A 91,175-nucleotide genomic window follows, 5' to 3' on the forward strand; every position below is an offset into this window, starting at 1 on the left:
AGTCTTTTCATAGGAGAAAGATCGGCTTTCTGTCAAAGAAATGAAAATTCAAAATTTTAAAAGAGCGATAGCTCAGTTAATTATTTGATGTACTCTGATATGTCATTAAACGAGATCTTGTGTAAACCATCAGATTGGGATCAATTATTTCAATTTATTATTCAACTAATAGAAAAAGTAGAAGGTAGTAATAGTTTGAAGCTAAATGTGATTGCAGACGCTAAGAACATCAACTTCGGAAGTATGAGTGTGAATGATAAAGCTTTAGAGAAAGTTAAATCTAAACTATTTGGGATAAAGCATGACTTCTATATTTCTTCTATAAAATCATTTATTCCAAGCATTAAATATTGTCTTAATAATCATTCAACTCCTTCAATTAGTCTAATCATTCATGATTCTTACAATATGAAATCAGTTGGAAGTGGTGTTCAATTAAGTTTTAATGAAATATTTTATGAACAACTAGGAGATAAAAAAGTGAATAAAATTGTAGAGCAAATGTCTCAATTAATGAAATGCAAAGCTATATTCTACAATGTTCGCCCTTTTTGGAAGAAAAATCTTGAGGACTCTTTTACAGAAAGTATGCAAGACTTTTTACCTTGTGCGATATTAGATATCAATAAAGACTATATATCTTTCTCAGATTATACTAATGTAGAAAATATTGATTGGGAACCTTACACTTTAAAAAAGTAAACTATGAGTAATACAGATGATAAGTTTTATGAAAGAGCTGATGCACATATTAACCTTTCTAATTCACAACTAAAGGAAACAGAAAAAGGAAAAGTAAGTGCTTCTATGATGTACAGTGTAGCTAGGTTTAATGCTTGGGTGACAGCTTGTGGATTTTCAAAAAAATGGGAGATGAAAGAAAAAAAAGAAGAAGTATTAGACTATTTTGTTACTCAATATAAAATCATGCTAGAGGAGAACCTTGATGAATATATTGAGAATTTTGATGAGTATATGAAGTAATGCATTTAGTTAAATATGGATTACGCTAAATCATTCTGGTAATTGTTAATGTAATGATATTCATGATGTTATTTGTTAGGTAAATAATATTATTGTAATAACTTTGTAATTACAATAATCATATTGCTATGGAACAGAAGATAATAAAAATCGGAAACTCAAAGGGTATCCGGTTAAGTAAAACTATTCTAGAAAAATATAATATTGGAGACAAAGTAGAAATATCTTTGAATAATGATGGTATTTTAATTACTCCTATTAAGAACCCTCGATCTGGTTGGGAAGAAGCTTTCAAAGCATTAGAAAATGATGAAGGTCAAAACTTAATGGATGATGTTTTTGATGATGAAAACTTTGAGGAATGGTAGATCAATATAGAATTGTATTAGTGAATTTAGATCCAACTCAAGGGACTGAAATCAATAAAACGAGGCCTTGTGTAGTGATTTCACCGAAGGAAATGAATAAGTTTTCCAGAGTAATTGTTGCTCCTATGACAACTAATACGAATGATTATCCATTTAGGGTGAAGATCCGCCATAATAATAAGGATGGCTCCATCTGTTTGGATCAAATTCGAACAATAGATAAATCTAGGATCTGTAATAAATTTGGTAAGTTATCACTAAACGAGGTCAATCAGGTAAAGATGATTATCAAAAATATGTTGGTTGATTAAATTATTGCCTCTCAGGAACCCTCATTATTCTTCAATAGAATTGAAAAATTTAAATCCGTAACTTTGTACTAGCACTCTTCAGAAATTTAATACAAACAAGAATGAAATCTCTATTACTGCTTTTGCTTTTATGTTCAATACAAATATCATTTGCTCAGAATAATAATAGTATTGATGCTTATAATTCTACTATCAATGAATACTTTGTTGAAGAGTTTGATGATGATCAAAATCCATGGGTTGGGTACACTTATGATGATGATGAAGCGGTACATTATGAATTTCATAATGGGTTGGCCTATCTAATGTCTGATGGTTCTGAAACACCTGCTATCAAAATGATTACAGGTTTAGGGTATCCTAAGTTAGAAAATTACATCATAGAGAGTACTATTCACTATTTAGAAGGAGAAGGGGTAAATTCAAATGACATGTTTTGGGGCGGTGCTCCTGATTTTTCATCTGGATTTAGAATGGGTTTTAATGCTCAAGGACAAGTGCATGTAATGAAAGTAGAAGATGGATATTGGGTAGACCTTTTACCTTGGACGGATAATCCCTATTTAGAGTACGATGATTTTAATATTCTTGCCGTTGAAAAAATTGGAAATGAATACCATCTTTTTGTCAATGATGATAATTTCTTTAGTTTCAAAGCAGATCCAATACCTTCAAATCATGATCTTACGGGGTTTGTAGCAGATGGGACATCCATTGCTGTAGATGAGTTTATAGTATATGAAGTGATTACGGAAACAAAATATATGGCAGCCAAAACTTCAGAGGAAATACAATCGCAGCATTATACTTCAGTTCAAACAATAGTATCGAATACACCTGAACCTAAAAAAGAAGAAGCGAAAAGTGAAACTAGAGCATTAAAAGTAATTAAGGATAATAAGACAGGTTCAACTACAAATGTAAAAGGGAACTATTATGCATTGATTATTGGGGTGCAGAACTATACACATAATTCAATTAAGGATTTACAGTTTCCGATTCGAGATGCTAAAATGTTCAGAGATGTTTTGGTGTCTAAGTATAGTTTTGCCTCAGAAAATATCGTTTTCCTTGAAGACCCTAACCGCTCTCAGATTTATAAGGCTTTTAACCAATTGAGAAGTAGAATTACTGAAAACGACAATCTAATTATTTTCTATGCAGGTCATGGTTATTATGATGAAAAAGTAAAGGAAGGTTATTGGTTACCATCAAATGCAGAAGAAGGTGATGACTCAGGATGGATTGCCAATTCAGGTTTAAGAACAAAGATTGATGCAATTCATTCAAAACATACTTTATTAATTTCAGATGCATGTTTTGGAGGAAGTATTTTTAAACCATCTCGTTCTGCGTTTTCAGATGCTGGTAGAAGCATTGTTCAATCTTATGATAAGGTCAGTCGAAAAGGGATGACGAGCGGTACATTGAAAACTGTACCCGATGAAAGTGTTTTTATGAAATACTTGTTGAAAGCATTAAGAGAAAATAAGAAGAAATACTTAACTGCATCTTCACTCTTTTATAGCTTTAATGAGGCTGTTGGGAACAACAGTTTTAACGTTCCTCAATTTGGAGTACTCTTCCAAGTGGGTGATGAAGGTGGACAGTTTGTTTTTATAAACCCTGAAGGAACAACGGGGAATTAAATTCTTGATTTGTAATAAACTAATTCATTTTTGTAGAATATTTATTTTGCACAAATGGAGATAACATTGAGATAAAAAAAGAAATATAGGTAGCTCATTTCACCTTTTTAATTCATCTATAGTTTACTATTAATACATCATCAAGTTGCTTACTTCTTGTAATATTAAAGCACGTAAAGTAATGAAACCCAATGTGCTGAACATTATGAAAAGTAATACTTATGATTTAATTATTGGAGGAGCTGGAATTGTAGGACTATCACATGCTTTAGCTGCTGTCAAAAAAGGATGGAAAGTAGCTGTTATTGAAAGAACTCCCAAACCAATGGGTGCTTCTGTAAGAAACTTTGGCTTCTACTGGCTTATCGGACAACAACATGGAGAACACCTTGATCTTGCTGTCAGAAGTAGAGAAGTGTGGTTAGAGATGATTCAAGAAGCGAAAATATGGGCTCGTAAAAGAGGATCTTTATTTTTAGCCAATTCCAAAACCGAAGCAGATGTGTTGGAAGAGTTTCATACACTTACTCAAAACCAACCTTATGATACAACACTTTTAAATAGAGATGAATTAGGGAAATATATTCCTTCATTATCATCCTCAACCATTGAAACAGGATTGCTCAGTAGTACTGAAATTCAAGTATCTCCTTTCCAGGCAATTTTTCAATTGATAGAATACCTTAAATTTAAGGGAGTGGATATCTTTTTCTCGGAACCAATATTACATGTAGAAACTGGTAAAGTGATAACGAGTGCAAGAACTCTGACCACCAATAAGGTTTTGCTTTCAACAGGAAGTGACATTTATAGCTTATTTCCAGAGGAAATAAAAAAGCAGAACACTACTTTATGTACACTTCAAATGATGAAATTGAAAGTACATGATAAGACAAAGTTGCCAAAACTTCCAATTGCTACAGGAACTTCATTGACGCATTACTCTTCTTTTGAGATTTGTCCATCAATGAGTAAACTAAAGGAACAGATCAATGCGAACTCACCATTATTAAATGAATGGGGAATTAACCTGATGATCGGGACGACTCCAAGTAAAGATGTAATTTTGGGTGACTCTCATGAATATGGATCAGAAAAATTCAAGAACAACAATGAAATCAATGAATTTTTACTTCAAGAAATGAAAGAAGTTGTTGATTTAGGTGAATTCAAAGTACAGGAAACGTGGAATGGTACTTATTTAAAAACTATAGGTAATACTTATTTCCACTCTGAAGTGGAAGAAAATGTTCATTTAGTAAATGGCTTAGGTGGAAATGGAATGACATTGTCATTTGGTTTAGCCGAAAAACATATCAATAAGTGGATGGGAATTAGTGAACGACCAGAAGCAGCATTGATTTAATGACTGTAATTATACATAATAGATAAAGGCTCAAGGTGAAATATCTTGAGCCTTATTTATTGTAACCGATCCACAGGTGTTTCTACAAGTCTTTTGTATTCTACTTTCAAATTTCCTTCTTCTTTATTTTCCATTGCTGAAGCATCGAAACACAAAAGCTAAATACTAGAGATTTTAAAAATATAGTTTACCAATTATTATATAGAACTGTAATAACCTTATTAAAGAAAAATAAGCTGTTTACTTGCCTTTCAGTTCCTAATTTGATTAAAGGAAAATATAATAACAGCACTTGTGTTTATTTTCAAAATCACGAAATATTCATAATAAAAGAACTTATAGTATTTAAATAATATAATTTCTTAAAACTTATACAAAAGTGTGAAATTTACGTTTGTAAAGTTAGGGAACTTAATCTCTATGGTTTATTTTTGTGTTACCATATCTTTAAACACATACCATAAAGACCTATAATATGAATCAGTTCAATTCGACATTATTGGATACTATTCCATTTGAACTTGATTTCAAATGGAGTTTGAAAGTAAGACAGGGTATTGTTCACTCTGCCACTTTCGCTTTTAAAGTATTAAGTGATGACGTTTTTGAAAGTCGTGAAGGAACCGAGAATATCATAAAAGAGCTTTTATGTAACCATCGTTTTAGAGAGGACTTTCAGATTGAAGATGTTAATCACAACGAGCTTGTGGTGTACAAGACCATAGTTGGGCAAAACCCTGAAGATTTGAATAGAAAAATGGAGTTATTCAAAAGATGGGTGAGACAGGCACAGCAAGATGCCCGCTTATCTATGAAGAAATTTACACCGACATTGTAGAAAAATTATAGAAAAATTATAGATAAAGTATTTAAAAAACTGTTTCAGCTTTGAAGCAGTTTTTTTTTGTGTCTTCACTTTTTAAGTAGTCAAAACCTAATTTTTTCAGTAAATACGTAAAAATAAGTATAAAATTAAGTAGTATTTTTTTTACTTACTTAATTGTTTAAGTAGTTGTACTTAATGAGTTCATTAAATTGATTTTCAGTAGTTTAAAAATGTAAATATGTTAAATAGCAGTTTTTGAAATGTTTAAAAAACATATTTTTTCATGAAAAATACCGTTTATATTCTTTCAGGATCGCTCTATGTTTGCGTATAATCTAAGTATAATTACTTAAACACTTCAATCAGTTTAACAAACTTAAGGCTAATGAAAAAGTTTATTTACGCTATCGTATTGCTATTAGGTGTAGGGTTCCAGGCTACTGCACAAGAGTTCAAAATTTCAGCTGAAATTAGACCACGTTCTGAATTAAGAAATGGTTTCAAGAAGTTGAGAACAGATACTCAAGAGCCTGCGTTCTTTACAGAGCAAAGATCAAGATTAAACCTTGATTATAAGTCAGACAAATTTACAATGAGACTTTCTTTGCAAGATGTTCGTGTGTGGGGTTCAACACCACAAATTTATAAGACAGATAATACTGCTTTAACAAACATTTCAGAAGCATGGGGACAGTATAACTTCACGGAGAAATTTAGTTTAAAAGTAGGTCGTCAAATGATCTCTTATGATAACCAAAGATTCTTAGGTGGTTTAGAATGGGCACAACAAGGTAGAAGACATGATGCTGCTTTATTTATCTATGATGATAAAGCTTCTAAATTAAAGCTTCATGCAGGTTTCGCATTTAACCAATCTGGTTTCGAGCCAGGTATGTTAGTAGGTAATGATTACTTAGGCGTAAATAGCTATAAGTCTTTCCAATACTTATGGGCTCATAAAGACTGGGAAAATGGTAAAGTTTCAGCTTTAGTATTCAACGACGGTTACCAATATGGTGCAACTTCTGACAGTGTATCACAAAGACAAACATTAGGTTTAGTAGGTAGCAGATCATTTGGTGCTATCACAGTAGCAGGTGAAGGTTACTACCAAACAGGTAGCTTCAGAGCTGCAGATGTAAACGCTTACATGATTGACTTAAACCTTACTTTAAAAACAAAAGTTACTCCAATCACTTTAGGTTACCAAGTATTATCAGGTAATGATGTGACTTCTGCTGAAAACAACGCTTTTGCTCCAGCTTACGGTACTAACCACAAATTCAACGGTTTCATGGATTACTTCTACGTAGGTAACGGTCACGGAAACGTAGGTTTACAAGATATCTACTTAAACACTGCTTTCAAAGTGGCGAAAGGTACATTCAAAGTTCAATTGCACCAATTCATGGCTGAGCAAACAAAATATGGTTCAGGAGACTCACCAATGGAATTAGATGGTTCTAACTTAGGTACTGAAGTTGACTTAATCTACGCTAAATCATTAGGTAAAGATGCTTCATTAGTAGTAGGTTACTCTCAAATGTTCGCTACAGACAACATGGTAGCATTGAAAGGTGGTAACAACGACTTAATCAACAACTGGGCATTCGTAATGCTTACATTCAAGCCAACATTATTTACTTCAAAGGCTTCAAAATAATCAATAAAAATCTTATTACTCATGAAAAAGTTCAACTCAATCATCTCGTCACTTGTAGCGTTATCGCTGGCAGGGATGCTATTCAACTGTAGTGGTTCTAAAACTTCTTCAGAATCACAAAGTACAGCTTCAGTTACTGTAGAAGAGTCTTCAACAAATCAGTTAGAAATTGAAAAGCCACAATTGACTTTCGGTTTCATTAAACTAACAGATATGGCTCCTTTAGCAATTGCTAAAGAGTTAGGATACTTCGAAGATGAAGGATTATTCGTAACAATCGAAGCTCAATCAAACTGGAAAAACGTTTTGGACCGTGTAATTGACGGTGAGTTAGATGGTTCTCATATGTTAGCAGGTCAGCCAATCGCAGCAGGTGCTGGGTTCGGTCGTCAAGCAGACTTAGTAACTTCATTCTCAATGGACTTAAACGGTAACGGTATCACGGTATCGAACGATGTTTGGTCGAAGATGAAAGCTAACGTTCCAATGAAAGACGGTAAGCCAGTTCACCCAATCAAAGCAGACGCTTTAGTACCAGTAATCAAAGAGTACAAAAACGACGGTAAAGCTTTCAAAATGGGTATGGTATTCCCAGTTTCAACACACAACTATGAGATTCGTTACTGGTTAGCAGCAGCAGGTGTTCACCCAGGTATGTATACTAAAGAAAATATTCAAGGTCAAGTAGATGCAGACGTATTATTGTCAGTAACTCCTCCACCACAAATGCCAGCTACACTTGAAGCAGGTACTATCTACGGATATTGTGTAGGTGAGCCTTGGAACCAACAAGCGGTATTTAAAGGAATTGGTGTTCCAGTGACTACAAACTACGATATCTGGAAAAACAACCCAGAGAAAGTATTCGTAATGACAAAAGAATTTACTGAGAAATATCCTAATACTTCTGTAGCGGTAACAAAAGCATTAATTAGAGCAGGTAAGTGGTTAGATGAGCCAGGAAACAGAGCAAAAGCAGTTGGTATCTTATCAATGCCAGAATACGTAGGTGCTGATTCAGTTGTAATTGCTAACTCTATGACAGGTACTTTCGAATTTGAGAAAGGTGACAAGCGTTCAATGCCTGACTTCAACGTATTCTTCCGTCATCATGCAACTTATCCATTCTATTCAGATGGTGTGTGGTTCTTAACTCAAATGAGAAGATGGGGACAAATTCCAACAGCTAAAGCTAAAGGATGGTATGACGAAACAATCAAAGATATCTACAGACCTGATATCTGGTTAAAAGCAGCTAACCTATTAGTAGAAGAAGGTCACTTATCAAAGTCTGACATTCCTCAAACTGATGGATACAAAGCTCCAACAAAAGATTTTATCGATGGAAAACTATTTGATGGTAAAGACCCACTAGGTTACATCAATAGCTTCGAAATAGGTAATAAAGACGAAGCAATGTAATAATCATTCTTCAAAGTTAGATTGTACAAGGGGGGTGCAGGACTTACACCTACATGTGGTACTGCATCACCCTTATCATCCATTCTACTTCTACTAAACTGACAAAAATCATAATAATCAATTTACAAAGGAACTAAAAGAATAATACTATCATGAAAGAGAGAATACTGCAATTAACCGGAATCCAAGCTTTTTTAGCACCATGGATTAGCGTCATCAAAGGTGAGGAAGTACAAAAAAATGTACAAGCGTTATTAAAGTCTTATATCTATCCACTTTTATCAATTTTATTATTTATTGGTATCTGGCACGCAGGTGCAACTTATTTATTTAACAAAGAGGCGACAGCAAAGATTGAGAAAGCAAGAACAGAAAGAGGTGAGGCAGGTGCATTAGAAATGCAAAACTGTATCATTTCAGGTGATGTAAGCTGTCAGCCAAATACATTGCCATCTCCGGCAAAAGTATGGGATGCATACCTTTCATTATTAGCAGATCACAAAATTATCTCAGCAAAGAAAGATGCATTCGATTTAAAAGTAGCTAAAACAAACGAAAAAAGAATTGCAAAAGGTCAAGACCCAATTACTTATACAGGTAGACCTTCATTTGTAGATCAAATCAAAACAAGTTTGAAAACAGTATTCGCAGGATTTTTATTAGCGGCATTTATCGCTATTCCAATCGGTATTGTAATTGGTTTGAGCACAACTTTAAGAACTTCATTTAACTGGTTAATTCAAATTTTAAAGCCAGTGTCGCCAGTAGTATGGTTATTATTAGTATTTATGATCGTGAAGACAGTAATGTCTGACTCGGATATGGATAAATCATTTATGATCTCATTTATCTCAGTAGGTCTATGTTCAATGTGGGCAACGTTAGTCAACACAAGTATGGGTGTTTCCACTGTAGATAAGGATTTCGTGAATGTCGCTAAGGTATTGAAGCTTAGCATCGGTCAAAACATTTTCAAGGTAGTATTGCCATCATCACTTCCAATGATTTTCACAGGTTTGAGAATTACACTCTCAGTAGCATGGATGGTATTGATTGCGATTGAGTTATTAGCACAGTCACCAGGGTTAGGTTCATTTGTTTGGGAAGAGTTCCAAAACGGTGCAAGTGATTCAAATGCAAAAATCATTGTTGCCATGTTCGTGATTGGTATGATTGGTTTTATGTTAGATAGAATCATGATGGTAGTTCAAAAAATGATGTCATTTAACAAGTAATTCCTATGGCGTACTTAGAATTGAAAAACGTAAGCAAGTCTTACGGAACCGGAAAAGATAGAGTAGAAGTCTTAAAAGATATCAACTTAACGATTGAGGAAGGTGAGTTTGTGGCCATCGTAGGTTTTACAGGTAGTGGAAAAACAACCTTAATCAACCTAATCAATGGATTGGAATTTCCTGATGAAGGAGAGGTGCTTCTGCAAGGTAAACCAATCACTGGCCCAGGTCCTGATAGGGGAGTAGTCTTCCAAAATTACTCATTGCTGCCATGGTTGACTGTGGCACAAAATATAAAACTGGCGATTGACGAGGTGTATCCATCAGCTCCTAAAAAAGAGAAACAAGAGATGATAGAGAAATACGTTGGGATGGTACATCTCTCTCACGCCATTGACAAATTACCTTCTGAACTTTCAGGGGGTATGCGTCAGAGGGTATCAGTAGCAAGAGCCTTAGCCATGAACCCTAAAATGTTATTGATGGATGAACCTTTGAGTGCATTGGATGCCTTAACAAGGGGAACACTTCAAGAAGAAATTGTCAACATCTGGGGAGAGGATAGAAAAACATGTCTTCTAATTACAAACGATGTAGATGAAGGAATTGTAATGGCAGATAGGATCATTCCATTGAATCCAGGCCCTAAAGCAACGTTAGGTCCAAACTTCAAAGTAGACTTAGCTCGTCCAAGAGTGATTGCAGAAATCAATAAAAATGATGTTTACAAGCACTTGAGAAATGAGATCTTAGAATACTTAATTGATGTAGGAGCTTCTCGTTCAAGTCAAAAAACAGCTCAATATGAGCTTCCTGACTTAAAGCCTGTGATGCCAGGACGTATTAAGTGGGGCTTTAGAAAGAAGAAAGAAAAATTACAATACTTCTAAGCCAACAACATTTTCTAATTCATGTACAATCTAAATTATTAAGAAGATGAGCGTTATTGCAAAAGATATTTTACAGCCAGAAATAATAGAAGATACAAGACCAGATATGCTGGTTTGTAAGGATATTGCTAAAATATATCCAACTCCAAAAGGCGATTATACTGTATTATCAGATTTACAATTAACCATTAAGAAAGGTGAATTTATCTCTATAATTGGTCATTCAGGTTGTGGTAAGTCAACATTATTGACAATGATTGCCGGTTTGAATGATATCAGTAAAGGTGCTGTATACGTTGATGGTAATGAGGTGAGAGGTGCAGGACCCGACAGAGCGGTAGTTTTCCAGTCGCCAAGTTTATTCCCTTGGATGACGGCATTACAAAATGTAATGATTGGTGTGAAGCAGGTATTTCCTCACGCTACAAAGAAACAAAAGCAAGACATTTGTAAGTATTACTTAGACAAAGTAGGTCTAGGAAATGATTTTAATAAAAGAGCATCTGAGTTGTCTCAAGGTATGCAACAAAGGGTAGGTATTGCCAGAGGGTTTGCTTTAAAGCCAAAAGTTTTATTACTTGACGAACCTTTCGGTATGCTGGATTCCTTGACAAGAGGTGAACTACAAGATGTATTGTTGGAAGTTTGGCAAAAAGAACAGATCACTGCAATCATGGTAACGCATGATGTGGATGAGTCTATCTTCTTGGCAGACAGAGTGATTATGATGACTAGTGGTCCTTATGCTAAAATTGGAGACGAATTGAGAATTCCATTTGAAAGACCACGTAACAGAGTAGATATACTAGAACACCCTGATTACTATCAGTACAGAGGGTATTTGATGGATTTCTTAAATCATTAATAAATGAGGCTTGCTCTTGTATTTTTTTAATACAAGAGCAATACCTTTTTCATCTTGATAGTTAGCTTCCATAAACCGATTAAATATTTTACTGAAATAAGCAATCTCAGACTACAGTACTAAACTATGAACAAGTATCTATTAAAAAATCCGAAGAAACGATTTACAGCGTCTTATGTCATTGCCCTTTCTATCATAGCTTTACTAAGTATTGCTAGTCAGATTGTGATACGATCGGTTTTGAATAAGCAAGAAAAAGATGCTCGTGTAATCAACATTTCTGGTCGACAAAGGATGTTGAGCCAGAAAATTAGCAAACTAGCACTTCAGTTAGATAGAGCTGAAGATCAAACTGAATTCAACACAATAAAAAAAGAATTTGCAACTATTGTAGATCTATGGTCGTCATCTCATTATGGTTTGAGAGACCGTTTACCAGAAATGGAACTACAAGGAGATAACAGTGCTACTATTCAAAAAATGTTTGAAGGCATAGCACAAAACTTTGATCAAATGTATGAAGCTTCTCAAAGTATTCTTTTAGCAGAGGAAGCTTATTTGATTGATTCTTTTGTTTCTCAGATTCTAAGAAATGAGGGATCATTTTTGAAGCAAATGAATACCATTACCTTCCAATATGATCATGAATCAACAGCAAGAATACAACATGTAAAGCTTATTGAGATGATTCTTTTAGGGATCACATTACTTTCGATCTTCTTAGAAGCCTTCTTCATCTTTAGACCAGCTGTATCAGCAGTGGATAAATACCTGAGAGAAACCATCAATAGAGGTTTAGAGCTTCGTGAGGCACATGATAATCTTTTAGCCTCAGAAGAGAAGAAAGAATCAGTGGAGAGAGAATTGTATGAGCAATTAGAGAAAAACCATGAGCTTCAAGTCAATATTAATAAAGATCTTGAACTGAAAATCAATGAAAGAACTAGAGAAATCCAAGATAAAAACGAGGAGATTCTAGCTCAAAGTAATGAACTTAAATCACAAAATGATTTATTAGCTTCAGCAAATCAAAAAGTAACGGATAGTATTACATATGCTACAAAGCTTCAATATTCTATCTTAGGTTATAGACAAGATATTTTAGAAAACTTCAAAGATGGTTTTATTCTCAATAAACCAAAAGATATTATTTCAGGAGATTTCTACTGGTACTATCAAACAGAAGAATTAAGATTCTTAATTGTAGGTGATTGTACAGGACATGGTGTTTCGGCTGCATTTATGACCATTATTGGTAATCTTTTACTAAATGATGTAATTGTTAATCAGCAAATCAAATCGCCAAATGATATCCTAAACTTATTGGATATGGAGCTATATTCATTGATGAACTTGAGAAATACACAGAAGGTGTATGATGGAATGGACCTAGGGATCGTAGTCATCAATCAAGATCAAAGAATTATAGAGTTTTGTGGAGCAAAACGCCCTGTATATTTTGTAGGAAAAGACAATAAAATTAATAAAATAGCTGGATCGAAATCAACAATTGGTTATTCTTCTAAGAATGTCAAAAAGAATTTTGAAACAGAAACAATCAACTACCAAACTGGTGACAGATTGTATTTATCATCTGACGGTTTTCAAGACCAATTCGGAGGAAACTCAAACAGTAAGTTTATGCAAAATCGCTTGATAGAGTCATTAAACAGAACGATGAGTTATCCAATGGAAAAACAAAAGAAAGTGCTTGAAGGTGTCTTTGATAAATGGAAAGGAAACAACGCACAAACGGATGACGTTCTAATTGTAGGAGTAGAACTGTAACTGTAATTGATTATTTATTGATTTGTAATTATGATCACCTGCTTCATGTTATTGGAGTAGGTGTTTTTTTGTATTAAAACCTTGAATTAAACCTAAGTTAGCTTATTAGTTTCATTACTTTTCACTTCTTTTAAATAGAGAAATAAAGGTAATCCGGCGGAAACACCAATCAACAAAGTCGCCATCATTGCCATCCAATAATTCTTAGCTTTGTTTCTTTCATGTATAATAAAAACAAGTAAAACTAAAGCTGAGATCAAAACATCATACGCGAAAAATCTACTAATAGAAGTAGCAAGTAATTCCTTGAAGAAAAGGGTTAAATCTAATCCATTTTCAAAAAGAAAGTTGATGAATTCATAATATGGAATAATAGTTCCAGCTATAAAGAGAAATAAGTATAATGTGGATGTTTTCATAGTGATTCATTGTGCAAAAAACGATTTATAAAAATAATGTTTCCTTGACTTACTTCAACAGAAGTCAGACTACAAAAATGTGAAGCAAAGAAAAAAAATCAAGGAATATGCGGGTTGAAAATTTATCAATGGTCCTATTGCTATAAATTATTCGTAATGTGATAGCCTAAAGATGATTAGTATTACAATACATGAAATACAAATCAAATACATGAAACCATGCAAACAACTACTTTTTTGAAAAGAATTACTTACTTACTCTTATTGATCGGTTTTAATCCTGCCCAATTGATGGCAGACCCTCCTGATCCTCCAGCAGGTAAAGTGTGGGTGTTGAACCATGCAATGAGTGATGAATTTGATGCAAATAGCCCTAATACAGATAAATGGAGATTATTTGATAAGGCAGACTCATGGGGTAGAACAGCAGCTTTTGATAAACGAATTTTAGCACCCGTTAAAGATCCTAATTCAGATAATTACTATATGAGTATGAATCCTATGTGGTATTACGAAGACGAGCGTTTTCCACGAGGCAATGGTAAGGATTATTATTTTGCAGGTGGAGGTATGGATACTAAAGTATTACAGACCTATGGTTACTTTGAAGTACGTGTGAAACCTTCTGACTTCCCAATGGGATCGGGTGTGTTTATGAATTCAAGGGGAACAACAACAGACGATTGTAATACAAAGTATGCAACGGAATTAGACATTATCGAGAACATGGGTTACACTGGACCGTTTAATGAACACGGTGATGGTTCCTTTAATAATATACAGCATGTTAATTCGCATTCAAAACCGTTTAGTGATGCCAATGGCTCATGTGAACGTTTACCTTTTGAGTCTACAAATAGTGGCGTAAAAGCACCCGCTTTAGCAGAGCCGTTGGGGTGGAACACAGTAGGTATGTGGTGGAAAGATGCCAATACTGCTATGTTTTATAATGACAATGAGTATTTCGGTACAATTACACCAACGCGTGATTATTTTTTACCTATGCCAGTGATCATTGTAATGGAAACTTACAATTGGGGAGATGATGATGAAAGAAATGCAACCAATCCAAAGCCAGAGGAATGGATGTTTGAGGATGACTTCCGTACAAAGCAACAACGTGCCGTGATGTACGACTGGGTAAGAGTTTGGAAATTGGTAGACATTGATGAAGCTACTTTTAATAATTCAACAGATAATATTAAAAGTTATGATGAGAGTATTACAGCTTACCCTTCTTATGAATTTTCTTCTACATTAATTTATTCTGCTTCTGCGGCAAGAACTGTGACCGCAACGTTATACGATCCATCCAATAATGTATTAGGTGTGAAAAGTTATAACGTTGAACAGGGAGTGAAATCAATATTTTCAGAGTTTGATTTGGACGAAGAACTGTCTATTGGAAGTGATTATAAAGTAGTCTATGAAATAAAAGAGGATAATTCGGTACTAAAAACAAGCACAATAACTTTTGATGTTATTGAAAAACCATTAGAGAAAAAGTTGTGGAGTGAGGGGATTCCTACCTCATTGTTGCCAGGACAGAATTCTTATCCTATCAATGTGAAGTATGAGGCGGATGAACCTTGTAAGATCAATATCGAAATTAGAAAGCCTGATGGAAGTTGGTTTGGAAGTGGAAACGTGAACGTAGAAGCAGGAAATAGTACAGCCACTGTCAACGTAAGAACTAATTCTGCAGCACCTGTTGGTTCAAATTATTTTTATAAAGTGTATATGCATCGTCAGGGTTTTGATTGGAGAGACCCAGAGGCGGTATCAGTGGAACCAGTTATTTACTTTAATGTTGAAGATGCCATTGTTCCAGCAATAGATCTTTTAACTGTGCCTACTGAGCTCGAAGGAGATGCAACTGAAGTGAATGTGGAATTTTCTTATGGTACGTATGAAAATGGTACTTTAACGATTGAACTTTTGGACAAGGACAATAACGTAATGGCCAATGAAATACGAACAGAACGTATTGGGCAACGTACTTTGACTCGAACGATAAAAGTAAACCAAGAACTTCCCGCTGTAGATGATTATAAAATTAAAATTGAGTTTACTCCTGAAAACGATAGCTTTGAAAAGCTTACCGATGAGGTAGGAAATATTAAGGTCAACGAGGTCATTACAAGCATTGAAGAAGTAGATGTAAAGGATACAGTTTTAAAAGTGTACCCTAACCCTGTAGGAGAAACCTTAAAAATTGAACTGAAAGACAATACAGAAACGATTGAAAAAATAGAAGTATTAAATATTGCGGGAAGGCAACTGAAATTAATACTTCCTCAAAACGAACCAGTAACAGAAATTAATGTATCTAATTTAACCTCTGGAGCTTATTTACTAAAGGTGACAAGTGGTAATGAGGTTTATACTACTCGTTTTGTAAAGAAATAATAAGTGACTATCAACTGGACATTCATTCATTAGAGTGACTATTTTCCCTGGGTTATATTATTGTATTACAGTACAATTTATAGCTCAGGATTTTTTTTATTCTCAACATAAAGGTGAATACAAACTTATTTTCAATACAAGAATAGTGACCAGAAATGAAGTAGGTTTATTAAATTGCTCTAACATTGAAATAAGATAGGATTCTGGAGAATATCGGTGTTATTTTGCTGTTTTTCTGAGATTCAAAATTCTTGTTCAAAATGATTAAAAGACTAGCCTAATATTATGAACGAACAAGCGACTCATGTTGAAGACATACTACAGAAAAAAGGTGTAAAGCCTACTGCTGTAAGAATGAATGTCTTAAACTTTCTCTTAGATCAGGAAAAAGCAGTTTCCCTTAAGGATATTGAATCTGTCCTTTCTAGGATGGATAGAAGTTCAATTTTTAGAACATTAAAGTCATTTGAGGAACATAAACTAATCCATAGCATCGACGATGGTACAGGAATGACTAAGTATGCGGTTTGTGCTGAAGGTTGTAATTGTGAACTGGAAGATTTACACTATCACTTTTACTGTGTTTCTTGTGAGAAAACATTTTGCCTCATGGATCACCCTATTTCCACTATTGAATTACCCAAAAACTTTAAGATGATACATGTTAATATGGTGATCAAAGGATTATGTGATAAATGTAATAAGTAAACTTTGCAACTGAGTTGCATAGGGTCTGTTCTAACTTTGTAAAATATTAAAAATAGCAAAGAATGGAAAAGACAATATTTAAAATCAATCAAATGGATTGTCCTTCGGAGGAAACGCTTATACGAATGAAATTGGAAGAGTTTTCTAGTATTAAGAACCTAAGTTTCGATATACCCAACAGGCAGTTAACTATATATCATCAAGGACATTTGAATTCAATCGAGAAAGCAATACTTGATTTAAAATTAGGAGGACACCAGTTAAATACAGAAGTCATCAACGAGATGACCTTTGATGAAAGTAGTAATCAACGAAAATTACTTTGGTGGGTCTTAATCATCAATTTTACTTTTTTCTTAATTGAAATGTCGACTGGTTTCATTTCCAATTCTATGGGGTTGGTTGCTGATAGTTTAGATATGTTGGCTGATGCTTTTGTATATGGTATAAGTTTATTAGCTGTAGGAGGTACAATGGCGAAGAAAAAGAGAATAGCTGTGATCTCAGGTTATTTCCAAATTACACTTGCAATAATTGGGTTTATAGAAGTACTTCGACGTTTTTTACTCAATGAGCAAATACCTGATTTTACACTAATGATTCTAATTTCATTATTTGCATTGATGGCCAATGGACTTTGTTTATACCTTCTCCAAAAGTCAAAAAATAAAGAAGAAGCTCATATGAAAGCAAGTATGATTTTTACGTCTAACGATATAATTATCAATACAGGAGTCATAGTAGCAGGAATACTAGTCAACTGGTTGGAATCCAATAAACCAGATTTGATTATTGGTTCAATTGTATTTTTATTGGTTGTTCAGGGGGCATTACGGATTTTAAAACTTGGAAAATAGTGAATTCGTTAAATAGCCTTTCTAAATGCAACAGGAGACATTCCAGTTTTGGATTTAAAAAGTTTACTAAAATGGTTAGGATACTCAAAACCTAACCCATACGCAATTTGACCTACAGCTTCAGTAGAACTTAGTAATTTTGTTTTAGCAAGATCCATCAAGAAATTATAGATATGTTCTTGTGCAGAACTACCAGTTTCTTTCTTTAGTAAGTCACTAAGATAGTGGGAAGACATATTGAGTTCTTCTCCAAAGTATTTTACGGAGGGAACGCCCAATTCTAATTGCTTTTCATGATCATAATACGATTGAAGACAAGATTCAAATTGCGCCACAAAGTCTTTATTCAAATTGGAGCGAGTATAAAATTGTCGATCATAATAACGAGTACAATAATCTAGCAATAGTTTGATGTTGGAAACAATGAGTTCTTGACTATGTCGATCAATAATATATTCGTATTCTCTCTGTATTTTATCAACAATTTCACTTAAAATGATTTGCTCCTCATTAGAGACATGCAATGCTTCATAGATGGCATAAGCAAAGAAATCATAATTTGTAATGACTTTTCCTAGCTCTGATTTTCTGATTAAATCGGGGTGAAAAATGACCGTCCAACCCGATACGTTCTCAAAATTCTCTTGGCTTGAAAATTTCATGCTTTGGTTAGGTTTAGTGAAAACCATTGTGCCATCTTTGAAATCGTAAGAATTTCTTCCATATGAAATACGTCCTTCGATTCCTCTTTTCAAACTTACCTGATAGAGATCCATCAAGAATGTAAAATTCCCATAATTGGCAGTCACCATGTGTTCATCGATAGGAAGAACTGTAATTAGAGGGTGCTTTGGGCTTTCTAACCCTAAAAATTGATGAATTTGACTAACTTCTGTAATACGTATAATTTCACTCATTTTCTATGAAGCTTTTGAGTTGATGTAATAAACGACTGTAAGCTTTTTCAACAGGAGAGGGATCCCAAAAAGGAACCATAACCCCCTTATACTCTTCATGAATTTTTACGATTGTAGAAGAAGAGGTGGATTCAATTATATATTTATGGTTGAAAGTCAAGATCAATGGTATACCGCCTTTTTGATTAATCATTTTGTGATCAACAATTTCCTTGACTGTTGCATTCATATTGGAAGGTTTGCCATTTTCCTCTTGGTAGAAATCATAATTGATGACATTCCCTTCTTTTAGTTCACCTTTGATCGGAACCAAAATTTTATTCCATTGCTTCACATTGTCAGTATTAGACAATGCTGCCCAAACATTTTTGGGTGAAGTCTTTATTTGAACTTGAGTACTTACCGATTTTTGCCCAATCATAAGAAGTATAACGAAAAATAGTACAACGATGAAAATGAAAATAAACCATTTTGAACCGAATATTGCCATGATTTTTATTTTATATAGTGATCAAACCAAAATAAGAGTTCTTCTGGATGTTTTGTAAGGTAATCATATCCTGCAGCTCTTTTCTTTTCCAAATCCAACCAAATCATCTTTTTTTCAACCTTTAAAGCATCAAAATATTCATTGATGGATTGTTTATTCAGGTATTCGTCATTTTTATTCTGAATCAGTAACGTTGGAATGGTAATCGCACCCACGTGTGGCATAAATGATACTTCTTCCATTGCTATACCTGTTCTTTTATTATTCAGTTTAGTGACGCCTTTTCCAACAAAATTATCCAACCCTAATGCTTTGATAAAATCTGGGTATCGAAGGGGTTGTATGGCAACCATAGCTTTGATATTGTCGTATTTATCCAGACCATCACCAAAAGCATAAGTAGATGATGCGGCTCCCATACAGATACTCAATAACCCAATTTGTGCTTTTGTATAATCAGGGTGATGACTGATAAATTCAACGGCGGCGATGACATCCTTTCTTTCTTCTGGTCCCCAAGTGACCCATGGAGTGGTTCCTTCTTCACTGTCGCCGTGGTTTCGGAAGTCATACATCAAAATTGTGTAGCCTTTGTCATGAAGGTGTTTAACATGCTTCAAAAATGAGATGTTTTCTTTCCACATTTTCATCATTCCTTTTCCTTCTGGAGTGTAACCTGATCGGCTTGACTGCACCCCATAGTGAGATTGAATAATGACTTTGTCTGTATCTCCTTTAATCAACCAGCCTGAAAGTTTTACACCATCTTTGGCATTAAATGAGACCTCTTCATAGGGTAATCCATAGTCGCTTGGAAGATCAAACACTGGGGAAACTCCGCCCTTTACAATGGAATTAGAAAGTAATTTAGTCAGCATTATATTTTTCTTTTTGATTCAATACAAAGGTCAGTATTATATGATTACTTAAAATACACATTTTGCAGAAGTAAGGATACATATTGCAGAACTGCTATTTCTCTTTTTTGATTCCTGATTTTTTCAATAATATTAATTATTGTAACGATGTTTAACTTTAAAATAAAGCAAAATATTTAGTAATTTGTATTAGATCATTATTAAGCACTAAATCTTATATTTTTTGTTTAATAAATACTGTTCTATTGCCAATTAAAGTGAATTTAATAACTACCAAAATGAAGTGAACATATGATAAACATTGAATACTATAACAAACTGTACCATGATTCTGTAGCTAAAATACAATCAGATAATTATGAGTTAGATAAACTTATTGATTCTAATGATGATAGGAGGTTTGGAATATCTCTAATTCTAAGACCTGATGAATCAATAAAAGAGCGAATTCAAAATTTTCTTTCAAAGCTCAAATCTGTAGAACCAAACCAATATTACTACCCTAATAGTGATATACATGTCACTGTAATGTCTATTATTTCATGTTACGACGGATTCCGTCTGGATCAAATATCAATCGATGATTATATCGAGGCAGTGATGAAAAGCTTGAATAATTCAGAAAGTTTTGACATCTCTTTTAAAGGGATAACTGCATCTCCTTCTTGTGTTTTAGTTCAAGGATTCATGGAGAATAATAATTTGAATTTAATCCGCAACCGGTTGAGGAGTGTTTTTAAATCAACTCAATTGGAACAGTCAATGGATGTTAGATATGCCTTACGTACTGCTCATTCTACGGTGGTAAGGTTAAAAGAAAACTTAGAACAAAAGCAGAAATTTTTAGATGTCTTGAAAGATTTTCGTGATATCAATTTTGGAACAATGCGAGTGGGTACTTTAGATCTTGTTTATAATGATTGGTATCAGAGAGTAGATAAAGTGAAAACGTTGTATCAATTTCCTTTGGTTTAAAACTTCTAAATTCATATTAATGTATCTTTTTTTATTATATATGAAAAAATTACCATATATAAATATGTTATGTAACTATTATCACAGACTACCTTAATTCCACCCTTTACATTTGTATTATTAATTTACTTCAAACACAAAATAATACAACGAAATTATGTTTTGCGATCTAACGGCAGGAAGTAACGAATGCATTTACTTCTGAAATAAAATACTCTTCAAATAAGAATGGTCTACTCAGACCGTATTACAAAATTATCACCATGAAATAACTTTCAGTAAAATGAAATTGAGAATATTACCTACAATAGTGGCACTATTGCTAGGGCTGAACGTTACTGCCCAGACCAAAATGCTGACCTTGGAGGAAGCATTGCAGTTGGCGGCAACGCAAAACAGAGATGTTGAAATCAAAGAAGCGGAAGTGAAAGCCGCATTACAAGATTATAAGAAAACGAATAATGTTTTCCTCCCAAATATCACCCTTTCTGAAACGGGAGTGAACACGAATAATCCGTTGAATTCATTCGGTATTTTATTACAACAGGAAAGAGTGACGGTGGCAGATTTTGACCCTAACCGATTGAACAATCCGGATGCGATTTCAAACTGGAATACAAGGGGTGCAATTCAACAACCAATTTTTAATTTGGATGGATTGTACGGTAGAAAAGCCACAAAACAAGTCTACAATGCAAAAACTCAAGAAGCCAAAAGAGTGAAGGAGTTTGTGCTTTTCGAAGTAAAACAACATTACTATATGTTGAGCTTGGCATATGATCAAACAGAGGTGTTGTCTGAAGCGATCAAGACAGTGGATGAAGCGCTTAAAGTAGTTGAAAACAACAAAGAAAACGGATATGCGAAGGAGTCTGATGTACTTCAGGTAAAAGTCAGAAAATTGGATTTACAGACGAAGTTCAATGAGGCTCAAAATGCGGAGGCTTCGGTTAACGATTACCTTGTCTTTTTACTAAGATTAGATCCTGGGACAAAAATCCAAATTCAAGATCAAATCGCTTTGACGACCGTTGAAACTGCAAAAGTGGAGCAGGAAAATGTACCACTTTCGAGAGCTGATTTAATGGGTTTGTCATTTGCGGTAGAGGCGCAGAAAAACATGTGGAAGATGAACAAATCAAAGTTTGCTCCACGTATTAATGCCTTCGGTCAGTATGATTTCAATGATCAAAACTTATTTGGTACTTCCGCTCAGAGCTACTTGGTGGGTGTCTCATTAAGTTGGACCGTTTTTGATGGAGGTCAACAGATGGCGGCTTCACAGAAATCAAAATTGGAGTGGGAGAAAGCGACCATGAATTTTGAAAAAGAGAAAACAAAAGCAGATATCGATCTGAAAAAAGCACAGCGAAATGTAGTGTCAGCCAAGACAAAAATCAATATGACTGAGATCGCTAAAGAAGAGGCTTTGACAAGCTTTAAGATCCTTTCGGACAGATACAAAGTAGGACTTGAAAAGACCGTGGATTTGCTTTCGGCAGAGACTACAAAATCTGAAAAAGAGTTGGCGTATTTAAATGCTGTTTTCGAATACAATATGGCTGTATTCCACCTAGACTTATTACTTCAAGAATAACAATTTGAAACAATGAAATTCCAAAATTACATATATAAAAGTGCCTTAGTAATCCTTTCTGCAGTGTATTTGACATCATGTGGAACAGAGGCAAAACAACAGTCAGCAGGTGAATTGAGCACTCCTGTTCAAGTGAAAGTAGCAACCGTTTCTACTGAAGGAGTCGACAATGCTTCTTCTTATTCGGCAGAAATTAAAAGCACAAGCATCACTCAGCTTAGTACAAAATTGATGGGGAGAATTTATCAGTTTAACTATGAAGCGGGAGATGTTGTGAAGAAAGGAGGGGTGATTGCGAGAATAGAAAGTGCTGGTATTCAGTCAGCCAAAGCAAGAGTACACGCTCAAGTGGAAATGGCTGAAGTAGGGTTGAAAAATGCCGAAAAGGATTACAACAGAATCACAAAGTTGCATGACTTAGGAAGTGCAACAGATAAAGAATTGGATGATATCACGACACATTACCTTTCTGCAAAAGCAGGGTTGGAGTCAGCTAAAAAAGCGGAGGAAGAAGTGAATGCGAATCTATCTTACACGGTTATCAAAGCACCTTTTAATGGGGTAATTACTCGAAAATACATGACACAAGGAGATATGACTTCTCCAGGAATGCCTGTAGTTGAGTTTGCTTCTAACGATCAATTCAAGGCATTAGCGAGTATTCCAGAGTCAGATATTGACTTATTTGAAGTAGGTGAAGAAGTACAGCTTTATGTAGGGGCAGTTCAAAAAAAGATTCAAGGAAAGGTGAAGAGAGTAGTGCCTTCAGGAAAATACAACGGAGGGCAGTTTCAGGTAGAATTTGACATTCAACCCACAGAAGGAATCACAAATGGTATGTATGCCAAAGTCGCTACAGCCAATGGTCAAACAGATAAGATATTAGTGCCTCAATCGGCTATTTTATACAAAGGACAGTTGACAGGAGTGTATTTGGTCAACCTTCAAGGAGAAGCTTCTTTGACTTGGGTGAGACTGGGAAATACTTACGACGATAAAGTGGAAGTGCTATCGGGAGTTCAAAGTGGTGATAAAGTAATCGTCACGTTGATGGATCAACTTCATGATGGAAAAGCGGTAAAATTCTAATCTCAAAATAGAATAATCATGCAAAAAGGAATAGCAGGAAAAATCGCAGAGGTGTTTATCAATTCCAAATTGACGCCTCTATTGATGATCGTATTTTTGGGATTGGGGATTTATGGAAGTTACCTTACACCAAGAGAAGAAGAGCCACAGATTGATGTGCCGATTGCGGATATTTTTATTGGATATCCTGGTGCTACACCTGAGGAAGTAGAATCCAGAGTAGCAAAGCCATTGGAGAAAATCGCTTCCAATATCAAAGGCGTTGAATATGTGTATTCGACTTCAATGAATGAACAGGCGATGGTGATTGTACAGTTTTTTGTGGGAGAAGATATTGAGAGAAGTATCGTAAAACTGTATGCAGAACTTGATAAACACATGGATCAGATGCCGAAAGGTGTCATGCAACCCATCATCAAAGTTAGAGCAATTGACGATGTACCAGCATTGACTTTGACATTGCACAGCGACAAATACGATGACTTTATGCTTCGAAGATTGGGTGAGGAATTGGGGAATGAGATCGCAAAGATCAATGATATTGCTCAAGTGAAAGTGATCGGTGGTAGAAGCAGAGAGATGAGAGTGGAGTTGGATAGAGAGAAAATGAAGTCTTTCCAAGTGGACCCATTGAGCATTGCACAGCAGATTCAAGCGGCCAATCAAGAGTTTTCTTCGGGAACTTTTAATCAGCAAAACGAAAATATTTCAGTAACTACAGGTGAGTTTTTCAAAACTGCAGATGATCTAAACAACTTGGTCATTGGTGCTAATAATGGTGCTCCTGTTTACTTAAAACAAGTGGCAAAGGTTGAAGACGGACCTCAAGAAGCTATCCAGTATGTAAGATACGGCTATGGTGTGTCTAGCGGTGAAAAAATGCAAGGTGATGAAGCGGCAGTAACGCTTTCAATTGCTAAAAGAAAAGGAGCTGATGCCATGAAATTGGCGGATTTGGTTTTACAAAAAACGGATGATTTAAAGCCAACCTTGATTCCTTCTGAAGTGAAGGTAGAAGTTACTAGAAACTACGGTGAAAGTGCTTCACATAAAGTAAATGAATTAATGATGCACTTGATCGGATCTATCATCGCTGTAACATTTGTCGTAGCCCTTTCTATGGGTTGGAGAGGTGGCTTGGTCGTATTCCTTTCTGTACCAGTCACTTTTGCACTGACGTTGTTCTCGTATTACTTGTTAGGTTATACGCTAAATAGAATCACACTTTTCGCTTTAGTATTTGTAACGGGTATTGTGGTGGATGACAGTATTATCATTGCCGAAAACATGCACCGTCACTTCAAGATGAGAAAGCTACCTTTCCTTCAAGCGGCACTAGCGTCGATCAGTGAAGTAGGTAACCCTACCATCTTGGCAACATTTACAGTGATTGCATCTGTATTACCAATGATTGCAGTATCTGGTATGATGGGACCTTATATGAGTCCGATGCCTATTGGAGCAGCTTTCGCAATGTTCTTCTCCTTGATCGTCGCTTTGGTGATTACTCCATTTATCGCTTACAGATTATTAAAAGGGGAAAGTCATGGAGATGGAGAAGTTGAGTTTAAAGTAGAAGACACAGTCATCTACAAATGGTACAACAAGATGATGCGTCCATTGGTGGAAAAACCAGTATTGAGATGGTCATTTATCATCAGTATCACAGTCTTTTTATTAGGGTCGATGTTCATGTTCTACTTTGATATGGTAGTAGTGAAAATGCTTCCATTCGACAATAAAAATGAATTCCAGATTGTGATCGATATGCCTGAGGGGACTCCTTTGGAAGAAACCTATCAAGTCACTAAAGAATTAGCGGCGTACATTAGAAAACAGGATCAAGTGAGTGCTTACCAAATGTATGTAGGTACTTCTTCTCCCAATACTTTCAATGGATTAGTAAGACATTACGACTTAAGAAGAGGTCCAAATATGGCGGATATTCAAGTGAATTTGACCAGCAAAGAAGACCGTTCTTTACAAAGTCATGATCTAGCGAAAAGTTTCAGACCAGGATTACAAGCTTTGGCGGAGCAATTAGGAGCAAATATTAAAGTAGTAGAAGTTCCTCCAGGACCTCCGGTACTTTCGACTTTGGTGGCTGAAATCTATGGCCCTGAATTAAAAGGACAAGAGCAAGTAGCACAAGAAGTAGAGGCTGTTTTTAATGAATCAGCCGATATTGTAGATGTCGATTCATACTTGGAAAGTGATCAAGTTGAATACACTTTTGAGGTAGATAAAGAGAAAGCAGCATTGGCAGGGATTCCAACTCAACAAGTGGTTTATACCATGAATACAGCCTTGAGAGGTTATGAGGTATCGAAGCTAAATGCTCCAAATGACTACAATGAAGTCGGCATTAAATTGATTCTAAAAGAAACAAATAGAACATCAATTGACGATCTTAAAAAGATCTCATTAAAATCAATGCACGGTCAAATGGTTTCAATCGGAGATTTGGTTACGATCAAGGAAACGACAAAACCGAAAAGTATTTACCGTAAAAACCAGAAGCGTGTGACTTATATCGTAGCAGACGTGGCAGGTAAAATGGAATCTCCGGTCTATGCCATTTTAGGAATTGGAGATCAGTTGGATAACATTCTAACTCCAAATGGTAAAAACTTGGAACAAAACTTCACAGCCGTACCATTCTTGGAAGATAATTATATCCTTAAGTGGGACGGTGAGTGGCAGGTCACTTACGAAGTGTTCAGAGATTTAGGAGCGGCATTCGCAGTCGTTTTAGTAGTCATTTATATGCTGATTGTAGGTTGGTTTCAAGACTTTAAAACACCATTGGTCATGATGGTGGCGATACCTTTAGCCATGGTCGGAATATTGGTAGGACACTGGATGATGGGAGCCTTTTTCACTGCAACAAGTATGATCGGAGCCATCGCATTGGCAGGGATCATGGTGAGGAATTCCGTCTTGCTGATCGATTTTATCAATATAAAATTGGAAGAAGGGACTTCACTCAAAGAATCAGTAATTGAGGCAGGTGCGGTGAGAACTATGCCAATCCTATTAACTGCAGGAACGGTGGTAATCGGAGCATTTGTGATCTTATTTGATCCCATCTTCCAAGGTTTAGCCATCTCATTGATGGGTGGAACGATTGCTTCTACAGCATTGACCTTATTGATTGTTCCGTTGGTGTTCTATATGACAGAGAAGAAAAAGCATTTGTTACACAAGTAAGAGGTAAGAATGAAGAGGTAAGAGTGATGTGGTTCTGATTTATTTCTTGTCGGAATTTCAAAGATTGAATATCGCACACGAAACACCGAGTCATTTTTATCCAAGTAAATTGAAAGTAAAATAGAAGTAAAGTGAAAAGGTGAAGGGAGGGGAGTTTTTCTCCTTCTTTCTCTATCTAAAAACATTAGTGAACTTATTTTCACTTGCTCTTGAAGTGGAAGAGCGAAGAACTTTACCTATTGATGCATTAAAAATGTCTCTTGATGGTTGATAATAATTTGGTATTACAATGCATTTAGTATGAAAACAGATAAACTTTTATTCAAGACAAGAGAACAGGTTTACCACTTTTTCTATGGTTTTATACTATGGTTTCTTGCATTTTCCCATGCCTTATATCTTAAAGATTATTTCTTTCACGAAATACTTTCATTTTCTCAATTGATAAGAACAGTAGGGGAAGTGTTATCCATATCGTTTGTGATTTCTTTTGCTAATCTTACGTTTAGATCCAGCTTAAAGTCGATTTTGAAAGATAAGATTACACCTACTTCGTTAATCGTATTACTTTATATTTTAGAGGTAGGATTAAGCGTTTTATTGATTATGATCGTCGATTTAATCCAACAAAATGAAGTACAGCCTATACCACTATTTACTTACATCATTCCTTTAAAAATATATGAATTGTATCTCTTGGAAGTTGATAATATGATAGGTCCTTTTCATCTCAAAAAGCTTTTTCATGACAAATACCTCAAACCAAAAATGGAGGAAAGAGTATTTCTTTTCGCAGATCTGGTTGATTCCACCAAAATAGCGGAACAATTAGGACCGGAAAAATACAGTCAATTTTTAAAAGAGAGCTTTGAAAAGTTTGCCGTGGTCTACGATTATTTTGGAGATATTTTCCAATATGTAGGTGATGAAGTGGTGATCACTTGGAAAGCAAGTCCAAAGCATAAAAACTGCTACATTAATGGAGCACTAGCCTGTAGAAATGCATTGGAACAAAGTAAAAATGATTTCTTAAATCAATATGGAATTTCACCCCAGTTTAGGTTCTCTTTGCATAAGGGAAAAGTAATTTCAACGACCATTGGAAAGTACAAAAAGGAAGTAAGTTTTCATGGTGAAGCAATCAATATCACCTCCAGAATTCAAGAGTTTAATAAAGCATTGGGAATTGAAATGATTTTTTCAGAAACGGTTTTAGAAAGTATTCAGAATATGGAATATAAAATTGAATTTCTTGGTACAAAGAAGATTAGAGGAATTAAGGAAAAGTTGGGGCTATATACTATCAATTAATTCAATTGTGTAATATAATTTAGTATTACTCATTTTATCTATTTATTTTCGCACCATCAAAAAAGGGGTAGAATGATTTATTTTAACTCTATAGAAAACACCGAAACTGACTAAAAATGACCTTAAACCAACTATTAGTAGAGTTCTACAGAGCAAATGGAATTCCAGATGATGGAGGAATTAATGATAAAACATTTGACATTAATATCTTCGGTTTAATTCTGACAATGCCTAATCCTCAATTCAGAAAAGAGGCATTGCATATCCATGACATCCAACACCTATTAAATGATTGCGATACATCTTGGGAAGGAGAAGGGTATATATGTGGATGGGAAATCGCAACAGGAATGTGGAAGTATTTTCTATTAGGTATGCTTAGCCTCTGGGCAATGGGATATGTATTATGGATGCATCCAAAATCGGTATTGGAAGGCTTTAAAAAGGGATTAAACGATAAAGGGGTTATTGATTTGAAAATCAGCAAAGAAGATTTTATGAAAATGGAATTTGATGAGCTGAAAAGTTTAATCAAAAAGGATAAAAAAACGACCATGGGGTTGGCTCAATGGGCTCAATTTATTTTTTGGATATTCGTTAGTGAAGTTGTATTTCTTTTCCCTTTGTTACTGTTAGGTCTTGGTATTTATTTTTTGGTTTGATATTGGCATTCGTATCAAGTTTAAAATGATCAATCCCCATTATTTTCATGTTTTCATTCATTATTCTTGGTAAAAACGAACATGCTGCAAGGCTAAAAATTCAGTATGGAGAAAAGAAACTGTCTTTTAAAGAAGTTTTTAACCTTTGGAAGACAGACCGTTTATTTGTAGACTTTTATTCAGAGGAACTGCTAAAAATAATAGGAAAAGCCTTCTTCTGGGAGCACCCTCCTTTATTACAAAATAACCTTGATAGGGATTACGAACTCGTAATTCGAAAAACAAGAAGTTACGATAATAAAACCATCAACGATTTGGCATTTCAAGAACACTTTAATACTGATGAAAAAGTGGCTGTTTTTTATAATCTAGGTAAAAATGCTAAATTGATAGTTCCCGTCGTCGAGGAAAGTGATAAGGAGATTTACAAACACATAGGTATTTTTATGGATCAAGGTGATTCATCTCAAATCAGAGCATTGTTTTGTGAGATTGGAAATCAAATGTTTTATGAATTGGAAACTGGAAAACAAATTTGGCTAAATACAGCAGGCTTAGGTGTACTTTGGCTTCATATTAGATTAGATACTCGACCTAAATATTATAAGACCAAACATTATAAAAACCGTCAATTTTTTGATTGATATGTGTACTTATCAATATCAAAACAATCATATTGGTTAGAATAGACAGATCAATTAAATTAACCTTTTTTCTAAGGTCATTTCTCGTGTAATTCAATCGAAATCCTTTCATTCAGTTTACCTTATTTCTAAATGAAATTGCTTGAGTAATATGAAACACTTCAAAACCATATCAGAATATTATAAATCCATAGGTCTTTCGGAACCTGATCACCCGCATTTTGATATAAAAAGTTTTGAAGAAAATATGGGAAAGGTGAAAACAAAAATGCTCCCTTTCAGACATGAATTTTATTTTATAGGATTGAGAATAGAAGGGAAAGGGCAAACTCATTTAGGGCATAGTACAGAACTGCCTGAAGGTATTTCTATTTTTTTTAATTCACCTTTTCAAATCATTTCTTGGGATCATTCACCTGATTGGGAAGGATACTATGTCCTATTCTCACAAGACTTTTTGGCTTCTTCTTACCGCTTTGAGAAGTTGCTGGATGATTACCCTTTCTTAAAAATAGATCAGGCAGTTCCTTTTGAAATAGATAAAGATGAACTACCTGATATTTTAAATATTTACGAGAAAATAAAAGAGGAGTATACAAATGAAAGGGAAGATAAAATCAGTTTTATTGAAATATATGTGTTGCTTCTTTTAAATCAGGTCAAGAGAGTTTTCAACAAGAGCAAAGACAAAGACAAAATCAATAACAGTATACAAAAAGCAGATTTAGCCCATTTATCGCGATTTGAAACTTTGGTTGAAAGTAGTTTTTATCCTGATGCTGAAGTGGACGAAAAGGCTAACTTACATTCTCCTGCCTACTATGCAGAAATCTTAAATATCCATCCCAATCACCTGAATGCAGTAGTAAAATCTATTACTGGTCAAACTGCTTTAAATTATATCCACAATCATATCTTGAAGTTAGCCAAGGCCGCATTATCTCAAACCAGTAGCAGTGCAAAAGAAATTGCCTACAGTCTTTACTTCGATTCCCCAAGTCATTTCGGAGCATTTTTTAAGAAAAATACAGGCTTGACACCAATAGCTTACCGGAAAAAATAACGATACTTTGAAATCTGACATTCCTGCTTTGAAATCAAAGATTTGAACTATTTTCATCAAACTACCTTTGTAACATAGAAACACAAATTAAATCGATAGTAAATAATCATTGATACTTTCTGATCATCTGTGTTTTATGTTGCAAAATAAAATTATCCAAAGATGAAAGAGTTCGAAAATAAAGTAATCGTATTGAGTGGTTCAGCATCAGGTATTGGAGCCTCGACAGTAAAGCTATTTATAAGTGAAGGAGCAAAAGTTATTGGCGTTGATTTGGCAAGTTCTGAAAAGACAGCAGAGGAGGTGAAGCATGAATTAGGCAGTTTTGATTATATAGAAGGAGATGTTAGTAAAGAGGCTACTTGGGAGAGTGTTGCCAAATTAGCAGAGGAAAAAGGAGGGGCTGATGTACTGATCAATATTGCTGGATATAGTATGTTGGAGGATAATGCAGAAACACTAAGCGTAGAACTTTGGGATAAACTGATGGATGTCAACCTAAAAGGAAGTTGGTTGTCGGCGAAACATTTACTCCCTCAATTAAAACAAAAAGAACGTGCGGCGATTGTAAATACTTCATCTGCAACGGGCATCATTGGCGTTCCGAATCATGCGGCCTATAGTATGTCAAAAGGAGGACTAAATGCTTTGACTCGTCAGTTAGCAGTAGATTATGCAAAGTATAATGTGAGAGTAAATGCAATTGCTCCAGGGCCAGTTAGAACACCCATGATGAGTACAAATACAAAAGAAGCAATGGCTGAAATCGTAAATGCTGTTCCATTGAAAAGAATAGCAGAACCAGAAGAAATTGCAGCAATATTACGATTCCTTGCTTCAAAAGCGGCAAGTTCAATTACAGGTGTGATTCTTCCTGTAGAAGGAGGGATGAGTATTGCCATGTAGTGCTGGAGTCAGCCAACATAAAACATCAATCTGATATTTTAGTTACACATGAATGACTTCTTTTTAGAGCAGGTATGAAATATATTTTTTTACTAAATGAGATGTTTCAATTGTGCTCTTAATCTAACAAATCAATTATTCAACTAAACATCAACTCAGAAAAAATAATGAAAACAGATATGATATTCTCACCGTTTGAATACAACGGTTTTAAGACCACAAACAGAATTGCAATGGCTCCAATGACAAGAGCTAGATCAAAAGAAGGTGAAGTGGTTACTGATTTAGCACCTTTATATTATTCACAAAGAGCAAGCGCTGGATTGATAATTACTGAAGGTGTGCCCGTTTCAGAAGAAGCAAGAGGCTATGCAATGACCCCGGGTATTTATACACAAGCACAAATAGAAGCTTGGAAAAAAGTAACTGCAGCGGTTCATGAAAAAGGAGGTAAGATCTTCATTCAGTTATGGCATGTAGGTCGAAGAGCAACAAAAAGCACCACAAACGGAGTGACGCCTTTAGCTCCTTCAGCTACAAAGATTCCAGATAAAGTTTACGCCTCATTAGGAGATGGTACTTTTGGTATGGTGGAAACGGATATGCCTAAAGCAATGACTTTGGAAGATATCGAACGAACCAAAAATGATTTTCTCATCGCCTCTCAAAATGCCATAGAAGCTGGTTTTGATGGAGTAGAAATACATGGTGCACATGGATACCTTTTTGATCAATTTTTAAGAAAAGACACCAACCATAGAAATGACAATTATGGCGGAAGCGTTGAAAATAGAATCCGTTTTACTATGGAAACAGTAGAACTTCTAGTCAATGCAATAGGTGCAGATAAAGTGGGGCTTAGAATATCACCATTCTTAGGTGAGGGAGACAGTTACGATGTAGATATGCCCGAAACGGCACTGTTACTTATGGATAAATTACAACCATTGGATCTTGCTTACTTACACTTTTCTGAAAATGTGGCAAACTTTGTAAAAGTACCGGATTCCTACAGAGACAAAATTCGAGAGATTTATTCTAACCCTATCATTCTTTGTGGTAATTACAACAAAGAAGATGCTAACCAAATGATCGAAAAAGGTTGGGCGGATATGGTCGCTTTTGGAAGACCTTATATTGTTAATCCTGACCTAGTAGAGCGCTTTAAAAATAACTATCCTCTAACAGAAGTTTCGGCTGAAAACTCTAGTTCATTTTATGGTGGAGGAGCTGAAGGTTACACGGATTATCCTGTGTATCAGAAGTAATCAATAAATTACATATTGTATAATAGACCTCTTTTAATATCCTCTTAAAAGAGGTCTATTTTTTTTATCTGAATAAATATCCAGTTGCTATTTTTCTACTACTTTGAAAGAACCTTTGTGAAAAGATTGATAATCTGTAATTTCATTGGCGTTCAATTGAAAATGATAATATGAAGTTAACCAAGTCACAAGCCTTAGCCATTGAAAACGTTTTAGAATATATCCATACTGCAAAGGGTAAATCCATGGATACAATCGAGATGATTTTATATCAATCCAACATCAATAAAACGGTATCAGATCTGTATTTTAAGAATGTAAAGGAAACTTCTCAAATCGCAATGCATTTTCACCCTGACCGTATTTATTCAGAAGGAATAACTGTAATTGAGGGATTGATACAATCCGGTAGATACAAGAATCAATATGAAACCAATATCTCGGCAGGGAGTGTTTCTGCATTTACAGGTGGAGGCCGTGATACTTGGGAAAGTAAGGTTTTTAAAAAGGCATATCGCTCTACAGCTCCAAAAGAACGCCCCAAATACGGTGCATTAAACTTAACGATGACAAGTGATGGACCAGCTCCTAGATTTGGTTCTTGTTATTTTTTATTGAAACCTGAAGTAAGCCAAAGAGCAACTTTCACTTATGGAGATACTTATGATTTTCCTAAGGAGATAGGTACAATTGATTATTTTGAATTAATACATGAGGGAGTTTTTAAGGATTTATTCACAAGAGAAATGGCCTTGGGAGCAACGAAGTTAACAGTTGAAGATTTTATGGTTCTGATCAATACGTCTCTTTCTCAATTTCAAAAAAACTCAGCTTTCATACCTGCTTCAAAAAACCTTGATTTTTATATAGAAACACAGATTCATGGAGATGTTTTGTTGGAAAGGGATGTCGATAAATTAGTAGCAGATCGTTCTTATCTAAATACTGAATTCGAGAGCCTTTTTAAGGCACTATGTGAGAAATATAATATAGCATTGGTTTGGAATGCAGGACTAGAATTAGATGTTAGCGACTTTCCTTCAAACTTTAGAGGACCGGAGGTACCCGAGTATGCTAAGAAGTTTGGAAAGGACAGAAAGTTAAATGCTTATTTACTAGGTAAAGCTGCTAAAGATATCGGTAGGGACCGTGAAAGTTTGCAGATGTTGAAGTATTTGTGGCATTGTATTGTGAGGTTTGGAAACATCATAAAATGATACTCCTTCAAATGATTTATTGTAGCCCATCGAAGAATTCTTTAAATTGATGATAGTGAAAAGTAACTATAAAGTGCTAAGAACTTATATTTTTAAACTCAAAGACAAATAGATAAAATATGCTAAACGTTGAATATACGGGTTTAATCTTGGTAGATGTACAAGGTAACCTGGCAAGAAAAGTACATGAAAGCGAAGCCACAATTAAGAATATAAAAAATCTTTTGAAGGGGTGTCAGATCTTGGATATACCAGTGGTATGGTTGGAACAAAACCCTGATGGATTAGGAAGTACAATTGAAGAAATAGCAGAACATATTATTGACAATGCCCCTATTGGAAAGTTTTGCTTTAATGCTATGGCTGAAAAAGAAGTGGAGAATAAGATTAAAGCACTCAATAAGCAAAACTGGATTATTTGTGGCATTGAAGCTCACATTTGTGTGTATCAAACAGTGATGGGACTGATTGGAAAAAACTATACCGTAGAGGTGGTTGCAGATGCAATTTCATCTAGAAAAGAGGAAAATATAGATGTCGCTTTACGTAAATTTGAAAGAGCAGGAGTAGGCATCACTAATGTTGAAATGTGTCTTTATGAATTAATGAGAACTTCAAAGAGAAAAGAATTTAAGGAGATCTTGTCTTTAATAAAATAAATATTTTGTAAGTCAAATTTTGAAGATGTATACGTAACCTAATGAGTCCATTAAACGTAGTTTAAGCATTAGTTAAAGCAATACAAAATAAATAACATGATGAGTCCTGAAGTACCAATTATTATTCTAATCCTTTCCATACCAGTCTATTTTGTTTGTCTATGGAGCATGAAAAAGCTGAATATAGGCACAATCAAAAACAGAAAGAAATTGGCTTTGATTCCTACAGTGATCGTCAGTCCAATCGTTTATGTTGGACTAATTTTGACTTGGATAGCTTCTGTTAGCTACTACCCATCAAGAGATTTTACACAAAGCCAATGGAATGCTAATGTAGAGCAACGTTATGAGTTGTCAGAAGATATTATCCAAAGTAAAATGTTGATAGGTAAATCTCTGGATGAGGTCATCACTGTTTTGGGGACAGGCTATTTATCCAAACAAGAAGACAAAATTATTTATGAATTGGGTTTTGTACCTGCGCTCTTTGGAATAGATCCTGACTTCTTGGAAATCAAATTAAATAATGGAATTGTAGTAAGTGTAAGGCAGTACCAAGGTTAAAATAAAGTGTCATTGATTTTTTGACTTATTACACTGTAGACTAAATTATCGTGTTCAGAAATCAGGAGATTCCTGATGATATGAAGGACACGAATGACGCTTACGCTTAACATTCGCGCTATTGAGCTTTCTACCATTTTAGTTTGGTAGTATTCCCCTGGCATTGAAGGGAAAAGCGTAAAGAATTCCATGTATTGAGCCGTTAAAAATGATTTTGCTGTTTGAGCATCTCAAAACGATGAAGTTTTGATCGAGTTATCTTTTTAATGGGCGAGAGAAATGGAATTTAGCTTTTGACTTCTAAGCCTAGATTTTTTGCTTCGTTTTTCATCAATGGAAAAATGAAGAAGAAGGAAGTTTGAAAGTTGACCCTATAAATGCTTGTAAAAAGGCCGATATAAAGATGAAGATAATTTAGTTTAAAATGTACTTTCCTTAACAAAAACATTGTCAAACTTCTTTTTCAACTGTCTTATTTGTAAGTGTTTAATACTTATTTAAAATAATAAAATGAAAAACTTACTCTTCTTAACGCTAACAGGTCTATTACTCATCAGCTGCTCTAAAAGCACCACAACTACTCCTATGATTCCAACAGATTGTGATTTAATTACAATAGTGAGTGAAGGTGAGTACATCAACGCTCCATCTGATTATGTAGCCATCAACAGTGTAGTAATTGAAGGCAATTGTTTGAAAGTGAATTTCAGTTCAAGTGGTTGTAGTGGAGATTCTTGGGAAGTAAAATTAGTGGATGCTAATGTAATTTTGGAATCAGACCCTCCGCAAAGAAACTTAAGACTTTCAATGAAAAATCCAGAAGCTTGTGAAGCTTACATCACTAAAGAATTATCTTTTGATATTTCAGCATTTCAAGTGGGTGGAAATCGAGTGTATTTAAATATTAAAGATTATGAAGGTGATGTTCTTTATGAATATTAGAAACCTTCATTTTTTAATTCAAGCATAAAAAAGCCTCCAAAAAATGGAGGCTTTCAATATTTTTTGGTGTGGACTATTCAGCACCTAATTCTACTAACTTGAATCCTTGACCGTGAACGTTTACGATACGTAAATTGTCGTCTGGTTTTAAGAATTTTCTAAGCTTCGTAATATATACGTCCATACTTCTTGAGTTGAAGTAGTTGTCATCTAACCAAATCTTCTTTAATGCTAAAGATCTGTCCATAATTTCATTTTTATGGATTGCTAAAAGACGTAATAAAGCAGATTCCTTTGAAGTAAGGCGTTGCTCATGACCGTCTTCGTTGTATTTCAACATTTGAGCATTAAAATCAAAAGTAAACTTACCAATCTCGAAAATAGTTTGTTTTTCTTTTGAGTCTGTCTTACTCTTCGTTCTTCTTAAGATCGATGTGATACGAGCTAAAAGCTCTTCCATACTAAATGGCTTAGTGATATAATCATCAGCACCCACTTCAAATCCTCTTAGCGTATCTTCTTTCATTGATTTCGCTGTAAGGAAAAATATTGGAATATCTACATCTGATTTACGGATACGCTCTGCAAGAGTATAACCATCCATTTTAGGCATCATTACGTCGAAGATACATAAGTCATGGTCACCATCTTGGTAGGCTCTTAACGCTTCCTCACCATCTTGAGTACGAGTTACATCAAAGTTTTTAACTTCTAAATACTCAGTAAGTAACATTCCTAAGTTTGGATCATCCTCCGCAAGTAAAATTTTAATTTTGTCCATTTTCAGATATTGGTAGTTGTATAATAAATTCACTTCCTTTGCCTAGCTCACTCTTACAGCGAATGCTGCCTTTGTGGGCTTCGACGATATTTTTGACATAGCTAAGGCCTAAACCAAAACCTTTTACATTGTGAACGTTGCCCGTAGGCACTCTATAAAATTTGTCAAAAATTTTACTAATATGTTCTCTTGGAATACCTTGACCTTCATCCTTTATATGAATTTCCAGCATTTCTTTCTTTCTAATAGCAGAAAGATCAATTTTTGGTGTCTCCGGAGAGTATTTATTAGCATTATCTAACAAGTTAAAAATAATATTAGATAAATGTAACTCATCTCCTTTAACATTTACCTCACCGGCTGCCCAATTGAAGGATAATTTACCTCCACGGTCCTCAATTTTGATCAAGGTGTTTTCGTAAGCAACCTGCATTATTTTATTCATGTCAACATCCACGTTTCGGAGTTTTAAATCACCACGTTCAATTCGGGCAATTTGCAGTACTCTTTCCACCTGTCTGCTCAAACGCTGATTTTCATCTTTTATAACACTGAGATAGCGACCTGTTATACTTGGCATCTTTTGTACATCTGGGTCCATCAGAGCCTCTGTCGCTAACGCTACGGTCGATATAGGAGTTTTCAACTCGTGCGTCATATTACTAATGAAATCGTTTGTTATTTCAGAAATACGTTTCTGGTCAATTATAGTTTTGGCAGCAAATATGAAAGTAAGAAGTGTTAACAAAATAAACCCTAAAGAAGAAAAGAGGACAAACCTCATTTTACTGATCAAAAACTTGTTTTGCTGCGGAAATTCTAAAAATAAAGTGTTAGAATTATCAAAAACATCTTTAGGAAATAAGGTAATATGATAAGCACTTTTAATAATTTTGGGATTTCTTTCCACATTACTACTCATAATTACCGTTTCTCGGTCTCCTTCACGCTGTAAAACGGCAAAATCATAAACCGTTTTTAACCCTTTATTCTCAATTTCTTGAGAAAGTAATGAATCCAGCATCTCAAAGTTCACACGATCTTGCAGCATGGTATTCTCTGCGAGAATCATTTCGCTGACCACTTGATTGACAAGGTCTGTCTTCTTCATGATCAGATCCATGGCAATATCCAACCTTTTTCGAGCCGTAGAATCTGATGTGATATTACTGACTATTTTAGGTTGACTAGTAGAGTCATTGATACCATATTTCGCACCTTCAATGTTGGAAAGCATCGTTTTAGTCGCTTTACCCGACTTTTTGATTTCAGCTTTCTCTTGCACCTTATAAGCAATGCCTTGTTTGGCTAATTTATCAGAACTAATCGTTTGTGAGATATTAATGTTCTGTTTACTTGTCCAATAAGCCTCTTGTTTAACAGAATCGTATCTTACTTTTACATCACTATTGGTGACAGAAATATCGTCTAAATATCTTTTCGTAACCTGTAAAACTTCTTGTTGCTCAAGCCTTTTAACCACATTTGTAAGTAGCTCACCCACTTCTTGTTCAAAGTGGCTTCTACGTTCCTGAATAGCCTCTTTGATCCAATAATATTGGAGCGCCGCTAATCCGAACATCGCAATACACATCAAGGTTATTATTGTAATGAGCCTTCTTTTTGCCATATTATATTCTTTCGATAAGAAGTTAATACTAACATTTAATAATCTACTTAGAGCATAACTAAAAAGTATATTATTCTTTTATCAGTAGCTTAAAATAGGTATAATTAAAAACTAAAAATCAATATGTTAAAAGTAACATTGATCACTGCAAATAAAAGTAATGTTTTACATTTTATTTAGTATTTAACAAATCTTATTTTAATTCTACAATAAATACTTATTTTTTGTTTGTTTTAAAAGTAAGATGCTATAAGAATGATATTTCTCATAACATTATACATTTAATGTATAGTAAGATGAATATTTATGTTATTGAAGGTGGTTTGGTTCAGACATGTTTAGAAGTTGGCTTCTCCATTGATAAGTACAATTAAGGCGAAGTAGTCATACTTTCAATGCTCCTTTTTTAGTGGTTTCTTTATGTGTAGAGTGACTTTAATCGAATAGAAGACGTAAAGTAGCCCTCTAATTTATAAGTAGAATTTAGCACTTTTAAAGTGAGTAAATATTCATTAAATACCCTTGTAATAGAGCATTTCCATCGGTTGTGTTCGTAGTTTAAGATGTTGAAAAAGGGGAGTTTTGAATCTGTTAAGATTATGAGATAAATATTAAGTAATTTTTACAAGTATTACTAAATAGATTAAAGGGCTGAAAAATAGGAGATTGAATTTGAAAATAGCATTTATTTAATTTTGTTAGCAAATAAGGATTAAGAAACACTAGAATTAAGTAAATCTAGTTTGTATTATTGTATTAACCAATTAAGGCTAAGACCTCAAAAATATTTTCATCATCAACGAATTTAGCTCAGTGGTCAGAGCAGTGCTTAATTTGATTAAGCGAAGGACGTGGGTTCGATTCCCATATTTCGTTCTCATAGTAGAAAGTAGCAATGAGAAATAGCGAAAAAGAAGGCTTGTTTTACGAGCCTTTTTTTTATGTTTTTAAAACAGCCATAATCATAAATTATGGCCTTATTTTAAAGTTTTCTTACGTCTTGGTAGCTTCCGTTAGGTGTATTCAAAAGTTTAGGAATTAATTCAGCAATCAATTTACCTGCTTCAGTGCCATTAGGCATAGCTGTAGTTCCTCTTGCTTCTTGTAATCTTTGAATACTAGGGAACTCTTCATGATTTACTTTTCCACACAGGTAATCCTGCATACCTGTATCGATTAAACCTGGAGCGAGTGCAGTAAAGTGTGTGTCTTGATGTTCGGCAGCGTAGAGCTTAATCATCATATTAAACGCTGCTTTAGAGATGGAGTAGCCCGACCAACCTTTATTACCGTTGATAGAAGCACCTGAGGAAATGCCTACTACTTGTTTTACAGCAATCCCTTTTTTAAGAATGGTATCCAGTATCACTTTGTTACTCCATAAGTTGACATCCATAACATTTTGCATGGATGGAACCGCAGAGTCAACCATAGTTTGGATTTCACCCAACACACCCGCATTAAGAATGACCAAGTCTAATGCTTCAACACCTCCTAATGCTTTTTCAATCACTTCCTCAATTGCATTTAGGTTTTCTAAATCAATACTATGATGTTTGAAATTAGGAGATGCTGTTAATTCAGTATTTTCACTTCTACTAAAACCTAATACTTGATGATCTTCTTGTAAAAAATACTCAGCAAAACCCTTTCCAAGACCTTTACTTGTACCTGTAATAAAAATTGTACTCATCTATTTTAATCTTTCTTTAAGTGTATTGTAAATAATATCAGCGTGAACCCTAGAGTTTTCAATAAACCAAGTATTCGTTTTCATACCTCCGCAAACTACACCGGCAAGGAATATATTTTCAATATTCGATTCATGTGTTGTTTCATTATAAGAAGGAGTTTTTAATTCATCCTCCGCTAGGGAAATTCCCATTTTTGAGAGGAAATCAAAGTTAGGTTGGTAGCCTGTCATCGCTAATACGAAGTCATTAGGGATTTCTACAGAAGCATCTTTTGATTTAATGACAATCGACTTTTTCTTAATCTCTTCCACTTCACTTTCAAAGTAGCACTTGATACTTCCTTCTTTGATTCTATTCTCAATATCTGGTTTTACCCAATATTTCACTCTGTCGTTGATTTCTTCTTCTCTTATAATCAATGTAACTCTGGCACCCTTTCTATAGGTCTCTAGTGCTGCATCAATAGCGGAATTTGCCCCTCCAATCACCGCTACATCTGTAAAGGCATACAAGTGCGGATCATCGTAATAATGTTTCACTTTTGGGAGAGTTTCACCTTCAATATTCATCAAGTTGGGGATGTCATAAAAACCTGTCGCAATGGTGATGCTATAAGCTTTATAACTTGCTTTGGATGTATAGACTTCATATACCAATTTCCCCTCTATAGTGGTCGTTTTAATTCCTACTACTTCTTCAAACAGATGAACATTTAAATTCCAAAGAGTTTGCACTCTTCTGTAATACTCTAATGCTTCCCTTCTAACAGGTCGATGATTGTGTGAGACAAAAGGTGTATCCCCGATTTCTAGCTTTTCAGATGTGGAAAAGAAGGTCATATTCACCGGATAATTGTAAAGGGAATTGACCAAGCATCCTTTTTCGATGATAATATGTGAAAGGTCACGCTTTTTGGCAGCAATACCACAAGCCATCCCAATAGGACCTCCACCTACAATAAGTGAATCGTATATTTTTTGTTCCATTATTTTTTCATTCTTAAGAAGTTGACCTTATCCTGTACTTGTTTCAAGTACTCTTTGTTTTCTAAAAGTGAAAACCCAAAATCATTGATGGAAAGGGCAAGGTCAATATGTTCTGTCTCTGTTAAGTTCTCAAAAGTGGCTGTTAGGTGTACCTTTTTGCCATTTTGGAAAGTTGCATACATAGAAATCACCACACTGTTGACAGTAGAATACACAAATCTACCGCAGTGCTTATAGCGTTCCTGCATAATTTTAGAAGACATTAGGGGCTCTTCTACTGTCTTGTACCACTCTTTTTCCATTCCTCCTTTGAAGAATGTTCTCTCGTTGATTTTTTGCATTAGAATATTAAAATCAGAAACGAGGCCAAGTGGCATTCGATCAGACAGTAGTGCAGCATACTCTTTATGTCTGCCAGGGGCAAATTCAAAAGTTCCGACTTTAGTACCTAAAGAATCATGTACAAGAGTATCGAACAGAGCGTAGACTTCTTGTCTGAATTCATTTAGGTTCTCATTTTTGATGTGATTTACAAATTCTTGATGCGGAACCTGATAAGGGTTGTGGATGTAAATATTGGCAGATGAAAGGGGGAAAAGAGCAGTGGTGTTGTACATTTGAAAAGTTTGAACGGAAGACATTACAGAGTCCAGTCCAAGTCTTGAAATCATATAGTCACCATTCGCATCATTACCGAAGTTGATAATTCCACTCACAATTTCTCTCATTCTGACCTTTTTATTCAGAAGCTTTCTAGTCTTGTTAAGGTAATCATTCCAGACTTTCATTTTGTTGCTTGAGGCATCAAAACGAACAATATCTTCTAATGGTACTCTTTCTGTCGCAGAGAAATTATCATTTTCAACTTGTCTTACATATTCCAAGGCAAAAAGCCAGTACACAAGACCGTTGACATTGGAAAGCTGCTCGTCGTTCCATTTGATTAATTTACCGCCAGTATCATGATAAGTAAGATGGAATTTCTTTGGATTCTTTTCCATAAACTCCAAGAAATAAGGTGGGGCTTGAATGTCCTGACCTTGAATTAAAGGAGTGATACATGTGATAAATGTGATTAATAAAAAAAAGATTTTCATATATGTTTGATAGTAGATGAATCAAAAATAAAGTCTTCTAATAGCATCACTTAAACTATTAGAAGACTTAAAGATAGTTACGGTTTTTTTGAATCACCAAAATGAGGTGTACTATTCTATGATCATCAATTTTGCAAAAGTAAGGATCAATGTCTTTTTACCTACTTCTTCAAATTGAATAGTCGCTCTACGGTCTAAACCTTCTTCAGCGACTTTCTCTACCACTCCATCACCAAATTTCATATGTCTTACGGTAAGTCCCTCTTTAATTTCTTCCGATTTTGATGGGACAAAAGGACGGTCGTCTTTTGGTAGTACGACTTTCTTTGTGAAGTTGGAAGGTGCTTGACGAAGTGATCTATAATTAGAGAAGCCAGGGACGTTGCCAGGGCCCAAATCATCATTGATACTACTACGTTTCATGCTGATGTACTGAGGAGCAATTTCATCAATAAATCGGCTAGGATCACACATGATTGATTTTCCGAAACGGTAACGTTGCAAAGCATAAGTCATAAATAGTTTGATCTTCGCTCTTGTAATTGCTACATAAAACAGACGACGTTCTTCCTCAAGATCAGCTCTTGTTTCCAACATCATTTGAGACGGGAATAGGTTTTCTTCCATGCCCACCAAGTAAACGTAATCAAACTCTAAACCTTTAGACATGTGAATAGTCATCAAAGTGATGGCGTCAGACATATCTTCTTTTTCAGCAGAGGTGATTAATGAAATCTCTTCCAGGTAGGTGGTTAAGCTTTTATCTTCTTTTTCAGGATCATCTGTAAAACCTTGAATACCGTTCAAGAGTTCTTGAAGGTTTTCGTATCTGTTTTTACCTTCAACAGTTTTATCGTCATAAAGCTCCTTTAGTATGCCGGATCCTTTGGCTATGAATGAGGCTAATTCAAAGGCATTTTTAGATTCCATTTGCATTTGGAATACCTTGATCATATTGGCAAAGTTTTCCACTTGCGTCGCCACTCTACCACCGAAGAAACGTCTTACATTGGCAACCACATCCCAAATCCCTAATTTATTTTCAGCCGCCTTTACAAATAGATTGTTGACAGTTGTAGGTCCAATTCCTCTTTTTGGATAATTGATAACCCTTTTAAATGCTTCTTCATCTTTTGGGTTGGTGACAAATTTTAGGTAGGCGATCATATCTTTGATTTCCTTTCTCTGATAGAAAGAAAGACCTCCAAAAATCTGAGCTTTAATACTTAATTTCACCAAGGCCTCCTCCAATGCTCTTGACTGAGAGTTAGTTCTGTATAAAATAGCAATGTCTTGAGCCGGAATATGGTCTCTCATCATTGCGGTTTGAATACTTTGTGCTACTGCTTTTGCTTCATCCAAATCTGTAGCGGAACGAATGACTTCAATACGTTCACCAATAGCATTTTGAGTAAAAGTATTCTTTTCAAGCTGATTTGTATTGTGCTTAATTACCGAGTTTGCTGCTTCTACAATAGTTTGTGTAGAACGGTAATTTTGCTCCAATTTGATGACTTTAAGTTCAGGGTAATCCTTTTCAAAGTTTAGGATATTTTGAATATTGGCACCTCTGAAAGCATAAATTGATTGAGCATCATCGCCTACCACACAAATATTTCTATTTTTAGCGGCTAGTTTTCTCGTGATATAATATTGAGAGATGTTGGTGTCTTGAAACTCGTCAATCAATACGTATTTGAACTTGTGCTGATACTTGTTGAGTACATCTAAGTGCTGATGGAAAAGTACATTGGTATTGAACAGAAGATCATCAAAATCCATTGCATTTGCTCTAAAACATCGGATCGCATATTCTTTATAAATTTCGAAAATCTTTGGTCTACCTGTAGCTTCATCTTCTAATCTTCTATCATTGTTCCCTTCGTAGGCTCTCCAAGAGATCAAGTCATTTTTTGCAGCAGAAATTCTACTTAATACAACATTGGGTTTGTATAGTTTGTCATCTAAACGGAAGTCCTTTACCACACTTTTAATGACCGATTTAGCATCTTCAGAATCATAGATGGTAAAATTTGATTGGTACCCCAGCTTATCGGCCTCAAAACGTAAAATTTTGGCAAATACGGAGTGGAATGTACCCATCCAGAGGTTTTTCGCTTCATCACCAACTGCCTCTACAATACGTTCACGCATCTCTCTTGAAGCCTTGTTGGTAAAAGTAAGAGATAAGATTTGGAAAGGCTCAACACCATTAGCAATCAGGTGTGCAATTTTATAGGTCAAAACTCTTGTTTTACCAGATCCGGCACCAGCAATAATCATCATTGGGCCTTCCATATTTACAACAGCTTCTCGCTGTGGTGGGTTTAATCCTTCTAAATAATCCATACTTTTTTATTTCTGCGATTGAATTGCGAAGTTACAACCACTTTGTTACATTTTTATACATTTGCTCGGTTTTTAGTTCAAAAGATGCACAAACAAATGTCAACTCTAAATTGTTTATGTTTCAAAGCTATGCTTTAAACAAAAAAAGACAATAAAAAGTTATTTCTGTACAGCTTAAAATTTTCATTCTTAAAATTCCTTAAATTTATTTTGAAAAAATGAACCTTTTTGAAATTTTTAGATCATTATTTTTAGTGATTTTCTGAGAATTACGTGGTATTATTCCAATTTAATGTGAATACATTTTGCTTTTCTAGATGATATTTTGAAATTAAGGATCAAATAGTTTCCCACCGAAACAAGAAAACTTTCTAAAGAAATATATAGATGACTTTGAATTAGCCCCTTTTGAACTATGGATTTTACTATCAACTTTGGACAGCGTCCTATCGAAAACGGAGATTTACTGCTCTCAGAACCTTATATGAAGGATCGTAACTTCGAACGTGCTGTAATTTTAATCTGCGAACATGATGAACAAAAAGGATCATTTGGTTTGATCCTTAACAAACCTTCTATGGTGACTATTGAAGAAGTGGAGTCTCGTCTAGCTATTGATAGTCCAATTTATGTGGGAGGACCAGTAGAACAAGATACATTGCACTATATTCATAAATTTAAAGAGATCACCAATGCGATTCCTCTCAAAGACGGTATTTATTGGGGTGGAGATTATGAGGAAATACAAGCACTCAATACAAAAGGGATCTTGAATGAAAGCAATTGTAGGTTTTTTATGGGTTATGCTGGTTGGGAAAACCAACAGCTTCGTGGAGAATTAAAAGAAGATTCTTGGGTGGTTTCCAATGCAAGATTAAATCATATATTGGATGAACCCGTAGATGACATATGGAAAAATACACTCAGTGAAATGGGTGGAAAGTACAAAGTATTTGCGAATGCAGCCAAGAATATTCGCATGAATTAGTAGACTTTTAAAATAGATCATACGATATTGTATAGCCTTTAGTGAATTCAACGCTAAAGGCTATCTTTTTGAACAATAAAATAATACTTTAATGAGCAATCCTCTATTAGAAAATTTTACAGGCCCATTTGGAACAGCACCATTTTCAGCAATCAAAGAAGAACACTTTATTCCCGCTTTTGATGCCGCTATTGCAGAAGCGAAAGAAAATATAACAGCATTAGAAAATAATACCGAAGCTCCTACTTTTGAAAACAGCGTTGTCGCATTAGAACACTGTTCAGATACACTAGGGAAGATTAGTAGTATATTTTTTAATCTGAATTCAGCAGAGACAAATGATGAGATTCAGAAAATTGCTCAGGAAGTATCTCCAAAATTAAGTTCTCTTAGTAATGATATTCTTTTGAACGAGAAATTATTTGAAAGAGTAAAAGCCGTTTATGAGCAAAAGGAAACTTTAGATTTAGATGTTGAAGATGCTCGCCTTTTAGAAAAAACATACAAAGATTTTTCTTTAAATGGAGCAGAGCTTAATGCAGAAAATAAAGAGAAGTTAAGAGAGGTAGACCTAAAGTTATCAAAGTTATCATTGACATTTGGAGAGCACGTTTTGGCGGCTACAAATGCGTATGAATTAGTGATTGATAAGGAAGAGGATTTAGCAGGATTACCTGAAGCAGTGGTAGAAGGTGCTGCAATGACAGCGAAGGAAGCGGGTAAAGAAGGAAAGTGGCAATTTACTCTTCAGTACCCAAGTTATATTCCTTTCATGACTTATGCTGAGAGTAGAGAATTAAGAAAAGAATTATTCACTGCTTTTGGAACAAGATGTTTTGATGGTGGTGACAATGATAATCAAGAAATCGTTAAAGAAATCGTTCACTACAGAAATGAAAAGGCAAAGCTTTTAGGTTTTGATAACTATGCAGATTATGTATTAGAGAAAAGAATGGCCCCTTCACCGAAGGCTGTTGTTGACTTTTTAACCGATTTAGAACAAAAAGCGCACCCTGCGGCAAACAAAGAGGTAGAGGATGTAGTTAACTATGCAAAGCTGAATGGTGCAGAGGAAGTACAACGTTGGGATTGGGGATTCTGGTCTGAAAAATTGAAGAAGGAAAGATATGCCATTGATGATGAAGCATTGAAACCTTATTTCAAATTAGAGAATGTTTTAAATGGAGTTTTTGAAGTGTCTTCAAAACTTTATGATTTACATTTCGAAGCCAGAACAGACATCGATAAGTATCATGAAGACGTCATGACGTATGAAGTAAAAGACGGTAATGGAAGACATATTGCTGTATTCTATGCTGACTTTTTCCCAAGAGCGGGTAAAAGAGGTGGTGCATGGATGACATCTTTCAGAGGACAGTCAATTTATAATGGAGAGGAGAAAAGACCTCACGTTTCTATTGTTTGTAATTTTACAAAACCTACAGAAACAAAACCATCATTATTGACTTTCAATGAAGTCACTACTTTATTCCATGAATTTGGACATGCTTTACATGGTATGTTGGCAGAAGGAAAGTACGAAAGCTTGACAGGTACGTCAGTGTATTGGGATTTTGTAGAGTTGCCATCTCAAGTTTTAGAAAACTGGTGTTATGAAAAAGAGGCATTAGACCTTTTTGCAAGTCACTATGAAACGGGAGAGAAAATTCCACAAGAGATGATCGATAAAATCAAGGCATCATCAACTTTCTTAGAAGGTTATCAAACCCTAAGACAAGTAAGTTTTGGTTTGCTAGACATGTCCTATCACCAATTGCATGATGGAAAAGTGGCAGATGTAAGTCAGTTTGAAGAAAAAGCAATGGAACCAACCTCTATTGATACCTTACCGAAAGTGGAAGGGGTGAACATGAGTGTAGCTTTCTCTCATATTTTCCAAGGCGGATACGCAGCTGGCTACTATTCTTACAAGTGGGCAGAAGTGTTGGATGCAGATGCTTTTGAATTATTCAAAGAAAAAGGAATCTTTGATAAGAAGACTGCAAGTAGTTTCAAAGAAAATATTCTTTCCCGAGGCGGTATTGAAGATCCAATGGAACTTTATAAACGTTTTAGAGGAGAGGAACCAAAGGTTGACGCCCTTCTTAGAAGAGCTGGGTTGTTGAACTAATAAAAAAGTAGTACCTTTGTTTTATTCACAAAAATTGTTTGAACAAATAAAAGGTTATCCTTTCTTAATTATATAGTTATGATAGATGTAACAGATGCAGCAGCAAAGCGCATTATTGAACTAAGAGAACAAGAAGGTCGAGATGATGATCAAAATGTTCGTGTTTCTGTAAAAGGAGGAGGATGTTCGGGTTTAATGTACGACTTAACCTTCGATGCGGAAGTAAAAGATACAGATGATATCTTTGAAGATAAAGGAGTGAAAATCTATGTAGATAAGAAAAGCTTGTTATACTTAGCAGGTACTACACTTGATTTTTCTGATGGGTTAAATGGTAGAGGCTTTCAATTTGTAAACCCTAATGCAAGTAGAACTTGTGGATGTGGAGAAAGTTTTTCTATTTAATAATAATCATTTAAAACAAAAATAGCCATAGGATGCGTTCTATGGCTATTTTTTTGTTTAAAAGGTTCCTTATCATTTAAATAAATTGAAATTATTTATACATTTACTCATTGAAGTAATTTAAACTACCTCAAAAAAATACGTGTTTCGTTCTAATTTATACCAAGTAAAAAGGCAAGTTGTCGCCTAACTAACAGTATTCCGAAATTTATTTATGAATTATTATTTACTTATCTTTTTATCCATTTTTCTTACTACCAATTCAATAGGTCAAAATCTAACGCCAGTAGAGATACCTTTTTATGAGGATGTAGTATATGTTCCATCTTCTAAAATACTACTTTTAGAAGATCCTGAGAATAATATTGAGATCTCTGATATCTTGACAGACCCCAATCATTTCTTTCAAACTCCCCAGAAGGATATGCTTCTATTTTCAAAAGGAGTGAAGAGTTATTGGGTAAAAGTGCAGATTCAAGGTAAACCTTTAGGGATGGATCAATGGTTTTTTGAAGTGCCCGATAGTCATGTGGGGAGTGTAAAAGCATATGTTCAAGTTGGTAAAAAGCCCGTGATTTATGCAGAAACAGGAGGGTACGACCATGATTTTGATAAACGAAAATTCAAGCATAAAAATATAATTTTTCCAATTACAGGGCTAGAATCTGGAGAAGACGAGGTCATCACAGTTTATTTGAAGTATAACAGTGAATTCAATAATGTACTTTTCTATAAGATGAGTAGAGCACATCACTTGTTCACTTATTCTATTACAGAATACATGCTTCTAGGGACAAATTATGGTATTTTAATCTGTCTTATTTTAGCGACCGTTCTTTTGTTATTGACACTAAGAGATAAAGATATTTTACTGTTGACGGGTTTTTTAATAGCAAGTATTTGTGTTGATCTATCAGAAGATAATTTAGCAGCCCAATATCTTTTTGCCAATCAACCTTATTGGAATTATATTCTGATGCGTTATTCATCTACATTAAGTATGTTGTCGATTGTGGCTTTGAGTGTTAGTGTTTTGAAAATTCGAAAAAAATCATTCAAAACCTATGTGACAATTTGGGGAATCACACTTTTGAATACACTTTACTTTATTGTTTTCAAATCGTTTAATGATAGTTTATGGCAGCTACCTACTTTTTTAGTGCCTTTTATCATTATCCTCTTCTACATGCTTTTGGATATAAAAAGATCAGAGGTAAAGGTGACCTACTTCTTTTTAGGTTATTTAGTCATCATGATAGGCCTTTCATTACAGGTTTTAAGGGCTTATGAAATTTTTATCTCGCACGCTATTGTAGTAGTGTATTCTTACAACGTGGGGTTACTATTAACCGGCCTATTTATGACGCTAGGACAGTTCCAACGCTTCAAAATTTTAAAGGAAGAAAAGGAACAGGCACAAGGTCAATTGATCAAGGATTTACAGGTAAGAGAAAAAATCATTGAGGAAAAAGTGGAGGAAAGAACAGAAGAGATTGCAAAGCAAAAGGAAATTATTGCTCTTAAAAATGATGAACTGCAGTGGGTAAATGATCAATTGAATGAGCATAGAAAGCAAATTCAAGAGATGAACGCTCAACTTAAAGTAGAAAATGAACAATTGCATGAGGATGTGGAACAGTTAGAATCTGCAAGAGTTTTGATGCAGGAAGTTACTTTTGATGAATTTGAAAAGATGTTTCCTTCTGATGAAAGCTGCTATACCTATTTGGAAGAGATCAAATGGAAAAATGGCTTCCAATGTAAAAAATGCGGCAACGATACCTATGCAAAAGGAGCAGGGGTGAACAGTAGAAGATGTAAAAAGTGTAACTATAATGAGTCAGTAACAGCCGGTACGCTTTTCCATAGATTACATTTTCCTATCCAAAAAGCCTTTTATATGGTGTTTATCGTGTTTGCTAAGGATGGTGATATTTCATCAACGAAGTTATCTGAGATTTTAGAGATGAGACAAAATACCTGTTGGAAGTTCTCGAAAAAGATCAAAGAAACAATGCAAGAAAAAGCAGAACAGTTAGGCTCCAAAGAGAAATTAAAACATAAAGGCTGGGAGGAATTGATTTTGAAAGATTAATTAAAAAAGACAATAAAATAAAGAGGTGATTTATATTGAATACAATACAAATCACCTCTTTATCTTTATGGAAATCAAATACTTTACTATCATCAAATTTTCATATAAAAGTGGATTAAATTAAAGTCTTATTCTTCCATCATTCTCTTATTATAGATTAATATACCAAGGTTGATTAATACCATAAAATTGTGATCTTCCACATTATAATGGTTGACAGATAAGCTAAAAGGTCCAATTGGACTATTGTATACTAATGATGCTGCCAATGCGTAATCCATATCACTGAAGTCCCAGAAGCTTTTTTCTTGTACTACTGGGAATAATGGAGTATCTCCTTTTACATATTTCACGGTAGAGTGGAATGCGTGACCTTCTAATTGAACATTAAAGCTTTCGGACCATAGAGGTCGTATAATCTTTAGACCTCCGGCAAGAAATCGAGGAGACCTAAAGGCTTCAAAGAAGTGAGATTTAGAATCTAATAGAGGGTAATAAGCCATGGAGTTGGCTAATGAGGCTGATATTGTCACCGATTCTGTGTAATTGGAATAAGCAGCATGTCCTTTCACACCTAACGTGAAAATTTTCATAGGGAAATATTGCTCGTATTCAGCTTGAAGAGTATACCAGTCTCTATTCCAACTTTGATTAACGGCTGAATTCAACATCAAATTGAACCTGTTATAAGTGAGTATATTTTTGGCTGAAATCTTAAAATAGCGCCCTTTTGTTGGAAACTTTTGGGCATTTAAGGTATTGGACTCCCATTTCAATCCAAAAATCCATCCGTCCAATTTCTCATTACCAATCAAATCAACAGGGACGCCTTGATTTGTAGCAGAATCCGCTAACACCACTATTTGATCGTATTTATCTTCATTAAAGGTATAACCACCAAAAGCAGTAAGCTTACTTTTGCGTCCTGTTGCAAAACAGGCATTCAATCCTGCATAGTTATCTTTTCTTAGAAGATTGAGTTTGTCTCTTTGTTCAAAGATTAATTCTTGAGCATTGGCGTAATTCCATCTGTTCAGAATAAATTCACCACTTACCGAAAAAGGAATTTCTTTGGCGAACATGGATTCGATTTCAGCGCTGAATGAACTGTAAAACGCACCTGCGAATGCATTCAGTTTAACGGTATTCAGTGATTGGGTGAAAATACTGAACTGACCACTGATGTAAGCTTGGCCAATATTTCTTGAAGCAATATTTCCACCAACACCAACTCTTAATTTCTTATTTGGGGTAACATCAATGTGTAATCTAGGATCAAGATCCAATGAATCATAATAGAAGTAAGCGTCAATATCACTGAAATAATTATTTGAAATAAGCATATTGTAACCGCTCAAAAGTTCATCAACAGAAGTACTTTTTCGTCTATTGGGCTTCACAATATTTCTTACAAACAACCTTTGATTAAACGATAAATCATTATTAAGCTCTACAAAGTTGATTTCTTTAATACCAGGAGTGAAAAGATTGTCGAAGCTGCTTTTTCTAGGGATTGCTCTTGGTTGGTCTTCCCCGTACATTTCACTGATTTGATCAATTTTTGAAGAAGCGAAATTATAACCGATGCTTAACAATGTATCTACTGGAGTAAAATCTGCCGCAGAGTAATCATCAACCGGAACACCCAAATAGACATCTTTCGTGAGGTCTATGTCCTCTTCCGGGTAGGTGTTGTTCATTACGATATACTTTAAGACATTACCTTTTACCAATTCCTCGTCGTTCTCATAAGGATATTCTTCCAGCATATCATTGGCTCCTAAATTGACGACAATAACCATATCAGGATTAAAGTCGCTTTTCATGACATCTACAGGGAGGTTATTATAAACACCACCGTCATACAAGTATTTATCATTAATTTTAATCGGTTTGAAAACCAATGGAACTGCCATGGAAGCACGAATAGCTCTTTCGAGTTGACCTTCCTTGATTGTGACTGCTTTTCTTTCGAAAATATCACTTCCTATACACCTGAACGGAATGCTGAGGCTATCGAAGTTATAATTCGCATCATGAGAAGCTTTATATAAACGAGCAGAAAGGGCAAAGTTTAAAGTTGCATCTTTAATAATAGTAGGATCCCATACTACTGAATAGTTAGAATCGAGTTGAATATTAAAATTAATCCATTCGGCACCTTCTTGTTGGCGTCCAAAATAGAACTCGTCATCGGGATCGATCTGACCTGAAACCCAAGCTTGAAAATCGGGATCTCGCATGAAAGCCTCAATTTCACTGCTAGTGTATCCTGCAGCATAGAAACCACCTACAATAGCACCCATCGATGTACCTGTGATATAATCTATAGGAATTCCGTTTTCCTCCAAAACCTTTATTACACCAACATGTGCAATACCTTTGGCACCACCACCACTTAAAACAAGTCCAACGGATTTTCGATTTTTATCCTTTTTAGGAAATGCACTCTCATCAGTTACTGATTGACAATAGCTTTTAGAGGTGAAGAGAGAAAAAAAGAAAATACAGAATAAAAGATGCTTATTGAGTTTCATACAGTTAAAAAAAAGTCCTTGTTAGTGAAGCTACCAACAAGGACTCAGAAAAAAAACTTTTTCTATAAAAATACTTGAAATCTTAATTATAGATTAAAAGCAGACTTGATTTGATCTACGTAATCTAATTTCTCCCAAGTAAAGAATTCAACTTCTTTTTGTTCTGTAATAACAGTACTGATCTTCTTGTCACCTTCTTCTACTACTTCAGTACGGTTTACTTCAACAGTATCAGTGTAAGGAGCTTGTCCCATATGTCCATAAGCGGCAGTAGGAGTGAAGATAGGGTTTGTTAATCCTAAACGCTCTACAATTGCACTTGGACGCATATCGAAAATACCATCTACTACTTTAGAAATTTCAGCGTCTGTAAGGTCAACGTTTGAAGTTCCGTAAGTTGTTACGTTCAATGATACTGGAGTAGAAACACCAATTGCATAAGCTACTTGAACTAATACTTCGTCAGCAACACCTGCAGCAACTAAGTTCTTTGCGATGTGTCTTGAAGCATAAGCAGCAGAACGGTCTACTTTTGATGGGTCTTTACCTGAGAATGCACCACCACCGTGAGCACCTTTACCACCATAAGTATCTACGATGATTTTACGACCAGTCAAGCCAGCGTCACCGTGAGGACCACCAATAACGAATTTACCTGTTGGGTTGATGTGGAAAATTGTTTCATCATCAATCAATTCAGCAGGAATAACAGCACTGATTACATGCTCTTTTACGTCTCTAGCGATTTGAGCTAAAGCCTCGTCATCTGAAATACCTGGGAACTCATCGTGTTGAGTAGAAACTACGATAGTATGTACTCTTTTGGGAGTATTGTCCTCATTGTATTCAATTGTTACTTGTGCCTTTGCATCAGGACGTAAGTAACCGATAAGGTCTGTGTGATTCTTACGGATTTCAGCCAAACGCTTCACTAAAGCATGAGAGAAAGCCAAAGCCATTGGCATAAACTCTTTTGTTTCCTTAGTAGCATAACCGAACATCATACCTTGGTCACCAGCACCTTGTTCTTTATCAACACCCTCTCCAATATTTACACCTTGAGCAATATCAGGAGATTGACTATGAAGAGCTACTTGTACACCACATGAGTGAGCAGCGAAAGAATAGTCTTCTTTATCATAACCAATTTTTTCAATTGTTTCTCTTACAACGTCAGGAATTTCAACATACGCTTTCGTTGTCACTTCACCTGCAATTACTGCTAAGCCAGTCGTCACCATAGTCTCACATGCAACACGAGACGTAGGATCTTGTTTTAACATAGCGTCAAGGATTGAATCAGAGATCTGATCAGCAATTTTATCTGGATGTCCTTCAGAAACGGACTCGGATGTGAATAAATATGTCATTATTTTCGTTTTTTTTCTTTTTTAAATTTAATATTCCATTGGGTGATGTATTTATAATGTTCATCATCCGGAATAGTGCCTTTAAACAGTACTCCCGTGGAGCCTATTTGATCTATATCATAAGACTTTAACGTCTTTATGTCTCTATTTAATTGCCAATTATAAACATAATGAGCAGTGTCTACGGCCTCCAACATAGCGTCTTTGGCTTCAGTAGAAGCAGGGAGATTTTTTGTAATGATTTTTCTCCAATCGATATTTTGCTTCCATTCCGCTTTTGATCTTTTGATGATCAGGTACTCAACTTCTTCCTTCCCGTCAATTTTAGAAAGTGCAACATTGAGAGCGTTGATGTCTACAAAATTGAATTGAATACCCATTTTCCAAACAGTAGAATCTAATATCTCTTTGCAGTTATAGATTCCCGGAATAGTATTCAAGTCATTACTAATTAAAGATAAAGGCTTTTTGAATTTATTTGCTTGAAAGATAGTTTCTCCTTCAGGAGTTGTATAGGCAGAAATTATATCCAATAATTCTTTACTTTTTGAAAAGTCGAAAACAAAGGTGTAATCTCCTTTTCCGTCTTTCATGACTTGTAACTGTTCATGTAACTCAAAGCAGCTAGTCAAGAAACATAAAGAACTAAGTATTAATAATCTGATCCTCAATCTAAAATAAAAAATATTCTTTTATCATTAATTTAGTTTCACCTACCGAAAAAGAAAGCTTTTCGCTTAGTACCAGCATGTCATTTAGGAGATAAACTCATCTAATCTCGAACACCTTCGAGCTGGGAATTAGCACCTTGCTATGGGGAGCGCAGGTTGCTAAGACATCGTAGGGCCCAGTCCCTCTATCTTTCTTGATAAGTATAGTGATGCAAATATAGAAATTTGAAAGAAAATTCAAGGGATTATTATCAAACTTTTTCATTTCATGCGGGTTGTCTACATATGAAAAAACATAATTCAGATCATTTTTTTGAAAAATCTTAGTCAATTCAGATTTCTACAGATTTCAAACAGATTTGCTGAATATGTTTGTAGCGAACTTAAAAATTCTATCAAATTTCATGTATAAAAAAGCATACATACTATTAACACTTCTATCAATCGCGTTTCAAATTTTCGCAAATGACCCACTTAAGCCTGGTGTGATTTCGGGTAAAGTAACTGATGGAGATTCAAACGTTGCCGTGGAATACGCCACCGTTTCTATTTTTGAACAAGCCTCTCATGCTTTAGTAGGAGGTACTGTCACTTCTGCAGATGGTATCTTTTCAATCAAAAACATAGAAGAGGGAACTTATACTATAGAGGTCACCTTTATAGGATTCCAAAAAACTGTGATAGAAAATGTTGCAGTCAAAAGACCCAATTTAAAGAAAAATTTAGGTGTGATTACTTTAAGCACTGATGCCGAAGTGTTGGACGCAGTAGAGGTAGTAGGCACACAAAGTTCTGTTTCTTACGATATTGATAAGAAAATTGTCAATGTGGGAACTCAGTTTGCCGCACTATCAGGTACTGCTGTAGATATCTTAGAAAACATACCATCTGTAACTGTAGACGGTGATGGTAATGTAAGTTTAAGAGGTAGCTCAGGTTTTACAGTACTTATTGATGGCCGACCTTCGGTATTAGATGCTTCAGAAGCATTGCAACAAATCCCAGCTTCAACAATCGAAAACATAGAATTAATCACTAACCCATCTGCTAAATACGACCCAGACGGTACTGCCGGAATTATCAATATCATCACGAAGAAAAATAGACTAGAAGGCGTGAGTGGCGTCTTCAATGCTACAGGCGGTATGTATGACCGTTTGGGCGGCGATTTCCTGTTAAACTTTAAAAGAAAAAATTACAGCTTCTATGTAGGAGCAAATTACAACAAAAGACCAGGCCCAGGTACTTACAATTCAGAGCGTATTACAACTAATGGTGATACCACTTCTTACATTATTTCTGAAGGAGACAGAGAACGTACATTTGAAATGTATGGTGCTCAGGCAGGAGTTGAACTTTATCTTTCCGAGAAAGATTTCTTGAAAATTTCTGGTAAAGTTGGAGAGTTCAAAATGTATGGGGGAATGGATGCAGACTTCTATGAATATCAAAGAATAGGTGGTGATGATGCTCCAATTAATGAAAACAGATACATCTCAAGTGAGCAGTGGGAAAGAGGAGGCTTATATTATAATGCCAACATTGCTTACCAACATAAGTTTGATAAGAAAGGACATACTATTGATGCTCAAATCGACTATGGTGGACGTGATATGACAGAAAGTTCTATCAACGAATTGTATCCTAAATATGGTGATGGTAGCGTTGCTGAAACTCCTTCAAGTGGACAAAGATCAACTGAAATTGGTCCTGGAGGAAGATTAAGAGCTAAAATCGATTATGTATTGCCAGTGGGAGAAAAAGATAAGATTGAAGCAGGTTGGCAAACGCGTTGGAATCAGGCTGAAGATGTCAATGAGGTCTATAATTATAATACCACAACCGGAGAGTATGAATTCCAACCAGATTATAGCTATACTACAAATTACACTCAAACGATACACTCACTTTACGGTATTTACTCAGGAAAAGTAGGAAGTTTTGGTTATCAAGGTGGTGTTAGAGCGGAATATACGGGCCGTAATATTAATGTGGTAGGCTCAGATGATGAATACCCAGTGGATCAATGGAACTTATTCCCTACTGTTCATCTTTCTTATAACCTTCCAAAAGATGATCAATTAATGTTGAGTTACTCAAGAAGAATTGAACGTCCTAGAGGTTGGTACTTAGAGCCTTTTGTAACATGGCAAGATGCTTTCAATGTGCGTAGAGGTAATCCAGGGTTACTACCTGAAAATATTGATTCATTTGACTTTAGTTATTTGAAAAATATCAGTGATAACCTTACACTTTCTTTGGATGTTTATTACAGAATGACGCACAATAAAATCGAGAGAATACAAACAGTTTGGCCTGAAGATATAAATGTTATTATGCATACTTACGCCAACGTAGGGACAGATTATGCGCTTGGTACTGAAATCTCTTTAAACTACCAACCTTTCAAATGGTGGACGATGGACTTGATGGGGAACTTGTATGATTACAGAGTAGAAGGTGAATTGGAAGGACAAAGTTTTGACCGTCAAAATATAACTTGGAGTAGCCGTTTTAATAACACTTTTAGAGTGTCTAAAAATACGCAGATTCAAATCAACAATAGATATACAGGAGAAACAGTGACTGCACAAGGTAGAAATGAAGGATACTTTATGATGACTGCTGCTGTAAAACAAAACTTGATGAAAAAGAAGTTGACTTTAACAGCTTCGATGAATGATGTTTTAGGTACAGCACGTCGTAAGAGTTATTCATCAGGTATTGGCTTCTCCAACTTTACAGAAGATTTTAGATATCCACATGTATTCACTGCAACGTTAACGTACAGATTGAATAACTTCAAGCCGTCACGAAGAGGCGGTGGCGATGGTGGAGGAATGGACGATTTCTAGAAGTTAGGTAGTATTTTACTATCTTTCTAGCGGAAATAAGGATGATAATGCATGAAATTATTATTAATAGAAGATAATAAAGAATTAGCAAATGATGTGTCGGCTGCTCTTAAAGATCAAAAAATCAATATTGAACATGTTGACACATTAATCCAAGCCAAAGAAAAAATCGGGGTTTACGAATATGATATTCTTGTCGTAGACCTCGGTTTGCCCGATGGGAATGGATTGGAAATAGTAAAACTAATCAAACAAGTTGACCCTAATACCGGAGTACTTATCGTCACGGCTAGAGACAGTGTAGATGATAAAGTACTTGGACTGGAATTAGGAGCGGATGATTATATCACAAAACCTTTCCATATGGCGGAGTTGATTGCCAGGGTAAGGTCTCTTTTTAGAAGGAAAAAATTCAAAGGGAGCAACACCATTGAAATCGGAGAGTTGAAGGTTGATATTTTATCCAAAAGCGTTTTTATCAATGATCAAGAAATTGAACTAACCAAAAAAGAATACGACCTTTTGGTCTACTTCCTTTACAATAAAGATAAAATGCTCACCAAAGAAAATATAGCTGAACATCTTTGGGGAGATCATATAGATCAGGCTGATAGCTTCGATTTTATTTATTCTCATATCAAAAACCTAAGAAAAAAACTCCAAAAAAATAGGGGCGTTGACAGAATAAAATCGGTGTATGGTATGGGCTATAAATTTACTACTACTGTTTAAAAAGAACTGTGCGATATGGCCAAGAAGAGGACCTTTAATTTATTATCAAGAATTACATTTTTCTACCTACTTTTTACATTAGGTGTTTTTTTGGCTTATGCCCAATTTCTTACCTCTGAAGCTGATGAATTTATTGATTCAGATTTGAATAGGAGGTTTTCATGGATAGAGAGAAAAGTAACTTATCATTTAGATGAAGGTGTACACCCTGATTCTTTAGTGGGGAGTTCGAGTTCGGTTACTTCTATTGAAAGAGTTTCAAAACGATGTAGAAAAGCAGAATATCCCGTTTATGAAGATTTCACGGTGTATCATGATGAGTTGGATAGAAATTTATTGCACAGAAAAAAGATCGTATTAATTACTTCTAATGGTCAATTGTATCGAGTGGAAATGAACAGAGAGGTTCAAAACTATTACTATTTCCGCGATGACATTTATGAGTTAATCATTCCTTCCTTCATCGTATTGACCATTCTTATTGTACTTTCTAATGCCATTCTTTCGGGTTATTTCCTTCAACCTTTCAAAAGGATTTTAGAACAAATGCAGCTTTATAAAGTGGGAGGTAATAAACCATTGGAAAAAGTGGAGACGAATACGACTGAGTTTGTAGAAATGCAAGACCTTTTCAGTAAAATGGTTAAAAGAATTGATGCGGATTATAACCACTTAAAAGAATACACAGAAGATATAGCTCATGAGATGCAGACGCCTTTGGCGATCATTAGAAATAAGTCAGAAGCGTTGATGATTTCCGAAAAGTTGGAAGAAGAAGATGCTCGTACGATCAAAACAATCTACGATGAAGCGAATCATATTTCTAAGATCGGTACTACACTCAACTTGATTACTAAAATAGAAAATGGGGAGTTTACAGATATCAAAGAAATAAACATCAAAACAGAGATTGAGAAACAGGTTGAAGCAATTGAGGAATTGGCGGAGTTGAAGAACTTACAGATTGAAAAAGAACTAAGTGATGTGTTGCAATTTCAAATTGATCCATACCTTTTTGATATTGTACTGAAAAACTTATTAAAAAATGCCATTCGTTATGGATCAACAGAAGGTCCTATCAAAATAAAAACGTCATCAACTGAATTTATAATCAGTAACTACGGATCACCACTCACTATTTCAGAAGATCAGATTTTTAAACGCTTCGTCAAAGGATCTACATCAAGTCAGTCTTTAGGTTTAGGATTGGCATTGGTTAGTAAAATTTGTAAAGTTTCTAATTTAGAAATACAATATTCATATCAGCGAAAACAGCATATATTTTCAATAAAAACAAGAAAATTCAATGCTTAGTTTGGAGTACTAAAGAAGTCTTAATAACTTAATTAAATACAAACTTGAATCGGTATTTGAAATAAAGATTCAAGCATGTGATAAATTACAAACATAAGTATTTGTCATCACTGATAAATATTCACTTTACATCTCAAACTCTCTTTTTCTATGAAGCGTTTTGTAGGAATCTTATCAGGCACACTAACTATTGCCTCTCTTTACATTTTTGGAAATTTATTTTTATTTGATTCTCAACAATCAAAAATCTCAAAGTTAGGCTCACGCTCAATTAGTGATTCTGCTAAATACCACCTTTCGGAAGCGATACAAATAAAAACGGTCTCATATGACGATCCCGATCTGATTGATTCATCTGAATTTGTAAAGTTTCGAAACTTTCTTCAAGTGACTTATCCAGTGGTTTTCAGTAATACGGAATATCATCTTTTTGGTGGTTTTTCTTATTTAATTAAATGGGAAGGAAGTGATTCTTCATTAAAACCTATCGTTTTGATGTCGCATTTTGATGTTGTTCCTGCTTTGGAGGAAAACATATCAGAGTGGAAATATCCCCCTTTTAGCGGAGCAATAGTAGATGGAATCATTTGGGGGAGAGGAGCTATTGATGATAAAGTAGGAGTGATTGGTATCTTAGAATCAGTGCAATCATTGATGGAATCTGGTTTTAAACCAAAGCGAACGATCTATATGGCGTTCGGTCATGATGAAGAGATCAATGGTACACATGGTGCAAGCTCAATGGCTCATTACCTTAAACAACAAGGTATAGAGGCTGAGTTTGTTTTGGATGAGGGTGGATACATTACACAAGGTTTAGTACCCGGAATGGAAAAAGATGTGGCATTGGTTGGGACAACAGAGAAAGGATTCTTAACAGTGGAACTATCAACAGATATTGAAGGTGGACACGCTTCCATGCCTAAAACAGAAAGTGCTATTAGTGTTTTGACAAAAGCAGTTAATGATGTGGTCAATGATCCTTTCCCTTCTTACATCTCTCCACCATTAAAAGATTTTATTGATTTTGTAGGTCCAGAAATGCCTTTTGGCTTAAAGACAGTTTTTGCCAACTCTACTCTTTTGGAACCAGTACTGATGTCGGTATATGAGAAATCACCCTCTTCAAATGCTTTAGTAAGAACAACCATTGCTCCAACAATAATCAGCGCTGGAATGAAAAGCAATGTGCTCCCTAAAAAAGCACATGCAGTGTTGAACATCAGAATTCTACCTGGAGAAACTGTGGATTATGTTTTTGAGTCCATTAAAAAGAAGGTCAATAATGATGAGGTAAAGTTAAGAATACTGAATAAATCAGAGGCCGCTCCAATTTCAGATGCCTATTCTGAGGCATTTAAACTTTTGGATCAATCAATCAAAGAGATATTTGGCGATATTGTTGTGTCACCTTATATCATGATTGCAGCGTCAGATTCAAGACACTATTCTGAAATATCACCTAATGTATATCGCTTTTGTCCTTTTCATTTAAATAAAGATAATTTGGACACGATTCATGGTGAAAATGAGAGGATTGGTGTTGTAGAATTTGAAAATACAATCCGTTTTTATAAACAATTAATAAAAAATACAACGCTATAAGCGAGTGAATTCATTGTCGAGTCAACTATATAAATCATTTTTTAATTTACTTTTTCTTCATTTTTTAGTTTGTCATATAGCTTTTGGACAAGATCATGCTATTCAAGGTAAAATATTGGATAAGGAAACGTTACAGCCTGTTGGATTTGCACATCTTATAATTAAAGGTGATGATAAAGGTACTTCAACGAACGAAAAAGGTCTTTTTTTTATCAGAGAAATAGCATCGAATGATACACTACTGGTGTCTTGTCTTGGCTATAAAACAACTTCTTTTGGTCTGGATAATGAATTGCTAAACAAGGAAATGGTCTTGTTTTTGGAAAAAAATGCTCAACAATTAGAGGAGGTTGTGGTAGGAAGAAGAGGTTATGAAAATCCTGCATGGGAAATAATCCGGTTGACCATAAAAAATGCCGCATTACATAATTACCAAGGGAACGAGGATTTTGATTATGAATCTTCGATCAGAACGAATGTCTATATTACAGATACCAATGAAGATTTTCTGAAACAAAAATTGGTGAAAGAGGCGGTTCAAAGAATGGAAAAGATTGATACCTTATCAGTCAATCAAAAAGGGATGCCCAATATTCCTGTTTATTCTTCTTCCTCTAAACAAAAAGTCAATTATCAAGCTGGAAAACAGGCCGAAGATCGAGAGCAATCTTACTACAAGGAAGTATTTTTAGGCCCTGAATTTGAAAATCAATTCAAACAAGGGTTAGATAATGAAAAAACGACGATTAATTTCTATCAAAAATGGCTGCGTTTTTTAGCCAAAGATTTTTCATCTCCTTTTAATGCCTCTTTTAAGAATTACTACGATTTTGAATTGGTGACCTATGAAAAAGTCGACGACGATTGGTGTTATAAAATTGATTTTGTTCCTCGGAGAGAAAACGATATGACCTTTGGAGGAACGGTTTGGGTAACCGATGAAAAGAGAGGGTTTGCCATTAAAAAAGTAACAGCAGCAATAGGACGAAATTCTCCCATAAACTTTATTGATAGCATAACGGTAGATCAAAAACTAGCTGTTATTGATACATCACAAATTTGGTTTCCTTATCAACAAAATATTAAAATGTGGGTAGGAGGTAAATTGAATAAGAATTGGACGAAGTTTTTGGTGGATATTAGTACCAAAAATACCTTCCCATCGAAAGATACGTTATTGTATTCTCCATCTATCGATACTACAATTTATGCTCAGATTGATACCGTAAAACAAATGCCCACTGTAAAAGCAACTGCACAAATAATGGACATGTTTGTGACTGGTTATTATAGAGTAGGAGGTTTTGACTTTGGTCCACTTACTGTTTTGTATGCTCAGAATAATGTAGAGGGAAATCGTATTCAATTTGGAGGATTAACCAACACGCAATGGAACAAGAATTTGATTGGAGGAGGGTATGTAGCGTATGGTACCAATGACCAAAAGTGGAAGTGGGGTGTAATGGGTAAATATATCCTCAATCATGAAAATTGGACTTTCCTTTATGCTCGTGCTCAACATTCCCTTCAACGTTTGGGTGGAGGTATCACTTTTCCAGGGCAAGATCCTTACTTATGGATTTCTCAAGCTTGGGGTACTTTTACAAATCCTTATTACTTGGATGAGGCGAGAGTATTGGCCAATTCTTATGTAGCAGAAGGTATTCAGTTAAGAGGTAGTTTTACCTATAGAAATGAGAATTACTTTGCGACGGAGTTAACAGATACACTTGCTTTTTCAAGAATTACAACTTCAGAACTAAGTGGATCTATCCTTTTTGATTTTGGGAAAAGGTATGTATCAAGCCGACATTTGAATAGATACATCGCAGCAAATGGAAAATACCCCACCATTACATTCACTTATAAGAGAGGTTTACCAACATTTTTTGATGCGACGGACAGTTATCATAAGCTTGAATTATCGATGAGACATCGCTTTAAAGTGGGAGCTTTAGGTAGAATGGATTACGTACTTTCATCTGGTTGGACCCCCTCTACCGTTCCCTTTCCTTTGTTATTTGTACATCGGGGAAATAACTTAAGGTACATCTACAGTGGTAGTTCCTATAACCTTATGGATTTCGGGGAATTTATGAGTGATCGTTATGCTAGTATCAGAATGTTCCATCATTTTGAAGGTCTTTTTATTAATAGAATCCCCGTACTCAAAAAAATGAATGTGAAGACATTTGGTATTGCAAACTTACTTTGGGGAGGAGTGTCTAGTGATAACCTCGCAGCTAATGTAAATCCATGGGATAAAGATGAAGCCAGTTTTAATAGTTTAGACCCTTCAACCCCTTATGTGGAAGTAGGTGGAGGTGTAGAAAATATCTTCAGAATGGTGAAGGTTATGTTTTTATACAGAGCTACTTATCAAGAAGGAGCATCAAGAAAATATGGGATAATGTTTGCAATAACTCCGGAGTTTTAGGCTGTCAAATAAGTAAATTGTAAACTAAGTTTTTGAATATTTATTAGAGTTAGAAATCAGGAGATTTTTGATGGATTATAAGACTTGAATACCGTCAAAACTTAACAATCACACTAGTGTAATGTCTATCCTTTTAGTTTGGCAGTTCTTCCTTCGGCCTTGAAGGGAAAAGCGTTAAGAATTTCATGTATTGAGCCGTTAAAAATGATTTTGCTGTTTGAGCGCAGCGAGTTTAAAATCATTTAGGCTCAAGGAATGGAATTTAGCTTTTGACTTCTAAGCCTTGAATTTTTTGCTTCTTTTTGTTTTAAGACAAAAACGAAGAGGAAAGAAGCTTGAAAGTAGATCCTATAAATGCTTGCAGAAAGGCCGATTGAAAGTTGACGATAATTAAGCATTAGAGTGTAATAAAAAAGCTGTCCCAAATAAAGCATTTGAGACAGCGAAATATGTGAATCATAGATAGTAGTAAATCAGGTTTTCTGCTTCTTCTTTTTAGCAGCAGGAAATAAGATATTATTCAAAATCAATCTGTATCCTGGTGAATTAGGGTGGAGATTAAGGTCAGTAGGTTCTTCACCTACAAAGTGTCTATAATCTTCAGGGTCGTGACCTCCATAAAATGTCCATGTTCCTTTACCGAATGTTCCATGGATATAGCGAGCCTCTTTAGCAGACTCGGCCTCACCTAATATGATGACATCATTTTTAATCAATCTCTTTTTGAAGGCTGTAGTTTGTCCCATAAACCCTTTGATTTGGCGTTCATGATTTTGTGTAAGCATGGTGGGTACAGGATCCCATTTTGCAGAGAAAGCAAACAACTCAAAATAATCATTTTCTTCTCTTAAGCCTCTTTCATAAGATTGATTATCAATTTCTGAATATTCGTATTGGTAAGGGTCTAATTTTAATTTGAAATCCTTAAAAGCAAATGTGTTTTCGTAGTTGAGCTTTTCGTGTACGTTTCCATCCACTCCATCACCATCATACATGTAATCACAAATGTCAACACCATCAGCAGCTAATGCAATATCATAAGTATCAGTTGCAGAACACATGGCAAATAAAAATCCTCCACCAGCACAGAAGTCTCTGATTTTCTTGACTACACCAGCTTTTAATTGAGAAACTTTTTCAAAACCGTGTCGTTTTGCCGAAGCTTCAAATTGTCTTTGCGCTTCCATATACCATTCCTCTCTGCCGTAGGTGGCATAAAACTTTCCATATTGTCCTGTAAAATCTTCGTGATGTAAGTGAAGCCAGTCGTACTTGGGTAGTAGGTCTGCCATCACTTCATCATCGAAAATCACATCATAAGGAATTTCTGCATAAGTAAGAACCAAGGTGACTGCATCGTCCCATGGTTGTTTTGAAGGCGGTGAGTAGACTGCAATTCTTGGAACCGCATCTAACCGCATAATGTCCATATTAGATTCTGGGTGAGCAATTTTTTCTTTTATCTGAACGGCTTGAGCACCTGAGATGACTTCATAACTAACACCTCTAATGACCAATTCTTGCTCAAATAGGGAAGAGTTTCTAAACATAAAACTTCCGCCTCTATAATTGAGCAACCATTCTGCCTCAACATCTTGACCGAGCACCCAAAACGTCATCCCGTAGGCTTTGAGATGATTGTTTTGGGTTTGGTCCATGGGAATCAAAATGTAATTCCCAAAACATGTTATATGGGTTAATAATACTAGGTAGATGGTGGTCAATAATCTCATACGTAATTATTAAGGTTTAAATAGTAGAGTAGTGGTTCTAAAGCAACTAAATAGGGAAGCCTATTGTTTTTTTGAGATAAGGGTTAATAAGTACAACAATTGTTTAACAGGAAAAATATCCATTATGCCGAACTTTTAATTTATATTTAATTTACAATTCTTTTTAGAGTATATTTACTCAAAAAAGTCACTTTATGAGAAAAATATTACATTGTAAAGTTTTTGATTTTTTTGAACTAAATTGAAAGGGAAAAGATTGTATTTTTCTTAGTTTGATCATTTGACACATGTATATACTAACCTATTTGATAGAAGCCATCACTTCTGTAAAAGCAAATAAACTTAGGACTTTTCTAACATCTGCTATGATTGCAATAGGAATTATGTCGTTAGTAGGCATAATGACGGCGATTGACGCAGTACAAGATTCCATAAATGATGGAATGTCAGATTTAGGTGTTAATAATTTTACTATTAATGACTTAACGAGAAGAAGAGGTGCTTTTGGGAAAAGGTTTTCAAAAAAAAGTCCTATAAAGTACGAAGAAATTCGAAAATTCAAGAAATTATTACCTGTGGAAGGAAAAGTAAGTGTTAATACCACGATCTCTGGAAGTGTAGAAATCAAGAGATTGTCCAAAAAAACAACTCCAAATTATGCTGTTGTAGGTATTGATGATATGTACTTCAAAAACAACGGGTACAAGATCAATAAGGGACGTACTTTTTCTACAGTAGAATTATCCCAAGGACAAAACGTAGCTATCATTGCAGAGGATGTTTTTAATGCTTTGTTCAATAAAAATGAAGAACCTATAGATCAGACTATTGGTTTTTATGGTAAAAAATACCGCATTATCGGCCTTCTAGAAAAGAAGGGTGGAATTGGTGAAGGTGACGCGGACCGTAAGGTATTTATTCCTTTGATTAATGCAAATAAGTTTGCGACCACTAGAACCCTAAATTACGTGGCAACTGTAAACTCTACAGATCCAAGAGGAATTGATTATGCTATGGGAGAAGCAAGAGGTATTTTGAGAGTAATTCGTAAAGATCAGTTAGGAAAGCCTGACTCCTTTGAAATAAAAAGAGCCGATTCATTAAACAGTGAATTTGATCAAATGACAATGACCTTAAGAATTGGTGGTGTAGCGATAGCCATCGTAACCTTATTAGGAGCATCAATTGGGCTTATGAATATCATGATGGTATCAGTGACCGAAAGAACGAGGGAGATTGGTATTAGAAAGGCATTAGGGGCAACTCCGAGAGCAATTCGTCAACAATTTTTACTAGAGGCAATTTTTATTTGTATTCTAGGTGGACTCGTTGGGTCGTTTATAGGTGCAGGAATTGGAAATGCAATTGCTGTATTTTTAGATTCCAAATCATTTGTATTGCCATGGGTTTGGATGATTGTCTCTTTAATAGTATGTGTTTTTGTTGGGGTGATGTCGGGGTATTATCCTGCACGAAAAGCCTCCTTATTAGATCCAATTGAATCTTTAAGATTTGAATAAAGTCTTCTGTTTGAAAATATAAGCAGTTGCACATTCAAAACTTCCGATTTTAATTGTACAACTGCTTTAAAAAGAGGGAAGAGATGTTATTAATATCTCTTCCCTCTTGCATTATAATAGTTATGTAAACTATACGATTTCTCTTACTCTAAGTGATGAGCCATTCTGTTCTACTACTTCAACAGGCACATCCTTGCCAATAAAGTCGCCTTCTGATGTAGCATCATAGACTTTGTTGTCAATTTTCACTTTCCCCGAAGGACGTAAAACAGAGTGTGTAACACCTGTTGATCCCACAAAAGAAGAAACCAAAAAGTCTGCTGTATAACCTTTGTCTGCGGTCATGTCGTTTTCAAGAATCACTCCTTTCATAAGTGAGCTTCCTAAAAGTTTATGCCCAAAGAAGAACATTCCTGAACTACCCACCAGAAGAGCAGCTGTCACGCTGATCAAAGCCGTAGCTATTTTGGCACCTGGAACGAAAGTGAAATCAAGAAAATCGTTCTCTAGCATGACCAATGTCAAGCCTGCAATGGTTAAGATGATACCGGATATTCCAGTCACACCAAACCCAGGTACAACAAAGACTTCCAATAAAATAAGTATAAAGCCAATTCCAATAATTAGCAATTCCCAGTTGGCTGCCATTCCACTTAAATAATAAGGAACGAGATAAAGCACCCCGGCTGTAATTGAGGCAGCGATAGGGAAGCCTATTCCTGGAGACTGTAATTCAAAATAAATTCCCCCTAAAATGATAAGAATAAGAATACTACTGATCGCAGGATTTAAAAAGATATTAATAATATTTTCAGTAGACGAAGGCTCATATTTCTTTATTTCATAATCCGTGATATTGTTTCTCTTTAAAATTTCACTGATAGAATTCACTTCCGCTTCACAAAAACCATGTATAATGGCTTCGTCTGTTGTAAATGTGATGACATCTCCCTCTTTTGAAACTCCTTCTACTACCAAATCTTGATCAACCATAGCTTCTGCGATTTTAGGATCTCTATTATTTGCTTCTGCCGTAGAACGCATCATAGATCGCATGTAAGACTGGTATTTGTCTGGTGCTTTTTCGCCAGAACCACCCATAACTACAGTGGCAGCGCCAATATTGGCTCCTTTTTCCATATAAATAGAATCACAAGCAATGGAGATTAAAGCACCTGCACTAGCCGCATTTTTATTGATATAAACAAAAACAGGTTTTGGATAATCTAATATAAGTTGTCGAATGTGATCCGCATCATTGACGGCACCTCCATAGGTATCAAGGTCAATGACTACATAATCGGCTTCTTCGGATGTTGCTTCATTCAGTGCATTTTCAACATGTCTTGAGGTTCTAGGGTCGATCTCAGCTTTTAAGTCAAATACATACACAATCGGTTCTTTTTCACTGCCCAACAACGAAAGAGAAACAAATAACAATAACAGTGTATTAATCAAAGATTTCATTTCTTATAAATTGAAATAGGTGGAAGTAATAGTTTTACAGCTGCTATCACTTACTTTTTTAAACAAGTAAATTAACGCAATAATTTTAAGTCATATTCTAGTGGTTAATCAACTTCTAAGCTAAGTTACAAAATTTAAGTATTCTATGATAAGCTCGTCTTGTAAGTTTAAAGAAGAAACTTGCTGCAACATTATTGAAAATGATGGATAATACAGATCTTAGCGGTAATTATTTACGAATCGAGAGAAAATTAAATTGGAAAATAAATATACATTTGAGGCACACGGCATTATCTGGAGAGTAATGTATGATCACACAATAGGTGTGATTTTATTGGAAATGAGAGATGGTGACCAAAAAGAAGTAAGTTTCGCTGCTTTGGAAGTGAAAACGGGAATAGTGCTTTGGGAAGGCCTTCAATTGGAGGAAAATTGGTGGATTTCCATGGCAGGGGTGAAAGATGGTTTTTTATATTTTTCTGAGTTTGATCAAAATGATGCAATACCAAAAGTAAAGAAACTTCAAAAACTGAATATCAAAGAAGCTACTTTGGTGGAGGATAATCAGGAAGATCCGTCACAGTTATCGAGTGCCGAGGAGTTTGAATTACCGATAGTGTACCCTGTAGAGTCTGAGTATTATGCTACTTTGAGTACTTTCTTAAAGCAACTGGAGTATGATGTGGCAGAAAGTGATATTCACTACTATGAAACCTCTCATCAAATAATTTTTGTATTCATTGAAAGGAAAAATAGTGTTCTTCAAAGAAAACTACTAATTTGTAGCAGGAAGGGAGAGGTCCTATTTCAAGAGGTGATTGATACTGATATCCGTGATCAAATTATGGATAGTTTTTTTATGGTCGATAATATGCTTTTGTATATTAAAGAGAAAGAAATATGGTGTGGACTATCTCTTACCGCCCTCAACAATTAATACTATGTAATTAACAATTGACTTATGAGACTTCTAATCATAATTCTTTGCTTTTTTAGCTTCTCTTTACAAAACGGTTTTGCACAAACTTCTGTTAACCACACCGTAGAAGATCAGGAAACATTATTTTCAATATCAAGAAAATACAATGTCAGTGTCAGTGATATTGTTCAAGCGAATGCAATTCAAAACAATGTCATTAAAATTGGCCAAGTGTTAGTCATTCCTCAACAAGGAGCAGTACCACAGAATAATAATCAGTGGGATCAACCTGCAACTACCACTGTAGTGAAAGTGGAGCCCAAGTTGTATAATGAAGCTGTTTATTATACAGCGAAAGAGGGAGAAACCTTGAGAGGTATAGCGTATATCTATCAAGTTCCTGTAGATAGCTTATCCGTTTGGAATGCCTATTTACCTGATCAGCTTTTGTCTGACGGTCAGCAAATCGTGGTGAGCGTTAGTGGAAATGTGAATCAGTTGGATCAAAAAACGAAAGAGGTGCAATCAAAATCTTTTGCTGATTTAACACAAGAAGAAGCCAGAGATTATGATATTCCAATGCAAAAGGTGGAGCGAGGAAATGGTCAAGTGGTTGAATTGCCTAATAATACAAGTAAATTGATGGCACTACACCGTCCGGAAACCGTCGGTTCATACATTAAAGTCATCAACCCCAATAATGATTTAGAAGCAGTAGTAAGAGTTGTGGCGGCATTGCCTGTTCAATCTATTGAAAATGGGGTAATCATAAAGATTTCTGAAGAAGTGGCCAAGAAAATCGGGGCCGTCAACCAAGAATTCAGAATTAGAGTAGAATACAATCAATAATACTATATGAGGATAGCATTTTTATCCACTTTTTATCCCTACAGAGGAGGAATAGCTCAATTTGGAGGAGCATTATATAAAGCGTTAGAACAGCAGGGACACGAAGTAAAGGCATTCACGTTTAGTAGACAGTATCCTGATTTTTTATTTCCAGGAAAGTCGCAATATGTGGATGAAAAGGATAATTCTGATCATATTCCTTCCGAAGAATTATTGGATTCAATTAATCCTCTCACTTATTTAAAAACCGCAAAAGAAATCCGAGCTTATCAGCCGGATGTGTTGGTGACACAATTTTGGATGTCATTCTTTGGGCCATCTTGTGGAACCGTAGCACATTTTGTTGGTAAAGATTGTAAGGTAGTGGGCATCCTTCATAATGTTATTCCTCATGAGGGAAGATTTTTTGACAAACCTTTTACAAAGTATTTTCTAAAACCTCATGATGCTTTTGTGACCATGAGCGAAGCAGTGGAAAGTGATTTAAGAAAATATGAACCAATGAAACCTTCCGCATTACGTCCGCATCCATTGTATGATCATTTTGGTGAGATTGAAGAAAAGGACGAAGCGAGAAGGACTTTGAAGATCAATGAAGAATTAAAAACAATCTTGTTTTTTGGTTTTATCAGAGACTACAAAGGGTTGGATCTATTGATTGAAGCTTTTGGGTTGATGGATGATTCCTATCAATTGGTTATTGCCGGAGAAGTATATGGAAGTTTTGAGAGCTATGATAAATTAATTCAGGAAAATAAGAACAAGGAAAGGATTCATTGTTTTAATCAATACATCTCCGATCAAGAAGTAGCTACCTATTTTTCCGCTTCAGATGTATGTGTTCTTCCTTACCGTTCTGCTACTCAAAGTGGGGTGACGGCGGTATCACTTCATTTTGAAGTTCCGTTGATAGCCACTGATGTTGGAGGACTAAAAGAGTTGATCAAACCTGGTGAAACAGGCGAAATTGTAGCAGAAGCCGATGTAAATCTACTTTTTGATGGGATAGAGCGTTTTTTTGAAAATGACGCTGCGGTTTACCAAGGACATATTCAAGACTTAAAAGTGGAAATGTCTTGGGACAAGTTTGGAGAAAACCTTATTCAATTTATTGAGAAATTACCTTAACTATTCTTCCTTCGGAACCAAAAACTGTTGATAGACATCGTCTATGATTTCATTGACCCACAATTTATATTGTTCACCCGAAGGATGAAGACCATCAGGAGCCGCTAGTTCAGGCCTTGAAGGAACCAGTCTAGAAAAAGAAGTGATATTGTGGAAAACAACACCCTTATCTTTGGTGATTTCTTCTTTGATGCGATTGTATTCATTTATTTGTTGAGAAATAGATGCAGGAGGAGGACTGTAGTTATATCCATAATCAGGAATACTTAAGACAATTACATTTTTAGGCTCATTCCTAGCTCGTACAATAGCCGCTTCTAATAATGATTTATATTCTTCCCTAAAAACATTAATATCTACCCCTTGGAATTGGTTGTTGACACCAATCAATAACGTCACTATATCATATTGCGATCGCAACGAAGCATTTTGGTAGGCATTGATAAGATTACTAGTTGTCCATCCTGTTTGAGCCACATATTTTATAGCATTCAATTGATAACCGCGATTTTCTAATTCCTTTTTCAGTTGAGCATTCCAGCGGTCTTCTTCAGGTACACTTGCACCAATCGTATAAGAATCTCCTAATGCGAGCATATGTAGCACTTTTTGAGGCACTTGTAGTGAAGAAGAATCAACAGTAACAACAGGTGGTGTTTGTGGTACAAAAATAGTATTATCATCCTCTTGACAAGAGAACAGAATAAAGCTGAGTAAGAGCAGAAATGTATTTTTCATAGTGTTTAATTCAAGAATCAATACAAAAATACTGGAAGGAAAACTTTCTATTATTATTCAATGAACACTTAGCTTTAACTTTTGTTTGTCATATTACGCTATAAATATGTCTTATGTTTGTATAATAGGATTGGGTATTCAATTTCTATTTTAAATCAAAGTAATTTTTTTCATCAAAAACATCTCTAATAACCTCATCTAATGAAAAATTATTCATTTCTTATATGTCTAATGTTACTTCAAGTTCAAGTATTTTCTCAGACAAAGAAAATTGTGATTCTACCACAAACAAAACAAGGTGGCACACTTTGTAACGCTTTCAAGGAATATAATAATAAGTTGATGATTGAGGGAATGGAAGAAACCTATCGTCAGAAAAAATACTTCGTGATTAATTCTAGAAAAATTGTTCAAGGACTAGGGAATACAGGAGGTTGTTTTAAAGGAAATGATTGGGTACAAGAACAGCTGCTTTCTCATGATGGGTTAAATTTATATGCTGTAGCGAAGGTTGATAAGAAAAACGGTTATAAAGGTAGCTTTGTAGAGATGGAGGTGGAGATTTATGACGCTTCCAACGAAAAGTTATTAGTAAGACAAAAAGCCAAATCCCAAGAAAAGTTTACCAATGACTTTAAGGGACAAGTGAAAGAGGCATTAAATAGTATTTTTGATCGATTGATGCATACTGCAATAGCAAACTATAGAGCAAAGAATTACATCGAAGAACCTGAACCTTTTGCAATTCCTATTGTAGCAGGAGAAAAGAAAGAGGAAGTAGTAAAACAAGAAGAGGTGGTTGCCGAAGAAGTGGAAGATGAGGAGATCATGGAAAGCGATGTAGATGTTAATATCCCGAGAGCTTCAAAAGTAAATGAGGATGCGATTGCTGTTATTATTGGAAATCAAAATTATAAAAAAGAGGGAGTACCTGAAGTGAAATATGCTTTACATGATGCTCAAATCATGAAGGAGTACTTGATTACAATGTTTGGTTTTAGAGAAGGTAATATTATTTATATTGAAAATGCGACTCAGGCAGATTTTAATGCTGTTTTTGGTGTGAAAAATAATCCTAAAGGGAAGTTATTCAATTATGTGAAACCAGAAAAATCAGATGTCTTTATCTATTATTCGGGTCATGGTGCTCCGGATCCCGAATCTCAAAAAGGTTATTTTGTACCTGTTGATACAGATCCTTCTCTTATTCATTTTAATGGGTATTCAGCAAGTACATTTTATGAAAATATTGGTTTAGTACCTTACAAATCTCTTCAAGTGGTGTTGGATGTGTCTTTTAGTGGTGCAACTGATGACGGTATGTTATTGAAAAATATATCTCCTGTTTTTATCAAGACAGAGAATAAAGTTCTCAATGACGAAAAAGCTGTAATTCTTACAGCGGCTTCCTCTGAACAAGTGGCCTCACGTTATAATGAGCAATACCATGGACTGTTAACTTATTATTATTTGAAGGGGGTAAAAGGAGCTGCTGATGTAAATAAAGATAAAAATATCACCTTGGAAGAGCTTTCTCAATACCTGAATGAAAAAATTTCTTATCAAGCGAGGATCTTGCACGAGAGGACGCAAACACCTGAAATTCACGGACAACTTGACTTTATTATAAAAAAATAAGGGTAAGTTTCACTATTCTTAGATAGTACTCCCCTTTTAAACTCAAAAAAACGAGGTCTAAACTGTGATTTTTTCCAAATGATTTCTATTTTTGCCATTGATAACAAATATCTATGCAAAAAAACACAACCATATCATTTAAACTGTTCCCATTCTTAATGGCGATACTAATGCTTGTAGCACTTGGTGCTGAGGCAGTGTATGCTGTTACGTCGGAAAGAAATGATGTGAGTGTTAGTGTAGAAAAAGACGTTGATCAAGAAGAAGGACAGCAAAAGCCTACTTACAATGTCTTAAAAGATCAGTCTACTGCAATCCCGCAGAGTACTGAAACAGTTAATTGGTGCAATGTATTTGTAAAAACACTTCATCAATTGGTAAACTTCAGGTTGACTTTAAAACCTGTCGCTAAAATCAAACCTACTAAAGAAGTTGTTGAGACGATCTTATCAACAACCGCTACCTGCATATATTCTTACTATGCAGCACCCAATGCACCCTAATTATCTCTAATTCCCCCTTTACGTATTGACACCGTTTTAACGCTTTTATGGCGTGTATAGCCTTATACACAATATATCAAAGTCGTGTGTACATATAGATTAAATTAATCATTTCCGCTATCATATAGTATTTTATAATTACAACTATGAGAAACAGAGGTTTTATCCTGTTTATTGCTGTCATTGTGACTGCATTCAGTTTATTTGACTTGTCATTCTCTTTCGTGTCTCGCGCTATCCAAAGCGACGCCGATGAGTATGCAATGGATCAAGATGGTCACGTTGACTATTTCAAAAAACAAGCTTATATCGATTCACTTTGGAAAACTCCAGTATACGATTTAGGTTTCACTCAGTATACTTACGAAGAAGTAAAGAACAAAGAATTAGCTTTGGGTCTTGACTTACAAGGTGGTATGCACGTAACGCTTGAAGTATCTCCAGTAGAGGTAATCAAAGCAATGGCAGGTGCTAACGTTGATGCTGCATTTGAAACAGCATTAGCAGAAGCTGCAAAAGCTCAAAAAGAAAACAGAGAGTCATTCACTACTAACTTCTTTGATGCGTTAGAAGAGTCTGCTCCAAACGTTCCTTTCGCTACTTACTTTGCTTCTTCAGCAAACCGTGGTCGTATTTCTTTCAACTCTCCAAACAAGCAAGTAGTTGATTTAGTAGAAAGCGAAGTAGACGGTGCTGTAGATAGAGCATTCGAAATTATCCGTACTCGTATTGACAAGTTTGGTGTTACTCAACCAAACATCCAACGTTTACAAGGTACTAACCGTATTTCAATCGAATTACCAGGTGTAGATAACCCTGAGCGTGTACGTAACTTATTGCAAGGTGTTGCAAAATTAGAGTTCTTAGAAGTTTGGACTAACCAAGAAGCTCAACCATTCATTTTCCAAATGAACCAAGAGTGGGTGAAACAAGAAGAAGCTCGTAAGAAATTAGCAGGTGACGTTCCTGCTCAAAAAGAAGAAAAAGCTGTTGCTTCTGACAACAACTCTTTATTCGAAGGTGATTCTACAGATGTTGCTGCTGACTCAGCTCAAATTGACGAAACAGTAATTTCTCCACTTTTATCTAAAATGCAAGGTGGTTTAGTTTATTCTGAAAACGATACTTCAGCAGTAAACAAAATGTTACGTGACGAAAACGTAACTTCAGTAGTTCCTTCAGACATGAAATTCTTATGGGGTCACAAAGCAGTGGCAACTCAAGAAGGTATTAGCTACTTCGAGTTATTCGTAGTAAAGAAAGATCGTGAGGCTAAAATCTCAGGTGACGTAATCACTGACGCTATCCAATCTTTCGACCAAAGAGCTCAACCTGCAGTTTCTATGTCAATGAACGTAGAAGGTGCTAAGAAATGGAAGAAAATGACGGGCCAAAACTTAGGTCGTCGTATCGCTATCTCTTTAGATAACGAAGTATATACTGCTCCAACTGTAAACTCAGAAATCGACGGTGGTCGTTCTGAAATCACTGGTTCTTTTGACATCAACGAAGCAAAAGATTTAGCAAACGTATTAAAAGCAGGTAAATTACCAGCTCCTACTCGTATCATCGAGGAAGTGGTTGTTGGTCCTTCATTAGGTAAAGTTGCACAATCAGAAGGTATGACTTCAATCCTTATCGGTTTAGGTTTAGTAATCGTATTTATGATTGCTTACTATGCGAAGGGTGGTGTGATTGCCAACGTTGCATTGGGTGCAAACATCTTCTTTATCTTCGGTATCTTAGCAGAGCTTGGTGCAGCATTAACTTTACCAGGTATTGCAGGTATCGTATTGACAATCGGTATGTCGATTGACGCCAACGTACTAATCTTCGAACGTATTCGTGAAGAGCAAAGAGCAGGTAGAGGTATTTTAGAAGCAATCAACAATGGTTTCGACCGTGCATTCTGGACAATCTTTGATGCCAACTTAACAACGTTGTTAACTGGTGCTTTCCTTTACACATTCGGTATGGGGCCAATCAAAGGTTTCGCAGTAACATTAATGATCGGTATCGTTTGTTCATTCTTCTCAGCAGTATTCATTTCTCGTTTGATCGTTTCTTACTTCACTAAGAAGCACGGTGAAAACGTGAACTTGAACTTCGAGACAGCTTTATCATCTAAATTAGCTGGACAATCAAACTACGATTTCATGGGTAAGCGTAAAATGGCTTACATTTTCTCAGCAATCGTTATTTCTTTAGGTATTGGTTCACTTGCTGTAAACGGTCTTAACTTAGGTGTAGACTTCACAGGTGGTCGTACATATATCGTAAACTTCGAGGAAGCAGTAGTTCCTTCAAAATTACAAGGTTCATTAGTAAAAGAAGTAGAAGGTAAGTCTGTTGAAGTAAAAACTTACGGAAACGACAATACTTTAAAAATCACTACAGCTTACTTAGTAGATGATGAGTCTACTGCTGCTGATGACAAAGTACAAGCGGCTATCATCAAAGGTATTGAGTCTTTCACTGGCTTAAAATACTCTGATAAGCAAAAAGTTGATGCAGGTACATTCGTGATTCCTTCAACTTCAAAAGTAGGTGCTACTATCGCAGACGATATTACAGATGGTGCAAACGAGGCAGTATTGTTCTCGTTAGCAGGTATCTTCTTATACATCTTATTACGTTTCGGTAAGTGGAACTTCGGTGCAGGTGCAGTTGTTGCCTTATTCCACGATACATTAGTTGTATTTGGTGCATTTGGTATCGCTAACTTATTAGGTGCTGGTTTCGAATTAGATCAAGTATTTATTGCAGCGATCTTAACAGTAATTGGTTACTCAATTAACGATACCGTGGTAGTATTTGACCGTGTTCGTGAAGAAACTTCAAACGCGGCATCAGGTTCTAAAACTATCGATGTGATGAACTCTGCGATCAACGGTACATTAAACCGTACGATCATTACTTCATTCACAACATTATTAGTAATCTTAGTATTATTGATCTTCGGTGGTGAAGCATTAAGAGGATTCTCATTCTCATTATTTATTGGTATCATGGTTGGTACATACTCTTCAGTATTTATTGCTGCTCCAGTAGTATTTGATACTTCTAAAAAAGAAATCAAAAAAGATCCTGAAGCGATTAAAGCTTAGTTCTTTGAAAGATAAATTTTTGAAGCCTCCTGAGCAATCGGGAGGCTTTTTTCGTTAAAATAGGTTGTATTGTTTAAATGAGTGTTTCTGAGGATTGTCAATAGGCTGTTGTTGAACGTTTGTAAAAATTCAACATACCAACACAAATAACTATGAATAGTCTAAAGGATATTTCAAAACTGCTAATGACAACCATTTTCACCTTTGTTTCTTTTTTGGGAGTAGCTTCAGAGGGAGATGATGAAGAAATTTATATCAATAAGAGAGCCTATGGTACAGCAGCATTCTCATTTCAGCCCAACGGTACAGTACAATATGTTTTAGATTATTCTGATGGTAGTTATTATGAGTATGAAGGAACTTACACCACTTCTAAAGGTCAAATTAAAGTAATGCTTGAAGAGGGACATGGTGAAAATTCGGCTGGAATTAAAATGGATCATTTAAATCCTCAACGACCTGATATTAGGTTAATCTTAGAGGGAGACTTATTAATTGATACTGCCTATGGGAGTAAGGCAGTGTTCCATTTAATGCCTTCAAGACCTTCAAAGTAGCTCCCATTTTTCTTTATTTAACTTCCTTTAATTACCTGCGAATCAATAATAAGGTAATTTTGTAACGGAATTGATTATTTTTGAGTAATCTATAAATAAGTTTTGAGTCTTATTGACTAGAATTAAATAACACAAATTTTACAGGAATGAAACTAATAAAAATCGCATTTATAGCATTATTAAGCTCATTATCACTTTCAGCTTTTGCACAATCATATCCATTTGAAAATCAATTGGTATTTACTCAAGCAATGAATGGTAATGTAATAGAGTATCCTAAAGTGACATTAATGATTGGCGATCAATCTACCTTAGGCGCTAGAGTAGTAACAGAAGAAGATGCTGGAACTCAGTATATGTTATGTGATTTTACCAATAATAAATACTTGATCTTAATGCGTCAGTTTGGTCAAAAGATTGCTATCGAATCTCCTGTAGATCCATCAAAAGTAGATGTTTACGGTATCAACTCTGTTAAAGCTAAAGAAAACAAAAGTATTTCTAAAGAGATCTTAGGCGAGAAATGTCGTGTTTATGAAGGAGAAAAAGACGGGCAAAAAGTATTGATCTACATCGGTAAGTTATCTGTACCTGCAAAAGGATTAGAAGAATTGACTAAAGTAGTGACTAAGGAAGTGGGAATAAAACTTTCAAAAGGTGAAATGCTACTTGGATTTAGCTTTATTGACGAAGCAAAAAATCAAAGAATGGACGTTCAAGCAACTCGAATTGTAAGCAAAAAATACAATTTATCAACAGCCGGATATACAACAATGAGTACAAGTGGATTTGGTTTTTAGGAACTGAATTATTTAAGAATATTATTAGAGTGCAGGTGAAAGCTTGCACTTTTTTATTTACACTTTTCAAGTGCCTAAAGAAAGAAGGGGACTATTTTATTCCACAAATAAAAACGGAGCTGTTATAACTAACAACTCCGTCTATATATTTTAATCTAGGACTAAATTAGATCACACCGTATGCTAATAAAGCATCAGCAACTTTCACGAAGCCACCGATATTTGCTCCTTTCACATAGTCAACCCATCCGTCTTCTTGACCATATTTCATACATTTAGCATGGATTTTCTTCATAATACCTTGAAGCTTCTCATCTACTTCTTCGAAGCTCCACTGTAAACGCATTGAGTTTTGTGTCATTTCAAGACCTGAGATTGCCACACCACCTGCGTTGGCTGCTTTACCAGGGCCGTACATGATTTGGTGTTTTTCAAATACTTTCACAGCCTTGTTTGTTGATGGCATATTGGCACCTTCACAAACTAGGATACAACCGTTGGCCATTAAAGTTTCAGCGTCTTTTTCGTCTAACTCGTTTTGAGTAGCAGAAGGGAAAGCTAAGTCAGTTTTTACACCCCAAGGTCTTTCACCTTCAGTGTATGTAGCACCAGGATATTTCTTAGTGTATTCACCTAAAGAAACACGATCTACATTTTTCAACTGTTGGATATGAGCTAATTTCTCCGCATCAATTCCATCAGGATCATGTAAGAAACCGCCACGGTCTGAAACTGTAAGAACAGTCGCACCTAATTGAATTAATTTTTCAACAGTGTATTGAGCCACGTTACCCGACCCAGATACTACCGCTTTTTTACCATTGAAATCATCATTTCTAACGGCAAGCATTTCTTTCGCGAAATAAACTGAACCATAACCTGTTGCTTCAGTTCTTGCATTTGAACCACCAAATGCTAAGTTTTTACCTGTAAGAACACCTGTGTATTCGTTAGCAATACGACGGTATTGACCGAACATAAAGCTTACTTCTCTACCGCCAACACCAATATCGCCGGCAGGAACGTCTGTATCCTTACCAATATATCTGTAAAGTTCTGTCATAAAAGCTTGACAGAATCTCATAATTTCTGCTTCTGATTTTCCTTTAGGGTTGAAGTCAGAACCACCTTTTGCACCACCCATAGGTAGAGTCGTTAAAGAGTTCTTTAATACTTGCTCAAAACCTAAGAATTTTAATGTACCTAATGATACAGATTTGTCAAAACGAAGACCACCCTTATATGGACCAATAGCACCGTTAAATTGTACACGGTGACCTCTGTTTACACGAATGTTGCCATCATCGTCCATCCACGTTACACGGAAGCTGATCACTCTGTCTGGCTCTGTCATACGCTCCAAAATAGAGGCGTCTAAGTATTTGGGGTTTTCGTTGATGAATGGAATTAATTTCTCTGCCACTTCCTCCACGGCCTGGTGGAATTCTGGTTGTCCAGGATTTCTTCTGATTAAACCCTGCATGAAGCTATTTAATTCGAGCTTTTGCATTTAATTATAGGTTAGTAATTAATATAAGTAATATAATATGTGTTTATTGCTAGAGCGTGTGCAAGACATCACTTTAGTGGAGAAATACCTCTCACAAGTAAGCTGGTTATTTTGATTAATGGACTTACAAATTCAGGTTATTCATTTCAAAGTTTTGTCCTTTACAGACTCTTGTCAAGGTCGACTTTACATGATAATAAAGTGATATCATCAGCATAAGCCTGGTGACCTTTGAAAGTGTTTAGGAGTGCAATAAGATTCTTATGCATTTTTTTCTGGTCGTATTGAATATTTGCATCCAAGAACTCTAATAATTTGTCATCTCCTAGTTCTTCGTCTTCGTCATTATAGGTTTCAGTAAAACCGTCAGTGAATCCGAAAATGAAGAACTTTCGCAAGTTATTAATTTCTCCAACTTCAATGAAAGGTAATTTTGTAAAAGACCCCAAAATTGTTGTACCTTCTTCTAAACGAGAGAATTTGTTTTCATTATAGAGGAAAGGAGGGTTATGCCCCGCATTGATGTAATGAATGCATTGTGTATCGGTATCGTACACCATAAAGAAAGCTGTGATGAAATTTTCACCTTGTGCACTTTCTAAAATTTGAGTGTTGGCTTCATGAACAATACTCTCAATATCCATATTTCTTCTGGCTAAAGCACGAATAGTACCTTGGAAATTGGACATTAATATAGCAGCCGGAACTCCTTTTCCTGAAACATCAGCAATAGAGATCAAAAACTTTGTATCCGTCATTTGGATAAAGTCATAGTAATCTCCACCAATGGAGTGGTGGGGCATATAACTTGCATGAATCGAAACCGGCACATCATCACCGTAAGGTAGGTTTCTTGGGAAGAGCATAGTTTGAACTTGTGAAGCGATTTTTAACTGCTTCTTCGTTTCTTTTTGCTTTTCCTCTTTTCTAGCAAGCTTTTTATTTTCAATGGCTACGAGAATAATATTACTCAAGGCTTCCGTAAAGCCTGAGTCATGAAAATCAATATGTTTTTCTGATGCTACCCCAACCAATGCATAGGCTAACACATCATTTTTATGCTTGATTGGAATGATCGTATCAAAATTCTGGAATCCTTCTGGTTTGGTTTGAAGCTTTGATGTTTTTGTATATTCTTCAAACGTTTTTGGAAAACGTTCTGTTAAGTCATGGTCATGATTGCCATAATTAACATAACGCACATGTTCTTGCAAATCCTCATCAAAAACAAATAAAAGAAGATTTGAAACACTCGGGTTAGAGGAAAGTGTTAGTTTATAGATAGTATAAAGATCTTCTTCCGATTTATTAGCATTGATAGCACTTATCGTCTCAAAAAGAGATTCTAACTGCATTTCTTTCAGCATTAATCGTTTATCAATAGGATTCGCCATAGGTATATGAATACAATATTTTTATTTTGAATTAGAATGTGGGTCAAAGGCATCACGAAGCCCATTCCCGATTAAATTAAAGGCCAAAACTGTAAGGCTAATAGCAAGACAAGGGAAAATGATAAGATGCCAATGTCCACTAGGTGTTAATTCTGTTAAACCTTCTTTAATCATTGTTCCCCATGATGGCATAGATGGAGGACCACCCAAACCAAGGAAACTTAAACCTGCCTCAATTAGAATTGCGGATGCAAAATTGGAGGCACATATTACAGCAAGCGGGCTTAAAACATTTGGTAAAATGTGATGCCAAATGATTCTTGTATTAGAATAACCTAAAGCCCTCGCTGCTTCTACATAATCTTTTTGTTTGATCGATAAAATCTGACCTCTGATCACACGGGCCACTTCTACCCACATCGTTAATCCTACAGCGACAAAAGTAACCCATACCCCTTCACTTTGTAAGGCTAAACGAACCGCTACCACTAGCATAATGGCAGGGATAGACCATGTAATAGTCATTAGCCACAATGCAATTTTATCAGTGTAACCACCAAAATATCCACTCATTGAACCTATCAGAATACCAATAGTCAGTGATATAATCAAAGAAATAAAACCGATTGTTAACGATACTCTAGTACCAAAAATTAATCGACTGAGTACATCTCTGCCTATTTTATCAGTACCTAGTATAAAAGTTTTCTTTTCTATGTGTTTACTTTCAAACTCCTTGATCAAGTCGCTTCGGTAAGCTTTCTGAACGTTTTGCCTTTCATTTAAATAAATGGTTGAATCCCCTCTAGTGATATAATTATGAGGTAGGTTCTTGCCAAGAATTTCTGAAGGAGAAGAATAAATTGATTTTACGACTTCTACCAAAGGAAGTCCCATTTCGAGTCGTTTGGTAGTGTGCAGTGACTTTTTTTCTAAACCTGGATATACAACAAAGAAGACGGAGTCTCCAAGTATTTTAGGTGTGCCTATAATTGGAATCTCAAAGAATTTATTTTCCTCTCCGTTTAATAAAATATCAATGACGGATGGTGTATGCACTACTATATCCTTCTTCTTTTTTAGCACATCTACCGTAAACATTGGCGGTTTTTTGGCAGTTTCCAAGAGTCCATCATTGGCAAAGTGTGTACCATCAGGCATGATCAAATAACCCGCAATGGCCATACATGCCAATACAAAAATATAGACAATAGAAATCATGGCAGGAGTATTCCTCCTTAATCTCTTTTTGACAAAGTGTGATGGTGGTTTATGTACTTCGTACGGTGTCATCTATGCTATTAAAAAGAATAAAAGTTAGTGTCTTTATTGAGAATTATGAGCTAACAAGCCTTTCTTGGAGGCAAGATAATACAATGATGAGTATAAATTCTCATAATCTGAAAGTTCAATTTCAATTTCTTCTGAAGGAGAGGAAAAAGAACGTACCCAACCTTTTTCAATCAAACCCTTTAATTCATCTTTTAAAGTATTTTCTTGAAGTGATGTTTCTGAAAGTAAATCTTTGAAACTCACAACAAAATAGAGTTCATCAAGAATGTTGTATTCAATATCAGTCATAAAAAAAAATCTTATTTCAAAAATAATAAATTTGGAAGATTAAGCGCAGGTTTAGAAAAGATTTTTCATTAAAACAGTATTTTAATTGTTATTCTAAACATTATATTTTCTATTCTTCCATGAATACTTAGAAAAAGTAGCTAACAAGCCAATGCTAAATGCATAAAATGGATAAAGAAGTGAGACAAACGGAATCCATTTTAGTAGCTGATTATCAGTTTGCCATCTTAGAATGATCCTATTGAAAAAGTATTCAATGAGTACCCTAATTCCTAAACCCAGGAGCAATATTAACCAATTTCCTGAAAAGAAAATAACAGAGCATAGTGAAGCTAAAAAACTAAAATGTAATAAGAAAATAAAAACAGCACTGAACTGAGGGGATTTATTTTCATAATGTCTCCATTTACTGGCCCATCTTACTCTTTGTTGTATAAACAGATTCAATGTAGCAGGTGGTGGCGTTTTTACAATCGCTTTGGGGGCTTTAATAAACTTTATTTTGGTAGGATCTTCTTTTGCGATTTGATGCATCAAAAATTCATCATCTCCAGTGGGGATATGAATGTGTTTTTCGTAATCGTTTTGTGTGAGGAATGCTTCTCTCTGAAATGTAAGGTTTGCAGCATTACACATATTCGGCTGTTTGTTTATAATCGATGTAGCTCCTGTAAGTATAAGGCTTCCAAACTCAACGGCCATCAGTTTTTGTGAAAAAGAAGAGCTCGGTGAGAATTGAACTGGCCCTGAAAGAAGAGCCGGTTTTTGAAAATAGTGATAATGTGCAATGATGGTATTAATCCAGTCAGGATCATGAATACAGTCCGCATCTGTAGTGATGATTAATTCACTTTGAGCCAATTCAACCCCTTTCCGAATGGCTATTTTCTTACCTTCTTCATCTTTTTCCAAAGAAATAACTTGAAACTGATGAGATGATAATTTTACTTTCTGCTCTAAAAGATTTAGTGTGTTATCTTCAGAATGATCATTGATAAAAATACATTGGAAGTGAGGGTAAGATTGCTTTTGTAATGATTCAAATAAAGCTTCGATGTTCTCTTCCTCATTTCTTAAAGCAATCACAACGGTAACAGAGGTAGTGAAATCCTTGTTCGTTGGAATAGAAATAGAAGTATTCCAAAGGTGCATTAACCTTAACAAATAAAAAAAGTAGAGAATACTCAGTATGAAAAAGAAGAATTCCAATGGATACTTTAATGTTTAATCTTGATGGTGGTTTGATATGTTTTTCATTCAAACTTACAACAAAAATAAATGTCTTATGATAAACAAAACGAATTCTCAATCGTTACTTGTTTCAATAATGTGTTTTTTTGATTTAAGGAGATCGCATTTTTTGTAACTCCCTTTGAAAATTCTACATTTGTCAACACACAACAAATTACACTAAAACAGTACAATTATGTCATTAGAAATCGGACAAGCAGCTCCAGAATTTGAGAGCTTAGATCAAAATGGTAATACAGTAAAACTTTCTGATTTTAAAGGGAAGAAAGTAGTACTTTATTTTTATCCGAAAGACATGACTCCTGGCTGTACTGCTCAAGCTTGTGACCTAAGAGACAACTATGAAAAACTATTGTCTGAAGGTTATGTGGTATTGGGTGTAAGTACTGATTCAGAAGAGCGTCACCAAAAATTTATCGCCAAACATGAGTTGCCATTTCCACTTTTGGCAGACGTAGATCACAAAGTTCACGACCTCTATGGTACTTGGCAATTGAAAAAAACGTTCGGAAAAGAGTACATGGGGACGGTCAGAACCACTTTTATCATCGATGAAGAGGGAATTTTAACGGACATTATTAAAAAGGTGAAGACGAAAGAGCATACTAAACAGATAATTGGTTAAGTTTGCAGTCGGAAAATAATAGTTGGGTGTAAAAACCCAATAAACATATAATAAATAGCTTACATCAAAGAAAGATGGCAGAGATAGCAGAATTGAAAAGAATAGCGTCTCAAGTAAGACGTGACATCGTTAGAATGGTCAACGGTGCAGGAAACGGTCACCCAGGTGGAGCCCTAGGATGTGCTGACTTATTTGTAGCACTTTACTTTAAGCACATGGAACACAACAAGGAGTTCAAAATGGATGCTGTAGGTGAAGATGTTTTCTATCTTTCAAACGGTCATATTTCAGCTGTTTTTTATAGCACGCTGGCTAGAGCTGGTTACTTCCCAGTATCTGAATTGGCTACTCACAGAAAAATCGATTCAAGATTACAAGGTCACCCAACTCCTTATGAGCATTTAGAAGGTGTACGTATGGCTTCTGGTTCATTAGGACAAGGTTTATCAGTTGCTGCAGGTACTGCATTGACGAAGAAGTTAAACAATGACGACAAAATGGTGTATTGTTTAATGGGTGATGGTGAGCAACAAGAAGGTCAAATTTGGGAAGCAGCAATGTATGCCGCTCACAACAAAATTGACAACTTAGTAGGTATCATCGATTACAACAACCGTCAAATTGATGGTGATGTATCTGACGTATTGAGCTTGATCGATATTGAAGCGAAATACAAAGCATTTGGTTGGGAGACTATCGTTGCTGAAGGTAACGACATGGAAAAATTAGATGCTGCATTGACGCAAGCAAAAGAGCTTTCAGGAAACGGTAAGCCAATCATGATCGTAATGAAGACTGAAATGGGCTTCCCAATCGATTATATGGTAGGTACGCACAAGTGGCACGGTGTTGCTCCAAATGCAGAGCAAACTGAAGCAGCTTTAGCTCAATTAGAAGAAACTTTAGGTGATTACTAATCAGTAATTTTCTGAATATAAAAAAGGCTAGGTGATTTTAGAATTACCTAGCCTTTTTTGTTTATTTTTTTCTCGAATAATGTGTTTGAACAATCTGCCCTAACAGTACTTTTGAACTTACAAGTTCGAACTCTAATAGTTTATCTGTTTCACCAAATAATGGGAAACCTCCTCCAAGTACCACTGGAATTGTGGAAATGATGAGATCATCAATTAAGTCTTCCTTTAAAAAGCTTTGAATGACAGAACCACCATCAATATATAGATTCAAGTAATTTTGAGCATAAAGCTTTTCTAATACTTCATTCAAAGTGCCATTAATAATATACACTCTTTCATTAAGATGTTCTGGAATTTCTTTAATGGAAGTACTTAGCACAAACACAGGTTTAGAATAAGGCCATTCACCCCCAAAACTCTTGACCATTTCATAGGTATTTCTACCCATAACTAAAGCATCAATGGAATCCATAAAAGAACTGAACCCCATGTCATCATTATTGGGATTGGGGACGGTTTGTAGCCAGTCCAGTCCTTCATTTTTGTCAGCAATAAAACCATCAATACTAGTGGCGATATAAACTTTGTTATTCATTTCAGTAGTTATTATGTGTTAGGTTATTCAAAAGGGTTAAATAATTTTGTCTTGGTACTAATGTCATAGTTCATACACATAATAACCAATATCTATCATAAAAAAAAGAGACTGTTTAATTAACAGCCTCTATATATTGTTTTAGACGAATTGTTCCATTAAAACATGTGGAATTCCATCTTCCATAAATTCATCACCTTTAACCACAAAACCTTCATCTTCATAGAATTGAGTTGCATAGGTTTGAGCGTGAAGATACATTCTAGTACCTTCTTCAGCAATATCTTCAATTTCAGAAAGACTGGCTTGAAGTAAAGCATTACCAATACCTTGTCCTCTGTAAGATTTTGATACAGCAAAACGACCTAATTTATAACCCTCTTCTGTTTGGAAGAAGCGACAAACACCTGCCGGATGACCATCATCCAAAACTAATAAGTGAAATGCTTTGGGTTCGATTTCATCAAATTCTAAAGAAATATCGATTTCTTGTTCATCGACAAAAACCTCTTTACGGATTTGCATTACTGCAGGCCACCAATCAGAGTCAACACCTTGAAAAATGACAATGGATAATGTATCAGACATTGATAATTAAATTAAGATTTTGAATGGGGCAAATATCGTAAAAGATCTTAGGAATAGATAATCAGTTAAAAAATTAAAACATAAAAAGCCTTCTTGAAATTAGGAGGTCTAAATCAAGAAGGCTAAAAAGGTGTATTTTTTAGAATAGGATTAGTCGTCTAATCCGTACTCGTCGATGTAAGCTAAGATACCACCTTCTAAGTTTTCAAGGTTGGTGAAGCCAAACATGCTTTCAAGAGCTTGAATAGCGTTAGCAGATCTCTTACCGCTACGGCAATGAACGATCACTCTTTTGTCTTTGCTGAATTGTTCTACTTCTTCAACAACAGTAGCCAATGGAATCAAAATTCCACCTAAGTTAGCCTCGTCATACTCGTAGTCTTCACGTACATCTATAAGCTGGAAGTCAGCACCGCTATCCTGTAATTCTTTGAATTCTTCTACAGTAATACTTTTCATAGTTCCCTAATTTAGTTTGTATTCTCGTAATTTTATCAAACCTTTGTGTATTGAACAAATAATCAAGTATAAAAATTACATTCAGTCATGAAAATTGAACTAAATCGAGTAAACGAAGGCGTAAAATTCGAAGCTACCTCAGAAGAAGGGAACTCTTTATTCATTGATGCTGGTAAGGGCAAAATGGATGGCATGGGCGAAGGAAGTGCTTTTAGTCCAATGCAATTAGTTCTAACAGGTGTGGCTGGCTGTGCATGTTTTGACCTGATTCATATTCTGAAAAAACAACGTCAAGTAATCAACGATGTGAAAATTTCAGTAGAAGGTGACCGTGTAGATGCTGTTCCTGCTCCTTTCGAAAAGGTACATGTTCATTTTAAGCTATTCGGTGAAATCAACGAAGCAAAAGCAAAGCGTGCGGTAGAGTTAGCCGTAGAGAAATATTGTTCTGTAGCTGAGATGGTAAAATCAACTGCTACAATTACACATTCTTTTGAAATTATTGCAGAATAAAGCAGTCCTAGAAAGTCTATTGTGTGCGATAACTAGCTTTAATTGCTCTTAAAAAATCACAATGGAAGACTTTATTTTCATTATTAATTAGTAATATTGAAACTTGATTGATAATCAAGTATCTAACTAACAAACTGTATGAGTCAAGAAGAGAAGAAATTTGAAACTATTGCGGTAAGAGCGCAAACACCCCGTTCGCAAAACAGAGAGCACTCTGTGCCCATTTATGCCACTTCAAGTTTTACATTTGAAGATGCTGACCATGCGAATGCTCTATTTTCAGATGAGGTAGAAGGTAATATTTATTCAAGATATTCTAACCCTAACAATGACGAGTTTATTGATAAGCTAGTACAATTGGAAGGTGCTGAAGCTGGTATTGCCACTTCTTCAGGTATGGCGGCCATGTTTTTGAGTATCGCTTCTTTTGTAAGTCAAGGAGATCATATTGTAGCTTCTCGTTCTTTATTTGGTTCTACTCACCAAATCCTAACGCAGTTATTACCAAAATGGGGAGTCACTCATACATATGTTGATATTCATGATTTAGAAGGATTTGATAAAGCGATCACTCCAAATACGAAGATGATCTTTATCGAGACACCTTCAAATCCGGCTTTAGATATTATTGATATTGAAGCTTTAGCGGCTATCGCTGATAAGCATGATGTCATTTTGAATGTAGATAACTGTTTTGCTACTCCTTATTTACAGAATCCTTTGAAATTAGGTGCTCATATTGTTACACACTCCGCAACTAAGTTCATTGATGGGCAGGGTAGAGTGTTAGCAGGTGCTATTCTAGGTTCAAAAGAATTGATGGAGAAAGTGAAATTTATGTCAAGACATACAGGTCCTGCATTATCACCTTTCCATGGTTGGATTCTTTCGAAATCGTTGGAAACATTATCAATCAGAATGGAGAAGCACTGTGAAAGTGCTCACGCTGTTGCTACTGCTTTAGAAGGCCTTTCTGAAGTGGAGTTAGTGAAGTACCCCTTCTTGGAGTCACACCCAGGTCATGAATTAGCGAAAAAGCAAATGAGATTAGGTGGTGCTTTGGTTTCTTTTGAAATAAAAGGTGGTGTGGAAGCTGGAAAGAAATTCTGGAACAGCTTAGCGTTGATTTCTAAGTCATCTAACTTAGGTGATACAAGAACAATTGCAACTCACCCTGCATCAACAACACACTCTAAATTAACGGAGGATGAAAGATTAGCCGTAGGTATCACGCCAGGTCTAATCCGTATTTCAGTTGGTTTGGAACACGTAGATGATATTTTAGCTGATATCAAACAAGCTTTAGCAAAAAGCCAAAGCTAATCATCAGCCTTAAAAATAAATGAGAACACCAATTTGGGAGCTATTCCTGAGTTGGTGTTTTTTATTGCAAATTTATTGAAGCACAAACGCCCCCGCTCACTGTTCGACGTATTAAGCTGTAGGCACTACTCTCTGGCGCAAGTGTTAAGCCGATAGGCGTCACTTGTGTCTAACAATCGGAAAAGTCTCCAGACTTCCGAATCAACTAAACAAATTCCACAAACCCTTTCATCAGTAACTATTGACCATTATTTTGTGGTGTAGGGAGTCAACAGACTCCTTCCAAATATAGGAGTGAGTGGGAGTTATGCTAACAGATAATAATTAAAAAACGCAATAGTTAATTATGACTTTTTTTGTAATACATGAATCAACAGGGGATGAAATAGGAGAAATATTTCCTCAAGCAAAATGTTTAGAATATACTGATAATTATCATAGTCAAAATTCAATCACTAGACTACCGAATTTAAAAATTCCAAGTATAAAACCAGATTTTAACACAGTAATACTCGGTGATAAGGCAAAAAAAACTGATGTTATTAGTAGTGGTTTAATTACCTCTTATAGTTTTATTGTCAATCATAAAGTGAAACGCTTATTAGAACAATTCGTGCTACCTTTGCATGATTTTTATGAAGTAATTTTAAAAAGAAAAAAAGGAAACATAATTGATAATTATTTTGTCCTACATTTTCAAGAGAGTTTTAGTAAATACATTGATTTTAAAAGCTCAATAATTTCAATTCAGACCTTACCTCCTTGGAATATTCCAAACTGGAATTTTAATAAAGAAATTGTTAATCTAGATAGCTATTACGATTTTGAAAAACTTAGTAAAAATGTAGCCGGATAAAAGGATATAGTACCAATACAACTGATATTGAAAAGTGAAATTAACTTGAAGTTGGATTTATTTGTTTTTGATGGACTTCATGATAAAATAATCATTTCTGAAAGGCTAAAAAATGCAATGGAAGAAAATAATATAGTAGGATTTAATTTTAAAAAACTTCCTTTTGAACTGGAAATATAGTATTCCCTTTCTTCAACGTGTTAGTGCCTCCCTGGCTTAACACTTGCGTCAGTTGGGGGGATGTAATTGAAGTATAACAGAAATAATGATTATTATACAAACAAGAGATTTAGAAATTCAACTAGTAAATGACTTATTGAAAAATGAACTGTTTAAAAATTTTGTATACCTAAAAAGTAGACATTTATTAAAAAATAAATACAATGGTTTTTCTATTGTTATGAATCCTAGAATAAGTATCCCAGATACTAATGGAGATGTTTTTATTACTGTACAAGTTAGGTTAGGTGTTAGATATGATATTGTCCATCAATGGTTAGAAAAGTTTGCTAATCAAAATCAAATTAAGGACTTAAGAATAAAAGAAACTCATTATGAGTTTGTAAACAAGACAAGTAGTGATTGGGTAAAGATAAACCGAAATGGAACTGATCTAAAATTAAAACTTGATTTATTGGTAAAACAGATAACAACTCAATTTTTAAATTTTTACGAAAGAAATAATTCCTTGGATAAATATTATTTAACTGAGCTTTCGCTCTTTTAAAATTTTGATTTTTCATTATTTGATTTAAAGTCGATCTTTATTCTATGA

At 35.2% G+C, this 91,175-nt stretch carries 78 protein-coding genes, 1 tRNA gene and 1 riboswitch; of the genes, 55 read left to right on the forward strand and 24 right to left on the reverse strand.

Going from position 1 to position 91,175, the window contains the following annotated elements; all coding sequences use genetic code 11:
• The first annotated feature begins 99 nt into the window (after nucleotides 1-99).
• The 13 genes from IC221_RS17745 (at nucleotide 100) to IC221_RS17805 (ending at nucleotide 13,367) form a co-directional block, all read left to right on the forward strand.
• Nucleotides 100-702, forward strand: a complete 603-nt coding sequence (locus tag IC221_RS17745; RefSeq protein ID WP_188170257.1) for a hypothetical protein — start codon at nucleotides 100-102, stop codon at nucleotides 700-702.
• 3 nt (nucleotides 703-705) lie between these two features.
• A complete protein-coding gene (locus tag IC221_RS17750) occupies nucleotides 706-984 on the forward strand; it encodes a DUF3144 domain-containing protein (protein WP_188170258.1) in 279 nt (92 codons plus the stop codon).
• 128 nt (nucleotides 985-1,112) lie between these two features.
• Nucleotides 1,113-1,352: an AbrB/MazE/SpoVT family DNA-binding domain-containing protein gene (locus tag IC221_RS17755; protein ID WP_188170259.1), complete on the forward strand. Its 240-nt coding sequence runs from the start codon at nucleotides 1,113-1,115 to the stop codon at nucleotides 1,350-1,352.
• Nucleotides 1,346-1,663 (forward strand): type II toxin-antitoxin system PemK/MazF family toxin, encoded by a 318-nt coding sequence (locus IC221_RS17760; protein WP_188170260.1) that lies wholly within the window; start codon nucleotides 1,346-1,348, stop codon nucleotides 1,661-1,663. The genes IC221_RS17755 and IC221_RS17760 overlap by 7 nt, the downstream gene beginning before the upstream one ends.
• A gap of 101 nt (nucleotides 1,664-1,764) precedes the next feature.
• A complete protein-coding gene (locus IC221_RS17765) occupies nucleotides 1,765-3,312 on the forward strand; it encodes a caspase family protein (protein WP_188170261.1) in 1,548 nt (515 codons plus the stop codon).
• Between the two features lie 205 nt (nucleotides 3,313-3,517).
• Nucleotides 3,518-4,678: a TIGR03364 family FAD-dependent oxidoreductase gene (locus IC221_RS17770; RefSeq protein ID WP_188170262.1), complete on the forward strand. Its 1,161-nt coding sequence runs from the start codon at nucleotides 3,518-3,520 to the stop codon at nucleotides 4,676-4,678.
• Nucleotides 4,679-5,153: 475 nt separating this feature from the next.
• Entirely contained in the window at nucleotides 5,154-5,516 is a 363-nt protein-coding gene (locus tag IC221_RS17775) for a hypothetical protein (protein ID WP_044204255.1), read from the forward strand.
• A gap of 373 nt (nucleotides 5,517-5,889) precedes the next feature.
• Nucleotides 5,890-7,167 carry an alginate export family protein gene (locus IC221_RS17780; RefSeq protein WP_188170263.1) on the forward strand — a complete coding sequence of 426 codons (1,278 nt, stop codon included), beginning with the start codon at nucleotides 5,890-5,892 and terminating at the stop codon, nucleotides 7,165-7,167.
• Between the two features lie 21 nt (nucleotides 7,168-7,188).
• Nucleotides 7,189-8,589 carry a CmpA/NrtA family ABC transporter substrate-binding protein gene (locus IC221_RS17785; RefSeq protein ID WP_188170264.1) on the forward strand — a complete coding sequence of 467 codons (1,401 nt, stop codon included), beginning with the start codon at nucleotides 7,189-7,191 and terminating at the stop codon, nucleotides 8,587-8,589.
• A 152-nt stretch (nucleotides 8,590-8,741) separates the two neighbouring features.
• Nucleotides 8,742-9,824: an ABC transporter permease gene (locus tag IC221_RS17790; RefSeq protein WP_188170265.1), complete on the forward strand. Its 1,083-nt coding sequence runs from the start codon at nucleotides 8,742-8,744 to the stop codon at nucleotides 9,822-9,824.
• Nucleotides 9,825-9,829: 5 nt separating this feature from the next.
• Nucleotides 9,830-10,714, forward strand: a complete 885-nt coding sequence (locus IC221_RS17795) for an ABC transporter ATP-binding protein (RefSeq protein ID WP_188170266.1) — start codon at nucleotides 9,830-9,832, stop codon at nucleotides 10,712-10,714.
• A gap of 46 nt (nucleotides 10,715-10,760) precedes the next feature.
• Nucleotides 10,761-11,579, forward strand: coding sequence for an ABC transporter ATP-binding protein (locus IC221_RS17800; RefSeq protein WP_044204243.1), 819 nt, complete (start codon nucleotides 10,761-10,763; stop codon nucleotides 11,577-11,579).
• A 126-nt stretch (nucleotides 11,580-11,705) separates the two neighbouring features.
• Nucleotides 11,706-13,367 carry a SpoIIE family protein phosphatase gene (locus IC221_RS17805; protein WP_188170267.1) on the forward strand — a complete coding sequence of 554 codons (1,662 nt, stop codon included), beginning with the start codon at nucleotides 11,706-11,708 and terminating at the stop codon, nucleotides 13,365-13,367.
• Nucleotides 13,368-13,459: 92 nt separating this feature from the next.
• Here IC221_RS17805 and IC221_RS17810 read toward each other — a convergent pair whose 3' ends face one another.
• On the reverse strand, nucleotides 13,460-13,786 hold the full coding sequence (locus IC221_RS17810) for a DUF2834 domain-containing protein (protein WP_188170268.1): 327 nt from the start codon (nucleotides 13,784-13,786) through the stop codon (nucleotides 13,460-13,462).
• Between the two features lie 219 nt (nucleotides 13,787-14,005).
• Between IC221_RS17810 and IC221_RS17815 the strand changes: the two genes are divergently transcribed.
• The 3 genes from IC221_RS17815 (at nucleotide 14,006) to IC221_RS17825 (ending at nucleotide 17,760) form a co-directional block, all read left to right on the forward strand.
• A complete protein-coding gene (locus IC221_RS17815) occupies nucleotides 14,006-16,195 on the forward strand; it encodes a T9SS type A sorting domain-containing protein (protein WP_188170269.1) in 2,190 nt (729 codons plus the stop codon).
• A gap of 285 nt (nucleotides 16,196-16,480) precedes the next feature.
• Entirely contained in the window at nucleotides 16,481-16,903 is a 423-nt protein-coding gene (locus IC221_RS17820) for a Fur family transcriptional regulator (RefSeq protein WP_188170270.1), read from the forward strand.
• Nucleotides 16,904-16,965: 62 nt separating this feature from the next.
• A complete protein-coding gene (locus IC221_RS17825) occupies nucleotides 16,966-17,760 on the forward strand; it encodes a cation transporter (RefSeq protein WP_188170271.1) in 795 nt (264 codons plus the stop codon).
• An 8-nt stretch (nucleotides 17,761-17,768) separates the two neighbouring features.
• Here the strand turns inward: IC221_RS17825 and IC221_RS17830 are convergent, their stop codons facing one another.
• Genes IC221_RS17830 through IC221_RS17840 form a run of 3 tightly spaced genes read right to left on the reverse strand, consistent with a single transcriptional unit; the run spans nucleotide 17,769 to nucleotide 20,045 of the window.
• Nucleotides 17,769-18,677 carry an AraC family transcriptional regulator gene (locus IC221_RS17830; RefSeq protein WP_188170272.1) on the reverse strand — a complete coding sequence of 303 codons (909 nt, stop codon included), beginning with the start codon at nucleotides 18,675-18,677 and terminating at the stop codon, nucleotides 17,769-17,771.
• Nucleotides 18,670-19,167 carry an SRPBCC domain-containing protein gene (locus tag IC221_RS17835; RefSeq protein ID WP_188170273.1) on the reverse strand — a complete coding sequence of 166 codons (498 nt, stop codon included), beginning with the start codon at nucleotides 19,165-19,167 and terminating at the stop codon, nucleotides 18,670-18,672. The genes IC221_RS17830 and IC221_RS17835 overlap by 8 nt, the downstream gene beginning before the upstream one ends.
• A 5-nt stretch (nucleotides 19,168-19,172) precedes the next feature.
• Entirely contained in the window at nucleotides 19,173-20,045 is an 873-nt protein-coding gene (locus IC221_RS17840; RefSeq protein WP_188170274.1) for a S9 family peptidase, read from the reverse strand.
• 291 nt (nucleotides 20,046-20,336) lie between these two features.
• Between IC221_RS17840 and IC221_RS17845 the strand changes: the two genes are divergently transcribed.
• From IC221_RS17845 to IC221_RS17910, 14 genes are all read left to right on the forward strand, one after another.
• Nucleotides 20,337-21,020: a 2'-5' RNA ligase family protein gene (locus tag IC221_RS17845; RefSeq protein ID WP_188170275.1), complete on the forward strand. Its 684-nt coding sequence runs from the start codon at nucleotides 20,337-20,339 to the stop codon at nucleotides 21,018-21,020.
• A 283-nt stretch (nucleotides 21,021-21,303) separates the two neighbouring features.
• The gene (locus IC221_RS17850) at nucleotides 21,304-22,617 is read left to right on the forward strand and encodes a TolC family protein (RefSeq protein ID WP_188170276.1); all 1,314 of its coding nucleotides are present in this window, start codon (nucleotides 21,304-21,306) and stop codon (nucleotides 22,615-22,617) included.
• 12 nt (nucleotides 22,618-22,629) lie between these two features.
• On the forward strand, nucleotides 22,630-23,706 hold the full coding sequence (locus IC221_RS17855) for an efflux RND transporter periplasmic adaptor subunit (RefSeq protein WP_188170277.1): 1,077 nt from the start codon (nucleotides 22,630-22,632) through the stop codon (nucleotides 23,704-23,706).
• Nucleotides 23,707-23,724: 18 nt separating this feature from the next.
• A complete protein-coding gene (locus IC221_RS17860) occupies nucleotides 23,725-26,916 on the forward strand; it encodes an efflux RND transporter permease subunit (protein ID WP_188170278.1) in 3,192 nt (1,063 codons plus the stop codon).
• A 300-nt stretch (nucleotides 26,917-27,216) separates the two neighbouring features.
• Entirely contained in the window at nucleotides 27,217-28,227 is a 1,011-nt protein-coding gene (locus IC221_RS17865; protein ID WP_188170279.1) for an adenylate/guanylate cyclase domain-containing protein, read from the forward strand.
• 116 nt (nucleotides 28,228-28,343) lie between these two features.
• On the forward strand, nucleotides 28,344-28,889 hold the full coding sequence (locus tag IC221_RS17870; protein WP_188170280.1) for a hypothetical protein: 546 nt from the start codon (nucleotides 28,344-28,346) through the stop codon (nucleotides 28,887-28,889).
• A 47-nt stretch (nucleotides 28,890-28,936) separates the two neighbouring features.
• Nucleotides 28,937-29,533 (forward strand): hypothetical protein, encoded by a 597-nt coding sequence (locus IC221_RS17875; protein WP_188170281.1) that lies wholly within the window; start codon nucleotides 28,937-28,939, stop codon nucleotides 29,531-29,533.
• 151 nt (nucleotides 29,534-29,684) lie between these two features.
• Nucleotides 29,685-30,596, forward strand: coding sequence for a helix-turn-helix domain-containing protein (locus IC221_RS17880; protein WP_188170282.1), 912 nt, complete (start codon nucleotides 29,685-29,687; stop codon nucleotides 30,594-30,596).
• Nucleotides 30,597-30,758: 162 nt separating this feature from the next.
• Nucleotides 30,759-31,502, forward strand: coding sequence for an SDR family NAD(P)-dependent oxidoreductase (locus IC221_RS17885; protein WP_188170283.1), 744 nt, complete (start codon nucleotides 30,759-30,761; stop codon nucleotides 31,500-31,502).
• 167 nt (nucleotides 31,503-31,669) lie between these two features.
• The gene (locus tag IC221_RS17890; protein ID WP_223241421.1) at nucleotides 31,670-32,770 is read left to right on the forward strand and encodes an alkene reductase; all 1,101 of its coding nucleotides are present in this window, start codon (nucleotides 31,670-31,672) and stop codon (nucleotides 32,768-32,770) included.
• Between the two features lie 170 nt (nucleotides 32,771-32,940).
• Nucleotides 32,941-33,987, forward strand: a complete 1,047-nt coding sequence (locus IC221_RS17895; protein ID WP_188170284.1) for a DUF3626 domain-containing protein — start codon at nucleotides 32,941-32,943, stop codon at nucleotides 33,985-33,987.
• Between the two features lie 119 nt (nucleotides 33,988-34,106).
• A complete protein-coding gene (locus tag IC221_RS17900) occupies nucleotides 34,107-34,646 on the forward strand; it encodes a hydrolase (protein WP_188170285.1) in 540 nt (179 codons plus the stop codon).
• Between the two features lie 96 nt (nucleotides 34,647-34,742).
• Complete coding sequence (locus IC221_RS17905) at nucleotides 34,743-35,210, forward strand: hypothetical protein (RefSeq protein WP_223241422.1); 468 nt, start codon at nucleotides 34,743-34,745, stop codon at nucleotides 35,208-35,210.
• A 510-nt stretch (nucleotides 35,211-35,720) separates the two neighbouring features.
• Nucleotides 35,721-36,152 (forward strand): hypothetical protein, encoded by a 432-nt coding sequence (locus IC221_RS17910; RefSeq protein WP_188170286.1) that lies wholly within the window; start codon nucleotides 35,721-35,723, stop codon nucleotides 36,150-36,152.
• Between the two features lie 73 nt (nucleotides 36,153-36,225).
• Here the strand turns inward: IC221_RS17910 and IC221_RS17915 are convergent, their stop codons facing one another.
• Both IC221_RS17915 and IC221_RS17920 read right to left on the reverse strand, forming a co-directional pair.
• Nucleotides 36,226-36,933 (reverse strand): response regulator transcription factor, encoded by a 708-nt coding sequence (locus IC221_RS17915; RefSeq protein WP_044204205.1) that lies wholly within the window; start codon nucleotides 36,931-36,933, stop codon nucleotides 36,226-36,228.
• Nucleotides 36,920-38,563, reverse strand: a complete 1,644-nt coding sequence (locus IC221_RS17920; protein ID WP_082026467.1) for an ATP-binding protein — start codon at nucleotides 38,561-38,563, stop codon at nucleotides 36,920-36,922. The genes IC221_RS17915 and IC221_RS17920 overlap by 14 nt, the downstream gene beginning before the upstream one ends.
• Nucleotides 38,564-39,362: 799 nt before the next feature.
• Between IC221_RS17920 and IC221_RS17925 the strand changes: the two genes are divergently transcribed.
• A tRNA-OTHER gene (locus IC221_RS17925) sits at nucleotides 39,363-39,439 on the forward strand.
• A 106-nt stretch (nucleotides 39,440-39,545) separates the two neighbouring features.
• Here IC221_RS17925 and IC221_RS17930 read toward each other — a convergent pair.
• The 4 genes from IC221_RS17930 to IC221_RS17945 form a co-directional block, all read right to left on the reverse strand.
• On the reverse strand, nucleotides 39,546-40,256 hold the full coding sequence (locus IC221_RS17930) for an SDR family NAD(P)-dependent oxidoreductase (RefSeq protein WP_188170287.1): 711 nt from the start codon (nucleotides 40,254-40,256) through the stop codon (nucleotides 39,546-39,548).
• A complete protein-coding gene (locus IC221_RS17935; RefSeq protein ID WP_188170288.1) occupies nucleotides 40,257-41,243 on the reverse strand; it encodes a YpdA family putative bacillithiol disulfide reductase in 987 nt (328 codons plus the stop codon). It abuts the gene before it with no gap.
• Nucleotides 41,243-42,340 carry a hypothetical protein gene (locus tag IC221_RS17940; protein WP_188170289.1) on the reverse strand — a complete coding sequence of 366 codons (1,098 nt, stop codon included), beginning with the start codon at nucleotides 42,338-42,340 and terminating at the stop codon, nucleotides 41,243-41,245. The genes IC221_RS17935 and IC221_RS17940 overlap by 1 nt, the downstream gene beginning before the upstream one ends.
• A gap of 111 nt (nucleotides 42,341-42,451) precedes the next feature.
• The gene (locus IC221_RS17945; protein ID WP_188170290.1) at nucleotides 42,452-44,689 is read right to left on the reverse strand and encodes an ATP-dependent helicase; all 2,238 of its coding nucleotides are present in this window, start codon (nucleotides 44,687-44,689) and stop codon (nucleotides 42,452-42,454) included.
• A gap of 415 nt (nucleotides 44,690-45,104) precedes the next feature.
• On the opposite strand from IC221_RS17945, the gene IC221_RS17950 reads away from it, so the two are divergent.
• The 4 genes from IC221_RS17950 (at nucleotide 45,105) to IC221_RS17965 (ending at nucleotide 50,308) form a co-directional block, all read left to right on the forward strand.
• On the forward strand, nucleotides 45,105-45,677 hold the full coding sequence (locus IC221_RS17950) for a YqgE/AlgH family protein (protein ID WP_188170291.1): 573 nt from the start codon (nucleotides 45,105-45,107) through the stop codon (nucleotides 45,675-45,677).
• 91 nt (nucleotides 45,678-45,768) lie between these two features.
• Nucleotides 45,769-47,808 carry a M3 family metallopeptidase gene (locus IC221_RS17955; protein ID WP_188170292.1) on the forward strand — a complete coding sequence of 680 codons (2,040 nt, stop codon included), beginning with the start codon at nucleotides 45,769-45,771 and terminating at the stop codon, nucleotides 47,806-47,808.
• A gap of 78 nt (nucleotides 47,809-47,886) precedes the next feature.
• Nucleotides 47,887-48,213, forward strand: a complete 327-nt coding sequence (locus IC221_RS17960; RefSeq protein ID WP_044204187.1) for an iron-sulfur cluster assembly accessory protein — start codon at nucleotides 47,887-47,889, stop codon at nucleotides 48,211-48,213.
• 214 nt (nucleotides 48,214-48,427) lie between these two features.
• Nucleotides 48,428-50,308 (forward strand): 7TM diverse intracellular signaling domain-containing protein, encoded by a 1,881-nt coding sequence (locus IC221_RS17965; RefSeq protein WP_188170293.1) that lies wholly within the window; start codon nucleotides 48,428-48,430, stop codon nucleotides 50,306-50,308.
• 128 nt (nucleotides 50,309-50,436) lie between these two features.
• Here IC221_RS17965 and IC221_RS17970 read toward each other — a convergent pair whose 3' ends face one another.
• The 3 genes from IC221_RS17970 to IC221_RS17980 all read right to left on the reverse strand — a co-directional run bounded on the left by IC221_RS17970 (nucleotide 50,437) and on the right by IC221_RS17980 (nucleotide 54,808).
• Entirely contained in the window at nucleotides 50,437-52,845 is a 2,409-nt protein-coding gene (locus IC221_RS17970) for a patatin-like phospholipase family protein (protein ID WP_188170294.1), read from the reverse strand.
• A gap of 86 nt (nucleotides 52,846-52,931) precedes the next feature.
• A complete protein-coding gene (gene metK / locus IC221_RS17975) occupies nucleotides 52,932-54,215 on the reverse strand; it encodes a methionine adenosyltransferase (RefSeq protein WP_188170295.1) in 1,284 nt (427 codons plus the stop codon).
• Nucleotides 54,215-54,808, reverse strand: coding sequence for a hypothetical protein (locus tag IC221_RS17980; RefSeq protein ID WP_188170296.1), 594 nt, complete (start codon nucleotides 54,806-54,808; stop codon nucleotides 54,215-54,217). Before IC221_RS17980 ends, metK begins: the two co-directional genes overlap by 1 nt.
• 172 nt (nucleotides 54,809-54,980) lie before the next feature.
• A riboswitch (SAM riboswitch) is annotated at nucleotides 54,981-55,090 on the reverse strand.
• Nucleotides 55,091-55,290: 200 nt separating this feature from the next.
• Between IC221_RS17980 and IC221_RS17985 the strand changes: the two genes are divergently transcribed.
• From IC221_RS17985 to IC221_RS18005, 5 genes are all read left to right on the forward strand, one after another.
• Nucleotides 55,291-57,741, forward strand: coding sequence for an outer membrane beta-barrel protein (locus IC221_RS17985; protein WP_188170297.1), 2,451 nt, complete (start codon nucleotides 55,291-55,293; stop codon nucleotides 57,739-57,741).
• Nucleotides 57,742-57,792: 51 nt separating this feature from the next.
• Nucleotides 57,793-58,473 (forward strand): response regulator transcription factor, encoded by a 681-nt coding sequence (locus tag IC221_RS17990; RefSeq protein ID WP_188170298.1) that lies wholly within the window; start codon nucleotides 57,793-57,795, stop codon nucleotides 58,471-58,473.
• 15 nt (nucleotides 58,474-58,488) lie between these two features.
• Nucleotides 58,489-59,787 carry a HAMP domain-containing sensor histidine kinase gene (locus IC221_RS17995; protein ID WP_188170299.1) on the forward strand — a complete coding sequence of 433 codons (1,299 nt, stop codon included), beginning with the start codon at nucleotides 58,489-58,491 and terminating at the stop codon, nucleotides 59,785-59,787.
• A gap of 150 nt (nucleotides 59,788-59,937) precedes the next feature.
• Entirely contained in the window at nucleotides 59,938-61,392 is a 1,455-nt protein-coding gene (locus IC221_RS18000) for a M20 family peptidase (RefSeq protein WP_188170300.1), read from the forward strand.
• Between the two features lie 13 nt (nucleotides 61,393-61,405).
• Nucleotides 61,406-63,829 carry a DUF5686 and carboxypeptidase-like regulatory domain-containing protein gene (locus IC221_RS18005; RefSeq protein ID WP_188170301.1) on the forward strand — a complete coding sequence of 808 codons (2,424 nt, stop codon included), beginning with the start codon at nucleotides 61,406-61,408 and terminating at the stop codon, nucleotides 63,827-63,829.
• Between the two features lie 473 nt (nucleotides 63,830-64,302).
• Here IC221_RS18005 and IC221_RS18010 read toward each other — a convergent pair whose 3' ends face one another.
• Nucleotides 64,303-65,562, reverse strand: coding sequence for an asparagine synthetase B (locus IC221_RS18010; protein ID WP_188170302.1), 1,260 nt, complete (start codon nucleotides 65,560-65,562; stop codon nucleotides 64,303-64,305).
• Nucleotides 65,563-65,849: 287 nt separating this feature from the next.
• Here IC221_RS18010 and IC221_RS18015 point away from each other — a divergent pair, with 287 nt between their 5' ends.
• Complete coding sequence (locus IC221_RS18015) at nucleotides 65,850-67,082, forward strand: ABC transporter permease (protein ID WP_188170303.1); 1,233 nt, start codon at nucleotides 65,850-65,852, stop codon at nucleotides 67,080-67,082.
• 129 nt (nucleotides 67,083-67,211) lie between these two features.
• Here IC221_RS18015 and IC221_RS18020 read toward each other — a convergent pair whose 3' ends face one another.
• A complete protein-coding gene (locus IC221_RS18020) occupies nucleotides 67,212-68,549 on the reverse strand; it encodes a nodulation protein NfeD (RefSeq protein WP_188170304.1) in 1,338 nt (445 codons plus the stop codon).
• A gap of 256 nt (nucleotides 68,550-68,805) precedes the next feature.
• Between IC221_RS18020 and IC221_RS18025 the strand changes: the two genes are divergently transcribed.
• The 3 genes from IC221_RS18025 to IC221_RS18035 are packed head-to-tail and all read left to right on the forward strand — an operon-like array spanning nucleotide 68,806 to nucleotide 71,445.
• Entirely contained in the window at nucleotides 68,806-69,486 is a 681-nt protein-coding gene (locus IC221_RS18025; protein WP_188170305.1) for a DUF4905 domain-containing protein, read from the forward strand.
• A 24-nt stretch (nucleotides 69,487-69,510) separates the two neighbouring features.
• Complete coding sequence (locus IC221_RS18030) at nucleotides 69,511-70,317, forward strand: LysM peptidoglycan-binding domain-containing protein (RefSeq protein WP_188170306.1); 807 nt, start codon at nucleotides 69,511-69,513, stop codon at nucleotides 70,315-70,317.
• 6 nt (nucleotides 70,318-70,323) lie between these two features.
• Entirely contained in the window at nucleotides 70,324-71,445 is a 1,122-nt protein-coding gene (locus IC221_RS18035; RefSeq protein ID WP_188170307.1) for a glycosyltransferase, read from the forward strand.
• Here IC221_RS18035 and IC221_RS18040 read toward each other — a convergent pair whose 3' ends face one another.
• Entirely contained in the window at nucleotides 71,446-72,183 is a 738-nt protein-coding gene (locus IC221_RS18040) for an SGNH/GDSL hydrolase family protein (RefSeq protein WP_188170308.1), read from the reverse strand.
• A gap of 231 nt (nucleotides 72,184-72,414) precedes the next feature.
• Between IC221_RS18040 and IC221_RS18045 the strand changes: the two genes are divergently transcribed.
• From IC221_RS18045 to IC221_RS18065, 5 genes are all read left to right on the forward strand, one after another.
• A complete protein-coding gene (locus tag IC221_RS18045; RefSeq protein WP_188170309.1) occupies nucleotides 72,415-73,821 on the forward strand; it encodes a caspase family protein in 1,407 nt (468 codons plus the stop codon).
• Nucleotides 73,822-73,934: 113 nt separating this feature from the next.
• Complete coding sequence (locus IC221_RS18050; RefSeq protein WP_188170310.1) at nucleotides 73,935-74,324, forward strand: hypothetical protein; 390 nt, start codon at nucleotides 73,935-73,937, stop codon at nucleotides 74,322-74,324.
• A gap of 146 nt (nucleotides 74,325-74,470) precedes the next feature.
• Nucleotides 74,471-77,431, forward strand: coding sequence for a protein translocase subunit SecDF (secDF, locus tag IC221_RS18055; protein WP_188170311.1), 2,961 nt, complete (start codon nucleotides 74,471-74,473; stop codon nucleotides 77,429-77,431).
• 152 nt (nucleotides 77,432-77,583) lie between these two features.
• Complete coding sequence (locus IC221_RS18060) at nucleotides 77,584-77,988, forward strand: hypothetical protein (protein WP_188170312.1); 405 nt, start codon at nucleotides 77,584-77,586, stop codon at nucleotides 77,986-77,988.
• Between the two features lie 146 nt (nucleotides 77,989-78,134).
• The gene (locus tag IC221_RS18065; RefSeq protein ID WP_188170313.1) at nucleotides 78,135-78,788 is read left to right on the forward strand and encodes a hypothetical protein; all 654 of its coding nucleotides are present in this window, start codon (nucleotides 78,135-78,137) and stop codon (nucleotides 78,786-78,788) included.
• A gap of 166 nt (nucleotides 78,789-78,954) precedes the next feature.
• Here the strand turns inward: IC221_RS18065 and gdhA are convergent, their stop codons facing one another.
• The 5 genes from gdhA to IC221_RS18090 form a co-directional block, all read right to left on the reverse strand.
• Nucleotides 78,955-80,298, reverse strand: coding sequence for an NADP-specific glutamate dehydrogenase (gdhA, locus tag IC221_RS18070; RefSeq protein WP_188170314.1), 1,344 nt, complete (start codon nucleotides 80,296-80,298; stop codon nucleotides 78,955-78,957).
• A 161-nt stretch (nucleotides 80,299-80,459) separates the two neighbouring features.
• Complete coding sequence (locus IC221_RS18075; protein WP_188170315.1) at nucleotides 80,460-81,692, reverse strand: PP2C family protein-serine/threonine phosphatase; 1,233 nt, start codon at nucleotides 81,690-81,692, stop codon at nucleotides 80,460-80,462.
• Between the two features lie 21 nt (nucleotides 81,693-81,713).
• Nucleotides 81,714-82,985 carry an ABC transporter permease gene (locus IC221_RS18080; RefSeq protein ID WP_188170316.1) on the reverse strand — a complete coding sequence of 424 codons (1,272 nt, stop codon included), beginning with the start codon at nucleotides 82,983-82,985 and terminating at the stop codon, nucleotides 81,714-81,716.
• A 33-nt stretch (nucleotides 82,986-83,018) separates the two neighbouring features.
• A complete protein-coding gene (locus IC221_RS18085) occupies nucleotides 83,019-83,273 on the reverse strand; it encodes a hypothetical protein (RefSeq protein ID WP_188170317.1) in 255 nt (84 codons plus the stop codon).
• 93 nt (nucleotides 83,274-83,366) lie between these two features.
• Entirely contained in the window at nucleotides 83,367-84,425 is a 1,059-nt protein-coding gene (locus IC221_RS18090) for a glycosyltransferase (RefSeq protein WP_188170318.1), read from the reverse strand.
• Between the two features lie 274 nt (nucleotides 84,426-84,699).
• Here IC221_RS18090 and bcp point away from each other — a divergent pair, with 274 nt between their 5' ends.
• Nucleotides 84,700-85,149 carry a thioredoxin-dependent thiol peroxidase gene (gene bcp / locus IC221_RS18095; protein WP_188170319.1) on the forward strand — a complete coding sequence of 150 codons (450 nt, stop codon included), beginning with the start codon at nucleotides 84,700-84,702 and terminating at the stop codon, nucleotides 85,147-85,149.
• 50 nt (nucleotides 85,150-85,199) lie between these two features.
• A complete protein-coding gene (locus IC221_RS18100; RefSeq protein ID WP_256366102.1) occupies nucleotides 85,200-86,066 on the forward strand; it encodes a transketolase in 867 nt (288 codons plus the stop codon).
• A gap of 61 nt (nucleotides 86,067-86,127) precedes the next feature.
• Here IC221_RS18100 and IC221_RS18105 read toward each other — a convergent pair whose 3' ends face one another.
• The 3 genes from IC221_RS18105 to IC221_RS18115 form a co-directional block, all read right to left on the reverse strand.
• Nucleotides 86,128-86,661 (reverse strand): dihydrofolate reductase family protein, encoded by a 534-nt coding sequence (locus tag IC221_RS18105; RefSeq protein WP_188170320.1) that lies wholly within the window; start codon nucleotides 86,659-86,661, stop codon nucleotides 86,128-86,130.
• A gap of 141 nt (nucleotides 86,662-86,802) precedes the next feature.
• Entirely contained in the window at nucleotides 86,803-87,249 is a 447-nt protein-coding gene (locus IC221_RS18110; RefSeq protein ID WP_188170321.1) for a GNAT family N-acetyltransferase, read from the reverse strand.
• A gap of 150 nt (nucleotides 87,250-87,399) precedes the next feature.
• Nucleotides 87,400-87,708: a rhodanese-like domain-containing protein gene (locus IC221_RS18115; protein ID WP_044204106.1), complete on the reverse strand. Its 309-nt coding sequence runs from the start codon at nucleotides 87,706-87,708 to the stop codon at nucleotides 87,400-87,402.
• 87 nt (nucleotides 87,709-87,795) lie between these two features.
• Between IC221_RS18115 and IC221_RS18120 the strand changes: the two genes are divergently transcribed.
• From IC221_RS18120 to IC221_RS18135, 4 genes are all read left to right on the forward strand, one after another.
• Entirely contained in the window at nucleotides 87,796-88,221 is a 426-nt protein-coding gene (locus IC221_RS18120) for an OsmC family protein (RefSeq protein ID WP_044204104.1), read from the forward strand.
• 138 nt (nucleotides 88,222-88,359) lie between these two features.
• Nucleotides 88,360-89,544 carry a PLP-dependent aspartate aminotransferase family protein gene (locus IC221_RS18125; RefSeq protein ID WP_188170322.1) on the forward strand — a complete coding sequence of 395 codons (1,185 nt, stop codon included), beginning with the start codon at nucleotides 88,360-88,362 and terminating at the stop codon, nucleotides 89,542-89,544.
• 346 nt (nucleotides 89,545-89,890) lie between these two features.
• Nucleotides 89,891-90,400: a hypothetical protein gene (locus IC221_RS18130; RefSeq protein WP_188170323.1), complete on the forward strand. Its 510-nt coding sequence runs from the start codon at nucleotides 89,891-89,893 to the stop codon at nucleotides 90,398-90,400.
• A gap of 265 nt (nucleotides 90,401-90,665) precedes the next feature.
• On the forward strand, nucleotides 90,666-91,127 hold the full coding sequence (locus IC221_RS18135; RefSeq protein WP_188170324.1) for a hypothetical protein: 462 nt from the start codon (nucleotides 90,666-90,668) through the stop codon (nucleotides 91,125-91,127).
• Nucleotides 91,128-91,175 lie beyond the last annotated feature (48 nt).

This window comes from Flammeovirga sp. EKP202 (genome assembly GCF_014534745.1).
Lineage (GTDB): Bacteria > Bacteroidota > Bacteroidia > Cytophagales > Flammeovirgaceae > Flammeovirga.

Bases quoted from the DNA above. Each gene is read 5' to 3' on its own strand.
- IC221_RS17970 (WP_188170294.1), bottom strand. From the start codon at position 52,845: ATGAAACTCAATAAGCATCTTTTATTCTGTATTTTCTTTTTTTCTCTC.
- IC221_RS17990 (WP_188170298.1), top strand. From the start codon at position 57,793: ATGAAATTATTATTAATAGAAGATAATAAAGAATTAGCAAATGATGTG.
- bcp (WP_188170319.1), top strand. From the start codon at position 84,700: ATGTCATTAGAAATCGGACAAGCAGCTCCAGAATTTGAGAGCTTAGAT.
- IC221_RS18060 (WP_188170312.1), top strand. From the start codon at position 77,584: ATGAATAGTCTAAAGGATATTTCAAAACTGCTAATGACAACCATTTTC.
- IC221_RS17950 (WP_188170291.1), top strand. From the start codon at position 45,105: ATGGATTTTACTATCAACTTTGGACAGCGTCCTATCGAAAACGGAGAT.
- IC221_RS17790 (WP_188170265.1), top strand. From the start codon at position 8,742: ATGAAAGAGAGAATACTGCAATTAACCGGAATCCAAGCTTTTTTAGCA.
- IC221_RS18085 (WP_188170317.1), bottom strand. From the start codon at position 83,273: ATGACTGATATTGAATACAACATTCTTGATGAACTCTATTTTGTTGTG.
- IC221_RS18115 (WP_044204106.1), bottom strand. From the start codon at position 87,708: ATGAAAAGTATTACTGTAGAAGAATTCAAAGAATTACAGGATAGCGGT.
- IC221_RS17905 (WP_223241422.1), top strand. From the start codon at position 34,743: ATGATGAGTCCTGAAGTACCAATTATTATTCTAATCCTTTCCATACCA.
- IC221_RS17955 (WP_188170292.1), top strand. From the start codon at position 45,769: ATGAGCAATCCTCTATTAGAAAATTTTACAGGCCCATTTGGAACAGCA.
- IC221_RS17780 (WP_188170263.1), top strand. From the start codon at position 5,890: ATGAAAAAGTTTATTTACGCTATCGTATTGCTATTAGGTGTAGGGTTC.
- IC221_RS17760 (WP_188170260.1), top strand. From the start codon at position 1,346: ATGGTAGATCAATATAGAATTGTATTAGTGAATTTAGATCCAACTCAA.
- IC221_RS17965 (WP_188170293.1), top strand. From the start codon at position 48,428: ATGAATTATTATTTACTTATCTTTTTATCCATTTTTCTTACTACCAAT.
- IC221_RS17745 (WP_188170257.1), top strand. From the start codon at position 100: ATGTCATTAAACGAGATCTTGTGTAAACCATCAGATTGGGATCAATTA.
- IC221_RS17815 (WP_188170269.1), top strand. From the start codon at position 14,006: ATGCAAACAACTACTTTTTTGAAAAGAATTACTTACTTACTCTTATTG.
- IC221_RS18075 (WP_188170315.1), bottom strand. From the start codon at position 81,692: ATGGCGAATCCTATTGATAAACGATTAATGCTGAAAGAAATGCAGTTA.
- IC221_RS18130 (WP_188170323.1), top strand. From the start codon at position 89,891: ATGACTTTTTTTGTAATACATGAATCAACAGGGGATGAAATAGGAGAA.
- IC221_RS17810 (WP_188170268.1), bottom strand. From the start codon at position 13,786: ATGAAAACATCCACATTATACTTATTTCTCTTTATAGCTGGAACTATT.
- IC221_RS17945 (WP_188170290.1), bottom strand. From the start codon at position 44,689: ATGGATTATTTAGAAGGATTAAACCCACCACAGCGAGAAGCTGTTGTA.
- IC221_RS18065 (WP_188170313.1), top strand. From the start codon at position 78,135: ATGAAACTAATAAAAATCGCATTTATAGCATTATTAAGCTCATTATCA.
- IC221_RS18050 (WP_188170310.1), top strand. From the start codon at position 73,935: ATGCAAAAAAACACAACCATATCATTTAAACTGTTCCCATTCTTAATG.
- IC221_RS17835 (WP_188170273.1), bottom strand. From the start codon at position 19,167: ATGGCAATATTCGGTTCAAAATGGTTTATTTTCATTTTCATCGTTGTA.
- IC221_RS18090 (WP_188170318.1), bottom strand. From the start codon at position 84,425: ATGCACCTTTGGAATACTTCTATTTCTATTCCAACGAACAAGGATTTC.
- IC221_RS17900 (WP_188170285.1), top strand. From the start codon at position 34,107: ATGCTAAACGTTGAATATACGGGTTTAATCTTGGTAGATGTACAAGGT.
- IC221_RS17750 (WP_188170258.1), top strand. From the start codon at position 706: ATGAGTAATACAGATGATAAGTTTTATGAAAGAGCTGATGCACATATT.
- IC221_RS18030 (WP_188170306.1), top strand. From the start codon at position 69,511: ATGAGACTTCTAATCATAATTCTTTGCTTTTTTAGCTTCTCTTTACAA.
- IC221_RS17845 (WP_188170275.1), top strand. From the start codon at position 20,337: ATGATAAACATTGAATACTATAACAAACTGTACCATGATTCTGTAGCT.
- IC221_RS17830 (WP_188170272.1), bottom strand. From the start codon at position 18,677: ATGAGTGAAATTATACGTATTACAGAAGTTAGTCAAATTCATCAATTT.
- IC221_RS18120 (WP_044204104.1), top strand. From the start codon at position 87,796: ATGAAAATTGAACTAAATCGAGTAAACGAAGGCGTAAAATTCGAAGCT.
- IC221_RS18105 (WP_188170320.1), bottom strand. From the start codon at position 86,661: ATGAATAACAAAGTTTATATCGCCACTAGTATTGATGGTTTTATTGCT.
- metK (WP_188170295.1), bottom strand. From the start codon at position 54,215: ATGACATATTTATTCACATCCGAGTCCGTTTCTGAAGGACATCCAGAT.
- IC221_RS18010 (WP_188170302.1), bottom strand. From the start codon at position 65,562: ATGAGATTATTGACCACCATCTACCTAGTATTATTAACCCATATAACA.
- IC221_RS17805 (WP_188170267.1), top strand. From the start codon at position 11,706: ATGAACAAGTATCTATTAAAAAATCCGAAGAAACGATTTACAGCGTCT.
- IC221_RS17980 (WP_188170296.1), bottom strand. From the start codon at position 54,808: ATGAAAGACGGAAAAGGAGATTACACCTTTGTTTTCGACTTTTCAAAA.
- IC221_RS17795 (WP_188170266.1), top strand. From the start codon at position 9,830: ATGGCGTACTTAGAATTGAAAAACGTAAGCAAGTCTTACGGAACCGGA.
- IC221_RS17885 (WP_188170283.1), top strand. From the start codon at position 30,759: ATGAAAGAGTTCGAAAATAAAGTAATCGTATTGAGTGGTTCAGCATCA.
- IC221_RS17860 (WP_188170278.1), top strand. From the start codon at position 23,725: ATGCAAAAAGGAATAGCAGGAAAAATCGCAGAGGTGTTTATCAATTCC.
- IC221_RS17840 (WP_188170274.1), bottom strand. From the start codon at position 20,045: ATGCTGACTAAATTACTTTCTAATTCCATTGTAAAGGGCGGAGTTTCC.
- IC221_RS17875 (WP_188170281.1), top strand. From the start codon at position 28,937: ATGTTTTCATTCATTATTCTTGGTAAAAACGAACATGCTGCAAGGCTA.
- IC221_RS17930 (WP_188170287.1), bottom strand. From the start codon at position 40,256: ATGAGTACAATTTTTATTACAGGTACAAGTAAAGGTCTTGGAAAGGGT.
- IC221_RS17960 (WP_044204187.1), top strand. From the start codon at position 47,887: ATGATAGATGTAACAGATGCAGCAGCAAAGCGCATTATTGAACTAAGA.
- IC221_RS18020 (WP_188170304.1), bottom strand. From the start codon at position 68,549: ATGAAATCTTTGATTAATACACTGTTATTGTTATTTGTTTCTCTTTCG.
- IC221_RS17890 (WP_223241421.1), top strand. From the start codon at position 31,670: ATGAAAACAGATATGATATTCTCACCGTTTGAATACAACGGTTTTAAG.
- IC221_RS18015 (WP_188170303.1), top strand. From the start codon at position 65,850: ATGTATATACTAACCTATTTGATAGAAGCCATCACTTCTGTAAAAGCA.
- IC221_RS17855 (WP_188170277.1), top strand. From the start codon at position 22,630: ATGAAATTCCAAAATTACATATATAAAAGTGCCTTAGTAATCCTTTCT.
- IC221_RS18080 (WP_188170316.1), bottom strand. From the start codon at position 82,985: ATGACACCGTACGAAGTACATAAACCACCATCACACTTTGTCAAAAAG.
- IC221_RS18035 (WP_188170307.1), top strand. From the start codon at position 70,324: ATGAGGATAGCATTTTTATCCACTTTTTATCCCTACAGAGGAGGAATA.
- IC221_RS17865 (WP_188170279.1), top strand. From the start codon at position 27,217: ATGAAAACAGATAAACTTTTATTCAAGACAAGAGAACAGGTTTACCAC.
- secDF (WP_188170311.1), top strand. From the start codon at position 74,471: ATGAGAAACAGAGGTTTTATCCTGTTTATTGCTGTCATTGTGACTGCA.
- IC221_RS17785 (WP_188170264.1), top strand. From the start codon at position 7,189: ATGAAAAAGTTCAACTCAATCATCTCGTCACTTGTAGCGTTATCGCTG.
- IC221_RS17880 (WP_188170282.1), top strand. From the start codon at position 29,685: ATGAAACACTTCAAAACCATATCAGAATATTATAAATCCATAGGTCTT.
- IC221_RS17775 (WP_044204255.1), top strand. From the start codon at position 5,154: ATGAATCAGTTCAATTCGACATTATTGGATACTATTCCATTTGAACTT.
- IC221_RS17985 (WP_188170297.1), top strand. From the start codon at position 55,291: ATGTATAAAAAAGCATACATACTATTAACACTTCTATCAATCGCGTTT.
- IC221_RS17820 (WP_188170270.1), top strand. From the start codon at position 16,481: ATGAACGAACAAGCGACTCATGTTGAAGACATACTACAGAAAAAAGGT.
- IC221_RS18040 (WP_188170308.1), bottom strand. From the start codon at position 72,183: ATGAAAAATACATTTCTGCTCTTACTCAGCTTTATTCTGTTCTCTTGT.
- IC221_RS17915 (WP_044204205.1), bottom strand. From the start codon at position 36,933: ATGGACAAAATTAAAATTTTACTTGCGGAGGATGATCCAAACTTAGGA.
- IC221_RS17770 (WP_188170262.1), top strand. From the start codon at position 3,518: ATGAAAAGTAATACTTATGATTTAATTATTGGAGGAGCTGGAATTGTA.
- IC221_RS17995 (WP_188170299.1), top strand. From the start codon at position 58,489: ATGGCCAAGAAGAGGACCTTTAATTTATTATCAAGAATTACATTTTTC.
- IC221_RS18135 (WP_188170324.1), top strand. From the start codon at position 90,666: ATGATTATTATACAAACAAGAGATTTAGAAATTCAACTAGTAAATGAC.
- IC221_RS17910 (WP_188170286.1), top strand. From the start codon at position 35,721: ATGAAAAACTTACTCTTCTTAACGCTAACAGGTCTATTACTCATCAGC.
- IC221_RS17755 (WP_188170259.1), top strand. From the start codon at position 1,113: ATGGAACAGAAGATAATAAAAATCGGAAACTCAAAGGGTATCCGGTTA.
- IC221_RS17765 (WP_188170261.1), top strand. From the start codon at position 1,765: ATGAAATCTCTATTACTGCTTTTGCTTTTATGTTCAATACAAATATCA.
- IC221_RS17870 (WP_188170280.1), top strand. From the start codon at position 28,344: ATGACCTTAAACCAACTATTAGTAGAGTTCTACAGAGCAAATGGAATT.
- IC221_RS17935 (WP_188170288.1), bottom strand. From the start codon at position 41,243: ATGGAACAAAAAATATACGATTCACTTATTGTAGGTGGAGGTCCTATT.
- IC221_RS18000 (WP_188170300.1), top strand. From the start codon at position 59,938: ATGAAGCGTTTTGTAGGAATCTTATCAGGCACACTAACTATTGCCTCT.
- IC221_RS17800 (WP_044204243.1), top strand. From the start codon at position 10,761: ATGAGCGTTATTGCAAAAGATATTTTACAGCCAGAAATAATAGAAGAT.
- IC221_RS18045 (WP_188170309.1), top strand. From the start codon at position 72,415: ATGTTACTTCAAGTTCAAGTATTTTCTCAGACAAAGAAAATTGTGATT.
- IC221_RS18110 (WP_188170321.1), bottom strand. From the start codon at position 87,249: ATGTCTGATACATTATCCATTGTCATTTTTCAAGGTGTTGACTCTGAT.
- IC221_RS17825 (WP_188170271.1), top strand. From the start codon at position 16,966: ATGGAAAAGACAATATTTAAAATCAATCAAATGGATTGTCCTTCGGAG.
- IC221_RS18125 (WP_188170322.1), top strand. From the start codon at position 88,360: ATGAGTCAAGAAGAGAAGAAATTTGAAACTATTGCGGTAAGAGCGCAA.
- IC221_RS17940 (WP_188170289.1), bottom strand. From the start codon at position 42,340: ATGAAAATCTTTTTTTTATTAATCACATTTATCACATGTATCACTCCT.
- IC221_RS17850 (WP_188170276.1), top strand. From the start codon at position 21,304: ATGAAATTGAGAATATTACCTACAATAGTGGCACTATTGCTAGGGCTG.
- IC221_RS17920 (WP_082026467.1), bottom strand. From the start codon at position 38,563: ATGGCAAAAAGAAGGCTCATTACAATAATAACCTTGATGTGTATTGCG.
- gdhA (WP_188170314.1), bottom strand. From the start codon at position 80,298: ATGCAAAAGCTCGAATTAAATAGCTTCATGCAGGGTTTAATCAGAAGA.
- IC221_RS17895 (WP_188170284.1), top strand. From the start codon at position 32,941: ATGAAGTTAACCAAGTCACAAGCCTTAGCCATTGAAAACGTTTTAGAA.